Raw genomic sequence first — 113691 nt, forward strand, 5'->3', positions numbered from 1 at the left:
GGTAATCCGCGCCTGCGTTTGCGCGTGTTTGTCACCGGTGGGGGCTGCTCGGGCTTTCAGTATGGCTTCACTTTTGATGATGAACTTGCTGACGATGACACGGTGGTTGAGCGCGAGGGAGTCAACCTGGTGGTTGATTCGATGAGTTTTCAATACCTGGCTGGTGCGGAAGTTGACTATCAGGAAGGCCTTGAAGGCTCGCGCTTTGTCATTAACAACCCAAATGCATCCAGCACGTGCGGTTGTGGGTCGTCATTTTCTATCTAGCCGTGCAGATTGCTATTGATCAGCTTGCTTATGCGGGATAGATCGCTCCGAGCACTCTGAGCCCACGGGCACCGGTAACGTCGGGGCGATTGCCTGGAATACCTTCGAGGCAGGAGTGAGCCAGCCAGGCGAATGCCATCGCTTCAACCCAGTCGGGCGGAACCCCTCGAGTTGCTGTGCTGGCAACACGACACTCTGGTAATAATTGGCCGAGGCGCTTCATCAGCGCAGCATTGTGGGCGCCGCCACCACATACCAGCAGTTCAGCGGATTTCGGCTGCACGTTGAGTAACGCGCTGCTGATGCTTCGGGAGGTCATCTCAAGGAGCGTGGCCTGAACATCTGCTTCTGCGGTGGGCGGATTATTCGCCAGATGTCTATCAAGCCAGCCCATGTTGAATAGCTCGCGCCCGGTGCTTTTGGGACCGCTAGCTTGAAAGTATGGATCTGCCAGCATGGCATCCAGCAAGCGCTTATTTACACTACCGCTGGCCGCCCAGTCGCCATTACGATCATAGGGCTTGGCCTGACAGTGCTGGATCCAGGCATCCATCAGCACATTGCCGGGTCCACAGTCGAACCCGCGAACGGATTTGTCCTTTTCGAACAGGCTGATGTTACTGAATCCGCCGATATTGAGGACTGCTGGGCGCTGCTGGTCGCGGTTGAACAGCGAGGCATGAAATGCGGGTACGAGAGGTGCTCCTTGCCCGCCTGCGGCGATGTCGCGCCGTCTGAAATCACTTACAACACAGATGCCCGTCAGCTCTGCCAGAAGTGCGGGATTGCCAATCTGAATGCTGAAGCCGCGATCAGGTTCATGGCGGACAGTCTGTCCATGGCTGCCAATAGCGCGAATCCGAGCCGGTTCCAGATTTTCTCGGGCGAGTAACTGGTTTATGCCGCTAGCGACCAACTGCACCCATTTATTTTCGGTCATTGCACTGCGCGCCAGTTCGTCTTGCCCGGGGCTGCACAGCTCAAGTATTTCTGCGCGCAATGTTTCCGGCATCGGCAGATACAGCGAAGCTTTGAGCGCGCATTGCTCGTCTTGCTCAATCAGCGCTATGTCAATTCCGTCGAGGCTGGTACCTGACATGACGCCGAGATAAAGAGGCATTGACTACAGCTTGCTCATGGCCAGATTCGGGGATTTGGCACTTTCCTGATTCAGGCGTGCTATCAGCGGCTGGCTCAGCTTGAGAAACTTGCTTTTCTCGTTGAGTGCGATGGGCTCGGCCATTAGGCTTTTTTGTGCAAGAGGGTCGACGTGGCGGCCATTCACCTGGAACTCGTAGTGCAGGTGAGGGCCGGTAGATAGTCCGGTTGTGCCGATGTAGCCGATGATCTGTCCCTGCTTGACCGATGAGCCGGAGCGAATACCCTTCGCAAAGCCTTTCATGTGCGCGTAAAGAGTCTTGTAGCTATTGCCGTGCTGGAGGATTACGGTATTGCCATATCCGCCCTTGCGGCCGGCAAGAATGACTTTCCCATCACCAGCTGCCTTGATTGGCGTTCCTCGAGGGGCCGCATAATCGACGCCCTGGTGCGCGCGGATCTTGTTCAGAATCGGATGCTTGCGACCACTGGAGAACCTGGAACTGATCCGAGCGAAATCAACCGGAGTACGCAGGAAGGCCTTGCGCAGGCTGACGCCTTTCTCGTTGTAGTAGCTGTCTTTATAACGAATAGCCGTATAAGTCTTGCGAAGATTGGTGAATCGCGCGGCAAGAATTTTTCCAGAACCGACTACCTTGCCGTTTACTACTTTTTGCTCGTAAATCACTTCAAACTGGTCATTTTCGGCGATTTTGGAAAAATCTATGTCGTAGGCAAATATATCGGCCATGTTCAATGCGGCCCTGGACGGCAGTCCTGCCTCGTTTGCTGCATTGCTTAATGTGCTGCGAATCACGCCGTGTGCGTAGGCTGTACGGATAGCTGGCTGAGTCGACTCTATCTGGAAACCATTTTCAGTGCGCTTGATGCTGATGCTTTCATGGTTGTGCTGTTTGGTACGAACCTCTTCGAGTTCTCCATCGGTGGAAAGCTCAAAGTTGAAAATCTGCTCAGGACGGATCTTGAGGCTGCGAATCGCTTTGTCGCTAGCAAGGACTTCTGCAAGCTTTGCCGAGGATAAGCCTGCGCGGCTGAACACAGTCGAAAGACTGTCGCCGGAAACGACTTTCACGGAAACGCTGGATGGATTTGGTAACGGAGAGCCGATTTTCCCAAGGGGGCTGTCAACACGCTTGTCGCTTTCAGGAAGGGCGATTTCAGCGTTGCTTCCTGAGGCGTCAGGGGCGTAGTTAAAAGGGGCAGCAGAGCTGAACTCGCTATCGCCAAGAGAGAGTGCGCTTTGGCTTTGATTCACGCGCACGCCGTCCGGAGTTGAATCCAGACTGATAAATGTCTTTTTGGCTTCAACTTCACTGGCAGGAAAAATCAGGAGCAAAAGGCTCAGGAATGCGGCAATCCCGCTAGCGGCCAGCAAATGGGCCTTGGGATATAGCGGTGTTTTTGTTATGGATTTCGTCATGAACTGCCAATAAAAAGAAGGGTGAACCAACTGCTTAAAATATAACCAAATCAAATTCCGATCAACCTCAAAAGTGCGCACAAGGTCGCACGAGGCTGCATTTGCCTTGGTCAGCCTTGAAATTAGTACTCGATATTGTATGGTTGGTTCCCTTTTTATTTCGCTTGGTTGAAAACTGTGATGATGTCGGTAAATGAGCAGCTTGCTTTGATCAAGCGCGGTGCGGATGAGGTGCTGGTCGAGGCTGAGCTTGTTGAAAAGCTGAAGCGTGGCAAGCCGCTCAGGATCAAGGCGGGCTTTGATCCAACGGCGCCCGATTTGCACCTTGGGCATACTGTTCTGATTAACAAGCTTCGCCAGTTTCAGGAGTTGGGGCATCAGGTCATTTTTCTGATTGGCGATTTCACCGGCATGATTGGCGATCCCAGCGGCAAGAGCGCTACGCGTCCGCCGCTGACGCGTGATCAGGTGCTGGAAAATGCCGAGACCTACAAGGCTCAGGTATTCAAGATTCTCGATCCTGACAGGACTGAGGTGGCGTTCAACTCAACCTGGATGGATTTGCTGAGTCCGGCAGAGTTCATTCGTCTGTCTTCTCAATACACCGTTGCACGGATGCTGGAGCGCGATGATTTCAGCAAGCGTTATGCCGGGAATCAGCCGATTGCGATTCACGAATTTCTTTATCCGCTGGTGCAGGGCTATGACTCGGTTGCGCTGAGGGCGGATGTTGAGCTGGGCGGTACGGATCAGAAATTCAACTTGCTTATGGGGCGGGAGCTGCAACGGGCTTATGGGCAGGAGCCTCAGGTCATTTTGACAATGCCGCTGCTTGAGGGGTTGGATGGCGTTAAGAAAATGTCCAAATCTCTGGACAACTATGTGGGTATTCAGGAAGCGCCTGGAGCCATGTATGGCAAGCTGGTTTCGATGCCTGACGCCTTGATGTGGCGTTACTTCGAGTTGCTTAGCTATCGCCCAATGTCGGAGATCGAGCAGTTCAAGGCGGACGTTCAGCGCGGCTCAAACCCGCGAGACATCAAGATCAAGCTTGCCGAAGAAATTGTCGCGCGCTTTCACGGCGAAGAGGCTGCGCTAAATGCACATCGTGCAGCAGGCAATCGCATGAAGGATGGCGAGTTGCCCGAGAATATTCCGGAGATAACTCTCGCCGCCGGTGAGGCTCTGCCTATTTCGGCTCTGCTTAATAGAGCGGGGTTGGTGAAGAACGCAGCAATGGCTCGAGATCTCCTAGGTGCGGGCGGCGTAAGGGTGGATGGCGCAGTGGTTGATCGTGGTTTCATGTTCGAGCTGGGTAAGACGCACGTTTGCCAGTCAGGCAAAAAGGCATTTGCACGAGTAACTCTTATTAAGGAGTGATGGGCAGCATTTTGCTGCGGCATCGCTCTGGATAAAAATTCCTGTTTTGACGTGTTGACAGTCTCTTACACTCCTGTAGAATTCGCCTCCCGCTACCGGCCCTTGGCAAGTAGTCGGGAGTTGCAAGCGGTTGAGATGAAACGAAAATTTCTTCGAAATGTGCTTGACGGATGTAGAGGCTGCTGTAGAATGCGCGGCCTTGGTTGAGGCGAAGGTCTCCTCCAAACGCTCTTTAACAATTTGAATCAAGCAATTCGTGTGGGTGCTTGTGGGGTAAGACTGATCGTCGAATGATTGTCAGCAACACAAGTATCACTGCGAGAAATCATAGTTTTATTTGCGATTGCTGAGCCAAGTTTAGGGTTTTCTCAAAACCCGATCAGTATTGAACTGAAGAGTTTGATCATGGCTCAGATTGAACGCTGGCGGCAGGCCTAACACATGCAAGTCGAGCGGTAGAAGGGAGCTTGCTTCCTTTGAGAGCGGCGGACGGGTGAGTAATGCCTAGGAATCTGCCTGGTAGTGGGGGATAACGTTCGGAAACGGACGCTAATACCGCATACGTCCTACGGGAGAAAGTGGGGGATCTTCGGACCTCACGCTATCAGATGAGCCTAGGTCGGATTAGCTAGTTGGTGAGGTAATGGCTCACCAAGGCGACGATCCGTAACTGGTCTGAGAGGATGATCAGTCACACTGGAACTGAGACACGGTCCAGACTCCTACGGGAGGCAGCAGTGGGGAATATTGGACAATGGGCGCAAGCCTGATCCAGCCATGCCGCGTGTGTGAAGAAGGTCTTCGGATTGTAAAGCACTTTAAGTTGGGAGGAAGGGTAGTAGCTTAATACGTTGCTACTTTGACGTTACCGACAGAATAAGCACCGGCTAACTCTGTGCCAGCAGCCGCGGTAATACAGAGGGTGCAAGCGTTAATCGGAATTACTGGGCGTAAAGCGCGCGTAGGTGGTTATGTAAGTTGAATGTGAAATCCCCGGGCTCAACCTGGGAACTGCATCCAAAACTGCATGGCTAGAGTACGGTAGAGGGTGGTGGAATTTCCTGTGTAGCGGTGAAATGCGTAGATATAGGAAGGAACACCAGTGGCGAAGGCGACCACCTGGACTGATACTGACACTGAGGTGCGAAAGCGTGGGGAGCAAACAGGATTAGATACCCTGGTAGTCCACGCCGTAAACGATGTCAACTAGCCGTTGGGTTCCTTGAGAACTTAGTGGCGCAGCTAACGCATTAAGTTGACCGCCTGGGGAGTACGGCCGCAAGGTTAAAACTCAAATGAATTGACGGGGGCCCGCACAAGCGGTGGAGCATGTGGTTTAATTCGAAGCAACGCGAAGAACCTTACCAGGCCTTGACATGCAGAGAACTTTCCAGAGATGGATTGGTGCCTTCGGGAACTCTGACACAGGTGCTGCATGGCTGTCGTCAGCTCGTGTCGTGAGATGTTGGGTTAAGTCCCGTAACGAGCGCAACCCTTGCCCTTAGTTACCAGCACGTAATGGTGGGCACTCTAAGGGGACTGCCGGTGACAAACCGGAGGAAGGTGGGGATGACGTCAAGTCATCATGGCCCTTACGGCCTGGGCTACACACGTGCTACAATGGTCGGTACAGAGGGTTGCCAAGCCGCGAGGTGGAGCTAATCCCACAAAACCGATCGTAGTCCGGATCGGAGTCTGCAACTCGACTCCGTGAAGTCGGAATCGCTAGTAATCGTGAATCAGAATGTCACGGTGAATACGTTCCCGGGCCTTGTACACACCGCCCGTCACACCATGGGAGTGGGTTGCTCCAGAAGTAGCTAGTCTAACCGCAAGGGGGACGGTTACCACGGAGTGATTCATGACTGGGGTGAAGTCGTAACAAGGTAGCCGTAGGGGAACCTGCGGCTGGATCACCTCCTTAATCGAAGACATCGGCTTCTTCATAAGTACCCACACGAATTGCTTGATTCACTTGCGAAAAGCGATTGGGTAATACAGCCCGAGAGTAAGACGATTGGGTCTGTAGCTCAGTTGGTTAGAGCGCACCCCTGATAAGGGTGAGGTCGGCAGTTCGAATCTGCCCAGACCCACCAATTGTCATGGGATGTGGCCGGTCATTAGATGGGGCCATAGCTCAGCTGGGAGAGCGCCTGCCTTGCACGCAGGAGGTCAGCGGTTCGATCCCGCTTGGCTCCACCATTTACTCTGCAATCGCTGAAAGCTCAGAACTGAGCATCTACCTGGAAGGGTTGGGGTGTTGAGTTCTGGTCTTTGCGCCAGACTGTTCTTTAAAAATTTGGGTATGTGATAGAAGTAAAAAGACCAAGCAATCTCTTTCACTGGTGATTGTTTGCGTCAAGGTAAAATTTGCGTGTTCTCTAATATTGCAAATTTTCGGCGAATGTCGTCTTCACGTTTGAGACAGTAACCAGATTGCTTGGGGTTATATGGTCAAGTGAAGAAGCGCATACGGTGGATGCCTTGGCAGTCAGAGGCGATGAAAGACGTGGTAGCCTGCGAAAAGCTTCGGGGAGTCGGCAAACAGACTTTGATCCGGAGGTGTCTGAATGGGGGAACCCAGCCATCACAAGATGGTTATCTTGTACTGAATACATAGGTACAAGAGGCGAACCAGGGGAACTGAAACATCTAAGTACCCTGAGGAAAAGAAATCAACCGAGATTCCCTTAGTAGTGGCGAGCGAACGGGGACTAGCCCTTAAGCTTCTTTGATTTTAGCGGAACGCTCTGGAAAGTGCGGCCATAGTGGGTGATAGCCCTGTACGCGAAAAAGTCTTAGAAGTGAAATCGAGTAGGACGGAGCACGAGAAACTTTGTCTGAATATGGGGGGACCATCCTCCAAGGCTAAATACTACTGACTGACCGATAGTGAACTAGTACCGTGAGGGAAAGGCGAAAAGAACCCCGGAGAGGGGAGTGAAATAGATCCTGAAACCGTATGCGTACAAGCAGTGGGAGCAGACTTTGTTCTGTGACTGCGTACCTTTTGTATAATGGGTCAGCGACTTATATTCAGTGGCGAGCTTAACCGAATAGGGGAGGCGTAGCGAAAGCGAGTCTTAATAGGGCGCTTTAGTCGCTGGGTATAGACCCGAAACCGGGCGATCTATCCATGGGCAGGTTGAAGGTTGGGTAACACTAACTGGAGGACCGAACCGACTACCGTTGAAAAGTTAGCGGATGACCTGTGGATCGGAGTGAAAGGCTAATCAAGCCCGGAGATAGCTGGTTCTCCTCGAAAGCTATTTAGGTAGCGCCTCATGTATCACTGCTGGGGGTAGAGCACTGTTTCGGCTAGGGGGTCATCCCGACTTACCAAACCGATGCAAACTCCGAATACCAGCAAGTGCCGAGCATGGGAGACACACGGCGGGTGCTAACGTCCGTCGTGAAAAGGGAAACAACCCAGACCGTCAGCTAAGGTCCCAAAGTTATGGTTAAGTGGGAAACGATGTGGGAAGGCTTAGACAGCTAGGAGGTTGGCTTAGAAGCAGCCACCCTTTAAAGAAAGCGTAATAGCTCACTAGTCGAGTCGGCCTGCGCGGAAGATGTAACGGGGCTCAAACCATACACCGAAGCTACGGGTATCACGTAAGTGATGCGGTAGAGGAGCGTTCTGTAAGCCTGTGAAGGTCAGTTGAGAAGCTGGCTGGAGGTATCAGAAGTGCGAATGCTGACATGAGTAACGACAATGGGTGTGAAAAACACCCACGCCGAAAGACCAAGGTTTCCTGCGCAACGTTAATCGACGCAGGGTTAGTCGGTCCCTAAGGTGAGGCTGAAAAGCGTAATCGATGGGAAACAGGTTAATATTCCTGTACTTCTAGTTACTGCGATGGAGGGACGGAGAAGGCTAGGCCAGCACGGCGTTGGTTGTCCGTGTTTAAGGTAGTAGGCTGGGATCTTAGGTAAATCCGGGATTTCAAGGCCGAGAACTGATGACGAGTCGTCTTTTAGATGATGAAGTGGTTGATGCCATGCTTCCAAGAAAAGCTTCTAAGCTTCAGGTAACTAGGAACCGTACCCCAAACCGACACAGGTGGTTGGGTAGAGAATACCAAGGCGCTTGAGAGAACTCGGGTGAAGGAACTAGGCAAAATGGCACCGTAACTTCGGGAGAAGGTGCGCCGGTGAGGGTGAAGTATTTACTACGTAAGCCCCCGCTGGTCGAAGATACCAGGCCGCTGCGACTGTTTATTAAAAACACAGCACTCTGCAAACACGAAAGTGGACGTATAGGGTGTGACGCCTGCCCGGTGCCGGAAGGTTAATTGATGGGGTTAGCGCAAGCGAAGCTCTTGATCGAAGCCCCGGTAAACGGCGGCCGTAACTATAACGGTCCTAAGGTAGCGAAATTCCTTGTCGGGTAAGTTCCGACCTGCACGAATGGCGTAACGATGGCGGCGCTGTCTCCACCCGAGACTCAGTGAAATTGAAATCGCTGTGAAGATGCAGTGTATCCGCGGCTAGACGGAAAGACCCCGTGAACCTTTACTGTAGCTTTGCACTGGACTTTGAATTTGTTTGTGTAGGATAGGTGGGAGGCTTTGAAGCGTGGACGCCAGTTCGCGTGGAGCCAACCTTGAAATACCACCCTGGCAACTTTGAGGTTCTAACTCTGGTCCGTTATCCGGATCGAGGACAGTGTATGGTGGGCAGTTTGACTGGGGCGGTCTCCTCCTAAAGAGTAACGGAGGAGTACGAAGGTGCGCTCAGACCGGTCGGAAATCGGTCGTAGAGTATAAAGGCAAAAGCGCGCTTGACTGCGAGACAGACACGTCGAGCAGGTACGAAAGTAGGTCTTAGTGATCCGGTGGTTCTGTATGGAAGGGCCATCGCTCAACGGATAAAAGGTACTCCGGGGATAACAGGCTGATACCGCCCAAGAGTTCATATCGACGGCGGTGTTTGGCACCTCGATGTCGGCTCATCACATCCTGGGGCTGAAGCCGGTCCCAAGGGTATGGCTGTTCGCCATTTAAAGTGGTACGCGAGCTGGGTTTAGAACGTCGTGAGACAGTTCGGTCCCTATCTGCCGTGGACGTTTGAGATTTGAGAGGGGCTGCTCCTAGTACGAGAGGACCGGAGTGGACGAACCTCTGGTGTTCCGGTTGTCACGCCAGTGGCATTGCCGGGTAGCTATGTTCGGGAAAGATAACCGCTGAAAGCATCTAAGCGGGAAACTTGCCTCAAGATGAGATCTCACTGGAACCTTGAGTTCCCTAAAGGGCCGTCGAAGACTACGACGTTGATAGGTTGGGTGTGTAAGCGCTGTGAGGCGTTGAGCTAACCAATACTAATTGCCCGTGAGGCTTGACCATATAACACCCAAACAATTTGCTGTTTGCGTGTCAGACGGTTGAAGTCGACACAAAGCCGAAAATTTGCAAGTAACACGCAATACCGGCTTCTATCACATACCCGATTCGGGGAAGCGACCTAAACATCGACTCCCCAGCAAAATTGCTTGACGACCATAGAGCGTTGGAACCACCTGATCCCATCCCGAACTCAGAAGTGAAACGACGCATCGCCGATGGTAGTGTGGGGTCTCCCCATGTGAGAGTAGGTCATCGTCAAGCACCTATACCAAACCCCCGATCAGGTAACTGGTCGGGGGTTTATTTTTGCTTGTTGGGTTTATAATCGGGCCCGTTGCGCCACCTAACGAATACAGACAATACAGCCCAGGGAGTCGCATGTCGGACAATGCAAAAGGGCCTGATGCGCCCCTGTTAGCTAGCCTGCAATTGCTGAAAATATTACAGGATGGACGCTTTCATTCCGGAGAGGATCTTGGGCGCGCGCTGGGTATCAGCCGTAGCGCTGTGTGGAAGAAGATCAAAAAGATAAATTCACAGTTTGGGCTGTTAGTGCATAGCGTTTCAGGTCAAGGCTACAGATTGGCTCAAGAAATGATTTCTCTTGCCCCCCAAGCGCAATTCATTGGAAGGCATTCGACATGGCGTATCGGAATGTACGATTCGCTTGACTCGACTAATGCGGAAGCTTTGAGGCAGCTTGAGTTAGGGGCCATTGCTCCGTTTGCAATTGTCTCCGAGCAACAAACAGCCGGGCGCGGGCGACGTGGAAGAGTATGGGTCAGTCCGTTTGGTGAGAACCTCTACTTCAGTTTGCTTATAAAGAATGACCGGGGCGTGAAAGGCCTGGAAGGTCTTAGCTTGGTAATAGGTCTTGCTGTCGTTTCTGCGTTACGAAAGGTTGGCGTACAAAGCCTTGGTTTGAAGTGGCCTAATGATGTGCTGGCCTCGGGGCGTAAAATTGCAGGCGTACTACTCGAATTGTCAGGTGACCTGGCGGATGTATGTCATGTTGTTATTGGTGTAGGTATCAATACCAATATGCTTTGCTCAACGGAAAAGATAGATCAGGAGTGGACGTCGGCAAGTATCGAGACAGGCACCTTGATCGACAGGAATGTCTTGCTGTCGGAATTGCAAATACAGCTTGATGAACATTTGGCAATCCACGGAGAGAGCGGATTTCCAGCTTTTGTGGATGAATGGAATAAAAATGACCTGTGGCGCGGAAAGGTGGTTGAGTTGTCTGCGGGGGGGCGAAAGATATCCGGAGTGGAAAGCGGCGTGGATCAGACTGGCGCATTGATGCTTTTGATTGATGGAAATTTTCGGGTATTCAGTGGCGGCGAGTTAAGTCTGAGATTGCAGCATGATTCTTGAGGTTGATTGCGGTAATACGTTGATTAAGTGGCGTGTACTGGACGGAGCGGATCAGCTCGTAAGGTGTGAGGGTTCGGCTCGTGACGAGGCAGAGTTACTTGCGCAACTCGATGCTACAGATATTGGGTCGCTGGCTAAATGCCGGATTGTCAGTGTTCGAAGTGATCTTGAAACGCATAGCTTGATTACTGCTTTAGAGCTGAGATATTCAATGCCAGTTGAGCTTGCGGAATCGAGCAAGACTCTTGCTGGTGTGACAAATGGTTATAACGATTACCGGTTGCTTGGCACGGATCGTTGGCTGGCCATCGTGGGCGCATTTTCGCTTAAAAAATCAGCATGCTTGGTGTTGGATATAGGCACGGCGGTTACGGCTGACTTCGTGGATGGTGCGGGCGTGCATTTGGGGGGCTTTATTAGCCCTGGAATCAAAATGTTAAGGGATCAGCTGGGTGTCGGAACTGCTCGCGCTGCCTACCTGCCGATAAACAGCAGCGCTACGCACACTCCTGGACAAAGTACTGCAGAGGCGGTTGGTCGAGGAACGGAATTAATGCTGCTTGGTTTTGTTGGCTTGCAGCAAGAAATGGCAAAAGAGCTTTGGGGGCATGAGTTCAGCATGCTCCTTACAGGTGGAGGTGCTGATATGGTGGGTACGCATTTTGGCGAGGCAGATATCGTCTCCGACTTGGTTTTCCGTGGCTTGGCATTGGCGTTCCCGGATTGAGGATTTGAATGTGCGCTGGTTGTTTCTGTTGCTTCTGGTTCTAAACGCCTTCTATTACGTATGGCATCAGCAGCAGGTCCCGATGGAGGCGCAAAAAGCAGACCCGCTCGCGCAGTATCAGGCTCGAGAGCAAGATATTCGACTTTTAAGTGAGGCGCCTGACAAGGCGAAGCGCAAAGCTGTAGAAGCGACTGCTGAGGCCGAGCAATCAGTTTGCCTGTTTTTAGGGAATTTTGAGGTGCGAGACACGGCGGAAACATTGCGCCAACGACTGGCAGGTCTTGATGTTGATTCAGAAATCCAGGAGGTTGATGCGGTGTCCGGGGTGGACTTCTGGGTATATTTGCCTCCCTTGGCGTCTAGAAGCGCCTCGTTACGACAGCTCAAGGAGTTACAGGCACGGCAGATCGATAGTTTTGTAATAGCCGAGGGGGATCTTGAAAACGGTATCTCGTTAGGCATATTTCCGCGTTACGAGTCTGCAGAGAGTGTCATGGATCGGCTTTCGGCGGCAGGCTATGAGCCTTCGCTGCGAAAGCTCTCGCGGAATCAAAGAAGTTTTTGGGTGCGGGTTGAGCCGGGACATGAGCGGATAATTGATGATGGGTTGCTGGCAAGCCTTGCTGCTAGCTTTAGCGAGTTACGCCATGAGATGAAACCCTGTCAGGCTGTTGATATGGAGCCGCAGTTTGAATAGACTTGCCGGCCCTTGTGAGTTGCGACAATTTTCGGGGCTAAGCTCAGGATTTTTATAAGGTAAAGCTTGACAGGTGGGCGACATACATTGAGAATGCCGCCTCCTTTTTGGAGGGATTCCCGAGCGGCCAAAGGGATCAGACTGTAAATCTGACGTCATCGACTTCGAAGGTTCGAATCCTTCTCCCTCCACCAGTTTCAATCGTGAGTACAGGCTCCGCGGGTATAGTTTAGTGGTAGAACCTCAGCCTTCCAAGCTGATGATGCGGGTTCGATTCCCGCTACCCGCTCCAGGTGCTCTCGATGTTTTAGTGTTTTGCTCATGTAGCTCAGCTGGTAGAGCACACCCTTGGTAAGGGTGAGGTCAGCGGTTCGATTCCGCTCATGAGCTCCAGTTCAACAAAGGCAGATATGCATGTATCTGCCTTTGTTTTGATATTTTTATCTGCTTCGATTACTCAGTAGGAGACGTTGGCGATGGCTAAAGAAAAATTTGAACGTAACAAACCGCACGTCAACGTTGGCACCATTGGTCACGTTGACCATGGTAAAACCACTCTGACTGCGGCGCTGACTCGCGTTTGCTCCGAAGTATTCGGCAGCGCAAAGGTCGACTTCGACAAGATCGATAGCGCTCCGGAAGAGAAGGCTCGTGGTATCACCATCAATACTGCGCACGTAGAGTACGACTCGTCTGTTCGTCACTACGCGCACGTTGACTGCCCAGGCCACGCTGACTATGTGAAGAACATGATCACCGGTGCTGCGCAGATGGATGGCGCTATCCTGGTTTGCTCGGCCGCAGATGGTCCGATGCCGCAAACCCGTGAGCACATTCTGTTGTCCCGTCAGGTTGGCGTTCCTTACATCGTCGTGTTCCTGAACAAGGCTGACATGGTTGATGATGCCGAGCTTCTGGAGCTGGTGGAAATGGAAGTGCGTGACCTGCTCAGCACTTACGATTTCCCGGGCGACGACACGCCGATCATCATCGGCTCCGCGCTGATGGCGTTGAACGGTCAGGATGACAACGAGATGGGCACCACTGCCGTCAAGAAGCTGGTCGAGACTCTGGATAGCTATATCCCTGAGCCGGTCCGTGCCATCGACAAGCCATTCCTGATGCCGATCGAAGACGTATTCTCCATCTCCGGCCGCGGTACCGTGGTAACCGGTCGTGTAGAGCGCGGTATCGTCAAGATCCAGGAAGAAATCGAGATCGTTGGTCTGCGTCCTACCACCAAAACAACCTGTACTGGTGTAGAGATGTTCCGCAAGCTGCTCGACGAAGGTCGTGCTGGCGAGAACTGCGGTGTATTGCTGCGCGGTACCAAGCGTGATGACGTCGAGCGTGGCCAGGTACTGGCCAAGCCGGGCACCATCAAGCCGCATACCAAGTTCGAGTCGGAAGTGTATGTGCTGTCGAAGGAAGAAGGCGGTCGTCACACGCCATTCTTCAAGGGCTATCGCCCGCAGTTCTACTTCCGTACTACCGACGTTACCGGTAGCTGCGAACTGCCGGAAGGCGTTGAGATGGTAATGCCAGGTGACAACGTGCAGATGGTTGTTACCTTGATCAAGCCGATTGCCATGGAAGACGGCCTGCGTTTCGCGATTCGCGAGGGTGGCCGTACCGTTGGTGCTGGCGTGGTAGCCAAGATCATCGAGTAATCGGTTGAACTTGCTTCTTCAGGTCGGCATAATGGTCGACCTGTTTTGTTATAGGCCAGTAGCTCAATTGGCAGAGCGACGGTCTCCAAAACCGTAGGTTGGGGGTTCGATTCCCTCCTGGCCTGCCAGATTAAATATCAGATCTGGCATTTGATTGAGAAAAAAGTGAATGAGTGCAAAGGCTGAAGCCAAAGAGGGGCGTTTTGACGCGCTGAAGTGGCTAGTTGTGGTGCTGCTGGTTGCGCTTGGTGTTGTCGGCAATCAATATTTTGCTGCTGAGCCCGTCTTGTATCGCGTTCTCGTGCTGCTGTTTCTGGCTGTTTTGGCTGGCTTTGTGGCCTTTCAAACACAGAAGGGGCGTGCCTTTTTTGTTTTGCTGAAAGAGGCCCGGACAGAAATACGTAAGGTTGTCTGGCCTACTCGGCAAGAAACAACGCAGACAACTTTGATTGTTGTCGCGGTGGTTCTAGTAATGGCGCTGCTGTTGTGGGGGCTTGATTCCCTGCTCGGTTGGCTGGTTTCGTTGATTGTTGGCTGATAGGTGTGCTGTGGCTAAGCGTTGGTATGTAGTTCATGCTTTCTCGGGGTACGAGAAGCATGTAATGCGCTCGCTGATTGAGCGCGTCAAGCTGGCCGGCATGGAAGATGAGTTCGGCGAAATTCTGGTGCCTACCGAAGAAGTAGTGGAAATGCGCAATGGCCAGAAAAGGAAGAGCGAGAGAAAGTTCTTCCCTGGCTATGTTCTGGTACAGATGAATATGACCGAAGGCACTTGGCATTTGGTCAAGGCGACGCCTAGGGTCATGGGTTTTATTGGCGGTACTGCGGATAAGCCGGCGCCGATAACCGAGAAAGAAGCTGAAGCGATATTGCGTCGGGTTGTGGATGGCACTGAAAAGCCCAAACCGAAGACGTTGTTTGAGCCAGGCGAAACAGTACGCGTTGTTGACGGACCCTTTGCGGACTTCAATGGCGTTGTGGAAGAAGTTAACTACGAGAAGAGCCGGATACAGGTTGCAGTGCTCATTTTCGGACGCTCCACGCCTGTGGAGTTGGAGTTCAGTCAGGTCGAGAAGGCATAACTGATCTAAGCATCCCTAAACCTCGCAGCTGAATGGTTGCGGGGTTTTGTTGTCACAGGGAAAACAGCGAAGTAACGGGGAGCCTCACGGCGCTAGTACCCAAAACTGGAGTTTCAAATGGCTAAAAAAATTACTGCTTACATCAAGCTGCAAGTGAAAGCTTGTCAAGCTAACCCTTCGCCACCTGTTGGTCCTGCTCTGGGTCAGCATGGCGTAAATATCATGGAATTCTGTAAGGCGTTCAATGCCAAGACTCAAGGCATGGAGCCGGGTCTGCCTACTCCTGTAATTATCACGGTTTACAGTGATCGCAGTTTCACCTTTGAGACCAAGAGTACGCCAGCTTCCGTGCTGCTCAAGAAGGCTGCTGGCCTGTCTAGTGGTTCGGCACGCCCGAACACCGTCAAGGTGGGTACAGTAACCCGCGCACAGCTTGAAGAGATTGTTAAGACCAAACAGGCTGATCTCACTGCTGCTGACATGGATGCGGCTGTTCGCACTATCGCCGGCTCCGCCCGTAGCATGGGCCTCAATGTGGAGGGTGTGTAATGGCTAAGCTGACCAAGCGTCAAAAGGCTATCGCTGAAAAAATCGAAGCTGGCAAGCAGTATGGCTTTGACGATGCAGCCAAGTTGCTGGCTGAAATGTCGACTATCAAGTTCAAAGAGTCGGTCGATATTGCCATTAATCTGGGTGTGGATCCGCGCAAGTCAGATCAGGTTGTACGTGGTGCCACTGTGTTGCCGAACGGCACCGGTAAAAGCGTTCGTGTTGCAGTATTTACCCAAGGTCCGGGCGCTGAGGCTGCACTAGCTGCCGGTGCGGATCGTGTGGGTATGGATGATCTGGCTGCAGAAATGAAAGGCGGCGATCTCAGTTACGACGTGGTCATTGCATCCCCCGACGCTATGCGCGTTGTTGGCCAGTTGGGCCAGATTCTGGGTCCGCGCGGTCTGATGCCTAACCCTAAGGTTGGTACCGTGACGCCCGACGTAGCTACTGCGGTGAAGAACGCCAAGGCTGGTCAGGTTCGTTTCCGTACCGACAAGAACGGCATTATTCATGCGTCTGTTGGCAAGGTTGATTTTGAGCCCGTCAAGCTGCGTCAGAACGTTGAGGCCTTGCTGGTCGATCTTAAGCGCTTGAAGCCATCGACATCCAAGGGTGTCTATGTTCAGCGTGTGACCCTCAGCACAACCATGGGTCCAGGCTTGCAAATAGACCAGGCTTCACTGGAAGCCTAAGAGCTAAAAACGAAGGCTTGTAGCCTTCGTTAAAAGATTGGGGTCCCTGCCTGGCGGGGGCTATCCAAGACCGTAGGCGACGCAAGTCTTAAAACTTAAAGCCTACGCAGAGGTGCTCCCGATTCGTTAATCGAATTAGACACCAAAATCTCGTTCCGCCCCGGTGGAGCGAACGGTAAAACCAGGAGTAAAACCCGTGGCAATTAAACTCGAAGACAAAAAAGCCATCGTCGCTGAAGTCAACGAGGCTGCCCAAAGCGCTCTTTCTGCTGTCGTGGCCGATGCCCGTGGCGTGACTGTTAGCGCAATGACCGGACTCCGTAAAGAAGCCCGCGAAGCTGGCGTTTACGTACGCGTTGTACGTAACACCTTGCTCCGTCGAGCCGTTGAAGGTACCTCCTACGAGGTGCTTAACGACGTGTTCAAAGGGCCGACCCTTATTGCTTTCTCGAATGAACATCCGGGTGCTGCTGCTCGTTTGTTCAAGGAGTTTGCCAAGGGTCAGGACAAGTTCGAGATCAAGGCAGCTGCGTTTGAGGGCAAGTTCCTCGCAGCAAATCAGATCGACGTACTGGCAACCCTGCCGACCTACAACGAAGCAATTTCCCAGCTGATGAGCGTGATTCAAGGCGCCACCAGCAAGTTGGCTCGTACGTTGGCGGCTGTTCGCGACCAGAAAGAAGCAGCGGCGGCCTAAGCCAGCGCAGTCTTTTTCAAGTTTGTTTATTTTGATGGCCGCGAAGGCCGTCCCTTAATACAGGAATTAGAGTCATGGCTCTGTCTAACGAAGACATTATCGAAGCAATCGGCCAGAAAACCGTTCTGGAAGTTGTTGAACTGATCAAGGCAATGGAAGAGAAGTTCGGTGTTACTGCCGCCGCTGCCGCTGCTGGTGGTCCTGCTGTTGCAGCTGCAGTTGCTGAAGAGCAAACCGAGTTCAACGTGATGTTGCTCGAGGCTGGTGAGAAGAAAGTAAACGTGATCAAGGCTGTTCGCGAACTGACAGGTCTCGGCCTGAAAGAAGCCAAGGCTGTTGTTGATAGCGCTCCAGGCATGGTCAAAGAAGGCGTGTCGAAAGACGAAGCCGAGGCCGCTAAGAAGGCTCTGGAAGAAGCTGGCGCCAAAGTCGAGCTCAAGTAAGCGAAGACTTTGCGTCAACAGCCTGAGCGTCTCGTTTAAGGCTGATGGCTGGTGGCTTTTGCCACCGGCCTTTTTCCGTTCTAGATGGGTATTCTGGGCGGGAAGATCCAACCAAATTACAGGTTGGCGCAAACTGAACAGTTTGCACGATTTTCTGGCCGCTTCCGTCGGAAGTGGCCAAACAAGCAGGTGACCAAGCTGGGGAACGCTGATGGCTTACTCATATACTGAGAAAAAACGTATCCGCAAAGACTTTAGCAAGTTGCCGGACGTCATGGATGTACCTTACCTCCTGGCTATCCAGCTGGATTCGTATCGCGAATTCCTGCAGGCCGGGATCAGTAAAGATCAGATTCGTGACATCGGTCTGCACGCGGCCTTCAAATCCGTATTCCCGATTATCAGCTACTCCGGCAATGCCGCGCTGGAGTATGTAGGTTATCGCCTCGGTGAACCGGCTTTTGATGTTAAAGAGTGCACCCTTCGTGGTGTTACTTATGCGGTTCCGCTAAGGGTTAAAGTCCGGTTGATTATTTTCGACAAAGAGTCGTCGAATAAGGCAATCAAGGACATCAAGGAACAAGAAGTCTATATGGGGGAAATCCCTCTGATGACTGAAAACGGTACCTTTATCATCAACGGTACCGAGCGTGTAATTGTTTCTCAACTACACCGCTCTCCTGGCGTGTTTTTTGACCATGATCGTGGCAAGACGCACAGTTCGGGCAAGCTGCTTTATTCGGCCCGGATTATTCCTTACCGTGGTTCATGGCTCGATTTTGAATTCGATCCGAAAGATTGTGTGTTCGTTCGAATTGATCGCCGCCGCAAGCTGCCGGCATCGGTATTGCTGCGGGCGCTAGGATTCACTACAGAGCAGATTCTGGAGTCTTTCTACACCAATAACGTATTCCACGTTAAAGCCGAGAACATGCTCAGTCTTGAGTTGGTTGCTCATCGCTTGCGTGGTGAAATTGCTGCGTTCGATATCAAGGACGAGAAAGGCAAGGTTATTGTCGAGCAGGGCCGCCGGATTACCGCGCGTCACATCAACCAGATCGAAAAGTCTGGCGTAAAAGAGCTGGAAGTACCGACGGACTACGTGCTCGGTCGCACTACGGCCAAGGCAATCGTGCATCCGGCTACTGGTGAGATTATTGCCGAGTGCAATACCGAACTGACTGAAGACCTGTTGGCCAAGATTGCCAAGGCTCAGGTTGTCCGTATAGAGACGCTGTACACCAACGATATCGATTGTGGTCCGTTTGTTTCTGACACACTGAAAATCGACTCTACTAGTAATCAGCTGGAAGCTCTGGTCGAAATATACCGGATGATGCGTCCTGGCGAGCCACCTACCAAGGATGCTGCCGAGACCCTGTTCAACAACCTGTTTTTCAGCTCTGAGCGCTACGACCTTTCAGCTGTTGGTCGCATGAAGTTCAACCGTCGTATCGGTCGTGCCGAGATCGAAGGCTCCGGCGTGCTGAGCAAAGAAGACATCGTTGCTGTCTTGATGACGCTGGTTGATATTCGTAATGGCAAAGGCATTGTCGATGACATTGATCACCTGGGTAACCGTCGTGTTCGTTGTGTCGGCGAGATGGCCGAGAATCAGTTCCGTGTAGGTCTGGTTCGCGTCGAGCGTGCTGTTAAAGAGCGCCTGTCGATGGCTGAAAGCGAAGGTCTGATGCCTCAGGATCTGATCAACGCCAAGCCGGTTGCGGCTGCAGTCAAAGAGTTCTTCGGTTCTAGCCAGCTCTCCCAGTTCATGGACCAGAACAACCCGCTTTCCGAGATCACTCACAAGCGTCGTGTTTCGGCGCTTGGCCCGGGTGGTCTGACCCGTGAACGTGCCGGCTTCGAAGTACGTGACGTGCATCCGACCCATTACGGTCGCGTGTGCCCGATTGAGACCCCGGAAGGTCCGAACATCGGTCTGATCAACTCTCTGGCAGCCTATGCGCGAACCAACCAGTACGGTTTTCTTGAGAGCCCGTACCGCGTGGTAAATGCGGGTAACGTGACGGATGAGATTGTGTTCCTGTCGGCCATTGAGGAGGCCGATCATGTGATCGCGCAGGCCTCGGCGACTATGAACAAGAAAGGCCAGCTGATCGATGAGCTGGTAGCTGTGCGTCACCAGAATGAATTTACCGTAAAGGCTCCGGAAGACGTCACCCTGATGGACGTTTCACCGAAGCAGGTGGTTTCTGTGGCGGCCTCGCTGATTCCGTTCCTTGAGCATGACGATGCCAACCGCGCCCTGATGGGTTCGAACATGCAGCGTCAGGCCGTTCCGACTCTGCGTGCCGACAAGCCGCTGGTTGGTACCGGAATGGAGCGTAACGTGGCTCGCGACTCCGGTGTTTGCGTGGTGGCTCGCCGTGGCGGTGTAATTGACTCGGTTGATGCCAGCCGTATCGTAGTGCGTGTGCATGACGATGAAGTCGAGACCGGTGAAGCTGGTGTCGACATTTACAACCTGACCAAATACACCCGCTCGAACCAGAACACCTGCATTAACCAGCGTCCACTGGTAAGCAAGGGTGATGTGGTTTCACGCAGCGACATTTTGGCTGACGGCCCTTCCACCGATATGGGTGAATTGGCGCTGGGGCAGAACATGCGTGTTGCGTTCATGCCCTGGAATGGCTTCAACTTTGAAGACTCCATCTGCTTGTCCGAGCGCGTTGTTCAAGAGGACCGCTTCACTACTATCCACATTCAGGAACTGACCTGTGTGGCGCGTGACACCAAACTCGGGCCTGAGGAAATTACCTCGGACATCCCTAACGTCGGTGAAGCTGCGCTTAACAAACTGGATGAGGCCGGTATCGTTTACGTTGGCGCAGAAGTGCTGGCAGGCGACATTCTGGTTGGCAAGGTCACGCCGAAAGGTGAAACCCAGCTGACCCCTGAAGAGAAGCTGTTGCGCGCTATCTTCGGCGAGAAGGCCTCGGACGTTAAAGACACCTCCCTGCGCGTGCCAACCGGCACCAAAGGTACGGTGATTGACGTGCAGGTTTTCACCCGGGATGGCGTGGAGCGCGATTCCCGCGCACTGGCTATCGAAAAGATGCAGCTCGACGAGATTCGTAAGGATCTGAACGAAGAGTTCCGTATCGTCGAAGGCGCTACCTTTGAGCGTTTGCGTGCCGCCCTGGTTGGCGCCAAAGCTGAAGGCGGTGCTGGCCTGAAGAAAGGTGCAGTGGTCAGCGACGAGTACCTTGATGGTCTCGAGCGCGGTCAGTGGTTCAAGCTGCGTATGGCGGAAGATGCTCTCAACGAGCAGCTGGAAAAGGCGCAGGCCTATATCAGCGACCGTCGCAAGCTGCTTGACGACAAGTTTGAAGACAAGAAGCGCAAGCTACAGCAGGGCGACGATCTGGCGCCGGGCGTGCTGAAAATCGTCAAGGTATACCTGGCCATCAAACGCCGCATCCAGCCGGGCGACAAGATGGCCGGACGTCACGGTAACAAGGGTGTGGTCTCGGTGATCATGCCGGTGGAAGACATGCCGCACGACGTGCATGGCACGCCGGTCGACATCGTCCTCAACCCGCTGGGTGTTCCTTCGCGGATGAACGTTGGCCAGATCCTTGAAACCCACCTTGGCCTGGCGGCTAAAGGTCTGGGTGAGAAGATCAATCGGATGCTCGAAGAGCAACGCAAGGTCGCTGAGCTGCGCAAGTTCATGCAGCAGATCTATAACGAGATCGGCGGGCGTCAGGAAAATCTGGATGAACTGAGCGATCAGGAAATTCTGGACCTGGCCAAAAACCTGCGTGGCGGCGTGCCGATGGCAACACCGGTGTTCGATGGTGCCAAGGAAAGCGAAATCAAGGCCATGCTCAAACTGGCAGATCTGCCGGAGAGCGGTCAGATGCAGCTGTTCGATGGTCGTACCGGTAATACCTTCGAGCGCCCAACGACTGTTGGTTACATGTACATGCTCAAGTTGAACCACTTGGTCGACGACAAGATGCACGCGCGTTCCACCGGCTCTTACAGTCTGGTTACCCAACAGCCGTTGGGTGGTAAGGCGCAGTTCGGTGGCCAGCGTTTCGGGGAGATGGAGGTCTGGGCTCTCGAGGCTTATGGCGCTGCATACACCCTGCAGGAAATGCTGACCGTGAAGTCGGACGATGTGAACGGCCGTACCAAGATGTACAAAAACATCGTGGATGGCGATCACCGCATGGAGCCCGGCATGCCGGAGTCCTTCAACGTGCTGATCAAAGAAATTCGTTCGCTCGGCATCGACATCGAACTGGAAACCGAATAACACGCGTCGCCTGCGTTGCGTCCGGCACATGCCGGCCGCAGCGGGTCCGTGAGGAGGAAAGGCCTTGAAAGACTTGCTGAATCTGTTGAAAAACCAGAATCAAATCGAAGAGTTCGATGCCATTCGTATTGGCTTGGCATCGCCAGAAATGATTCGTTCATGGTCTTTTGGTGAAGTTAAAAAGCCGGAAACCATCAATTATCGTACCTTCAAGCCCGAGCGTGATGGCTTGTTCTGCGCCAAGATCTTTGGCCCGGTAAAGGATTACGAGTGCCTGTGCGGCAAGTACAAGCGCCTCAAGCATCGTGGAGTTATCTGCGAGAAGTGTGGCGTTGAAGTTGCCCTGGCCAAGGTGCGTCGTGAACGCATGGGCCACATCGAACTGGCATCGCCAGTTGCGCATATCTGGTTCCTCAAGTCGCTGCCGAGCCGTATCGGCTTGCTGCTGGACATGACCCTGCGCGATATCGAAAGGGTTCTCTATTTCGAGAGCTATGTAGTTATCGATCCGGGTATGACCACGCTGGAAAAAGGCCAGCTGCTCAACGATGAGCAGTACTTTGAAGCGCTCGAAGAGTTCGGCGATGACTTCGATGCCCGCATGGGCGCCGAGGCTGTTCGCGAGTTGTTGACGGCGATTGATCTCGAGCACGAAATTGGCCGCCTGCGCGAAGAAATTCCGCAAACCAATTCGGAAACCAAGATCAAGAAGCTTTCCAAGCGGCTGAAGTTGATGGAAGCCTTCCAGGGCTCCGGCAATAATCCTCAGTGGATGGTGTTAACTGTTCTGCCGGTACTACCGCCAGACCTTCGGCCGCTTGTTCCGCTGGATGGCGGTCGTTTCGCGACTTCCGACCTGAACGATCTGTACCGTCGGGTGATCAACCGTAACAACCGCCTCAAGCGCCTGCTCGACCTGTCTGCTCCGGACATCATCGTGCGCAATGAAAAGCGCATGCTGCAGGAAGCGGTAGACGCCCTGCTTGATAACGGCCGTCGTGGTCGCGCCATTACCGGCTCGAACAAGCGTCCGCTGAAGTCTCTGGCTGACATGATCAAGGGCAAGCAGGGCCGCTTCCGCCAGAACCTGCTCGGCAAGCGCGTGGACTACTCGGGTCGTTCGGTAATTACCGTTGGCCCGACCCTGCGTCTGCATCAGTGCGGTCTGCCGAAGAAGATGGCTCTCGAGCTGTTCAAGCCGTTCATTTTTGGCAAGCTCGAATTGCGCGGCATGGCAACGACGATCAAAGCGGCCAAGAAAATGGTTGAGCGCGAGCTGCCCGAGGTTTGGGACGTTCTGGCCGAAGTTATTCGCGAACATCCGGTTATGTTGAACCGCGCGCCGACACTGCACCGTCTGGGTATCCAGGCGTTTGAGCCGGTACTTATCGAAGGTAAGGCGATTCAGCTGCACCCATTGGTCTGTGCGGCGTTCAACGCTGACTTCGATGGTGACCAGATGGCCGTACACGTACCGCTGACGCTGGAAGCCCAGCTTGAAGCGCGTGCGCTGATGATGTCGACCAACAACATTCTTTCTCCCGCTAACGGCGAGCCGATCATCGTTCCTTCGCAGGACGTTGTATTGGGTCTGTATTACATGACCCGTGAAGCTATCAATGCCAAGGGCGAGGGCCGGGTTTTTGCTGATCTGCAGGAAGTAGATCGGGTGTTCCGAGCCGGCGATGCCTCGTTGCACGCTAAGGTAAGAGTGCGCATCAACGAGGTGATCAAGGACCGCGATGGCAGCATCACCAAGAACACACGTATCGTTGATACTACTGTCGGGCGTGCGTTGCTGTTCCAGATCGTACCGTCGGGCTTGTCGTTTGACGTCGTCAACCAGTCAATGAAGAAAAAGGCGATCTCCAAGCTGATTAACCAGTGCTATCGCACGGTCGGCCTGAAAGATACCGTTATCTTTGCTGATCAGTTGATGTACACCGGGTTCGCTTATTCCACCATTTCCGGTGTTTCGATTGGCGTAAACGACTTCGTCATCCCCGATGAGAAAGCTCGCATCATCGATGAAGCTACCTCTGAAGTGAAAGAGATCGAGTCGCAGTACGCTTCTGGCCTGGTAACCCAGGGCGAGAAGTACAACAAGGTGATCGACCTCTGGTCGAAGGCCAACGATGAAGTCTCCAAGGCGATGATGAACAACCTTTCGAAAGAGAAGGTCGTTGATCGCGAAGGCAATACTGTAGATCAGGAATCGTTTAACTCGATGTACATGATGGCTGACTCGGGCGCTCGTGGTAGTGCGGCGCAGATTCGCCAGCTGGCCGGTATGCGTGGCCTGATGGCCAAGCCAGACGGATCGATCATCGAGACGCCGATCACCGCCAACTTCCGTGAAGGCTTGAACGTACTGCAGTACTTCATCTCTACTCACGGTGCGCGTAAAGGTCTGGCGGATACTGCCTTGAAGACGGCCAACTCGGGTTATCTGACCCGTCGTCTGGTTGATGTGGCGCAAGACCTGGTGGTTACCGCAATTGACTGCGGCACTGAGCGTGGTCTGCTGATGACGCCGCATATTGAAGGCGGCGATGTTGTCGAGCCTTTGGGTGAGCGCGTACTCGGTCGGGTTATTGCCAAAGATGTTCTCAAGCCCGGTACTGAGGAGGTTATTGTTCCTGCTGGTACCCTGGTTGATGAGCAGTGGGTCGAGTTCATCGAACTGAACAGTATCGATGAGGTAATTGCCCGCTCGCCAATCACCTGTGAAACCCGTTACGGAATCTGTGCCAAATGTTATGGGCGCGATCTGGCACGTGGCCATCAGATCAACATCGGCGAGGCCGTCGGTGTCATCGCAGCTCAGTCGATTGGTGAGCCTGGTACACAGTTGACCATGCGGACCTTCCACATCGGTGGTGCGGCAAGCCGTACTTCTGCCGCTGACAGCGTTCAGGTCAAGAATGGTGGTGCAGTCCGTCTGCATAACCTGAAACACGTTGAACGCCTGGATGGCAGTCTGGTTGCTGTATCCCGTTCCGGAGAGCTGGCTATTGCGGATGAGTTTGGCCGCGAGCGTGAGCGCTACAAGCTGCCTTACGGTGCGGTGATCTCTGTCAAGGAAGGCGACAAGGTTGATGCTGGCGCTATCGTCGCCAAGTGGGATCCTCACACCCACCCGATCGTGACCGAAATGAAGGGTATTGTGACCTTCGTAGGCATGGAAGAAGGCATCACTATCAAGCGCCAGACAGACGAACTGACTGGTCTGACCAACATCGAGGTTCTCGATCCGAAAGATCGTCCGGCCTCGGGCAAGGATATTCGTCCGGCGATCAAAATGGTCGATGCCGACGGTAAAGAGCTGCTGTTGCCGGGCACAGATGTGCCTGCACAGTACTTCCTGCCTGCAAACGCTCTGATTGGTGTGGCGGATGGTGCGCAGATTGGCGTTGGTGATGTTATCGCGCGTATTCCGCAGGAAACCTCGAAGACCCGCGACATTACCGGTGGTCTGCCGCGTGTTGCTGACTTGTTTGAGGCGCGTCGTCCGAAGGAGGCTTCGATTCTTGCTGAGATCAGCGGCACTATCAGTTTCGGTAAAGAAACCAAGGGCAAGCGTCGTTTGGTTATCACCCCTACTGATGGCAGCGATCACTACGAGGAGCTGATTCCGAAATGGCGTCACCTGAACGTGTTCGAGGGTGAACAGGTCAACAAGGGTGAGGTTATTTCCGATGGGCCTAGTGATCCGCATGACATTTTGCGTTTGCTGGGTGTTAGCGCCTTGGCCAAGTACATCGTCAACGAGATCCAGGACGTTTACCGTCTCCAGGGCGTGAAGATCAACGACAAGCACATTGAAACCATTCTGCGGCAGATGCTGCGTAAGGTTGAAGTGACCGAGTCGGGCGATTCCAGTTTCATCAAGGGCGACCAGATGGAACTGACCCATGTACTGGGTGAGAACGAGCGTCTGGCTGCTTCCGAGAAATTCACTGCTAAGTACGATCGCGTCCTGCTGGGGATTACCAAGGCGTCGCTGTCGACCGAGTCCTTTATCTCGGCAGCTTCCTTCCAGGAAACTACTCGAGTGCTGACTGAGGCGGCGGTAACCGGCAAGCGTGACTTCTTGCGCGGGCTGAAGGAGAACGTCGTAGTAGGGCGTTTGATCCCGGCAGGTACTGGTCTGGCTTACCACAGCGAACGCAAGCGTCGTCGTGAAGCGGATAAACCACAGCGCGTAAGTGCCAGCGAAGTTGAAGCAGCTTTGACCGAGGCGCTGAATCTGGGTAACGAATGAGAGTGAACCCGGCCGATTACCGGTCGGGTCTTTCTTGACTGGCTGCATGAGTCTCTTTAGAATCATGCACCCTTAAAATTGGCAGGCCCGTTCTGTCATTTTATTTATGTCGAAAGACAACAGTGGAGCTAGTAGATGGCAACTATCAACCAGCTGGTACGTCAGCCGCGCAAGCGCATCGTCGAGAAAAGCGACGTGCCGGCGCTGCAGAACTGCCCGCAGCGTCGCGGTGTATGCACTCGTGTATACACAACAACGCCGAAAAAACCGAACTCGGCACTGCGTAAAGTGTGTCGTGTACGTTTGACCAATGGTTTTGAAGTCACTTCCTATATCGGCGGTGAAGGTCATAACCTGCAAGAGCACAGTGTGGTTTTGATCCGTGGCGGTCGTGTTAAAGACCTGCCAGGTGTGCGTTATCACACGGTCCGTGGCTCGCTTGATACTACCGGCGTTAAAGGCCGTAATCAGGCTCGCTCGAAGTACGGTACCAAGCGTCCCAAGTAATAGAGTCATTCATTTCATTTAGAGTCGATAAGAGTAAGGTCGGGTATTTTCCCGGACTAACCTGAAGACCGTTAGAGGGCTTATCAATGCCAAGACGTCGTGTAGCAGCAAAGCGTGAAATTCTGGACGATCCGAAATACGGAAGCCAGATTCTCGCCAAATTCATGAACCACGTGATGGAAAGTGGCAAAAAGGCCGTGGCAGAGCGCATCGTTTATGGTGCTTTGGATACGGTCAAGGCGCGCAAGAACAGTGACCCCCTGGAGATCTTCGAGAAAGCTCTCGACGCCATCGCTCCGCTGGTCGAAGTGAAGTCCCGCCGTGTTGGCGGTGCGACTTACCAGGTTCCGGTTGAAGTTCGCCCATCTCGTCGAAATGCACTGGCCATGCGCTGGCTGGTTGATTACGCGCGCAAGCGCGGTGAGAAGTCCATGGCGCTGCGTTTGGCCGGTGAGTTGCTGGACGCTGCTGAAGGCAAAGGCGCTGCAGTGAAAAAGCGTGAAGACGTCCATCGTATGGCAGAAGCCAACAAGGCTTTCTCGCACTATCGCTTCTAACTTTCGGCGCACTTTGATTTCGAGGGCTTTATGGCTCGTACAACCCCTATTAACCGCTACCGCAACATTGGTATCGTCGCGCACGTAGATGCCGGCAAAACCACTACAACGGAGCGCGTTTTGTTTTATACCGGTGTGAACCACAAGATGGGCGAGGTGCATGATGGCGCCGCGACCATGGACTGGATGGCGCAGGAGCAGGAGCGGGGCATTACTATTACTTCCGCTGCGACTACCGCTTTCTGGGAAGGTTCTGTCAAGCAGTTCCCCAAGCATCGCTTCAATATTATCGATACCCCCGGGCACGTTGACTTCACCATTGAAGTAGAGCGCTCGCTGCGCGTACTTGACGGTGCGGTTGTAGTGTTCTGTGGTACTTCGGGTGTTGAGCCGCAGTCGGAAACCGTATGGCGTCAAGCCAACAAATACGGCGTACCGCGTCTTGTTTACGTTAATAAGATGGACCGTGCCGGCGCTAATTTCCTGCGCGTGGTCGGGCAGATCAAGCAGCGTCTGGGCCACACTCCGGTGCCTATTCAGTTGGCGATCGGTGCTGAAGAAAACTTCCAGGGCCAGATTGATCTGATGACTATGGAAGCTGTCTACTGGGACGATGCCGATAAAGGTACGCTTGCTCGCCGCGAGCCTATTCCTGCAGAGCTTCAAGATTTGGCAGATGAGTGGCGCAGCAATATGGTCGAGGCTGCCGCCGAAGCCAATGAAGAGCTTATGAACAAGTACCTGGAAGGCGAAGAGCTGACCAATGACGAGATCAAATCAGCTCTTCGTCAGCGCACGATAGCCGGTGAAATTGTTCTGGCGGTGTGCGGTTCGTCTTTCAAGAACAAGGGTGTTCCTTTGGTGCTTGATGCGGTTATCGACTACCTGCCGGCGCCGGTAGATATTCCGGCTATCAAAGGCTCGGATGTTGATGATGAAACAGTTGCTATGGAGCGCCATGCAAGCGACGAAGAACCGTTTTCTTCGCTGGCCTTCAAGATCGCGACTGACCCCTTTGTTGGTACTCTGACGTTTGCGCGTGTCTACTCTGGCGTTTTGAGTTCAGGTGACAGCGTTCTTAACTCGGTCAAGGGTAAGAAAGAGCGCGTCGGCCGTATGGTGCAGATGCACGCCAATAGCCGGGAAGAAATCAAGGAATGCCGTGCGGGTGACATTGCTGCACTGATTGGCATGAAAGATGTGACCACTGGTGACACTTTGTGTTCGATCGAAAAGCCGATCATTCTTGTGCGTATGGACTTCCCTGAGCCGGTTATTTCGGTTGCAGTTGAGCCGAAGACCAAGGAAGACCAGGAAAAGATGGGTATTGCCTTGGGCAAGCTGGCTCAAGAGGATCCTTCTTTCCGCGTCAAGACTGATGAAGAGACTGGTCAGACGATCATTTCCGGGATGGGTGAGCTGCACCTGGACATTCTGGTAGATCGTATGCGTCGTGAGTTCAATGTTGATGCAAACATTGGCAAGCCGCAGGTTTCTTATCGTGAAAAGATCACGAAGAGTTGCGAAATCGAAGGCAAGTTCGTTCGCCAGTCCGGTGGTCGTGGTCAGTTTGGCCATTGCTGGGTGCGTTTCGCGCCTGCCGATGAAGGCCAGGAAGGTCTGCAGTTTGTCAACGAAGTGGTTGGTGGTGTGATTCCGAAGGAATACATCCCGGCTATTCAGAAGGGCATTGAAGAGCAGATGAAAAACGGTGTTGTTGCCGGTTATCCGCTCATCGGCCTGAAGGCGACTGTGTTTGATGGTTCGTATCACGACGTTGACTCGAACGAGATGGCGTTTAAAGTGGCTGCCTCGATGGCGACCAAGCAGCTGTCCCAGAAGGGTGGTGCTGTAGTGCTTGAGCCGATCATGAAGGTCGAAGTTGTAACGCCTGAAGATTACATGGGTGACGTCATGGGTGACCTGAATCGTCGTCGTGGGATGATTCAGGGCATGGAAGATTCGGTGTCGGGCAAGGTTATCCGTGCCGAGGTTCCATTGGGCGAAATGTTCGGTTATGCGACTGACGTCCGTTCCATGTCTCAGGGTCGCGCGAGCTACTCCATGGAATTTTCTAAATACTCCGAGGCTCCGTCGAATATCGTCGAAGCTATCGTTAAAAGACAAGGCTGATTCAGTCCTTTAGGCTAGAGGTGTATTGTCGTGGCTAAAGAAAAATTTGAACGTAACAAACCGCACGTCAACGTTGGCACCATTGGTCACGTTGACCATGGTAAAACCACTCTGACTGCAGCGCTGACTCGCGTTTGCTCCGAAGTATTCGGCAGCGCAAAGGTAGACTTCGACAAGATCGATAGCGCACCGGAAGAGAAAGCTCGTGGTATCACCATCAACACTGCGCACGTAGAGTACGACTCGTCTGTTCGTCACTACGCGCACGTTGACTGCCCAGGCCACGCTGACTATGTGAAGAACATGATCACCGGTGCTGCGCAGATGGATGGCGCTATCCTGGTTTGCTCGGCCGCAGATGGTCCGATGCCACAAACCCGTGAGCACATTCTGTTGTCCCGTCAGGTTGGCGTTCCTTACATCGTCGTGTTCCTGAACAAGGCTGACATGGTTGATGATGCCGAGCTCCTGGAGCTGGTGGAAATGGAAGTGCGTGACCTGCTCAGCACTTACGATTTCCCGGGCGACGACACTCCGATCATCATCGGCTCCGCGCTGATGGCGTTGAATGGTCAGGATGACAACGAGATGGGCACCACTGCCGTCAAGAAGCTGGTCGAGACTCTGGATAGCTATATCCCTGAGCCGGTCCGTGCCATCGACAAACCATTCCTGATGCCGATCGAAGACGTATTCTCCATCTCCGGCCGCGGTACCGTGGTAACCGGTCGTGTAGAGCGCGGGATCGTCAAGATCCAGGAAGAAATCGAGATCGTTGGTCTGCGTCCTACCACCAAAACAACCTGTACTGGTGTAGAGATGTTCCGCAAGCTGCTCGACGAAGGTCGTGCTGGCGAGAACTGCGGTGTATTGCTGCGCGGTACCAAGCGTGATGACGTCGAGCGTGGTCAGGTTCTGGCCAAGCCGGGCACCATCAAGCCGCATACCAAGTTCGAGTCGGAAGTGTATGTGCTGTCGAAGGAAGAAGGCGGGCGTCACACACCATTCTTCAAGGGCTATCGCCCGCAGTTCTACTTCCGTACTACCGACGTTACCGGTAGCTGCGAACTGCCGGAAGGCGTTGAGATGGTAATGCCAGGCGACAACGTGCAGATGGTTGTTACCTTGATCAAGCCAATTGCCATGGAAGACGGCCTGCGTTTCGCGATTCGCGAGGGTGGCCGTACCGTTGGTGCTGGCGTGGTAGCCAAGATCATCGAGTAATCGAATCTTGTCGACTGGAAAGGCCCCTGCGGGGGCCTTTCTATTTGTAGATCATTGATTGACACCCGCCAGGTGCATCCGTACAATTACGCCTCCTTTTATCGGGCGTACTGTGCTTGATGGGAATGGCAACTTGGAGTCAGAGCTCAAATGCAAAACCAACAAATCAGAATTCGATTGAAGGCTTTTGACCATCGCCTGATCGATCAGTCTACCCAGGAAATCGTGGAAACCGCGAAACGTACTGGTGCTCAGGTGCGTGGGCCGATTCCATTGCCTACTCGCAAGGAGCGTTTCACCGTTCTGGTTTCTCCGCACGTCAACAAAGACGCGCGCGACCAGTACGAAATTCGCACGCACAAGCGTGTACTGGATATCGTTCAGCCCACTGACAAAACTGTCGATGCGCTAATGAAGCTTGATCTTGCAGCTGGTGTGGAAGTGCAGATCAGCCTCGGCTAAAACCTTGCGGTTTTAGTCGTGTAACGCTCTGAAATGGGCGGCCATAGCGGGTGAAAGCCCCGTACACTAATGAGGTTTACAACATGACTATTGGTTTAGTCGGTCGTAAGTGCGGTATGACCCGCATTTTTACCGAAGAAGGTGTCTCCATTCCGGTTACGGTCATTGAGGTCGAGCCGAATAGAGTTACACAGTTCAAATCAGAAGATACTGATGGCTATCGCGCTATTCAGGTTACCGTTGGTGAGCGTCGTGCTTCCCGTGTGACCAAGGCGCAGGCGGGTCACTTTGCCAAGGCAAAAGTAGCCGCCGGTCGCAACGTCATGGAGTTCCGTCTTGAAGATGGCGACTACCAGGCTGGCGACGAGGTCAAGGTCGAATTGTTCCAGGCTGGACAGATGGTGGATGTCACCGGTCAGTCCAAGGGTAAAGGCTTTGCCGGTACCATCAAGCGCTGGAACTTCCGTGGCCAAGATAATACCCACGGCAACTCCCTTTCTCACCGCGTTCCGGGTTCGATTGGACAGTGTCAGACCCCAGGTCGGGTTTTCAAGGGCAAGAAAATGTCCGGGCACATGGGCGACAGGCGTGTGACGGTTCAGTCCCTGGAAGTTGTGCGCGTCGATGCAGAACGCAATCTGTTGCTGGTCAAGGGCGCTGTGCCTGGTGCTACCGGTAGCGATGTGGTTGTGCGTCCGGCAGCCAAGGCTCGCGGTTAAGAGAGGAAGCTGAGATGCAACTTAATGTGAATGGCGCTCCGGCTATCGAAGTCTGCGAGCGTACTTTTGGTGGCGAGTTCAATGAAACTTTGGTCCATCAAGCTGTAGTCGCCTATATGGCCGGCGGCCGTCAGGGCAGCAAGCAGCAGAAGACCCGTTCCGATGTGCGTGGTGGTGGTAAGAAGCCATGGCGTCAGAAGGGTACTGGGCGTGCTCGTGCGGGCACGATTCGCAGCCCGATCTGGCGTGGGGGTGGTGCTACCTTTGCGGCGCGTCCACAAGATCACGAGCAAAAGCTGAACAAGAAGATGTATCGCGCAGCAATGCGTTCGATTCTTGCCGAGCTTGCACGTACTGATCGCCTGGTTGTTGTGCAGGACTTTTCGGTGGAATCGCCGAAGACCAAAGCATTGCTGGGCAAGCTTGATGGTATGGGTCTGGCTGATGTGCTGATTGTTTCCGATGCCATCGACCAGAACCTGTATCTGGCTGCGCGTAATCTGCCGCATGTAGATGTTCGTGACGTGCAGGGTTCGGATCCAGTAAGCCTGATCGCTTATGACAAGGTGCTGGTAACCGTGTCTGCCGTGAAGAAATTTGAGGAGCTGCTGGCATGAACCAGGAACGCGTATTCAAAGTACTGCTAGGTCCGCACGTTTCCGAGAAGGCTACTGTGCTGGCTGACGGTAAAAGCCAATTTGTTTTCAAGGTTGCTACTGATGCAACCAAGCTGGAAATCAAGAGGGCCGTAGAAAGCCTGTTCAGCGTGAAAGTCGCTGGTATTTGCACCTTGAATGTTAAGGGCAAGACCAAGCGTACCGCTCGCGGCCTGGGCAAGCGCAACGACTGGAAGAAGGCGTATATCGCTCTCCAGCCGGGTCAAGATCTCGATTTCGCCAGCAGCGCTGAGTAAAGGGGTGCATCATGGCAATCGTTAAATGCAAACCGACTTCCGCTGGCCGCCGTTTCGTGGTCAAGGTTGTCAATAAAGATCTGCACAAGGGCGCACCTTACGCTCCGCTGCTCGAGAAAAAATCGAAAACAGGCGGCCGTAACAACAATGGGCGTATTACTACGCGTCACATTGGTGGTGGTCACAAGCAGCATTATCGTCTGGTAGATTTTCGTCGCAACGACAAGGACGGTATTCCGGCCACTGTCGAGCGCATCGAATATGATCCGAACCGTACCGCACACATCGCTTTGTTGATGTATGCAGACGGCGAGCGTCGCTACATCATCGCGCCAAAAGGCGTAAGTGCTGGCGACCAGTTGATTGCTGGTTCTGCTGCGCCGATCAAAGCCGGTAACTGCATGGCTCTGCGTAATATTCCGGTCGGTTCGACTGTTCACGGAATAGAGATGAAGCCAGGTAAAGGTGCGCAAATTGCGCGCTCAGCAGGTGCTTCGGCTCAGCTGGTTGCGCGTGAAGGTGTCTATGTCACCTTGCGTTTGCGTTCCGGTGAAATGCGCAAAATTCTGTCCGAATGCCGGGCGACCCTGGGTGAAGTCTCGAATTCCGAGCACAGCCTGCGTTCGTTGGGTAAGGCAGGTGCCAAGCGTTGGCGCGGAGTTCGTCCTACCGTTCGCGGTGTGGCAATGAACCCTGTTGATCACCCGCATGGTGGTGGTGAAGGTCGTACGTCGGGTGGTCGTCATCCGGTGTCTCCATGGGGCTTCCCGACTAAGGGCGCGAAGACTCGTGGTAACAAGCGTACTGACAACATGATCGTCCGTCGTCGCAATAAATAAAGGGATACGACAGTGCCACGTTCTCTGAAAAAAGGTCCTTTTATCGATCTTCACCTAATGAAGAAGGTCGAAGTTGCGGTTGAAAAGAATGATCGCAAGCCAGTGAAAACCTGGTCGCGTCGCTCGATGATTCTGCCGCAGATGGTCGGTCTGACCATCGCCGTGCATAACGGTCGTCAACATGTCCCGGTTCTGGTGAACGAAGACATGGTCGGCCACAAACTCGGCGAGTTCGCTGCTACCCGCACTTATCGTGGGCATGTGGCTGACAAGAAAGCCAAGCGTTAAGGGGTTAGGAAATGGAAGTAGCCGCTAAGTTGTCGGGCGCTCGCATATCTGCCCAGAAAGCCCGCTTGGTCGCAGACCAGATTCGCGGGAAAAAGGTGGGTGAAGCGCTCAATCTTCTGGCTTTCAGCAGTAAGAAAGCCGCGGAGATAATGAAGAAAGTGCTGGAGTCGGCTGTGGCCAACGCTGAGCACAACGAAGGCGCGGATGTGGATGACCTCAAGGTTTCCACAGTCTTCGTAAACGAGGGGCGTTCGCTGAAGCGCATCATGCCGCGTGCCAAAGGCCGCGCTGATCGCATCGTCAAGCGGTCTTGCCATATTACTGTCAAGGTTGCCGACAAGTAACGGAGTCGAACAGATGGGTCAGAAAGTACATCCCACTGGCATACGCCTGGGAATCGTCAAGGATCACACCTCCGTCTGGTACGCCAGCGGTCGGACTTATGCGGACTATTTGTTTGCAGATCTGATGGTGCGTGAATATCTCCAAGACAAATTAAAAAACGCGTCCGTTAGCCGTATCGACATTGCTCGTCCGGCTCAAACCGCAAAGATCACCATTCACACTGCTCGTCCCGGCATCGTAATCGGGAAGAAAGGTGAGGATGTTGAAAAACTGCGTCAGGACCTGACCAAGAAAATGGGTGTGCCCGTGCACATCAACATCGAAGAGATCCGCAAGCCGGAACTCGACGGTCTGCTGGTAGCCCAGAGCGTGGCTCAGCAGCTGGAACGCCGTGTAATGTTCCGTCGCGCTATGAAGCGCGCAGTACAGAACGCGATGCGTATTGGCGCTAAAGGCGTCAAGATCCAGGTAAGCGGTCGTCTTGGTGGTGCCGAAATTGCTCGTACCGAGTGGTATCGCGAAGGTCGTGTACCTTTGCACACTCTGCGTGCTGACATTGACTATGCAACTTACGAAGCGCACACCACTTACGGTGTGATTGGCGTAAAGGTATGGATCTTCAAGGGCGAGGTCATCGGTGGCCTGCGTGAAGAACTGAAACCTTTGGCGCCTGCGCCTCGCAAGAAAGCCGCCAGGTAAGGAGTACGCCAAATGTTGCAACCAAAGCGTACAAAATTCCGCAAGCAGATGACTGGTCACAACCGTGGCCTGGCTCAGCGCGGTAGCAAAGTCAGCTTCGGCGAGTTTGCTTTGAAAGCAGTTGCCCGTGGTCGACTGACCGCACGCCAGATTGAGTCGGCACGTCGTGCCCTGACTCGTCACGTAAAACGTGGCGGTAAAATCTGGATTCGTGTTTTCCCGGACAAGCCAGTTACCAAGAAGCCTCTCGAAGTACGTATGGGTAAAGGTAAAGGTAGTGTTGAATACTGGGTATGCCAGATTCAGCCAGGCAAAGTCCTTTACGAGATCGAGGGTGTTTCCGAGGAGCTGGCGCGTGAAGCATTTGCTCTGGCTGCTGCAAAGCTGCCTCTCGCCACCTCCTTTGTTAAGCGGACGGTGATGTGATGAAAGCGAGTGAACTTCGTGGAAAAACAGCACAGCAGTTGAACGAGCAATTGCTCGGTCTGCTGCGCGACCAGTTCAATCTGCGTATGCAGAAAGCAACTGGCCAGTTGGGGCAGTCTCACCTGCTCTTGCAAGTTAAGCGCGACATTTCTCGCGTGAAGACTGTGCTCAACCAGCAGGCAGGTAAGTAATTATGGGTGAAGCTCAGATTGATGTCCGTACGCTGACAGGCCGTGTCGTCAGCGACAAAATGGACAAAACCATCACCGTTAAGATCGAGCGTCGCGTTAAGCACCCGATCTACGGTAAGTACGTGAAGCGTTCGACCAAGTTGCACGCACACGACGAAAGTAACCAGTGCCGCATTGGTGATCTTGTCACCATTCGCGAGACCCGTCCGCTGGCTAAGACCAAGGCTTGGGCCTTGGTTGCAGTCGTCGAGCGCGCTGTTGAAGTTTGAGGTGAGACACCATGATTCAGACTCAATCCATGCTCGATGTGGCCGATAACAGCGGTGCACGCCGTGTCATGTGTATCAAAGTCCTGGGTGGTTCCCATCGCCGCTATGCCGGCATTGGTGACATCATCAAGGTTACCGTGAAGGAAGCAATTCCGCGCGGCAAGGTAAAAAAAGGTCAGGTAATGACCGCAGTTGTGGTACGTACCCGTCACGGTGTGCGTCGCCCGGACGGCTCCATTATCCGTTTCGACGGTAACGCTGCTGTTCTGCTGAACAACAAGCAAGAGCCGATCGGCACCCGCATTTTCGGGCCGGTGACGCGTGAACTTCGCTCTGAGAAGTTCATGAAGATCGTATCGCTCGCCCCCGAAGTGCTGTAAGGAGAAGGCGTCATGCAAAAGATTCGTCGTGACGACGAGATCATCGTCATCGCCGGCAAGGATAAAGGTAAGCGCGGTAAGGTGCTGAAGGTGCTCGCTGATGACCGTCTGGTCGTTGGCGGGATCAACATCGTCAAGCGTCATACCAAGCCTAACCCCATGTCAGGTGTACAAGGCGGTATCGTCGAGAAAGAGGCGCCATTGAACGTCTCTAACGTCGCCATTTTCAACGGCGAAACCAACAAGGCAGATCGTGTTGGTTTCAAAGTAGAAGAAGGCAAGAAAATTCGTGTCTTCAAGTCGACCCAAAAAGCGGTTGATGCTTGAACACTGCTAGGTAGAAGACCATGGCACGACTAAAAGAGATTTACCGGAAAGAACTCGCACCCAAGCTGAAAGAAGAGCTGAAGCTTGGCAATGTGATGGAAGTTCCGCGCGTTACAAAAATTACACTCAACATGGGTATTGGCGAAGCAATCGGCGATAAGAAAATTATCGAGCATGCCGTAGCTGATATCGAGAAGATCACCGGCCAGAAAGCTGTAGTGACCTATGCCCGCAAGTCAATTGCAGGCTTCAAGGTTCGTGAAGGTTGGCCGATTGGCGTAAAAGTAACTTTGCGCCGTGATCGTATGTATGAGTTCCTGGACCGTCTGTTGGCGATCTCCCTTCCGCGGGTGCGTGACTTCCGCGGGCTGAATGCCAAGTCCTTCGATGGCCGTGGCAACTACAGCATGGGCGTGAAAGAGCAGATCATTTTCCCGGAAATCGATTACGACAAGATTGATGCACTACGTGGTCTGGATATTACTCTTACCACTACTGCGCGTAACGATGACGAAGGTCGCGCTCTGCTGCGTGCCTTTAAATTCCCGTTCCGTAACTGATTTGGAGTTGGAACATGGCCAAAATGAGCATGAAAAACCGCGAGCTGAAGCGTCAGCTCACGGTAGCAAAGTTCGCTAAAAAGCGTGCCGAGCTGAAAGCTACCATCGCCAATCCGAATACCTCTCCGGAAGCGCGCTGGGAAGCTCAGGTAGCACTGCAAAAGCAACCACGCGATGCGAGCAAGTCTCGTCTGCGCAACCGTTGCCGCATCACTGGTCGCCCACATGGGGTTTACCGCAAGTTCGGCCTTGGCCGTAACAAGCTGCGTGAAGCCGCTATGCGTGGTGATGTCCCAGGCCTGGTAAAAGCCAGCTGGTAAAATCGGCATATATCAGTGGCTTTGCTGCTGATATCGCCAGTTAATGAAACGAGCCCCTATTGGGGCTTGTTTCATTTCGAGCTTTTCATTAGAATTGCCGGCTCGCCGAACTCTGGACATTTCCTGTGCGTGGTTTCGGTGATCAGGATCGAAAGATCATATTTTTTAGGAGCAACTAGCCCATGAGTATGCAGGACCCGTTAGCGGACATGCTAACTCGTATCCGTAATGCCCAGATGGCTGAAAAGTCCGTCGTAAGCATGCCGTCTTCCAAGCTGAAGGTGGCTGTAGCAAACGTTCTGAGTAACGAAGGCTATATTTCGGGGTACCAGGTGACCAGCGAAGCCAAACCGCTGCTGTCCATCGAGCTTAAGTATTTCGAAGGCCGTCCGGTTATCGAAGAAATTAAGCGCGCCAGTCGTCCTGGCTTGCGCCAGTACAAATCCGTCGATCAGCTGCCAAAAGTACGTGGTGGTCTGGGCGTTTCGATTGTCTCCACCAACAAGGGTGTGATGACTGATCGTTCGGCCCGCGCCGCTGGCGTTGGTGGCGAAGTGCTCTGCACAGTGTTCTAAGGGGAATAAGCATGTCTCGTGTTGCTAAAAACCCCGTCAAGCTGCCTGCCGGCGTTGAAATAAAGATTGCAGGCCAGCAGCTTTCGGTAAAGGGCGCAAAGGGCGCTCTCGAACTGAATGTTCACCCGTCCGTTGAAGTGACTCAGGAATCTGATGAGCTGCGTTTTGCTGCGCGTAATGGCGATGTGCAGAACCGTGCAATGGCCGGAACCACGCGCGCACTCGTAAACAACATGGTAGTCGGCGTCAGCCAGGGCTTCGAGCGTAAGCTCCAGCTGGTAGGTGTCGGTTACAAGGCGCAGGCCAAGGGTCAGGTGTTGTCGCTTGCTCTCGGTTTCTCGCACCCGGTTGATTATGAATTGCCGCAAGGTGTTACCGCTGAGACGCCAAGCCAGACCGATATCCTGATCAAGGGTGTCGATAAGCAACTGGTTGGTCAAGTGGCTGCCGAGATCCGCGATTTCCGTCCGCCAGAGCCTTACAAGGGCAAAGGTGTTCGGTATTCGGATGAAGTCGTCCGCCGTAAAGAAGCTAAGAAGAAGTAGGGCATAGCAAATGAGCGTAAAGAAAGAAACTCGTCTGCGTCGTGCTCGCAAGGCACGCCTGAAAATGCACGAGCTGCAAGCCATACGCCTTTGCGTGTATCGCTCTTCGCAGCACATGTACGCGCAGGTCATTACGGCCGATGGCGGAAAAGTCCTGGCAAGTGCTTCGACTTTGGACAAAGAACTGCGTGATGTTGCTACAGGCAACGTGGACGCGGCCAAGAAGGTTGGTCAATTGGTGGCAGAGCGTGCGAAAGCTGCAGGCGTTACTCAGGTAGCGTTTGATCGTTCTGGCTTCAAGTACCACGGCCGCGTTAAGGCGCTGGCTGAAGCTGCTCGTGAAGGCGGGCTGGAGTTCTAAGTTATGGCAAATAACGAGCAAAAGCGCGACGAAGGTTACATCGAGAAGCTGATTCAGGTGAACCGCGTTGCCAAAACCGTTAAAGGTGGCCGTATCTTCACTTTCACAGCGTTGACTGTTGTGGGTGATGGAAAGGGTCGGGTTGGATTCGGTCGTGGCAAATCGCGTGAAGTGCCTGCGGCTATCCAGAAAGCGATGGAAGCAGCGCGTCGCAATATGATCCAGGTAGATTTGAATGGCACTACTTTGCAGTACGCCATCAAGTCCAACCATGGTGCTTCCAAGGTTTACATGCAGCCTGCTTCCGACGGTACCGGTGTGATTGCCGGTGGTGCAATGCGCGCCGTTCTGGAAGTGGCCGGTGTCCACAACGTTCTGGCCAAGTGCTACGGTTCGACCAATCCAGTGAACGTGGTTTATGCCACTTTCAAGGGTTTGAAGCACATGCAGTCGCCTGAAAGCATTGCAGCCAAGCGCGGCAAGAGCGTAGAGGAGATCCTCTGATCATGGCTATCGCAACCGTAAAAGTAACGCTGATTAAAAGCGTAAGTGGTCGTTTGGCCAATCATAAAGCTTGCGTCAAGGGTCTTGGCCTGCGTCGCATTGGTCATAGCGTTGAGGTTCAGGATACGCCTGAAAATCGCGGCATGATGAACAAGGCTTACTACTTGCTCCGTGTGGAGGGTTAACCCATGCAACTGAACGATTTGCGTTCCGCGCCGGGTGCTCGTCGCGAAAAGCTGCGGCCGGGCCGTGGTATAGGTAGCGGATTAGGCAAGACCGGTGGTCGTGGTCACAAGGGCCAGACTTCGCGTTCCGGTGGCACCATCGCACCTGGTTTCGAGGGTGGCCAACAGCCTCTGCACCGTCGCCTGCCAAAATTTGGTTTTGTTTCCCTCAAGGCCATGGACCGCGCAGAAGTGCGTACTTCCGAGCTGGCAAAAGTGGAAGGCGACGTGGTTTCTCTTCAGTCGCTGAAGGATGCCAACATTATCAACCAGCATATTCAGCGTGTAAAAGTCATGCTGTCTGGTGAGGTTGGTCGTGCTGTTACCCTTAATGGTATCGCTGCCACCAAGGGTGCGCGGGCGGCTATCGAAGCAGCTGGCGGTAAGTTCGAGGAATAAATGGCCAAGCAAGGTGCTCTCTCTTCGCTGAATAATGGTGGGCTGTCCGAGCTTTGGGCTCGGCTGCGCTTCCTTCTGTTGGCGATAGTTGTCTATCGGATTGGTGCGCACATTCCAGTTCCAGGTATTAACCCGGACCGTTTGGCGGCACTGTTCAAGCAAAACGAGGGAACCATCCTTAGTCTGTTCAATATGTTTTCCGGCGGCGCGCTGGAGCGCATGTCCATCTTTGCGCTGGGGATCATGCCGTACATTTCGGCATCGATCATCATGCAATTGATGACTGCAGTCAGTCCGCAGCTGGAGCAATTGAAAAAGGAAGGGGCATCTGGTCGGCACAAGATCAGCCAGTACACGCGCTACGGCACACTTGCTCTGGCGCTTCTGCAGGCAACCGGGATGTCGATCGGGCTTGCTGGTCAGGGCGTGGCTTTTTCCAGTGACTTTGCTTTCCACTTTGTTGCAGTAACTACGTTTGTTTCAGGTGCAATGTTCATGATGTGGCTTGGCGAGCAGATCACTGAACGTGGCGTAGGTAACGGCATTTCAATGCTCATATTTGCGGGCATTGTGGCGGGTCTGCCTAGTGCAATCGGGCAGTCTTTCGAGTCTGCACGTCAGGGCGATATCAACATTTTCGCGCTGGTTGCCATTGGCATGCTGGCAGTAGCGATCATCGGCTTTGTGGTGTTCATTGAGCGCGGCCAGCGACGTATTGCCGTGCATTACGCGAAGCGTCAGCAAGGCCGTAAGGTCTTCGCTGCGCAGACTAGCCATCTGCCATTGAAGGTGAACATGGCGGGCGTTATTCCGGCCATTTTTGCCAGTAGCATTCTGTTGTTTCCAGCCTCGCTTGGTTCCTGGTTTGGTCAGGCCGAGGGGTTGGGTTGGCTGCAGGATATCTCTCAGTCGATTGCTCCAGGGCAGCCACTGAATATCCTGTTGTTCAGCGCCGGCATTATCTTTTTCTGCTTCTTCTATACGGCTTTGATGTTCAATCCGAAAGATGTCGCGGAAAACCTGAAAAAGTCTGGTGCATTCATTCCGGGTATCCGTCCGGGTGAGCAGTCAGCGCGTTATATTGATGGCGTTCTGACTCGTCTTACCATGTTCGGTGCCCTGTATATGACGGCTGTATGTCTGCTTCCACAGTTTTTGGTGGTGGCTGCAAATGTGCCGTTCTACCTCGGCGGGACCTCGTTGCTGATCGTGGTCGTGGTTGTTATGGACTTCATGTCCCAAGTACAATCACACCTTGTTTCGCATCAATATGATTCCCTGATGAAGAAAGCAAACCTGAAGGGCTACGGCAGCGGAATGCTTCGCTGAAATAGTTTCGTAAGGTTCTAGGAGTAACTGATGAAAGTTCGTGCATCGGTCAAGAAGATGTGCCGTAACTGCAAGATCGTTCGACGCGAAGGCGTTGTACGCGTGATCTGCAGCACGGAGCCGCGTCACAAGCAGCGCCAAGGCTGAGTGTGAGTTAAGCGTTTGAGCTCGACAGCTAGTGTGCTGTCGGGTTGATTCTTGTTTATTACAGCGCTAAAATCCTGCGCCCTTTTCTTGGCTTCCTGGGCGGAGAATGCTGTCAATTGGAGTTCCACTGAATGGCCCGTATTGCAGGCGTTAACATTCCGGATAACAAACATACTGTTATCTCGCTGACCTACATCTATGGTGTCGGTCGCACAACAGCGCAGAACATCTGTGCTGCAGCCGGGGTAAACCCGGCGGCAAAAATAAAAGATCTGTCTGACGAGCAGGTCGAACTGCTGCGCGGCGAAGTCACCAAGCTCAATGTTGAAGGTGATTTGCGTCGTGAAATCAACATGAACGTCAAGCGTTTGATGGACTTGGGCTGCTACCGCGGTCTGCGTCATCGTCGTGGCTTGCCCGTTCGTGGTCAGCGTACGAAGACTAACGCGCGTACCCGTAAAGGCCCGCGTAAGCCGATCCGCAAGTAATTGCGCCCGCGAATCGACAGGAATTAAGTCATGGCTAAGCCAGCTGCTCGTCCCCGTAAGAAAGTTAAAAAAACAGTTGTTGATGGAATTGCACATGTACATGCATCTTTCAATAACACCATTGTGACCATCACTGACCGTCAGGGTAATGCGCTTTCATGGGCTACCTCCGGCGGATCTGGATTCCGTGGTTCCCGTAAAAGCACCCCGTTTGCTGCGCAGATTGCAGCCGAACGTGCCGGTCAAGCTGCGCTGGAATACGGACTCAAGAATCTCGACGTGAACGTCAAAGGCCCTGGTCCAGGGCGTGAATCCGCTGTGCGTGCTTTGAACGCTTGCGGCTACAAGATCGCTAGCATCACCGATGTGACACCCATCCCGCATAACGGATGCCGTCCTTCGAAAAAGCGTCGCGTGTAATAGGAGACAGTGAAAAATGGCTCGATACATTGGTCCCAAATGCAAACTGTCCCGTCGCGAAGGCACTGATCTCTTTCTGAAGAGCGGTGTTCGTGCGATTGAGTCCAAGTGCAATATCGAAGCGGCTCCCGGCATCCATGGTGCTCGCCGTGGACGCTTGTCCGATTACGGTTTGCAGTTGCGTGAAAAGCAGAAAGTGCGTCGTATCTACGGAGTTCTTGAGCGTCAGTTCAGTGGTTATTACAAAGAAGCTGCCCGTAAAAAAGGTGCTACTGGCGAGAACCTGCTGCAGATTCTTGAATGCCGTCTGGACAACGTCGTATACCGTATGGGTTTTGGTGCTACTCGCGCAGAATCGCGTCAGTTGGTATCCCACAAAACCATCAGCGTTAACGGCAGTACAGTGAACGTGCCTTCGTATCAGGTTAAGCCTGGTGACGTGGTTGCCGTTCGTGAAAAGTCGAAGAACCAACTACGCATTGCCCAGGCACTTGATTTGTGTGTGCAGCGCGGACGTGTTGAATGGGTCGAAGTAGATTCTGAAAAGAAATCTGGTCTGTTCAAGAACGTGCCGGCTCGTAGCGATTTGTCCGCCGACATCAACGAAAACCTGATTGTCGAGCTCTACTCCAAGTAAGGGCTAGAACATAGGTGTATCCATGCAGACTTCGGTAAATGAGTTCCTGACACCCCGTCATATTGATGTTCAGGTTGTCAGTTCGACCCGCGCCAAGATTACTCTCGAGCCTCTCGAGCGTGGTTTTGGGCATACGCTGGGTAACGCGCTACGGCGCATCCTGCTGTCATCAATGCCCGGCTGCGCAGTAGTCGAAGTAGAGATTGATGGTGTCCTGCACGAGTACAGTGCAATTGAGGGCGTACAAGAGGACGTTATCGAGATTCTGTTGAATCTCAAAGGTCTTGCCATCAATTTGCACGGTCGTGACGAAGTCACTTTGAGCCTGGTCAAAAAAGGTTCTGGTGTAGTCACTGCCGCAGATATCCAGCTGGATCATGATGTCGAGATCGTTAATCCCGATCACGTCATTGCGAATCTTGCCAGTAACGGTGCTCTGAGCATGCAGCTCAAGATTTGCCGTGGCCGTGGCTACGAGCCGGCTGATGCGCGTCAGAGCGAAGAAGACGAAACCCGTAGCATTGGTCGTCTTCAGCTTGATGCAACGTTCAGCCCGGTTCGTCGTATTGCCTATGTTGTCGAGAATGCTCGTGTTGAGCAGCGTACCAACCTCGACAAGCTGGTTATTGATCTGGAAACCAATGGCACTCTGGATCCGGAAGAAGCTATTCGCCGTGCAGCGACCATCCTGCAGCAGCAGCTGGCCGCCTTTGTTGACCTCAAGGGAGACATTCAGCCGGTAGCTGTTTCGCAGGAAGACGAGATCGATCCGATCCTGTTGCGCCCTGTGGATGATCTGGAACTGACTGTGCGTTCGGCTAACTGTCTGAAGGCAGAAAACATCTACTACATCGGTGATTTGATTCAGCGTACCGAAGTTGAGTTGTTGAAGACTCCGAACCTGGGCAAGAAGTCTCTGACTGAGATCAAAGACGTTCTCGCTTCCCGTGGTCTGTCGCTCGGTATGCGCCTGGATAACTGGCCACCGGCAAGTCTGAAGAAGGACGATAAGGCTATCGCCTGATCGTCCGTAATCACCGAACCTAAAGTTTGGTAAGGAATTTCAATCATGCGTCATCGTAAAAGTGGCCGTCACCTCAGCCGGACCAGCTCGCATCGCAAGGCTATGTTCCAGAACATGGCGGTGTCGTTGTTCGAGCACGAACTGATTAAAACTACTCTGCCAAAAGCCAAAGAGCTGCGTCGCGTTGCTGAGCCGCTGATCACTTTGGCCAAGGAAGATAACGTTGCCAATCGCCGTCTGGCGTTTGACCGGACTCGCTCGAAAGAGGCAGTTGGTAAACTGTTCAACGATCTGGGTAAGCGCTATGCCACCCGCAATGGTGGTTATCTGCGGATTCTGAAGTGTGGCTTCCGCGCAGGCGATAATGCTCCTATGGCTTATGTTGAACTGGTTGACCGTCCCGTCACTGGTCAGGTTGAAGCTGCAGAGTAAAGTTTTCGCGTTCAATAAAAAGCCGGGCATGCCCGGCTTTTTATTGTCTGAAAAATGACCTTCAGCACCTTGGCCAGGATGCTGCAGGTCGCCAGGCCGGCACTCAGTTAATGTCCGCGTTGCAGGACGTCTTGAAGATAGTGGCCGGTATGTGATTGTGGCAGCGAAGCGACATGCTCCGGTGTTCCGCAGGCAATGATCTGCCCGCCTTTGGATCCGCCCTCTGGCCCGAGATCGACGATCCAGTCGGCCGTTTTGATTACATCCAGATTGTGCTCAATAACCACTACTGTGTTGCCGTGATCACGCAGGCGGTGCAGTACTTCGAGTAGCTGTTTGATGTCGGCAAAATGCAGTCCGGTGGTCGGCTCGTCGAGTATATATAGCGTCTTTCCGGTATCGCGCTTGGACAGTTCACGGGAAAGCTTCACCCGTTGCGCTTCCCCTCCGGACAGGGTGGTCGCGCTCTGTCCCAGCTTGATGTAGGACAGGCCAACATCGATCAGGGTTTGCAGTTTTCGCGCTAGTGCAGGAACAGCATCAAAGAAGCTCCGCGCCTCCTCTATGGTCATGTCGAGAACTTCGGTAATGCTCTTGCCCTTGTACTTTACTTCCAGCGTTTCGCGGTTATAGCGTTTGCTTTTGCAGGTATCGCAGGCCACATAAATATCTGGCAGGAAGTGCATTTCTACTTTGATGACGCCATCGCCCTGGCATGCCTCGCAGCGGCCGCCCTTGACGTTGAAAGAAAAGCGCCCGGGACCATAACCGCGGGAACGCGCCTCAGGGACGCTGGAAAATAGTTCGCGAATCGGAGTGAAAAGCCCCGTGTAGGTCGCCGGATTGGAGCGTGGTGTGCGGCCAATGGGGCTCTGATCTATATCCACTACCTTGTCCAGATGCTGCAAGCCATCAAAGGAAAGGTAGGGAGCTGCCTCAAGAGTAGTGGCGCCATTCAAGGCTGTAGCGGTAATCGGGTAAAGGGTGTTGTTGATCAGTGTTGACTTGCCTGAGCCGGAGACTCCGGTGATGCAGGTGAGCAAGCCGGCCGGAATTTCCAGATCGACGTTACGCAGGTTATTTCCGCTTGCGCCTTTCAGGCTGAGCAGTTTGTCGGGATTACAGCTTGTGCGCGATGCAGGTAATTCAATCCGCTCACGTCCCGAAAGGTACTTTCCGGTTAACGAGTCAGGGTGATTCATCACTTCGGTTGGGGTACCTTCCGCGACTATCCTGCCGCCGTGGACGCCAGCGCCGGGGCCTATGTCGACCACGTAGTCTGCCAGGCGGATGGCATCTTCATCGTGTTCCACCACTATTACCGTATTGCCGATATCGCGCAGGTGAGTAAGGGTGCCGAGCAGTCGTTCATTGTCTCGCTGGTGCAGGCCGATAGAGGGCTCATCGAGGATGTACATGACGCCAACCAGTCCAGCACCTATCTGACTGGCCAGACGGATCCGCTGTGCTTCACCGCCCGAGAGCGTGTCCGCACTGCGATCCAGAGTCAGATAATCCAGACCGACATTGACCAGGAATTGCAGCCTTTGGCGGATTTCCTTGAGAATTTTGTCGGCAATTTCGCCGCGGCGGCCGGGCAAAGTGAGACTGGCAAAGTAATCGCAGGCATCGCCGACAGGAAAGCCGGAGACTTCTGGCAGGGTGCGTTCGCCCACCCAGACGTGACGTGCCTCGCGGCGCAGGCGTGCGCCGTGGCAGTCCGGGCATGGTTGCGTGCTGAGATACTTGCTCAGTTCCTCGCGAACCGTCGGCGACTCGGTTTCCCGATAGCGGCGTTCCAGGTTGGGCACAATGCCTTCAAAGGGATGTGAACGCTTGACGATATCGCCGCGGTCATTCAGGTAACGGAATTCAATATTGTCTTTGCCCGAGCCGTGCAACACGCTTTTCTGGTGCGCCGGGCTCAATTCGCCAAAAGGTGTGTCGAGGCTGAAAGCATAATGCTCGGCGAGGGATGTGAGCATCTGGAAGTAGTACAGATTGCGCCGGTCCCAGCCGCGAATAGCCCCTTCGGCAAGGGTCAGATCACTGTTTACCAGACGGCGGGTATCAAAAAACTGCTTGACCCCGAGGCCGTCGCAGGCCGGACAGGCGCCAGCCGGGTTGTTGAAAGAGAACAGTTTTGGCTCGAGTTCGCTGATCGAATGGCCGCATTGCGGGCAGGCGAAGCGCGCAGAGAAGATGATTTCCTCGCCCGCACCGTCATCCATTGGCGCAATCAACGCCAGGCCGTCAGTAAGTTTCAGCGCGGTTTCAAATGACTCGGCCAGCCGCTGCTGCAGATCGGCGCGCACCTTGAAGCGGTCCACGACAACGTCAATGGAGTGCTTTTTCTGTTTGTCGAGGGTGGGTAGTTCATCCAGTTCGCAAATTGTGCCGTTGACCCGGGCGCGAACAAAACCCTGTGCGCGCATTTCTTCAAATACCGCCAGATGTTCACCTTTGCGCTCGCGAATGATCGGTGCCAGCAACATCAGTTTGCTGCCTTCAGGCAGGGCCAGTACCTGATCGACCATCTGGCTGACTGTTTGCGCCTCCAGTGGCAAGTCGTGGTCCGGGCAGCGCGGTATCCCGGCGCGGGCGTAGAGCAGGCGCAGGTAGTCGTAAATTTCGGTAATGGTGCCGACAGTCGAGCGCGGATTGTGTGAGGTGGATTTCTGCTCGATGGAGATGGCCGGGGAGAGCCCCTCTATGGTATCGACGTCGGGTTTTTCCATCATCGAAAGAAATTGCCGGGCGTAGGCCGACAGTGATTCGACATAGCGTCGCTGCCCTTCAGCGTAGAGCGTGTCAAAGGCCAGCGAGGACTTGCCAGATCCGGACAGGCCGGTGATGACGATCAGCTTGTCACGCGGGAGCGTAAGGTCGATGTTTTTCAGATTGTGGGTGCGAGCCCCGCGGATCAGTATCTTGTCCAAAGCATGCCTCGAGCGGCGAGCGTAAACCGGCAAGTATACGGGCGTGGCCGGACTTGCGGCAAAGTGCGCCTGTGACAGCGTCTTGCAGGCTGCTAGAATCGCCGCTTCCTGAATTGGGTGCAGCTATGCTTGATCTTCACGGCGAACACATGAATGTTCGAGAAACCCGCGCCGTTGTTGGCCTTGCGCTGGTTTACGCGTTTCGTATGCTAGGCATGTTCATGGTGCTGCCGGTGCTGGCTACCTATGGACAGGACCTCGCAGGCGCCACCCCGTTCCTGATCGGTGTGGCGATCGGCGCTTACGGTCTGACCCAGGCACTTCTGCAGATTCCGTTTGGCACCTTGTCGGATCGTATTGGCCGGATGCCGGTGATTATTGTCGGGCTGCTGGTTTTTGCCGCGGGAGCGGCCTTGGCTGCCGAGGCTGACTCGATCTGGGGGGTGATTGCCGGTCGAGTACTGCAAGGTGCAGGCGCCATTTCAGCTGCAGTGATGGCTTTGTTATCAGACCTGACCCGGGAGCAGCATCGCACCAAGGCCATGGCGGTGATCGGCATGAGCATTGGCTTGTCGTTTGCGGTGGCAATGGTCGTCGGCCCGCTGGTGACCCGTGCCTTCGGCCTTTCCGGCCTGTTCTGGCTGACTACCGGCATGGCCTTGCTTGGCCTGCTGGTTATCCTGCTGGTAGTGCCGCGTGCCTCCCGTACGCTGGCTCATCGCGAATCGAGTGTTGCCCGGCAATCGCTGGGAATAACCCTGAAAAATCCTGAACTGTTCCGGCTGAATATCGGTATCGGTGTCCTGCACGCCATTTTGATGGCCAGTTTCGTGGCATTGCCACTGGCGCTGGTCGATCTCGGCGGACTACCCAAGGAGCAGCATTGGTGGGTGTATCTCACGGCGTTGCTGGTCGGTTTTTGCGGCATGGTTCCGTTCATCATTTATGGCGAGAAAAAGCGCCAGATGAAACGTGTACTGGTCGGCGCAGTCAGCATGCTGCTGTTGTGTGAGCTGTTCTTCTGGCAGTTCGGCACCAGTCTGCACGCGCTGGTGCTGGGTAATGTGCTGTTTTTCGCCGCCTTCAACCTGCTGGAGGCCACACTGCCGTCACTGGTGAGCAAAATAGCCCCGGCAGGAGGCAAGGGCACGGCCATGGGGATTTATTCAACCAGCCAGTTTCTTGGTGCCGCTCTGGGTGGCATGCTCGGCGGCTGGCTTTACCAGCAGGGCAGTCTCGATGCGGTATTCATCGGTTGCGCGCTGCTCGCGCTTCTCTGGCTGGGCTTTGCTGCTACTATGCGAGAGCCGCCTTATGTGACCAGCCTGCGTCATCCGTTGAGCGCTGCGGGGTTAGCCGATCCGGGTTTGAACGCACGGATTCTGGCAGTTCCCGGCGTTACCGACGCCATTGTGGTGAACGAAGAAGCTGCTTTATACATCAAGGTAGACACCCAACAACTGGACCGTGCATGGCTTGAGCGGGAGCTCGAAGAGGCGCCGGTTACGCAATCAGCCTAGGAGAACGAAAATGGCCCGTGGGGTAAATAAAGTCATACTGATCGGTAATGTTGGCGGTGATCCGGAAACCCGTTACATGCCAAATGGCAACGCGATTACCAATATCACCCTGGCAACTACCGACAGCTGGAAAGACAAGCAGACAGGCCAGCAGCAGGAGCGCACCGAGTGGCACCGCGTGGTGTTTTTCGGCAAGGTTGCAGAAATCGCCGGCGAGTACCTGCGCAAAGGCTCGCAATGCTATATCGAAGGCCGTCTGCAAACCCGTGAGTGGGAGAAGGACGGGGTCAAGCGCTATACCACCGAGATCGTGGTGGACATGAATGGCAGCATGCAATTGCTTGGCAGCCGTGGCGGCAACGCGGATGATGCGCCGCGCGCTTCACGCCCTGCGGCTACAGCGCAACGTCCCCAGCAGAATGAATCGCGTGCAACGGCTCAGCCGGCATCTGCCCAGCCTGCGCCTGCCGATTACGACAGCTTCGACGACGACATTCCGTTCTAACCAGTTCGGCAACGACGGAAACCACACATGCATATGCGTTTGCTGCTGCTGGGCGGGGGAAGTGCTCTCGGGCAATCCCTGATCCGTCAGGGCGCTGAAGAGGGCATCAGCTTTCTCGCACCAAGACCGCCGGAGAGTGGCTGGGATGCCTCCAGCCTGACGCAGCTGATGGATGAAACCCGTCCGGATGTGGTGGTCAACCTGGCCTACTACTTTGACTGGTTCCAGAGCGACGCGGTTGACGAGGAGCGCTTTGCATTCCAGCAGCGCGCGGTAGAGCGCTTGGCCGGGCTGTGTAATCACCATGGTGCCATTCTGCTGCAGCCGACCAGTTATCGTGTGTTTGATGGTGCACGGGCAACTGCGTATAGCGAAAAGGATGAACCGGCCCCCTGGGGGCGTCGCGGGCAGGCACTGCTGCGAATAGAGCAAGGTGTACGCGCCATGTGCTCCCGGCACGTGCTGTTGCGCTTTGGCTGGCTGCTGGATGATAGTCCCGGCGGCGCACTTGATCGCTTTCTGCGGCATTCGGCCAAGACGAGTGAAATGCGCCTGGCGGATGACCGACGCGGCAACCCGACACTGGTGGATGACGCAGCCAGAGTCATGCTCGCGGTACTCAAGCAGCTGGACTGTCAGGCACCCCTGTGGGGCACCTATCACTACGGTGGCCATGAGGCGACAACCCAGGTGCTGCTCGCAGAAAGCATTCTGACCGAGGCCCGCACCCTGTGCAGTCTGAAAGCCGAAAGAGTGCTTGCGCAGCCGCACGCCGAGCGCGCTTCAGCCGAGAACGAGCCGCAATATGCGGTACTGTCCTGTAAAAAAATCCTGCATACCTTTGGTGTCAAGCCGCGGGCCTGGCGCAGCGGTCTGCACGCCCTGATAGAACGGTATTACCGGCATGTCTGATGCCCCGGTACTGATCACCGGCGGTGCCGGTTTTATTGGCTCGCATCTGGCTGACGCGTTGCTGGCGCAAGGCATTCGTGTGCGGGTACTGGATAACTTCTCCACCGGCAAGCGCACGAATCTGGCTCTGGATAATCCCGCCCTCGAGCTGGTCGAGGGTGATGTTGCCAATGCCCTCCAGGTTAGCGAGGCGGTTGCCGGTTGCCGTGCGGTGGCACACCTGGCCGCAGTCGCATCAGTGCAGGCCTCGGTAGAAGATCCGGTAGCAACCCACCAGAGCAATTTCATCGGCACGCTGAATCTCTGTGAAGCCATGCGCACGCATGGGGTCAGGCGTGTGCTGTTTGCTTCCAGCGCCGCCGTGTATGGCAACAATGGCGAGGGCGTGGCGATTGACGAGGACACACCGCTGGCGCCTTTGACGCCTTACGCTGCGGACAAGCTGGCGAGCGAGCACTATCTGGATTTTTACCGACGCCGGCATGGCCTGGAGCCTGCGGTGTTCCGGTTCTTCAACATCTTCGGCCCGCGTCAGGATCCTTCTTCGCCCTATTCCGGGGTGATCAGCATCTTTACCGAACGGGCCCGGGCCGGTCTGCCGATCACCCTGTTTGGTGATGGTGAGCAAACGCGTGACTTTGTCTATGTGGCGGATCTGGTTGCGGTGCTGGTGCAGGCGCTGCTGAAGCCGCAGGTCTCGGTCGGCGCGGTGAATGTTGGTCTGGGACAGTCCACCAGCCTGCTGCAGTTGCTGGCGGCTATCGAGGGGTTGCTGGGTAGCCTGCCGACGATTACCCATGTTCAGGCGCGGCACGGTGATATCCGCCATTCGCGGGCAGATAACCGTCGTTTGCTGGAGCGCTACGCGTTGCCGGTGCCGACCACTTTGGCCGCAGGTTTGCAGCAATTGTTGGCGCGTTGATTTAACGCTTTTCTGTCGCCTGAAATGCAACAGGCGCCTTGCGGCGCCTGTGCGGTGATGCGTGCGGCTATCAGAACTTGTAGCCCACGCCGAGCATGTAAACCCAAGGATCGATAGTGACATCGACAGAAGTTTTGCTGTATGTGCCGCCGAGAGTGTTGTTGTCCATGTTGGCTTGTGTATCGATATCGATATACCAGACCGCAGCGTTGAGCAGTACGTTGTCGGTAATCAGGTAATCAACGCCAAGCTGGCCTGCCAGGCCCCAGGAAGAATCAAGTTCCAGGTTTTCAAATCCGAGAGCTTCATACTGCGAGCTGAGGTCTTCATCGAAAAAATTGGTGTAGTTCACGCCAATGCCGGCGTATGGCTGCAGCTTGGATTTCGGATCCATCGGGTAATACTGCAGCGACAGGGTCGGCGGCAGATGGGAAACATCGGCAATCTTGCCATTCAGCGGGCCGATGCTGTTCTTCATTTTGACTTCATGGGTGAACGGAGTGGCAGCCAGCAGTTCGAGGCCGAGGTGATCCTGCAGCATGTAGGCGAAAGTCAGGCCCAGCTGGGTATCGCTGTCAACGGTTACATCGCCTGGCAGATTGCCCAGTGCGGTGTTGAAAAGATTCGAGCTGTTATCGTTGGGGCTAACAGTTGCAGCACCGGCACGAACAATCACATCCCCCTGCTGGTAGGCATTGGCCAGCGGTGAAACCAGTGCTGCGGCGAGCAGCGAAACAGCGAAATACGACTTGCGCATGGTGAACTCCAGATGAGTCATTAGAATAAGTTGGCGGAAATGATACTAAATGCTTCCGCCGCCCAATATTTTGACTCAGCTCAAAGGAACGTCACCGGCCAGCGCATATCCGGGTGCGCTGATCAGGCTATTGCTGGTAGGCATAGACCTCATCAGCAGTCATCAGGTAACCGGCATCTGCCAGCTCACTGCTGGAGCTTTCCACCTTGAGCGGCCCCTGGATCCAGAACGGTTCGTAAAGTGCATCCATCTCGACGCCTTTGGGGTACTTGACCAGAACAATCTGGTTGGAGGGTGGTGGTGGTACATGGATGCAGGCGCCAAAGTAGGGAACCAGCAGGAACTCGGTGACCTTGCCGTCATCGGTCACATCCAGCGGCACGATATAACCGGGAAGTTTCACCACTTGGTCGTTCAAGGCCGGAACTACCGGCGCCGCAGGCGATTGCTGTGTTGCGGCAGGTGCGGATTCCGCAGAAAGGACATCCGCCAGCTTGGACAGATCATGGATAGGTGCGTCTGATGTTTCCTGAAGCGGAGCATCGGGCGGAATCATTTCGCTCCAGGTCAGCTCACGCACCTCTGCCGCCCATGTCGGTGTGACGCTCAGAAACAGCAGGGCAAGCAGGTAGCGGCGCATGGGTAACCTCACAGGCGAATGGACAGGCCGTCGGACAGAGACTGCCGGTAGGCGCGCCAGGCCGGCACGCTGCCCATCAGCAGGGCGGCTGCAAGGATAGCGCCAAGCAGCGACCACTCATAGCTGCCGGGCAGGCTCAGTGGCAGATACAGCCCGTAGTTGGCTTGTACGTAACCCTGGCTGGCGGCAATGCCCAGATACAGCAACAACAGGCCGAGCAGCACACCGGCGCAGGCCAGGCTGAACGCTTCCAGCACCAGCAGGCTGGCGATATGCCAGGGCCTGGCGCCCACCGAACGCAGGATGGCCATTTCCCGGCGGCGCTCGTTGAGGCTGGTGAGGATTGCCGTGAGCATGCCGATCAGTCCGGTCAGCACGACAAACAGCGATACGACGAACAGCGCTTTTTCTGCGGTGCCCATCAGACTCCAGAGCTCCTGCAGGGCCACGCCCGGGAGAATCGCCTGCAAGGGTTCGCCGCTATATTCGTTGATCTGCCGTTGCAGGGCGAAGGTGGCGATCTTGCTGTTCAGGCCCAGCAACACGGCAGTGATGGCCTTGGGTTGCAGATTCAGTTCGCGTGCCTGCTCAGCGCTGATGCGTCCGCCTCCCTGAGCGGGGGCGCCATTTTTCCAGTCCACATGCAATGCTTCGATGCCGCCCAGGGATATATGCAGCGTGCGATCTACCGGAGTGCCGGTGCGGGCCAGAATGCCGCTGACGCGAAACGGCTTGTCGTCATGCTTGCTCAGGCTGACCTGGCTGACGCCGTGCGCCAGTACTATCTGGTCGCCAATCTTGTAATGCAGTGCGCTGGCAACCTCGGCGCCGAGCACGACGTCAAACAGGTCCGCGAAAGGCCGGCCCTCGGCCAGCTGTAATGCTTGCCCGCGGCCATAATGGTAATGCTCGAAATAGCTGCTGTCGGTACCCATGACCCGGTAACCACGGTGCGAGTCGCCAAGGGAGATCGGGATGGCCCATTTGACCTTGGGGTTATCCACCAGCCATTCATAACTGCTCCAGCGAATGTTGTTGGTGGCATTGCCGATGCGGAATACCGAGTAGAGCAGCAGATTGACCGAGCCCGAGCGCGCGCCGACGATCAGGTCGGTGCCGCTGATGGTGCTGGCAAAGCTGCTGCGCGCTTCGCTGCGTACACGCTCCACGGCGAGCAGCAGGCAGACCGACAGGGCTATGGCCAGCACGGTCAGCAGGGCGGTGAAGCGGCGATTGTTCAGGCTGGCCAGAGCCAGGCGCAAAAGGTACATGTCACAGCTCCGGTGCAGGGGTGGCGCGATTGAGTTCGCTGAGCGACACGCTGCGGTCGAACAAGGGCGCCAGACTCTGGTCATGACTGACAAACAGCAGACTGGAGCCGGCTTCGCGGCACTCGGCAAACAGCAGCTGGATGAAGGCTTCACGGCTGTCACTATCCAGCGCCGAGGTGGGTTCGTCGGCAATCACCAGTTCCGGTTGGCCGATCAGTGCGCGGGCTGCAGCTACCCGTTGCTGCTGGCCTATCGACAAGGCATCGGCACGGCGGCTGAGCAATTCGCTGCGGATGCCCAGATGCCCGAGCAGTTGGGTCGCCGCCTGTTCGATGCTGCCATGGCGCTTGCTGGCCCGTTGCGCGCGGGTAGTGGAGAAACGGCAAGGCAACAGGACATTTTCCAGTACCGGCAAAAACGGCAGCAGATTGAATTGCTGAAAGATGTAGCCGGTATGGTCGACCCGGAAATGATCGCGCGCGCTGGATGACAGCTTGCCCAGATCCGTGCCGAGCAGGCTTACCCGGCCACGACCGGGTTGCTGTACGCCACCCAGCAGACCCAGCAGGGTGGTTTTTCCGCTGCCACTTGGCCCCTTGAGAAACAGGCTCTCTCCGGGCTGCAGCTGGAAGTCCGGAATATCGAGAAGTTCGGGCTGGCCGGGCCAGGCAAAGCCCAGGTTGCTGAGGTCAATGAGAGCTGAGGGCATACAGGGCTGTTGATCCTATGACTTCGGCACGCAAGCAGACGTGTCGTCGGGATACGGGTGAGCTCGGGGTTGCAGAGAGCGATCAGCCGCCGCGGGAGTCAATCCGTCGACGGGCTAATGCCTGCGGCGAGTTTAGCTGGCGCCGCGTGTGCTCGTCCTGCTCAGAAATCCATGGCTGGCGAAGCCGGAGTCAGTTCGGCACCTTTCTGGCCGCTTGGCGCAATGAGTTGCACCTGCACTTTGCTGGTGCCCGGGAATTGCTGGAAGAATGGCGCAAGGCTCAGCGTGGTCAGTGCTTCCGGTTTGCTGCAGGTGAGCGCGTATTCTGCATCAATGTCACTGTGGCTTTCGCCCTTGGCATCGGCATGCATTTCGTCATGGTCGTCATGGTCGTCATGGTCGTCATGACCGAACAGCGGACTTTCCACATCGGTCGCCTGTACCACACAGCCGGCTGCGGCTGGCAGGGAGAACAACGTCAGCGGTTTTTCCAGTGCTGCCCGTGCGGCAGACACTGTTGCTTGGTCTGCGTCGCTACTGGCGGCATGTTCGAAACCGACGATATTCATTGCCGGGCTTTCCAGTTCGATTTCCAGCTGGTTGCCTTCAAGCGCCAGATTCAGTGTGGACATGCCATGTTCATGCTTGTCGAGGCTGCCGTGCTCATGCGCGTGGTCGTCTGCGTGGGCGAGGGACAGTGGCAGAAGGGTAAATGGCAGGGCGAGTATCAGTTTGCGCATGGGTCAGGCTCCGCTTGGCGAAAAACGTTACTTTATAACCTTGCACGCAAAAATGGCAAGCTCTTCCCGGCAACGCCGGATGTTGGCACGTGGTGCGCTGCCGCTCGTTCAATACAGCGCCTGATAGAGTTTGCGCCGGTATAGCGTCACCAGTGGGTCCGCGTTACCCAGCAGATCGAAAACCTGCAGCAGGGTTTTGTGCGGCAGACCATCGGCATAATTGCGATTGCGCACGAACAAACCCAGCAAGGCTTCCAGCGCCGTTTCGTACTGCTGGCGGGCCAGTTGATAAATGGCCAGCTGGTAAGCCGCTTCGTCATCCTCGCTGTTTTTTGCCAGGCGTGACTTGAGCAGGGCAACTTCGGGCAGGTCGACGACCTGGCGCATAAACGTCAGTTGTGCGCGGGCACCGGCAAGCGCCTGCTTGTGGTCATCGCCCTTGACGGCATTCAGCAGGGTCTCGGCTTCGCCCAGTTCGCCGCGCTCGGCCAGGCAGCGGGCATAGAGAATCAGCGCGCCGGCATGTTGGTTATCTTCCGCGAGCAGGGCTTTCAGTTGTGCCTCCGCTTCGGCAAAGCGTCCTTCGCTGAACAGCGTCTGGGCGCTCTCCATCGGATCGGCCGCTTCCGGCGCAGGCTCGGCCACGTGCGGTTGCAGCATGCTGCGGATGCCGGATTCCGGCTGCGCGCCGCTGAAGCCGTCAACCGGCTGGCCATTCTTGAACAGCACCACGGTGGGCAGGCTGCGAATGCCGAAACGGGCGACGATCTCCTGTTCGATATCGCAGTTGATCTTGGCCAGCAGCAGTTCGCCGCGATAGCTCTCGGTGATCTGCGCCAGCAGCGGCATCAGCGCTTTGCAGGGCGCACACCACTCGGCCCAGAAATCCACCAGCACGGGTTTGTGAAAGGAATTCTCGATGACCAGTTGTTCAAAACTGGCGCTGCCGGAGACGTCAAATATATAAGGGCTGTCGCTCATGCGGATTCTCGTGGTACGGGGACATTGGGACTATAGATGCGGGCGCCGTCTGCCGGATACAAGTGCCGTGAATCCGGTGCAGCTTCAGCGCTGTGCACGATAAAGACTGACCCGGCGAAACTCGGCAGGTTCACCGAGGTCGGGCCAGGTTTTTGCCTCGAGCAGGGCGAGCCTGGAGTAGCGCGGATGTTCGAAGTCCCTGACCCGTGAATCAGCCACCAGCACTTCCCGGCCGCGGCTGGGAAAGTGCTCGAGCAGTGGCAGGTTGGCACGGTCGTACAGAACATCGGCGACGATGATCAGGTCGAAGCGATCCTCTTCGGCAAAGAAGTCGCCGGAATAACCAAGGGTTACCTGATTCAGCGCGGCATTGGCGCGGCAGGCAGCCAGCGCCAGCGGGTCAAGGTCGCAGGCGACCACCTCGGTGGCGCCGGCCTTTGCTGCGGCGATGGCCACCACCCCGGAACCACTGCCGAAATCGAGTACGCGTTTGCCGCGCACGCGCTGCGGGTTGTCGGCAATCCAGCGCGCCAGTGCCAGGCCGCTGGCCCAACAAAAGCACCAATAGGGCGGCTCGGCCAGAATGCGCCGGGTTTCATCCGCGTCAAAGGCGCGCTGCATATTGTCGATGTCGATCAGCCAGAGCTGCAGATCACATTCAGGCAGTTGCTGCACGCTAAGCCGCGCATCCCCCAGCAGCAGTTGCAGGGGCTGGAGCAGGCTCGGCGGCGCGCTCATGGCGCGGCAACCAGCTGCAGCGCACCTAGATCAGAATTCAGTTCAGGCCGGATGAACTGGCCTGGCAGGCGTTGTACCAGCCTGCCGGAAACGCTGACGCGGGCGCGCAGTTGCAGGCGCAGGTCTGCCGGCGCTGCATCCATGGCAACACTCAGCGCGAACGGCAGGGCCTGGCCGGTGCCGCTCAGGGTCAGACTTGTCAGCAGTTCGCGCGGATGCCCCTGGGCATCGACCAGCACCACGGCCAGTTCGACCACGCTGCCGGGTGCCGGTGTCAGCAAGGCGCCACTGAGCTGGTGCAAATTTGCCGATAGTTCGGGCGTTGGCGGCGAGGTTTCGCGTACGGGCTGTTTTGCCGGCGTCGGGGCTGGCTGGTGATCTGCCGGCGGGCTTGCGCAGCCAGACAACAGGCAAGCGAGCAGTATCAGGGGCAAAGGGCGCATGGCAAAGTCCTGCGGTGTTGTGCGTAACGGGCGCCTGTATAGCGCAAAGTGGCTGGCTTGTCTTGCTGGCGTGATGCGCTCTACCATGAAGCCCCGTTTCCGGTAGTAAGCAGCCATGCATTGTCCCTTCTGTGGTGCACATGACACCAAGGTTATCGACTCGAGACTGGTTGCCGAGGGTGATCAGGTGCGTCGCCGGCGTGAGTGCATGGCTTGCATGGAGCGCTTCACCACCTTCGAAACCGCCGAGCTGGTCATGCCGCGCCTGATCAAGACCGACGGCAGCCGCCAGCCCTTCGATGAAGACAAGCTGCGTGCCGGCATGCAGCGCGCGCTGGAAAAGCGTCCGGTGAGTGTCGAGCGGCTGGAAGAAGCGATCGTGCATATCAAGCACCAGCTGCGCGCCACCGGTGAGCGCGAAATCAAGTCGCGGGTGCTTGGCGAGCTGGTAATGGTCGAATTGCAGAAGCTCGATGAAGTGGCCTACATCCGCTTTGCCTCGGTGTACCGGCGCTTCCAGGATCTCAACGAGTTCCGCGAGGAAATCGACCGCCTGTCGCGCGAGCCGTCCAAGCAATGAGCCAGGCCGATCAGGCCTGCATGGCCCGCGCACTGCAGCTGGCGCGCAAGGGGCTGTATTCCACCCATCCCAATCCGCGGGTGGGCTGTGTGATCGTGCGTGACGGACAGATTGTCGGCGAGGGCTGGCATGTGCGCGCCGGTGAGCCGCACGCCGAGGTGCATGCGTTGCGTCAGGCCGGGCCGTTGGCCCGGGGTGCAACCGCCTATGTGACGCTGGAGCCCTGCAGTCACCACGGACGTACGCCACCCTGCGCCGATGCGCTGATCGCCGCCGGTGTTGCGCGGGTGGTGGTAGCCATGCAGGACCCCAACCCGCAAGTGGCAGGCGCTGGTCTGCAGCGCCTGGCGCAGGCCGGTATCGAGGTACAGGTTGGTGTGCTGGAAGGCGAGGCGCGCAGTCTGAATGCCGGCTTTATCAAACGCATGCAGCACGGCTTGCCGTTTGTCCGGGTCAAACTGGCGATGAGCCTGGATGGCCGTACGGCCATGGCCAGCGGTGAAAGCCAGTGGATTACCGGCCCCGCTGCGCGCTCGGCGGTACAGCGCTTGCGCGCAGGCTCCAGCGTGGTCATCAGTGGTGCGGACACTGTAATGGCGGATGGGGCGCGCTTGACCGTACGTGCAGAAGAGCTGGGACTGGATGCCGAACTTGCCGCGCTGGCAATGAGTCGCCCGCCGCTCCGGGTGCTGGTCGATGGCCGTTTGCGCGTGCCGGCGGCTGCGTCTTTCTATCAGGCCGGCAAGGCGCTGACAGCAACCTGTGCGCCAGTCTCTGCGCAGCAACCCCTGCTTGACGATGGCCACCAAGTGTTGGCAATTCCCGGCAGTGATGGCCATGTCGACCTGCACCGGTTGCTCAGTGAGCTGGCCGGGCGCGGCGCCAATGAGGTGCTGGTCGAGGCCGGGCCAACGCTGGCCGGGGCCTTTGCCCGCGCCGGGCTGGTGGATGAATACCAGCTGTTCATGGCCGCCAGATTTCTCGGCAGCAGCGCCCGGCCCTTGCTGGATTGGCCGCTGCAGCAGATGGCCGAGGCGCCGCAGCTGAAAATCATTGAAATGCGCGCGGTGGGTGACGACTGGCGAATCATCGCGGTGCCGCAGATTCAGGGCTGAATCTGCCGTCAGCGGTGCGTGGCTGCGCCTTTTGTGGTAAAAAGTGCGGGTCTTGCGAGAGACCAGAACGTTCTCAGGGCGGGGTGAAATTCCCCACCGGCGGTAATTCTGCGCAATGCAGATAGCCCGCGAGCGCTTGTGCGCTTCCTTCGGGAGGCAAGCAAGGTCAGCAGACCCGGTGTGATTCCGGGGCCGACGGTTAGAGTCCGGATAAAGAGAGAGCGGGATAACCCCATCGGGCGTTTGTGCGCCCGTGTGAAATCCCTTTCGATCAAGCCCTGTTTTTAACCGAAACAGGAGTTCGACCATGTTTATCACTGCGATCTGTGACCGGGAGGCGGCATGTTCACCGGCATAATCGAGGCAATCGGCAAAATTCGTGCGCTCAGCCCCAAGGGTGGCGATGTGCGCGTGCACGTGGAAACTGGCAAGCTCGATCTTGCCGATGTAAAACTGGGCGACAGCATTGCCGTGAATGGCGTCTGTCTGACGGCGGTTGCGTTGCCGGGTAACGGTTTCTGGGCGGATGTCAGCCGCGAGACGCTAGCCTGCTCGGCGTTCAGCGATCTGAAAGTCGGCAGCCGGGTAAATCTGGAAAAAGCCCTTACCCCCAGCAGTCGTCTGGGCGGGCACCTGGTCAGCGGGCATGTCGACGGTGTTGGCGAAGTGGTGGCGCGCGAGGAAAATGCCCGCGCCGTGCAGTTTCGCCTCCGCGCCCCGCGCGAGCTGGCCAAATACATTGCGCTCAAGGGCTCGATCACCGTGGACGGCACCAGCCTGACGGTGAATGGCGTGAATGGCGCCGAATTCGAGCTGACCATCGTGCCGCACACGCTCAGCGAAACCGTCATGGCGGAGTATCAGCCGGGACGCAAGGTCAATCTGGAAGTCGATCTGCTGGCGCGTTACCTGGAGCGCCTGCTGCTCGGCGACCAGGCCGCCGAAAGCAAGTCTGCGGGCCTCAGCGAAAGCTTTCTGGCCGCCCATGGTTATATGAATCATGGCTCTCTGAAGAATTAAGGAAACTGCCCACATGGCACTCAACAGCATCAAAGAGCTGATCGAAGATATCCGCGCCGGCAAGATGGTCATCCTGATGGATGACGAAGATCGCGAAAACGAAGGTGATCTGATCATCGCCTCGGAATGCGTGACCGCCGAGCACATCAATTTCATGGCCAAGCATGCGCGTGGGCTGATCTGCATGCCGATGACCCGCGAGCGCTGTGAAACGCTCAAGCTGCCTCTGATGGCGGCGCGCAACGGTTCCGGCTTCGGCACCAAGTTCACCGTATCCATCGAGGCGGCCACCGGTGTCACCACCGGTATCTCGGCGGCCGACCGGGCGCGCACGGTGCAGGCGGCCGTGGCCAGAGAGGCGGTTGCCGATGACATCGTCAGCCCGGGCCACGTGTTCCCGCTGATGGCCCAGCCCGGTGGGGTACTGGCCCGCGCCGGGCATACCGAGGCCGCCTGCGATCTGGCGCGCATGGGCGGTTTCGAGGCCTCCGGGGTGATCTGCGAAATCATGAATGACGACGGCAGTATGGCGCGTCGCCCCGAACTCGAAGTGTTTGCCGCTGCCCATGACCTGAAGATCGGCACCATCGCCGACCTGATCCACTACCGGCTGATCCATGAACGCACCGTGCAGCGGGTCAGTGAGCAGCAGCTGGACAGCGAACTGGGCAGCTTCAATCTGGTGACCTACCGCGATGCGGTGGAAGGTGACGTGCACATGGCGCTGACCCTCGGCAGCATCTGCGGCGAAGAGCCGACGCTGGTGCGCGTGCACAACATGGACCCGCTGCGCGACCTGTTCATGGTCAAACAGCCGGGGCGCTGGAGCCTGCGCGCGGCGATGGCGGAAGTAGCCAGTGCCGGCAGCGGCGTGGTGCTGTTGCTGGGCAATCCGATCAATGGTCCGGAATTGCTGGCGCATCTGGATCGTCAGCTGGGTCAGGACAGCAAGCCGGCAACCCCGGCGACGTACAGCACGGTGGGTGCCGGTTCACAGATATTGCGTGACCTCGGCGTGCGCAAGATGCGCCTGATGAGTTCGCCGATGAAGTTCAATGCCATATCGGGGTTTGATCTGGAGGTAGTAGAATACCTGCCCGCCGAATAGTGCCACTGGCCGAAAATCGACTTAAATTCACCAGGCGTGCATTTCGCGCGCCGGCTCTTTAAACAAATCGAGACTCGTCACATGACCCTGAAGACCATCGAAGGTACCTTCATCGCCCCCAAGGGAAAATTTGCCCTGGTGGTCGGCCGTTTCAACAGCTTTGTCGTCGAAAGCCTGGTCAGTGGCGCAGTTGATGCGCTGGTGCGGCATGGCGTCAGCGAAAGCGACATCACCATCATCCGCGCACCGGGTGCCTTCGAGATTCCGCTGGTCGCGCAGAAGGTCGCGCAGCGCAGCGAGTTTGCCGCCATCATCGCTCTCGGTGCGGTGATCCGTGGTGGTACGCCGCATTTCGAATACGTCGCCGGTGAGTGCACCAAGGGTCTGGCCCAGGTGTCCATGCAGTTTGGCGTACCGGTAGCCTTTGGTGTGCTGACGGTCGACTCCATCGAGCAAGCCATCGAGCGTTCCGGCACCAAGGCCGGCAACAAGGGCGCAGAAGCGGCGCTGTCCGCCCTGGAAATGGTCAGCCTGCTGTCCGAGCTGGAGGCCAAGTGACTTTCAATAGCGATATCGACAACCCCGAGCAGCCGGACGCCAAGCCGGCCAAGGGCAAGACTGCGACGCGCCGCAAGGCCCGCAGTCTGGCCATGCAGGCGTTGTACCAGTGGCACATGGCCGGCCAGTCGATCAACGAAATCGAAGCCCAGTTTCGCGTCGACAATGATTTCAGCGGTGTAGATGGCGGCTATTTCAGTGAAATCCTGCACGGTGTCCCCAGCCTGAAAACCGAGCTGGATGAATTGCTCGTGCCTTGTCTGGATCGCCCTCTGGACGAACTGGATCCGGTCGAGCTGGCGATCCTGCGCTTGTCGCTGTTCGAGTTGCGCAACCGGGTGGATGTGCCGTACCGGGTGGTGATCAACGAAGGGATCGAACTGGCCAAGGTCTACGGTGCTACCGACGGGCACAAGTTCGTCAACGGTGTGCTGGACAAACTGGCACCGCAACTGCGCGAAGCCGAAGTGCGTGCCAACAAGCGCTGAGATTCCGCTGCTGGGCGAATTCGAGCTGATTCGCCGGTTTTTTGCCAGTGCGGCCTGTGCCCGTCCCGCCGCGGGCGTGGTACAGGGCATTGGTGATGATTGCGCGCTGCTGGCCCTGCCGCCCGGCGAGCAGTTGCTGGTGTCGACGGACACCTTGCTCAGCGGTGTGCATTTTCCCGCCTCCGCCGATGGCTTTCTGCTGGCCCAGCGCGGCCTGGCGGCGGCAGCCAGCGATCTGGCAGCGATGGCCGCAACACCACTGGGCTTCACCCTGGCGCTGACCCTGCCGACTGCTGAGCCGCAGTGGCTGCAAGGTTTTGCGGCCGGTCTCGACGTGATGGCGAAGGCGTGCGGGCTGGCCCTGGTCGGTGGCGACACCACGCGCGGGCCGCTGAGCATGACTTTCACCGTGCTCGGTCGGGTGCCCGCCGGGCAGGCGCTGAGACGCAGCGGGGCGCAGGCAGGCGATCTGCTGTGTGTTGGCGGCGCGCTTGGCGATGCCGCCGCCGCCTTGCCGCTGGTGCTGGGGCAAACCAGCAGCTCCGCGGAAATTGCCGGGCCGCTGCTGGAGCGCTACTGGACACCGCAACCACAGCTGGCACTGGGCCAGGCTTTGCGCGGCAAGGCAACGGCGGCGCTGGATATATCCGATGGACTGCTGGCCGACTGCGGCCATCTGGCCAGTGCATCGGCTGTCGGAATCCGCATCGAACTTGAACGGCTGCCGTTGTCCGCGGCTATCCTGCAGTTGCTTGGCCAGACGCGTGCGCGCGAGTGTGCGCTGACCGGCGGCGACGATTACCGGCTGGTGTTCAGCTTGCCGCCTGGCGAACTGGCCAGTCTGCAGGCGGCCTGGCCGGAGATTGCAGTGATCGGGCAGGTGGTTGCCGGTACGGGGGTCGAGGTGGTGGATGAGGACGGTCAGCCAGTGACGTTTGCCCACAGCGGTTTTCAACATTTCGGGAGTACCCATGGCTGATTCGCGCAGGTCGCCACCTTCGGTATGGCGCAACCCCTGGCATTTTCTGGCCTTCGGTTTCGGTTCCGGTACCTTGCCCAAGGCACCGGGAACCTGGGGCTCACTGGTCGCCCTGCCGTTCATTCCGTTGCTGCAGTTGCTGCCTGGCTGGGGTTACTGGCTGGTGCTGGGGCTGGGCACGCTGTTCGGTTTCTGGCTGTGTGGCCGTGTTGCGGAGGATCTTGGCGTACAGGATCACGAGGGTATCGTCTGGGACGAAATGGTCGGCATGTGGATTACCCTGTGGTTGGTGCCGCCAGGCTGGCAGTGGTTGCTGCTGGGTTTTCTGATGTTCCGCTTTTTCGACATTCTCAAACCGTGGCCGATTCGCTGGATTGATCGGCATGTTCATGGTGGAGTGGGGATCATGCTTGATGATGTGCTGGCCGGCATTTTTGCCTGGCTGGCAATGCATGCCTTGCTGTACGGGGTGAGCTGACCGGCTTGCCATCGAAAAAGCGCTGACGCTGGAGCTGTTGAAATTTTATGAGCCGTTTTCAAGTAATACTCTTTGCCGCTCTGCTCGGTTTTTGCCTGCAGGTCTCTGCCGCGATCAATGTGCAGGTTGTCGGGCTGTTTCCGGGCGCGGCTGTGTTGAAAGTTGACGGCCAGCGCAAGCTGGTCAAGGTCGGTGAAACCGGGCCTGGTGGTGTGCAGGTGGTCAGCGCGGACAGCCGCAGCGCCGTGCTGCGCGTCGAAGGTGTCGAACGCAGCTACAACCTGAGCCGCGATTACAGCGCCACCAGCGGTGTGGCTTCAGCGCCGGCACAGGTCAGCATAGCCAAGGGCATTGGTGGCCATTACTGGGTGGCGGGGTCGATTTCCGGCAAGAACGTGCAGTTTCTGGTCGATACCGGAGCCACGGCGATAGCGATGAATGAAGGCGCCGCCAAGCGTCTGGGAATCGATTATCGCGTGCAGGGCCAGCCGATGGTGGTGAATACCGCCAGCGGCACGGCCCAGGCCTGGCGAGTCAAGCTCGACAGCGTGAAGATCGGCGGCATCGAGGTGCTCGGAGTGGAAGCCGCTGTGGTCGCCGGTGAAGCGCCGACCGAAGTGCTGCTGGGCATGAGCTTTCTCAATCGCGTGAGCTGGCGCGAAGACCAGGGCATGTTGCGCCTGGAAGCCAAGTATTAGGTTCTGCCTACTGCAAGTTGATTGACCGGTATTCAGGCTGACCGGGAGGGCAGGCCTGCTGGTACAATGCCGGCCTTTTCCTGCCCGGGAGTTCTCTGGTGTCCGTTGTGTTTGTTGCCGCATCCCAGCTGCCCACACCGTTCTGTGTGTTCACCATGCATGGCTTCCTCGATGAAGTCACCGGCAAGGAGCACGTGGCGCTGACGCTGGGCGATGTCGCCAATGGTGAGCCGGTGCTGGGACGCCTGCATTCCGAATGCCTTACCGGTGACGCCCTGTTCAGTCTGCGTTGCGATTGCGGCTTTCAGCTGGAAGCGGCCATGCGCGCCATCGCCGAAGCGGGCCGTGGTGTGCTGCTTTATCTGCGTCAGGAGGGCCGTGGCATTGGTCTGCTGAACAAGATTCGGGCGTATGAGCTGCAGGATGGTGGTGCGGATACTGTCGAGGCCAATGAGCAGCTGGGTTTTGGCGCCGATCAGCGCGACTACTCGATCTGTCAGCCGATGCTGGCCCATTTGGGCATCACCCGGATCAAGCTGATGACCAACAACCCGCGCAAGGTCAAAGCCTTGCAGGGCTTTGGTGTGCAGGTCAGCGAGCGCGTGCCGCTGCAGGTGGGCAGCAACCCGCACAACAAACTGTACCTGGCGACCAAGGCCGGCAAGCTCGGGCATATGCTCGGCGTTCTGCATCAGGGCGAGATCGAACAACCGTGAACCGCAGCGCCTTGCGGCGGCGGCTGGCGCTGGAGTGGTGGTGCCTGCTGGGCGCTGCCTTGCTGCCGCTGTTGCTGCTGGGCCAGCTGTTGGGCATTGCCGATCCCGGCTGGCCAGATCTGCATATGCCGTTGTTCATTGCCGGCCTGCTGTCGATGTTCGCCAGTCTGCCGCTGTTCAGTCGCTACAAGCATGCACTGATTGCCACCCAGGCAGCCCTCGATAGCCCGACTGAAGCGGCGGCCTGGTCTGCTCTGGCCAGAGCGCGCCGCACGGGCATGCTGATGGCGGCCCTGCCGGTCTGGATTGCCGCGCTGGCGCTGTTCAGCGGGCTGAATCCGGTGGCCTTGCTGCTGCTGGCGTTATCCAGTGTGGTGATCGGCTGCCTTTACCGCATTCCGTCGCAACTGGGCTGAACCGCGTGCGTCTGTGGCTGCTCTGGGTGCTGCTGCTGAGTCAGCCGCTGGCGGCGGCCGAGCGGGTCATCAGCCTGGCCCCGGCACTCAGTGAAATCATCCTGGAACTGGATGCCGGCGAGCGTCTGGTCGGCAGGGTTGCCGGCCCGCCTGCGATAGCCGCACTGGCAACAGTGCCGACCGTGGGTCGCTACCAGCAACTGGAGATGGAAACCCTGCTCAGTCTGCAACCGGATCTGGTCCTGGCCTGGTCGGACAGCCTGAGCAACGCCCAGCGCAGCCAGCTCCAGCAGCTGGGCATTCCCTTGTTTGAGGTGGCGCCACGCAATCTGGTGCAGCTCGGCCAGCTGTTTGCCGAGGTCGGCGCACAGCTTGGTGTGCCGCTACGTGGCCGGCAATTGCAGCAGCAGTTTGACAGCGGGGTGGCCGAGTTGCGTCAGCGTTATGCCCGGAGCGAGCCGCTGACGGTGTTCTATCAGGTCTGGCAGCAGCCGCTGTATACCCTCGGCGGGCAGCAGATTGTCAGCGATGCGCTGCAGGTGTGCGGTGCGCGCAATGTGTTTGCCGAGCTGACCCTGCCGGCACCGCAAGTCAGTGTCGAGGCGGTGCTGGCTAAGGATCCGCAGGTGATACTGCTCAGCGAGCAGCAGCAGGCGGATGCCTGGCAGCGATGGCCGCAATTGCAGGCGGTGCAGCGCCAGCAGGTTTGGCCGGTGGCCGATGCCGGGCTGGAGCGGCCGAGCTTCCAGATGCTCGGCGCGCTGGAAAAGCTTTGCCTGCAGTTGCAGCAGGCACGCTAGGGTGGTCGCAGGGTGGGTTTCAGCCTGCCGTTAGCAGCGGCACATATGGTGGGCTGAAGCCCACCCTACGCTCACTCACCACCCTTGCCCCGGCTGGTTTCACATCGCCCAGTTCAGTGCCAGCAGCACGGTGCGGCCTTCGGTGTTGTAACCCTGGCGACCGATGGTTTGGTAGTTGACCGGATCCCAGACGCCGTAGGTCGCATCGGCATAATCCTTGTCGAGCAGGTTATCCAGCGACAGGTCGAAGCTCAGTTGCCGGCTGGCTTGCCAGCCAGCCCTTACACCGAGCAGCCCGTAACCACCCAGCTCGGCAGTGTTTTCGGCATCGTCGTAGCGACCGGAGACGCCGCGCCAGGTGGCGCCTGCGGAAAAGCTATCGAACTGGCGGTCAACGTCGAGGGTCAGCGTGCGCTTGGCGCGCCGGGCCAGGGTATGTCCGGTCTCGCGGTCACGCGGGTCGATCAGACCCAGTGCCAGATTGCTGCGCCAGCCGCCGAACTCTTGCGCAAGCGCGGCCTCGAAACCGTTGATGCGTGCCTTCTGCAGGTTCTGCGGAATGAAGTCCTGGTCCAGCACGATGGCGTCGGTGATCTCCGTACGGTACAGCGACAGCTGCAGCTGGCTGGTGCTGCTCAGGCTGCTGCGCAGCTGGCCTTCCCAGGTTTTCGACTGTTCCGGCTGCAGATCCGGATTGGCCGAGGGGTAACAGGTGCCGTAATAGCAGAAATCCGGGTAGTACAGGTCATTGAAGGTCGGCGCACGGAAGCCCTCGCTGTACGACACTATGGCCAGATTGTCCGGATTCAGCGGCACGCTGAGCGCACCATTCCAGGTGTTCTGGCTGCCGAAATCCTGGTTGTCGTCGTGACGCATGCCCAGTTCGGTGGAGAAGCGCTCGGCCTGAAAACGATGCTGGGCATAGGCGGCCTGATTCCAGCGCGAGGTCTGGTTGAAGTCGGTGCTGCTGTGCAGGATGTCTTCGTACCAGTCGAGGCCGGCCAGCACCTGGTTGCGCTCGTTGAGCTGCACGGTGTTCAGCCAGTTGGCGCTGTTGTGATAGGTGTTGTAGGTGTACAGCGTGCCCAGCGCATCATCATTTTTGGTGTCGCGCTTGTCCTCGCTGTGGCCTGCCTCGAGGCGGCTCAGCCAGCTGTCGCTGAAGCGGTTGCTGATATAGCCGGCGGCAGTCGAGAGCTGGAAATCATCGTAGGGCCGGGTGCCGTAATAGATATCATCCCATTCGGTTTTGCCGCGCTGATCCAGGGCGCTGAGGCCGACTTCAAGATCGTCATTGAACTGATGGGACAGGTTCATGCTCAGGGCGCGATTGCGCAGGGCATCGTCATCGTGATTGTCGCCCAGGTCACTGCCGGTATTGTCGATGCCGCGGCTCTCGTTCAGCGTGCCACCCAGGTTGTAGCGGGTGGCTGCATCGCCGCCGGAAACGCCGAGGGTGCGCTCGTAGGTTTTGTGCGTGCCGGCGGCAAGGCGGGCGTAGGGCTGGGCCGGGCTATCGCTGCCGCGGCGGGTAAAGATCTGGATCACCCCGCCAATTGCATCCGAACCATACAGCGAGGAGCGCGAGCCCCGCACCACCTCGATGCGCTCGATCTGGTCGATGCTGAGAAATTCCAGACTGGCAGTGCCGCTGGACGCCGAGGAGATGCGCTGGCCATCCACCAGCACCAGCGACTGGGTGCTCGAGGTGCCGCGCATGAACACGCCGGTGAGACTGCCCGGTCCGCCATTGCGGGAGACGCTAACGCCCGGCACCCGGGTCAGCAGCTCATCTACCGTGCGCACCTGCAGGCGCTCGATGTCAGCGCGGGTGAACACGCTGGTGGCGGCAACGGCGGTTTGTTTCGGCTCGACCTGACGGCCGGAAGTGACTACCAGGGCGGGCGCCTGATAGGCGACAGTGCTGTCGCCCGGCGTATCGGCCAGGGCTGTAAAAGGCAGTGCCGTGATGGTCACGGCCAGGGTAAGGCGCTTCATGAAAAATCCTCAAAGTGATAAGTACCTTTGAGGAGGGCAGACAAACGCGGAAGGTCTACAGGCAGGCAGCCGCGCTTGACGGTGCTGCCCTCCGCAACACCAGTCGCAACCACCAAGGCCGGTCTCCGGGCTCTCGACTCGACTGCTCGCCTTCCCGGGTTTCCCCAGTGGCCAGTGAGCAGCAGTGCAGCGCTTTGGCTGCGGTCGATTACCGTTGCGGGGGCAGCGCCGGGATGGCTCGACTAGAGCGCACCGGCTTCCCGTTTAACGCCAGACGTAAATCAGGCGAACCTTGACAGAAGAAAACGACGCGCACCTTAAGGCGCGAAGCTGGCAAAGGCAAGCGAAAGTCCGGTGCATAAACATGTGCGGGATTCATGCAAACCTCAGCTCAGGGCTTCGGTTGCGGCTTTGCCTCGGGATGCTGCATGGCATGCAGGTCGGCTCTGGTGTCGTTCATTTCCACACGCAAACTTCCGGAGCGCAGATGCAGGTCGCGCTGCGGGAACGGAATTTCAATGCCGGCCAGGCGCAGCTGGTCATCGATGGCCCACATGAAGCGGGCATGGGTTGATCCGGGTGAAATCATCAGGGCATGTTCGACCCAGACCACCAGCTCGAAATTCAGGCTGCTGTCGGCAAAATGGGTCAGCCAGACTTCCGGGCGGCGCTTGCTGTCATGGGTAATCGAGCCGGGCACCTCTGCCACGGCATTGAGTGCCGCCTGCTTGACCTTGTGCTTGTCGCTGCCATAGGCCACGTTGAACGGGACATGGATGCGCCGGCAATTTTCGTTGAAGCTCCAGTTGGTCACCCGGCCGTTGATGAACTCTGAGTTGGGCACAATGATGTCGACCAGATCATTGGTGGTGATGCGCGTGTAGCGCATGCCGATCTCGTTCACCCGGCCCATGACACCGGATTGCAGATCGACGAAATCGCCGACCTTGAGCGTCCTCTCCACCAGCAGAATGATTCCGGAAATGAAGTTGCTGAAGATGTTCTGCAGACCCAGGCCGATACCGACGCCGATGGCGCCACCGACCAGGGCCAGATTGGTCAGGTCCAGCCCCAGATAGCGCAAGCCGATCAGGGTGCCGACAATCCACACCAGGTAGCGGGTGATCCGGGCCAGGGCATACACCCCTGAAGTGTTCATCGTCTCGCCTTTGCCGCGCATGACCAGATTGCGCAGGCCGCGCTCGAGCACCGTGGAGAACCACCAGGCGAAAATAAGGATGAACAGCAGGCCAACCATGCGCAGCAGGTGCACATCGGTGTTGCCGATCTGAAACCAGGGTGTGGTGGCCCATTGCCAGAGGGTTTGCTGTACGTCGGCAGTGAATTTTTCGGCGGACATCAAAGCACCTGACAGGGTTCGGGGGGCTGAGAGAGCAATTGCCGGCAATCACGGCCCGGCCGCGCAGGGCATGCTGCATGCGGGGCAATGCGGCCAATTCAAGCATAGGCCCAAATCGGGCCGGCAGATCGTTTGCCTGTTTACAGCAGGCTCAGGCGCTGGCGCACGGAGGCTTCGATGCCGGCGGCGTCGAGCCCGCATTCGGCAAGCATCTGCGAGGGCTTGGCATGTTCCACGTAGTAGTCCGGCAAACCCAGATGAAGCATGGGTTGCAGACGGTTTTGCGCGCTCAGGAATTCGCTGACGGCGCTGCCGGCGCCGCCCATGATGCTGTTTTCCTCGATGGTCACCAGCAACTCGTGACTGTCGGCCAGCTGCAGCACCAGTGCTTCATCCAGCGGTTTGACAAAGCGCATGTCGACCACCGTGGCGTCGAGAATCTCGCCGACCCTGAGGGCTTCGGCCAGTTGCACGCCGAACACCAGCAGGGCGACCTTGCTGCCCTGGCGACGCACCACGCCGACACCGATGTCCACTGGCTCCAGCGCCGCTTCGATCAGCGCATTCGGGCCGCTGCCGCGCGGGTAACGCACGGCAGCCGGGCCCTTGAACAGGTGCCCGGTGGTGAGCATCCGGCGCAGCTCGTTCTCGTCGCTCGGTGTCATCAGCAGCATGTTGGGAATGCAGCGCAGGTAAGACAGGTCGAAGCTGCCGGCATGGGTCGGACCGTCTTCGCCGACCAGGCCGGCGCGGTCGATGGCGAACAGCACGTCGAGGTTCTGCACCGCGACATCGTGAATCAGCTGGTCGTAGGCGCGCTGCAGGAAGGTCGAATAGATCGCCACCACCGGTTTGACGCCATCGCAGGCAAGCCCGGCCGCCAGCGTCACGGCATGCTGTTCGGCGATCGCCACATCGAAGTAGCGCTCGGGGAAGCGTTCGCTGAAGGCCACCAGGTCCGAGCCTTCCTTCATCGCCGGGGTGATACCGACCAGGCGCGGATCTGCGGCAGCCATGTCGCACAGCCACTGGCCGAATACTGCCGAATATTTCGGGCCGCTGGCGGGCTTGGGCGTAGCAGGCGGGTTGATCGGTTCCAGCTTGGTGATTGCGTGGTAGCCGATCGGGTCGGCTTCGGCCGCAGCGAAGCCCTTGCCCTTGGTGGTGATCACATGCAGAAACTGCGGGCCTTCCAGTTCGCGCATGTTGCGCAGGGTGGCCAGCAGGGTCGGCAGGTCATGGCCGTCGATCGGGCCGATGTAGTTCCAGCCCAGTTCCTCGAACAGGGTGCCGGGTACCAGCATGCCCTTGGCGTGTTCTTCGGTCTTGCGCGCCAGTTCCCAGGCACCGGGCAGGCGTGACAGCACTTTCTTGCTGCCTTCGCGCATGTTGGCGTAGGTGTGGCTGGAGAAGATTTTCGCCAGGTGATTGGACAGCCCGCCGACATTCTTCGAGATCGACATGTCGTTGTCGTTGAGGATCACCAGCATGTTGGCCTTGAGGTGCGAGGCGTGATTGAGCGCCTCGAAAGCCATGCCGGCGGTCAGCGCGCCATCGCCGATCACCGCCACGCTCTTGCGCTTGCTGCCCTGCATCTGGGCGGCAATCGCCATGCCCAGGGCGGCACTGATCGAGGTGCTGGAGTGGCCGACACCGAAGGTGTCATAGGCGCTCTCGCTGCGCCGCGGGAAGGCGGCCAGGCCGTCCTTCTGACGCAGCGTGGACATGCGCTCGCGGCGACCGGTGAGAATCTTGTGCGGGTAGGCCTGATGGCCGACATCCCATACCAGACGGTCATCCGGCGTGTCGAATACGTAATGCAGGGCGATGGTCAGCTCGATGACCCCGAGGCCGGCGCCGAAATGTCCGCCGCTCTGGCCCACCCGGTAGAGCAGTTCCAGACGCAGTTCGTCGGCAAGGGTTTCCAGTTCGCTTTCAGCCAGCCGGCGCAGCCCCGCCGGCGTTTCGGCGCGGTCGAGCAGGGGCGTTACAGGCCGTTCGCGGGGGATCTGGTGGAAAGTCTTCGACATCGGGCGGGGTCATTCAGGCGCAAAAGATGCGGCAGTTTACCCGAAACTGCCGGCGCACGGCCAAAGCCGTGTCACGCTTTACCAGCTGTCGACAAATGGCCGCTTCTTGCCCTGACGGGGCGCCACCGGCGGGGTCGCCGCCAGGCCGCGCAGCAGCCAGCTGCGGGTTTCCTGCGGGTCGATGACCGCATCGATCTCCAGGAAGCTGGCCATGTTCAGCGCCTTGCCCTGTTCGTAGGCCTTGCCGACCAGTTTGTCGAACAGCGCCTGCCGCGACGGCTCATCGGCCTGGGCCGCCAGTTCCTTGGCAAAGCCCAGGCGTACCGCACCTTCCAGACCCATGGCGCCGAACTCGCCACTCGGCCAGGCCAGGGTAAACAGCGACTGGTGGAAACTGCCGGCGGCCATCGCCATGGCACCCAGTCCATAGCCCTTGCGCAGCACCACGGTGAAGTACGGCACCTGCAGGCTGGCGGCGGTAACGAACATGCGCGACACATGGCGCACGGTGGCCTGTTTTTCCGCTTCCGGGCCGACCATGAAGCCGGGGGTGTCGCATAGCGACAACAGGGGGATATCGAAGGCATCGCACAGTTGCATGAAGCGCGCCGCCTTGTCGCCGGCACTGGCGTCGATGGCGCCACCCAGCACCGCCGGATTGTTCGCCAGCAAGCCGAACGGCCGGCCTTCGATGCGGACCAGTGCGGTGATCATGCCCGGGGCAAATTGGCTGCGCAGTTCCAGCACACTGTCCGCATCGGCGAGGGTGTCGATGAGCTGACGGATGTCGTAGACGCGCAGACGGTTCTGCGGAATCAGCTGGCGCAGCCGGCGCTGATCGGCGCTCTGCCAGTCGGCCAGCGGGCCCTGGAAATAAGCCAGATACTGTTTGGCCGCCTGTACGGCTGCAGCTTCGTCGTCGACCAGAATGTCGATCACGCCGTTCGGCCCCTGCACGCTGACCGGGCCGACCTGCTCCGCGCTGAAACTGCCCAGGCCGCCGCCCTCGATCATCGCCGGGCCGGCCATGCCGATGCTGGCGTCCCGGGTGGCGATGATCACATCGCAACAGCCCAGCAGCGCCGCGTTGCCGGCAAAGCAGCGTCCGGACACCACGCCGACCAGCGGCACCAGCCCGGAGAGGCGCGCCATGCTGGCAAAGGTATGCGCATCCAGCCCGGCGACGCCGACGAAATCGGTATCGCCGGGACGGCCGCCTCCGCCCTCGGCAAACAGCACCAGCGGCAGGCGCAACTGCTCGGCGAGGCCGAGCATGCGGTCGGTTTTCTTGTGGTTCATCATGCCCTGGGTGCCGGCAAACACCGTGTAGTCGTAGGCGATGGCCATGCAGCGTGCGGCCTGTGGCCCGAAGTCCCCGGCATTCACCGTGCCGATGCCGCTGATCAGGCCGTCGGCCGGGCTCAGTTCACGTAACTCCTCCGGTGAGCGCCGGCGGCGCTGGGCCGCCAGGGCCATGGCGCCGTACTCGATGAAGCTGCCCGCGTCGAGCAGATCGTCGAGGTTCTCCCGCGCCGTGCGCTGGCCGCTCTTGCGCCGCTTGGCCACGGCGGCGGGGCGCCGGGCATCGGTCAGTTGCTCATGGCGCAGCAGCACCTCGGCCAGATCGGCGCGGATATGCTCAAGGTCGATCTGTTCTTCACTGAGCACCGCGTCACCCTCGACCTCGGCCGGCTCGACAAACAGCAACGGCTGGCCTTCACCGAGACTGGCGCCGGGTTGTACCAGCAGCAGGCGCACGATGCCGCTGTGACTGGCCTTGACCACGAATTCCATTTTCATCGCTTCCAGCACCGCCACCGGCTGGCCAATGGCCAGCGCATCGCCTTCGGCGACTTCCAGACTGACCACCACGCCGGCGCCGGGGCTGTTCAGTGGCAGCGTGCCGGGCGGTGCTGCCGGGCCCTGTTCGGCGCTATTGGATATGGCTGCCTGCGGGCGAAAAAACAGGTGCGGGTGCGCCTGCGCTTGTGCCGTCAGCAAGTCGCCCAGATGCTGTTCGACAAAGCCGGTACTGACCTGATTGGCAGCCACTTCCGGCCGCTGCAACAGGTTCTGCAGCAGGTGCAGGTTGCTCGCCACGCCTTCCAGACGAAATTCGCAGAGGGCGCGATAGCTCCGCTGCAGGGCGGCCGGGTAGCTGTCGCCGTGAGCGATCAGTTTGGCCAGCAGCGAGTCATAACTGGGGCTGACCGGGTAGCCGGCGTAACCGTAGCCATCCACGCGCAAGCCGGGGCCGCTGGGGGGCTCGTAGGCCGTCAGGGTGCCGGCCGCCGGCCGCAGGCTACCATCGGAGTGCAGGGTTTCCAGATTGATGCGCAACTGCACCGCGCAGCCGTTGATCGCCGGCGGTTGCAGCAATCCCAGTTCGGCCAGACTGCGGCCGGCGCTCAGGTGCAGTTGCGTGTGCAGCAGATCGACACCGGTAATCGCCTCGGTGACAGTGTGCTCGACCTGGATGCGCGGATTGGCTTCCATGAAATAGAAGCGCCCGGGCTGCTCGAGGTCGAGCAGAAACTCGAAGGTGCCGATGCCCTGATAGCCTGCGGCAGCGGCCAGTTCAAGGGCCGCAGCGACCAGGGCGTCACGCAGGGGTTGAGGCAGGTCGGGGCTGGGGGCGATTTCCAGCAGCTTCTGGTTGCGCCGCTGCAGGCTGCAGTCGCGCTCGTACAGGTGGCTGAGCTGGCCGCTGCTGTCGCCGATAACCTGCACCTCGATATGCCGCGCCGTGCTGACCAGCTGCTCGACATACAGCGCGCCGTTGCCGAAGGCGGCCTGTGCTTCGGACTGGCAGCGCGCATAGGCTTGTTCCAGTTCGCGGATATCCCGTACTGCGCGCATGCCGCGCCCGCCGCCACCGGCCAGCGCCTTGAGCATGACTGCGGCACCCTCGCCGAGCGAGTGCATGAAGACCTGCGCCTGTTGCAGGGTCACCGCCTGATTGAGGCCGCGTACCAGTGGCACACCGCAGCGTTCGGCCAGCGCGCGGGCGGCCGCCTTGTCACCGAACAGTTCCAACACTGTGGCGGACGGGCCGATAAAGCGCAGGCCGCTGGCAGCGCAGCGGCGGGCAAATTCGGCACTTTCGGCGAGAAAACCGTAGCCTGGGTGAATCGCCTCGCACTGTTGCTGCAGCGCCAGATCGATCAGCTGCTGCATGTCCAGGTAGGCAGGCACGCCGCGGCCACGCAGCGGCAGCGAAACGTCCGCCTTGCGCGTGTGCAGGCTGGCGCTGTCGTCTTCGGCATATACCGCCACCGAGCGGATGCCGAGGTCGGCGCAGGCGCGGGCGATACGGATGGCAATCTCGCCACGGTTGGCGATCAGCAGGGCGGAAAAGGGTGCATGCACGGTGGAAGCTCCTGGACAGGTTGCCATGGGCTGCAGTCTGCCCCGAACGCTTTGCCGGTGGCCAGTGCATGCGCCGCCTGCATGCCGGGTCATCAGTCCGCGCAATGGCATCCGGCAACTTGCATTGGCAATAGCCGCCGCTACAGACTGCGCCACCAACCTTGCACCGGAGCCGTCCATGTCCCAACTCCTGCACGACCTGTCCTGGGTACTGCCGCTGCGCAATGAGCTGCTCACGCCGATCATGCAGGGCTTCACCTGGCTGGGGTATGACAGGTTCATTCTGCTGTTTCTGCCGCTGGGTTACTGGGCATGGAACAAGCCGCTGTTCCTGCGCCTGTTCATTCTGGTGGCGGTCACGGCGCTGCTGAATGCCTTCCTCAAGGACCTCTGGCAAGACCCGCGCCCGGACATCGGTTTGCGTATGGACCATGAGGTGGGAGAAAGCTTTGGTGCGCCCAGTGGGCACGCGCAGATTGCCGTGGTGCTGTGGTTGTGGCTGGCCTGCGAATCAAGGCGGCTGTGGAGCTGGCTGGGGTGCTCGCTGATTGTGCTGGGGATCATCTTCAGCCGCCTGTATCTGGGTGCCCATGATCTGGAAGACGTGTTGCTCGGTGCAGCACTGGGCGGCGTGACCCTGCTGCTGTTCGCGCTGGTCAGGCACCGGGCCTGGTGGCGCGAAGCCAATCTGGCCTGGCATCTGCTGCTGGTAGTAGGTGTGGCGGTGGCTGCGCAGCTGGGCTGGCCGGGCACGGCCCCTCATTACGTGCCGCTGCTGGCCGGGATGCTGGTCGGCGTACTCAGTGGTTACCGGCTGGAAGTGCGTACGCTGGATTTTCAGGTGCCTGCCCGAGTTTGGCGGCGTGCGCTGGTGGCACTGCTGGGGTGTGCGGCGTTCCTGTTGTTCCAGGCCTTGCTGAAACGGCTCGAGACGGCGCTGGGGCTGGAGCCGTTGCTGTGGCAGAGCTTGCGCGGCGTGCTGATGGGCTGGTTTATTGCACTGCTGATGCCCTGGCTGCTGGTGCGCGGGCGTCTGCTGCTGGCGGGACGGGCGCCAGCCTGAGGCATGGCACTCAGGCGCTTGCGCTGGTGGCTAGGGCAAACCCGGCGCGGCCCTGGCATTTGACCTGATACAGGGCCCGGTCGGCGGCCTTGTACAGGTCGCTGAAGTGCGCGCCCTGTTGCGGGTAGATGGCACCGCCCACGCTGATGCTGACGCGTAACTGCTGGCCGTGGTAAGTGACCGGTTTGACCAGTTCGGCGAGCAGTCGCGCGGCGATTTCGTGGGCATGCCGGTCGGCATCCGGCCCGCTGATCAGTACGGCGAATTCATCCCCGCCCAGCCGCGCTGGCATGTCGTTGTGCCGCACGTGCAGTTGCAGGCGCCGGCTGAGCTCGCAAAGCAGGAAGTCGCCGGCGTCATGTCCGTGCTGGTCGTTGATCGGCTTGAAGTGATCCAGGTCGATCAGCAGCAGGGCCAGCGATTTGTCGCTGTGTTGCGCAGTGGCCAGGGCGGACTCGGCATGGGCAACCAGGTAGCGGCGGTTCGGCAGATCGGTCAGCGGGTCGTGAAAGGCCGCGTGCTGCAATTCGCGTTCGCGCTCGGACAAGCGCTGGTTGGTCGCCGCCAGTTCGGCGGTGCGCTGGTCCACCGCCTGCTGCAGGTTGCTGGCGCTGCGCTCGCTCTGCTCGAGGCGCGCGCTCTTTTCCCGGTTGGCTTGCTCCAGGGCATCCGCACGCTCCTGTTTGAGCAGCTGGATGCGGTTGGCCAGGGCAAAGGAGAACAGGATGGTTTCCAGCGCCACGGCCACCGGAAAGACCACCGAATTGGCCGGGGTAGGTTGCACCAGGCCCATGGCGCGCAATGACAGCAGCACAATGCTGCCCAGCACCAGGCCATAACCGAGCAGGTACAACCGGGCATAGAAGCAACCCTGGCGGCTGCGAATCAGCGCCGCGAGCAATGCCGCCGGAATGCTGGTAAAGGTCAGTACGTTGAGAATGCTGGCCCCGGCCACGGTCCAGCCGAGCAGACCGCAGAGCGCCGCCAGGCCATAAAAAACAGCCCCGCCGAGCAGCAGGTAATGCAGGCGCGGCACGTGTTGCCGGGTTTGCAGCAGCTGCATGGTGAACAGGCTGACGCACAGGCTCCAGAGTGACGGGACGGTGATGCGGTGCAGCCAGCTCGGCACCGCCTGCCCCGGCCACAGGTATTGAAAGCCGTGACCGCTGGCGCCGAGGATGAACAGCAGGCCAAAGGCGGTGGTCAACACATAGCGCAGGTAGATGCTGTCGCGCAGGCTGATGTAGATAAACAGGTTGTACAGCAGCAGGGCGATGATCACCCCGTAGATGATGCCGAACAGCAGGTTCTCGTTAAGGTGCAGTTGCTGCAGGTCGGGCAGTTGCCAGAGGCGCAGCGGAAAGGCGTTGCCGGCAGGATCATAGCTGCGCAGGTAGACAGTCAGTGCCTCCTGCGCCGGTGGCAGATGGAACACGCTGCGCCGGTAGTGGTAGTCGCGGCCTGCGGCGTAGGGGACGGCTTCCGCACTACGCCGTTCGCTCCAGCCACCCTGGCCATCGGGCAGGTACAGGCGCAGATCCAGCAGATTGGCGCCACCGGCCTCCAGCCACCAGTCTTGTGGAATATCCTGATTGGCTTGCAGTTGCAGCTTGATCCACCAGGGGTTGGGGCTCTGGCCGACACTGGCGCGCCCGGCAGCGGCAACAAAGCGCTGCTGCACGTCTGCATGCAGGATGTCGTCGATCTGCAACTGCCCGCCGACATCTTCGAACAGTTCGATATGGCCGTTCAGCGTTGCGCCGCTGTTCGCGCTGTCCAGGCTCAGGATGGCTGCAGGGGCGTGGAGCGTCAGCACCAGCAGACAGCCAGCCAGCAGGGCTTGAGCAATGGGCCGGCGCACAGGCGACACTCCTTTGTCTTGATCGATTGCACGAATGGCCGGCGAGTATAGCAATAGCGTGTCATGAGCAAAGCGGATGGACTATCGCTCTCTGGCCAGTTGTCGCTGGAAAAGCCCGGGAGTGCTTGGATGGCGCGCCTGGCGCTCGGGCAAAGCCGAGCGCCATAGTCGGAATTGCTCATTTTTTGTGCTATATTCCGCGCCCGCGAAATTCTTCCCCGGTCACTGCCATGCACGCTGCCAAGCCGCTGTTCGACTATCCCAAGTACTGGGCCGAGTGTTTCGGCCCGGCGCCGTTCCTGCCGATGAGCCGGGCGGAAATGGACCAGCTGGGCTGGGACAGCTGCGACATCATCATCGTCACCGGTGATGCCTATGTCGATCACCCGTCATTCGGCATGGCGATTATCGGCCGTTTGCTGGAGAACCAGGGCTTCCGGGTGGGCATCATCAGCCAGCCGGACTGGCAGTCGAAAGACGATTTCATGCGGCTCGGCGCGCCGAACCTGTTCTTCGGCGTGGCGGCCGGCAACATGGATTCGATGATCAACCGTTACACCGCCGACAAGAAAGTCCGCTCCGATGATGCCTATACCCCAGGCGGCCTGGCCGGCAAGCGGCCGGATCGCGCCAGTCTGGTGTACAGCCAGCGCTGCAAGGAAGCCTACCGGGACGTGCCGATTGTGCTGGGCGGCATCGAGGCCTCACTGCGGCGGATTGCCCATTACGATTACTGGCAGGACAAGGTGCGCAACTCGATCCTGATCGATGCCTGTGCCGATATCCTGCTTTACGGGAATGCCGAGCGGGCGATTGTTGAAGTCGCCCAGCGCCTGTCCTGGGGCGAGAAAATCGAAGCGATTACCGATATCCGCGGCACCGCATTCGTGCGCCGGGATACCCCGGAAGACTGGTTCGAGATCGACTCCACGCGGATTGACCGGCCGGGCAAGATCGACAAGATCGTCAACCCCTATGTGAATACCCAGGACACCCAGGCCTGTGCGGTCGAGCAGGAAAAAGGTCCGGTTGAAGACCCGAATGAGGCCAGGGTAGTGCAGCTGTTGCCGCACCCCAGACTGACCCGGGACAAGACGGTGATTCGCCTGCCGTCCTGCGAGAAAGTCAAAAGCGATGCGGTGCTGTACGCCCATGCCAGCCGCGTCCTGCACCTGGAAACCAATCCGGGCAATGCCCGCGCACTGGTGCAAAAGCATGGCGAGGTGGACGTCTGGTTCAACCCGCCACCGATCCCGATGACCACCGCAGAAATGGATTACGTGTTCGGCATGCCCTATGCGCGGGTGCCACACCCGGCCTATGGCAAGCAGAAAATCCCGGCCTACGAGATGATCCGCTTCTCGGTCAACATCATGCGCGGCTGTTTTGGCGGCTGTACCTTCTGCTCCATCACCGAGCACGAAGGGCGGATCATCCAGAACCGTTCCCACGAGTCGATCCTTAACGAGATCGAGGCGATGCGCGAAGTCCCGGGCTTCACCGGGGTGGTTTCCGACCTCGGCGGGCCGACGGCCAACATGTACCGGCTGGCCTGCAAGTCGCCGGAAATCGAATCGGCCTGCCGCAAGCCGTCCTGCGTGTTCCCCGGCATCTGCGAGAACCTGAACACCGATCACAGTTCGCTGGTCGAGCTGTACCGCAAGGCGCGCGCCCTGCCCGGGGTGAAGAAGGTGCTGATCGCCTCCGGCCTGCGCTATGACCTGGCAGTACAGTCGCCGGAGTACGTCAAGGAACTGGTCACCCACCACGTCGGCGGCTACCTGAAGATCGCCCCGGAGCATACCGAAGAAGGCCCGCTGAACAAGATGATGAAGCCGGGCATCGGCAGCTACGACAAGTTCAAGCGCATGTTCGAGCAGTACAGCAAGGAGGCGGGCAAGGAGCAGTACCTGATCCCGTACTTTATCGCTGCCCACCCAGGCACCAGTGACGAAGACATGCTCAACCTGGCCTTGTGGCTCAAGCGCAACGGCTTCCGCGCCGATCAGGTGCAGGCGTTCTACCCTTCGCCGATGGCCACTGCGACGGCGATGTACCACTCGGGCAAGAACCCGCTGCGCAAGATCACCTACAAGTCGGACGGCGTGGCCATCGTCAAGAGCGATGCCCAGCGCCGCCTGCACAAGGCGTTTTTGCGCTATCACGATCCCAAGGGCTGGCCGCTGCTGCGCGAGGCACTGATCCGTATGGGGCGTGCCGATCTGATCGGGCCGGGCAAGAATCAATTGATCCCGCTGCATCAGCCGGCGACAGACAGCTACCAGAGCGCCCGGCGCAAGAACTCCACGCCGGCGGGTAGTCACAAGGTGGGTAAATCCCAGACCTTGCTGACCCAGCACACCGGCCTGCCACCGCGCGAAACCGGCGCCGGCAATCCCTGGGACAAGCGCGAGCAGGCCAAGGCGGCGGCCGAGGCGCGCAATGCGGCGGCAGCCCGTGAGCGCGCAGCAGAGAAAAAGGGCGGCAAGAAAAAACCGGGCCGTCCGGCCCCGGTACCGCGCTGACAGCAGCGGGATCGGCAGCTACGGCGAGCTAACGCGGTAGCTGCCCGTCAGCCATGCAAATGCGGTTGCGGCCCTCGCGCTTGGCGCCATACATCGCATTGTCGGCACTCTGTACCAGGGCATCGGCATCCTCCCCATGCAGTGGAAATATGCTCAGGCCCAGGCTGGCAGTCATCAGCAATTCGTGTCCGTTGATGAACATGCGGTTCTGCAGGTGCGCACGCAGCTTTTTCGCAATGTTGAGCAGCACCGCGTGGTCTTCCATGTCCTCCAGCAGAATGATGAATTCGTCACCACCCAGGCGCGCCACCGTATCGGCTGCACGGGTCACCGAGCTCAGCAGGCGGGCAACGATGCGCAGTGCTTCGTCGCCAACGGCGTGACCATAGGTGTCATTGATTTCCTTGAACTCATCGATGTCGACATACAGCAGGCCGATCTGTTTGCCGGTACGCCGGGCCTTGGCTACCGCATGCTCCAGACGGTCGAAGAACAGGCGCCGGTTGGGCAGGCCGGTCAGCGCATCGTTGTGGGCCATGCGCTGCATCTGGATGTGGTTCTCGCTAAGTTCGCTGAGCTGTGCGAGGATTTTTTTCTGCATGTCGTCAAGCTCGCGTGCCAGCTTGCCCAGCTCGTCCCCGCGTCTGGTCGGCAAGGGTAAAAGCTTCAGGTTGTCGGTGAACTGGCTGACCGCCTGACCTATCTGGTTCAGCGGCCGCAGCAGGGCATTGGCCAGCCACAGCGACAGCAGCAGGCTCAGCAGGCCCAGGCCGAGCACGATGCGGATCATGCGCTGGTCCAGCTCGCGGGAGGCCAGCAGAATATGTTCTTCCGGTATTGCCAGGCCCAGAATCAGCGGGGTCTGGCTGTCGCCGTGGCCAATCAGCAGGCGGGTAAAGGTTGCCACCCGGGAGGGCTGGTTGTATTTGTCCGGCAGGGCGGCAAGCAGGCTGCTGGTCTGGCCACTGAGCAGGCTTGCGAGGGCCGGTATCTGGTCCTGCAACAGCACATCCGGTCCGCTGGCACTGCCCGGCATGTTCTGGTGATCCGGGTCGAGTAACAGCTGGCCTTTGCCGTTAGCCAGAAAAACCTGGTAGTAGTCGGGCAGCTCCTGTTTCAGCCGGGCGAGCAGCGCCGTGATGTCCAGACTCACCACCACCACTCCGGCAGCCTGTTGTTCGGACCATACGGGGCTGGCCAGATGCAACAGCAGCGCGCCGTTCGGGTCGGTTCTGTCCGGCAGGATTTCAGAAAAGAACTGGCCGCCGGGTTTCAGCTGCAGCGTCTTGAATACATAGGGAAAGTGACCTGTTTCTTTCAGCGCGCTGTCGGGCTGCAGGCCGCTGCGTTCGACGCTCAAAAGTTCCAGCCCGTGTTGCTGCGCACTGATCAGGCGTATGCAGCGAAACGTGGCGTTGGCCTCCATCACCGCCTCGAACATGCGCGCCAGCATCATGCGGTTACTGGCTTTCTCCGGGGTGTCGAGCAGCACCTGCAGCGGTTGCGGCTGGTCAGCCAGCAAGCGTGCATCGGTGGCGGCACCCTGCAGCTTGAGTTGCAGGGTGCGCCCCAGCACCTGGTTGGCAATCAGCAGGTCGCGTCTGGCCGCATCCAGCAGGATCTGCTTGCTGTTGCTCTGGGAGTAGTAGCTGGCCAGCCCGGTCAGCAACAGGCCGAACAGGCAGAGGATGGTGGTGAGCTTGAGGCTGATGCTGATTTTCATTGTGCCACCAGCGTTTCCAGGCGCTCCCCGGCGAGGATGCGCTGCCAGAGTCCACTGCGTTGCCGGGCATCTTCCACCGGTTCCAGCCAGACCAGCTCGCCGCCGCTGCTGGTGGTTGCCGAGGGGCTCAGCGTATTGGCCAGGCCCTGGCGCTTCGTGAGGGCCTGGCTGACCTGCGGTTCAAGGCTGTAGTTGATCCATTTTTCCGCCAGATTGCGGTTGCGCGAGGTGCGGCTGATCGCCCAGCAGTCGAGCCAGGCCAGCGCTCCTTCGCGCGGGATCACGTAGCCTACATCGGCGCCGGCATCCTGCAGCATTTTGAGTTGCTGTTGCCCGTAATTGGCATACAGCAACGCTACCTTGTTCTGGGTAAACAGCTCTACCGACTCTTCCGGCAGGCTGTAGAAGGCCAGCACGTTGCGGCGCAAGGCCACCAGCTTGTCGATGGTCTCGGGCAGCTCTGCAGGGTCAATGGCAAAAGGCGCTTTACCGAGTGCCATGCGCGTCAGGGAAAAATTGTGGCTGCTGCCGTCGTAGGCAAGCACCTGCCCCTTGAATTGCGCATCCCACAAACTGCTCAGTGAGTCGGGTGGTGTACTCAGCAACTTGCGGTTGTAGATCAGGCCCATCTCGGAGAATGTATAGGGAACACCATAGGCCTGGCCATCGGTGACCAGACCGGGGATGTTTTGCAACTGGCGAAATTGCGTCAGTTGCCGTCCGCGGTTGCTCAGCTTGTTCAGGCGCAACGGTTGCAGCAGCTGTTGTCTGGTGAGCTGCTGGATTTCAGAAGTGTTGGCGGCAACTACATCGAAGTGGTTTCCGGGCGCCGCCAGTTGCTGTTGCAATTCATCGTCCGAGCCGACGTAGGTGACCTCGACAGCAACGTCATAGCGGTCCTCGAATGCGCTGGTCAGATCGCTGTCGGCGTAGCCTGGCCAGGTGAGTATGCGCAACACTTCCTGAGCCACCAGCGGGGGGCTCAGCAGGCACAGCAAAAGGAAGGTTGTCAGCGGGCGTGTCGGCATCAGGGCAGGTACATGCGATGGGAGGTTTGTGCGAAGGAAAGGCAACACTAGTTGAGTTGATAGTGTGGAGCAACTGCAACGGCCGCTGAGGCTCGTCGGGTATCCAGTGCTTGTTTCGTTCGGTGCCGCCGTCCATTTTGCGTCGTGCGCGATTTTGGGGCGCAGCTATTTGCTGATAAATGCCGGCGGCCCCGTTTTGGAGCTGTTATCGTGACAAGTAGCTGATAATCGGGGCCGCTGTGCTGGCATAAGTTTTGCGCAGTCAATGTATCGCCCCGGCCTGCAGGAGGCCTTCCGTGTCCATTCATGTCGCGTTGCACCATGTCACCCATTACCGCTATGACCGCGCAATCCAGCTGGGTCCGCAGAGCGTACGCTTGCGCCCGGCACCGCACAGTCGCACGCGGATTCTCTCCTACGCGCTGAAGGTCAGCCCCGGCGAGCACTTCATCAACTGGCAGCAGGACCCCCAGGGCAACTACCTGGCGCGGCTGGTGTTTCCGGAGAAGACCCGCGAATTCCGGGTCGAGGTTGATCTGGTTGCCGAGATGGCGGTGTTCAATCCGTTCGACTACTTCCTTGAACCCTACGCAGAAAAGGCCCCCTTCAGTTATACCGAGGGTGAGGCGGTCGAGTTGGCGCCGTATCTGGTCAAGCTGCCGGCAACCCCCGAGTTCAAGCGTTATCTGGCGGATATTTCACGCACTCCGGTGCCCACCAATGACTTTCTGGTAGCACTCAACCAGAAGCTGTCGCGCGATATCAAATACCTGATCCGCATGGAGCCGGGTGTGCAGACGCCGGAGGAAACCCTGAGCAAGGGCTCCGGCTCCTGCCGCGATTCGGCCTGGCTGCTGGTGCAGTTGCTGCGTCATCTGGGCCTGGCGGCGCGCTTTGTCTCCGGCTACCTGATCCAGCTCACCGCCGATGTGAAATCGCTGGATGGACCTTCCGGCACCGAAGTGGATTTCACCGACCTGCATGCCTGGTGCGAGGTATACCTGCCGGGCGCCGGCTGGATCGGTCTGGATCCGACCAGCGGACTGTTCGCCGGTGAAGGTCATATCCCGCTGGCGTGCAGTCCGGAGCCGTCTTCGGCCGCACCGATCAGCGGACTGGTGGATGAGTGCGAGTGCGAGTTCGAGCATGTCATGCGCATCGAGCGGGTATGGGAAGCGCCGCGCGTGACCAAACCCTATAGCGATGCCCAGTGGCAGGCGATTCTCGCGCTGGGCAAACAGGTCGACAGCGATCTGCAGAAGGCCGATGTGCGCCTGACCATGGGCGGCGAGCCGACCTTCGTGGCGCTCGACTATCCGGACGATGCGGAATGGAATACCGCAGCCCTGGGGCCGAACAAGCGGCGTCTGGCGGCCGAGCTGTACCAGCGCATGCGTGCTGAGTACGCGCCGCAGTCGCTGGTGCATTTCGGTCAGGGCAAGTGGTATCCCGGCGAGCAATTGCCGCGCTGGTCGCTGAACTGTTTCTGGCGCCGGGATGGCCAGCCGATCTGGCACGATCCGCAACTGATTGCCGATGAACAGACCGATTACGCGGCCAATGCCAAGCTGGCCGCACGTTTTCTCGACAATCTGGCCAAGCGTCTGGGGCTGACCGGCGAGCACATATTTCCGGCCTACGAGGATTGGCTGTACTACCTGTGGCGTGAAAGCAGCCTGCCGATCAATGTGACTCCGGAGGATGCGCGGCTGAGCGATGCCATGGAGCGCAAGCGTCTGCGTCAGGTGTTCCAGCAGGGCCTGCACAAGGTGATCGGGCATGTCCTGCCGCTGGGGCGCAATGCGCTGCAAAGCGAATGGCAGAGCAGCTCCTGGTTCCTGCGCGAGAAGCATTGCCGGTTGTTGCCGGGGGACTCGGCGATGGGTTACCGCCTGCCGCTGGACTCGCAGCCCTGGGTCAAGAAAAGCGATTTTCCTTATATCAATCCGGCCGACCCGTCGGTTGCCCAGCCAGGCTTGCCGGCTGCCGCGCAGTTGCAGCAGCAGGTGGCCGGCCTGCAGGACGCTGGCCCGGCCAGCGAGGCGCCCGCGCGGACAGCCGCCAGCATCACCCGCACGGCCCTGTGTGCCGAGCCGCGCGATGGTCGTCTGTACCTGTTCATGCCGCCACTGGAACGGCTTGAGGATTACCTGCAGCTGGTCGCGGCCATTGAAGCCACCGCCGCCGAGCTGCAGTGTCCGGTGCTGCTCGAAGGCTATGAGCCGCCGATTGATCCACGCCTGCTGAACTTCCGCGTGACACCTGATCCGGGTGTCATCGAGGTGAATATCCATCCTTCGGCGAGCTGGGATGATCTGGTGCAGCGCACTGAGTTCCTCTATGCAGCGGCGCGGCAGACGCGGCTGTCCAGCGAGAAGTTCATGATCGATGGCCGTCACACCGGCACCGGAGGTGGCAACCACTTCGTGCTGGGCGGTGCCACACCGGCCGATTCGCCGTTCCTGCGCCGGCCCGACCTGCTGCGCAGCCTGATCAGTTACTGGCACAACCATCCGTCACTGTCCTACCTGTTTTCCGGCCTGTTCATCGGCCCGACCTCGCAGGCGCCGCGCGTCGATGAAGCGCGCAACGATTCGCTCTACGAACTGGAGGTGGCCTTCGCGCAGATGCCCGAGCCCGGTGAGGAGTGCCCGCCATGGCTGGTCGATCGCCTGTTGCGCAATCTGCTGATCGACGTCAGCGGCAATACCCACCGCGCCGAGTTCTGTATCGACAAGCTGTATTCGCCGGATTCCGCCAGCGGCCGGCTGGGCCTGCTCGAGCTGCGCGCCTTCGAGATGCCGCCGCACGCACAGATGAGCCTGGCCCAGCAGCTGTTGCTGCGGGCGCTGGTGGCGCGTTTCTGGAAAACTCCCTACGCCCCGGCCAAGCTGACCCGCTGGGGCACCGAGCTGCATGACCGCTTCCTGCTGGCGCACTTTGTCGAGCAGGATTTTGCCGACGTGCTGCATGAGCTGTACGCCAGTGGCTATCCGCTGCGCGCGGAATGGTTCGCGCCGCATTTCGAATTCCGCTTTCCCAAGATCGGCGATTTTGCGGTCAAGGGCATCAGCCTGGAGCTGCGCCAGGCGCTCGAACCCTGGCATGTGCTGGGCGAAGAGGGTGGCGGCGGCGGTGCCGTGCGCTACGTCGACTCCTCGCTGGAGCGGGTGCAGGTGAAACTCGAAGGCATGGCGCCGGATCGTTACATGCTGACCTGCAATGGCGTGCCGGTACCGCTACGGCCGAGCGGCAAGGTCGGTGAGTTTGTCGGCGCCGTGCGTTACCGGGCCTGGCAGCCGGCCAACTGTCTGCAGCCGACCATTGGTGTGCATGCGCCGCTGGTCTTCGATCTGCTGGATACCTGGATGCAGCGCTCGCTGGGTGGTTGCCAGTACCATGTGGCGCACCCCGGCGGACGCAACCACGAGGCGCTGCCGGTGAATGCCTACGAGGCGGAAAGCCGGCGTCTGGAGCGCTTCTTCCGTCATGGCCACACGCCGGGACTGCTGGTGCCGCGTCAGCCCCTGGCAAATGACGACCTGCCGATGACCCTTGATTTGCGCCGGGTTTAAGTTGTGCAGATGCCCTGCAGGAGTTGCTTGCTCCTGCAGGGGCTGGTCATTGAGAATAGCCAGCCGGAAACACTGCCTTACTGAGTAATCCATGCCAGACCTGCTTGCCGATTATCCGCGCGCCGCCAACGCCTATAACGAATTGCTCGATGCACAAGGCCAGGTTCGCCCGCACTGGCAGCGTTTGTTCCGGGTTCTGGAGCGCAGCAGCCTGGCCCAGTTGAACCAGCGTCAGGCCCTGCTGGAGCGGCAGATCCAGGAAAATGGCGTCACCTACAACGTGCATGCCGACCCCGACGGCCTCGATCGCCAGTGGGCACTGGATCTGCTGCCGAACCTGATTCCCGCTGACGAGTGGCAGCAGATCGCAGCCGGCGTGGCCCAGCGCGCCGGGTTGCTCAATCGCGTGCTGGCGGATCTGTATGGTCCCCAGCAATTGCTGCGCGAGGGGCTGCTGCCGGCCGAGCTGGTGTTCGGACACAACAACTTTCTCTGGCCCTGCCATGGCATGCAGGTACCCGGTAATACCTGGCTGCATCTGTATGCGGTGGATCTGGCGCGGGCCCCTGACGGGCGCTGGTGGGTGCTCGCCGATCGCACCCAGACACCTTCCGGCGCTGGCTACGCGCTGGAAAACCGGCAGATCGTGTCGCGCGCCTTGCCCGAGCTGTACCGTGATTTGCGCGTGCAGCACCTGTCCGGCTTTTTCCGCAGCCTGCAGGAGTTTCTGCGTCGGGAGGCCCCGGCAGATGGCGAAACGCCGCTGGTGGTACTGCTGACCCCGGGGCGCCTGCACGAAAGCTATTTCGAACACCTGTATCTGGCGCGCCAGCTCGGCTTTCCGCTGGTCGAGGGCAGTGACCTGACGGTGCGCGACAATACCCTGTACCTGAAGACCCTGGATGGTTTGCAGCGCGTGCACGCCCTGTTGCGGCGTCTGGATGACGGTTTCTGCGATCCGCTGGAGTTGCGTACGGATTCCGCGCTGGGGGTTGCCGGCCTGCTGGAGGTGGTGCGCCAGGGGCGGGTACTGGTGGCCAATGCGCTGGGCAGCGGGGTGCTCGAATCGCCGGGCCTGCTGGGCTTCCTGCCGGCGATCAGTGAACACTGGCTGGGAGAAGAACTGTTGCTGCCCTCCATCGCCACCTGGTGGTGCGGTGAGCCGCCGGTGCTGGACGAGGCACTGGGAAAACTCGACGAACTGGTGATCAAACCGGCCTTTCCGTCACAGAGCTTCGAGCCGGTGTTCGGCCGTGATCTGGACGAGCAGGGCCTGCAGGAGCTGGAAGCGCGGGTCAGAAGCAGACCATATGCCTATGTCGCCCAGGAGATGGCCCAGTTGTCGCAAGCGGGCGTCTGGGATGGCCAGGCCTTGCAGCCGCGGGCGATCGGTATGCGGGTGTATGCGGTGGTGAGCAGGGACGGATACCGGGTGATGCCCGGCGGCCTGACGCGGATTGCCGGATTGCCGGGTGCCGAGATTGTTTCCATGCAGCGCGGTGGCAGCAGCAAGGATACCTGGGTGCTCGGCGAGCGGATTCCCGGCAGCGAGCCGTGGAACTGGAGCAAGCCGTTGGGGGTAAAGGACCTGATCCGCAGTGACCCCTATCTGCCCTCCAGTGTGGTGGAAAACCTCTACTGGTTAGGCCGTTACAGCGAACGTTGTGACGATGGTGCGCGCCTGTTGCGGGTCCTGCTCAGCCGCTATGTGGAAGACGCCGACGAGCCACAAGCGCTGCAGATTGCCGTGGAGCTGGGTGAAGCCAGCGGCTGGCTGCCGCCCGGCGAGGAACTTGAGCAATGCCTGCGCCGCGGGCTGCTGGGGGCGGACTGGCCGCACAGCCTGAAAGCCAATTTGCAGAGTCTGCAGGGAGCTGCCAGTCAGGTGCGTGGCAAGTTGTCGCTGGAAAACTGGCAGGCCATGGTCGATCTGCAGCGCGAGGCCCATGCGCTGGATAGTGAAAACGCCGATCTGGGCGAATTGCTGGACTTTCTCAACCGCTTGCTGATGTCGCTGGCGTCACTCTCCGGTTTCGCCCTCGACGACATGACCCGCGATGATGGCTGGCGTTTTCTGATGATTGGCCGGCATATAGAACGTCTGCAGTTTTTTGCCGACAGCCTGGCAATTTTTCTGCGCGGAGCCGGTGCGCGTGATCAGGCGGCGCTGGAGTGGCTGCTGGAACTGGGCAACAGCCTGATTACCTACCGCACCCGCTATCTGGCGGCACCGCAGCTGATCGCGGTGCTCGACCTGTTACTGCTGGATCCGCAGAACCCGCACTCGCTGGCGTTCCAGTTGCAGATGCTCGAGCGTTCGCTGCTGCAACTGGATCAGCGCTTTGACATGCAGCATGAAAATCCGCTCGGGCAGCTCCGGGCGCAGCTCGCGGCCTTTGATCTGGGTAGTCTGGATGAGCAGGGATTGTTCGGTGCAGCCGGCGTGCGTGAGGTGCTGGAAGGCCTGGCGGACCTGTTGCAGGCGATTTCCGCCGGTGCCGGACAGCTCTCCGATCGTCTGGCCTTGCGCCATTTTGCCCACGTCGACGATGTCAGCCAGCAAACGCTTTCCTACTGAGATGCACATGAGCAAAAGCCAGCGTTACCAGATACTCCACGACACCCACTACCGGTATGCCGCGCCGGTGTCGCTGGCCCAGCAACTGGCGCATCTGTGGCCGCGTGCATGCACCCGCCAGCGTTGCCTGTACAACGAGATGGAAATCCTGCCGCCGCCCAGTCAGCGCCAGGACACGCTGGATGCGTTTGGCAATCCGCTGACGCGACTGGCCTTCGAGCGGCCGCATGCCGAGCTGCAGGTCAAGGCGCGGCTGATGGTCGAGGTGTTTCCTCATGAGGCCTATGCACTGGACAAGTCGCCGCCGTGGGAGCAGGTGCGCGAAAAACTGGCGTACCACGGTGGTGCATTGTCCGCAGAAGAACTGGAGGCGGTGCGCTATCGGGTCGAGTCACCTTTCGTGCGCCTGAAACAGGCTTTTGTCGATTACGCCGAAGACTGTTTTGTCGCGCAGCAACCGTTTTTACAGGCGGTGGCGGCGTTGATGGACAAGATCTTCAGCGAGTTCACCTACGATCCGGAGGCGACACTGATTGCCACGCCGTTGCTCGAGGTGCTGGAGAGTCGTCGCGGGGTCTGTCAGGACTTTGCCCACCTGATGCTCGCCTGTCTGCGCGCGCGCGGTTTTGCCGCACGTTACGTCAGTGGCTACCTGCTGACCCATCCGCCGGCCGGGCAGCTGCGCATGATCGGTGCCGATGCCTCGCACGCCTGGGTTTCGGTGTATTGCCCGGTGCTTGGCTGGGTCGATTTCGATCCGACCAACAACCTGCTGCCGGATGTCGAACACATCACCCTGGCCTGGGGGCGGGATTTTGCCGATGTGTCACCCCTGCGCGGGGTGATTCTCGGCGGCGGCAACCATGATCCCGAAGTGCGCGTGACCGTCATGCCGGCCAGTGAAATGCCCCAGGTTCAGACTCAATCCCAGTCCCAGTCACCGCCGCGGACCATGACCCACAACGCGCTGCAGGTACCGCCGCGCACCTGAGCTGAAACCGGCAGGCACTGTTTTGGCGCCCTGCAGGGCCGGTTTCTTCCGAGGCGACTGCTTTGCTGCGCTTTTCTGGCGCAAGCCGCTGATTAGTGGCGGGCTGTCCTGTGCCCCTGACGGGCTGCGCAGCAGCGCCGCCGCTGGAAAGTTGCTTCTGGCGCAAGAGTTGCAATGTGCCCGGCAGTAATCATTCTAGGGGCACATCATGAAGCGTTATCTGTTTTTGGCGGGTTTGCTGGGCTTTGCGCCGCTGGCGCAGGCGGCTTCTGACGAAGCGATCAATACCGGCTGGGTGGTCATCGCCAGCGCACTGGTGTTTTTCATGCAGGCGGGCTTTGCCTTGCTCGAAAGCGGCATGTCCAGGGCGAAGAATGCCGTGAACGTGATGATGAAAAACTTCATGGATGGTGCCGTCGGCAGTCTGGTGTTCTGGCTGGTCGGCTTCGGGCTGATGTTTGGCGCCAATCTGAGTGGCTGGTTCGGTGCCAGCCACTTTGCACCGCACGAGGGTGAGCCATGGGATTTCACCTTTCTGTTATTCCAGATGATGTTTGCCGCTACCGCTGCGACCATTGCCAGTGGTGCCATGGCCGAGCGCACGCGGTATGGCGCCTATCTGTTCGGCGCGGTGCTGATCTGCGGCTTCATTTACCCGGTTTTTGGCAGCTGGGCCTGGGGTGGTGCCTATGGCGGGCAGGGCTGGTTGGCCAAACTCGGCTTTATCGACTTTGCCGGTTCCACGGTGGTGCACAGCGTCGGGGCCTGGTGTGCGCTGGCCGGGATACTGGTGCTGGGGCCGCGGCTGGGGCGTTTTGCTGCGGATGGCACGCCGCGCCTGATTCCGGGGCACAACCTGAGTCTGGTAACCCTTGGCGCATTCATTCTCTGGGTGGGCTGGTTCGGCTTCAACGCCGGCAGCACCCTGGAGGTCAATGCCAGCCTTGGCCTGATTGCCCTGAACACCCATCTGGCCGCCGCTGCCGGTGCGCTGGGCGCAGTGCTGGCGCTGCGCAGTACGGCGAGCCCGGTTCTGCTGACCACCACGGTCAATGGTGCGCTGGTCGGGCTGGTCGGGATCACGGCGGGCTGTGCCAGCATGGCACCGGGATTTGCCATTCTGACCGGGCTGATTGCCGGATTCTTGGTGGTGTATGGCATGGCGCTGATGGAGAGCCTGCGTCTGGATGATGTGGTTGGTGCTGTGCCTGTGCACGGACTGGCCGGTATCTGGGGCACCCTGGCCGCCGGTCTGTTTTTCAGCGGTGACCTGTTCAATCTGGACCGGGTACTTATCCAGTTGCTGGGTGTGGCGGCGGCTTTCCTCTGGGTATTCCCGGTAGCCCTGCTGATGTATTTCATCCTGTCGAAAACCATTGGTTTGCGCGTACCCAAGCAGCATGAGCAGCGCGGTCTGGATTTCTCGGAACATGCCGAGAGCGGTTATCCGGAGTTTGGCCAGGCGCTCACCTACGATGCCAGCGAACTGGGACGGAGAACCTGAGATGAGTCTGGTCACGCGCCGTCGTGCGATCTACACGGGACTGGTCAGGCATCTTCCGGAAGCCGAACTGATGCCGATCCTGTCTTTCTGGGAAGCCAATTACGCGGAAAAACCGCCCTTTGCGCTCAATGAATTTCTCGGCGAGGTGGTCAAACGTTGCAGTCAGAAACTGGAGCGGGCCAGCCTCTACCGAGAGCTGATTGGCATCATGAACGGGCCGGCAACGGCCTTGTTGCCTGATCCGTTGCCACAACTCGAGGACTGGCGGCGGGGTGCCGGTGTCAATGCCGAGGAAGTCAGCGGGCCCGAGGTGCAGGCGCGGCAGACCTTTGCTGCGCTCAGCGAGGTATTGTTTGCCGCGCTCACGGATGTCCAGTTGCATGCGCTGCGGCAGCAGCTGAGCAGTCATCTGGGCGCGCTGGGGCTCAGCACCGAGTTGCGCCTGCGGGTGCGCGCCTGGCTGGAGCAGGGCAGTGGATTGGCGCGTATCCAGCTGGAACTGGAGCAATGGCGCCACTTGCTCAACATGATCTACGAGGGGTTGTGCGAACAGCTTGGTCCGGTCGCGGCTGACCAGTTGCTAAGTCGTGCGGTGCGCCAGGTAGACCAGCTGCGGTTGCGCTTGCCGCCGCAGAAACTGCTCTAGACAGGGCGGTGACGGGCGTGCATGGCAACGCCCGTCAGCCCTGTTAGCCCGGGCTCAGAACGGTTCGGCGATGTACTTGAACGGGTAAGTGACCGTTTTTTCCTTGCCGATCTTGCGCTTGGGCAGCTTGACCTTGGGCTGCTTGATCTCCTCGTAGGGAATCTGTTGCAGCAGGTGGGTCAGCAGGTTCAGGCGCACGCGCTTCTTGTCTTCCGAGCGAGCCACGAACCAGGGTGCCCATGACGTATCGCTGGCTTCGAACATCTCGTCGCGGGCATGGGTATAGTCATCCCAGCGGGTGAACGACTTGATATCCATCGGCGACAGTTTCCAGGTCTTGCGTCCGTCATCGATGCGGTCGCCAAGACGGCGTTCCTGCTCTTCCGGGCTGACTTCCAGCCAGTACTTGATCAGGATGATGCCGGATTGGGTCATGGTCTTTTCGAACGCCGGTACCTGCTCGAGAAATGCTTTTGTCTGTGCTTCCGTGCAGAAGCCCATGACCCGCTCGACGCCGGCGCGGTTGTACCAGCTGCGATCGAAGATCACCACTTCGCCGGCAGCCGGGAAGTGCTTGATGTAACGCTGTACGTACATCTGGCTTTTTTCCCGGTCGGAGGGTGCGGGCAACGCCACTACGCGAAATGTCCGCGGACTGACGCGCTCGGTCAGCGCCTTGATGGTGCCGCCCTTGCCCGCGCCATCACGGCCTTCGAAGACCACGATGACCTTGGCGCCGGTAGCGATCACCCACTGCTGCAGCTTGACCAGTTCCACATGAATCGCGCGCAGTTGTTTCTCGTATTCTTTGCGGCCGAGCTTTTCGCTGCCCTTCGCTTCAGGGCTGGCAGTTTCATGGTTATGCTTTTTCATTCGTGCCTCGATCATTTGAGCGATTAAATTACCACGTGAGAGCGTGGTAACTTTAATCGATTTTGCCGGCGTGTGCTTGCTGGTCGGCATGGTAGGACGATCGCACCAGCGGGCCGGAAGCGACATTCTTGAAGCCCATTCTGGTGCCTTCTGCGGCGAACCAGTCGAAGATGTCCGGATGCACGAAGCGCTGCACTGCCAGATGGCTGCGCGATGGTTGCAGGTACTGGCCGAGGGTGAGCATGTCGATGTCGTGTTCGCGCATGCGCTGCATGACTTCGATGACTTCCTCGTCGGTTTCGCCCAGCCCGAGCATCAGCCCGGACTTGGTCGGTACGCCGGGAACACGCTGTTTGAACTTTTCCAGCAGGTCCAGCGACCACTCGAAATCGGAGCCGGGGCGGGCGGCCTTGTACAGCCGCGGCACGGTTTCCAGATTGTGGTTGAACACATCCGGCGGCTCCGTGGCAGTGATGTCGAGCGCGATCTCCATGCGCCCGCGGTAGTCGGGCACCAGGGTTTCCAGCTGGGTAGCGGGAGACACACGGCGGATTTCGCGCAGGCAGTCGGCAAAGTGCTGGGCACCGCCATCGCGCAGATCATCGCGATCCACCGAAGTAATCACCACGTACTTCAGGCGCAGGTCGGCAATCGCGCTGGCCAGATTCTGCGGCTCATTGGTATCCAGCGGCTTGGGCCGGCCGTGGCCGACATCGCAGAACGGGCAACGGCGGGTGCAGATATCACCCATGATCATGAAGGTCGCCGTGCCGCCGGAGAAGCACTCGCCCAGATTCGGGCAGGCGGCTTCCTCGCAGACGCTGTGCAGCTTGTGCTTGCGCAGCAGCTGCTTGATGCGGTCGACCTCGGGCGAAACCGGCATGCGCACGCGGATCCAGTCCGGTTTGCGCGGCAATTCGTCGGTCGGAATGATCTTGACCGGAATCCGCGCGACCTTGTCCGCGCCGCGCAGTTTGACGCCGGTTTCCACCTTGGTCGGGCCCTTGCCCGTGGGTTCTACATTGCTCATGTCAGTTCCAGCCCTCCAGTGAGGGTCATGTGATCGGCATAGCCGAGCGATTCGACCAGTTGCTGGCGCAGTCGCGCCTGTACTGCGGCGATGGACAGCGGAGCGGTCAGATCACGCAACTGGGTCATCGGCAGGTTGGCCATGCCGCAGGGGTTGATGCGCTGAAAGGGTTGCAGATCCATGTCGACATTCAGTGACAGACCGTGGAAGGAGCAACCGTGGCGGATACGCAGGCCGAGCGAGGCGATCTTGGCACCGTCCACGTACACGCCGGGGGCGTCGCTGCGGGCGTTGGCCGGAATGCCGTAGCCAGCCAGCAGGTCGATCAGGCACTGCTCGATGCGGGTGACCATGTCGCGTACGCCCAGCCCGGAACGGCGGATATCCAGCAGCAGATAGCCAACCAGCTGGCCCGGGCCGTGGTAGGTCACCTGACCGCCACGATCGACCTGCACCACCGGAATATCGCCGGGAAACAGTACATGCTCGGCCTTGCCGGCCTGGCCCTGGGTGAATACCGGCGGGTGCTCGAGCAGCCAGATTTCGTCCATGGTCTGCGCGTCGCGGCTATCGGTAAAGCGCTGCATGGCATGCCAGACCGGTTCGTAGGCAACCTGACCAAGCTCACGGAAACCCAGTGTGCGAAAGTCGGGAGCCAGTGCCGCCGCAGTATCCATTACAGAACCATTTGCACGCGGCCGGTGGCACGCAGGTCCTGATGGATGGCTTGCAGTTGCTCAACGCCGGTGGCGGTGATCAATACCTGCACGGAGAGAAAGCGGCCGTTCTTGCTGTCGCGGACGCTCAGGCTGGTAGCGTCGAAATCCGCCGCATGGCGCTGGATGATCTCTACGACCAGTTCAGTGAAGCCGTCGCCGGACTCGCCGATGATCTTGATCGGGTAGCGCTCGCAGGGGAAGTCGATTTTTGGCGGTGTTGCAGTTTGCTCGGACATGATCTGCAGCCTTGCTGGGGCCGGCCACCCGGAACAGGCGGCCGGCAGCCAGTCAGTTGAGTAGTTGGAAGAAGAACAGACGAATGCTATCCCACAGACGCCGGAACAGACCGGCTTCTTCCACTGCTTCGAGTGTCACCAGGTCAACGCTGTCGACTACTTTGCCGTCAAGCGTCAGGTCAACCTTGCCCACCACCGCGCCTTTGGCCAGCGGAGCTTCAAGCAGGGGATTCACCTGGATGGCCGGTTGCAGCTTGTCTACCTGGCCTTTGGGCAGCGTCAGCGTCAGATCCTGAGCCAGGCCGACTTTGACCTGCTCGGTGGTGCCTTTCCAGACGCGGGCCTCTGCCAGTTGCTGATCCTTGTGGTAGAAGGTCTTGCTTTCGAAATAGCGGAAACCGTAGGTCAGCAGCTTTTGCGTCTCGGCCGCGCGCGCCGCCGGGCTGGTTGTGCCGAAAACGGCGGTAATCAGGCGCGTACCATCGCGCACGGCAGAAGAGACCAGGCAATAGCCGGCTTCTTCGGTGTGTCCGGTCTTCAGTCCGTCAACCGTGCTGTCACGCCACAACAGCAGGTTGCGGTTGCCCTGCTTGATGTTGTTCCAGGTGTAATCCTTCTGCTTGTAGATGGCGTAGTGCTCGGGATCCACCTGAATGATGGCGCGGGCCAGCTTGGCCATGTCGCTGGCGCTGGAGTAGTGCTCCGGGTCCGGCAAGCCGGTGGCGTTCATGAAATGGGAGTTCTGCATGCCGAGCTGTTCGGCGGTTTTGTTCATCAGGTCGGCGAAGGCGTCTTCGCTGCCGGCGATGTATTCAGCCAGGGCAATACTGGCGTCGTTGCCGGACTGGATGATGATGCCGTGCAGCAGCGCGTCCACCGGCACCTGGCTGTCGAGCGGCAGGAACATGGTCGAACCGCCGGAAGCGGCGCCGCCGGCGCGCCAGGCATGTTCGCTGACCGGCACCGGATCCTGTTCGCCGATCTCGCCGGAACGGATCTTCAGGGTGCCGATGTAGGCGGTCATCAGTTTGGTCAGGCTGGCGGGCGGCAGGCGCTCGTCACCATTGTTCTCCAGCAGTACCTGACCGCTGGCGGCGTCCATCAGCACGTAGGATTTGGCGGCCAGTTGCGGTGGCGCGGGAATGGCTGTCGCAGCCATTGCACTGGCGCTGACAAACAGCGAAACAAGCAGGGTGAGGCGTTGGGCAAAGCTGGTGATGTTCATCCGGTTCTCTGAGTTGGCTAGGGGTCTAACAGGCCCTTGCGGGCACATGGGGCAGCGGGTCAGGGTCGTACCAGGGTCGGTGATCCAAGGTTGGCCAGACGAATGCTGTTTTGCAGTTGCAGGGCTTCATCCTGAGTGCTGATCGGGCCCAGGCGAACCCGGTGCAGAACTTGCTGGTTGAGCGTCACCGAGCTGATAAAAACCGGGGCACTGGCTATCTGGCTCAGCTTGTCCTTGAGCAGTTCGGCAGCGTCCGGATTGGCGAAGGCTCCAGCCTGGAGAAACAGGCCAGACACTGCGAGTGAAGCGTTTTTTTTTGAGTCGATCTGGCTCGGCACTACAGCCGCAGCATGTTGTTGCGGTGGCGGCGTATAGGTTTCGCCCTGGGCTACCAGCGGGGCGGCGGGAGCCTGTTCCGCAGCCGCTGGGCTCTGGCTGGCCAGCTTTGGCTGGGCCAGTACCAGTGGTACCGGTCGGCCCTGCTGGGCCCACCACTCCTGCGGGTCGATACCCTCGACCTGTACGCGAGCGGTACCGGTTTCGGCATAACCGAGCTTCTTCGCTGCAGCAAAAGACAGATCGATGATGCGGTCGGAGTAGAACGGCCCGCGGTCGTTGACGCGCAACACCACACTTTTGCCGTTTTCCAGGTTGGTCACGCGCACATAGCTGGGCAAGGGCAGGGTCTTGTGCGCGGCCGTCATGCCGTAGAGGTCGTAGGCTTCGCCGTTGGCCGTGGCCTGACCGTGGAATTTGGTGCCATACCAGGAGGCGGTGCCGGTGGCGCGGTAATTGCGGGCATCGCTCATCGGATAGTAGGTCTTGCCGAGAACGCTGTAGGGGCTGGCCTTGTACTTGCCGTAATGCGGCATGGGTACGGCGTCGGGAATACGCGAAACATCCACATCCCACCAGGGGGCGCCATCCCGGTGGGGCTGTGCGTAGTTGGCCGGGCCGGAGATCTGCTCGCTCGGCGTGACCGGCTCTGGCGCCCGGCTGCTGGTGCAGCTGGCCAGCAGCAGGCCAAGCAAACTCAGGGCTGTGAGGCGAGCGGCACCTTGCATCAAGGGGTTCCTTTGGCTTGCAGAATGGCTTCCGACAGCTGATATACCGCCATGGCGTACATCGGGCTGCGGTTGTAGCGGGTGATTGTGTAGAAATTTGGCAGGCCTAGCCAGTATTCCACGCCTTCGGCGCCGTCGAAACGGAAGGCGGTGACTTTCAGATCATCGGCCACCGGGGTGTTGCTGTTCCAGCCCAGGGCATGTAGCTGGCCCATGGTCAGCTGTGGATCAATGCCCGCGGTCAGACCCTGATCAACCTGATCGCCCTGAACGGTGGCGCGACTGACCACTTCACCGCCCTGAGTCCAGCCGTGTTGCTTGAAGTAGTTGGCAACACTGCCGATGGCATCGGTCGGGTTGTTCCAGATATCGATATGGCCATCATTGTCGAAGTCCACGGCGTAGGCGCGGAAGCTGCTCGGCATGAACTGTGGCAGGCCCATGGCGCCGGCATAGGAGCCGGTGAGCACCAGCGGATCAAGCTGTTCCTGACGCGCCAGCAGCAGGTACTCCTTGAGTTGCTGGCAGAAGAACGGGGCGCGCGGCGGGTAATCGAAGCACAGGGTGGACAGGGCATCGATCACCCGCCAGCTGCCGGTGTTGCCGCCGTAGAGGGTTTCAACGCCGATAATGGCGACGATGGTCTGTGCCGGTACGCCGTATTCCTGCTCGGCGCGGGCCAGTGCCTCGGCGTGCTTCTGCCAGAAGCTGACGCCTTTGTTGATGCGCGCACTATTGAGGAAGATCGGCCGGTAATCCTTCCACGGCTTGGTTTTTTCTGCCGGGCGGGATATTGCGTCGAGAATCGCCTGTTTGCGCTCGGCGCCGGCGAAGACGGCAGTCAGCTGTTCTTCGGCAAAGCCGTGCTCGCTGGTCATTTCACTGATCAGGGCACTGACCTGCGGTGCGTTCTGATAATCGGCGGCCATTGCATCGCTACCCAGCAGCAGGGCAATACAGATTGCCGGGGTGTCGCGTCGCAGCGCGCGCGGTAGCTTCGTTATAAAACGCATTCTCATTAGACCTGGGCAATCCATTTTCGATGGGTGTGAATCGACATCAATATCCCGAAGCTGCTCAGCAGGGTCACCAGCGAGGTCCCGCCATAACTGATAAAGGGTAGTGGTACGCCCACTACCGGCAGCAAACCGCTGACCATGCCGATGTTAACAAACACGTAGACGAAGAAGGTCATGGTCAGGCCACCAGCCAGCAGCTTACCAAAGAGTGTCTGCGCCTGGGCGGTGATCACCAGGCCGCGGGCAATCAACAGCAGATAGACGATCAGCAGCAGGCAGATGCCGACCATGCCGAACTCCTCGCCGAGCACGGCAATGATAAAGTCCGTGTGGCTTTCCGGCAAAAAGTCCAGATGGGACTGGGTGCCTTGCAGCCAGCCTTTGCCCCACACGCCACCCGAGCCGATGGCCGCTTTAGACTGGATGATGTTCCAGCCGCTGCCCAGCGGGTCGCTTTCCGGGTCGAGGAAGGTGAGGATGCGTTTCTGCTGGTACTCGCGCAGCACGAAAAACCACATGCCGACACAGATCGGCCCCAGCGCACCGACAGCCCCGATGATCCAGCGCCACTGCAGACCGGCCATGAACAGGACGAAGGCGCCCGAGGCCATTACCAGCAGCGAGGTGCCCAGATCCGGCTGCAGCAGGATCAGCACGAAGGGAATGCCGATCAACAGCAGGGTCACCACGATGTGCTTCAGCTTGGGCGGCAGGCTGCGCTTGGACAGATACCAGGCGATGGTCGCCGGCATGATGATCTTCATGAATTCCGAGGGCTGAAAGCGGATGCCGCCGCCCAGATTGATCCAGCGGGTGGCGCCCATGGCGGTATGTCCGGCCAGCTCGACTGCCAGCAACAGGCCTACGCCGCCTATATAGGCCAGCGGTACCCAGCGCGCCATGAAGCGCGGCTCAAGCTGGGCAATGACAAACATTGCCAGCAGGCCGAGCCCGAATGAACCAGCCTGCTTGGTCAGCATCTCCCAGTGTTTGCCACTGGCCGAGTACAGGATGAACAGGCTGGCAGCGGCCAGCGTCAGCAGGATCAGCAGTAGCCAGCCGTCGATATGCAGTTTCTGCAGCAGGCTGGCACGCCGGCGCAAGACGTCTTCGGTTGAAAAGCTGCGGTCGAAGTTGCCATTCATGGTGCGGGACTCTTTGGCGCGGCGGCTGGGTCGATGACTGGTGTGTCACGGTACTCGGCCTTGAGCTGGCCCTGGTCGTCCAGCAACCAGGCATCCAGCACGGCCTTGGCCACCGGCGCCGCTACGCCGGAGCCGGATTCGCCGTTCTCGACCATCACTGCCACGACGATTTGCGGATCAGCGGCCGGTGCGTAGGCGATAAACAGCGCGTGATCGCGGTGGCGCTCCTGCACTTTCGAGCGATCATATTTCTCACCCTGCTTGATCGCCACGACCTGCGCCGTACCGCTTTTACCGGCCATGCGATAGGCCGCCGTGGCGCCCACCTTGCCGGCTGTACCGCGGGGGCCGTGCATTACCTGTTCCATGCCGAAGCGCGAGTAATCCCAGAACTTCGGATCACGCAGCACAATATCCGGCATCGGATTGCTATCGACAGGGGTGTGGTCGCCAACGGTTTTCGCCAGATGCGGACGGATCCACTTGCCGCGGGTGGCCATCAGGGTGGTTGCCTGCGCCAGCTGCAGCGGCGTGGTCTGCATATAGCCCTGGCCGATACCGAGAATCAGCGTTTCACCCGGATACCAGGGCTGGTTGTAGCGCGCGCGCTTCCAGTCTTTTGACGGCATCAGTCCGGCGGATTCTTCGAACATGTCCAGGGATACCCGTTGGCCGATGCCGAAGCGGCTCAGGTAGTCGTGCAGCCGGTTGATGCCGAGCCGGTGCGCGACATCGTAGAAGTAGGTGTCGTTGGAGCGCATGATCGCCCATTCGAGGTCGACCGAGCCGTCACCGCTGCGATTCCAGTTGCGGTACTTGTGGCTGTGCCCGGGCAGCTGGTAGAAGCCCGGGTCGTATACCCGGGTAGACGGAGTGATGACGCCGGCATCCAGACCGGCGGTGGCGACCATCGGTTTGATGGTCGAACCGGGCGGATACAGGCCGCGCAGCACCCGGTTGAACAGCGGCCGGTCAATCGAGTCGCGCAATTCCTTGTAGGCATTGAAGCCGATGCCGGTGACGAACGGGTTGGGGTCGAAGCCGGGCTCGCTGACCATCGCCAGCACGTCGCCGGTCTGCGGCTGGATGGCGACCACGGCACCGCGTCTGCCGGCCAGCGCTGCTTCGGCGGCTGCCTGCAGGCGGGAGTCGATGGTCAGGTGGATATCCATGCCGGCGATCGGGTCGGTACGCTTGAGTACGCGTAATATGCGACCGCGCGCGTTGGTTTCGACTTCCTCGTAACCGACCGTGCCGTGCAGTTCATCCTCGTAGAAGCGCTCGATACCGGTCTTGCCGATGTGGTGCGTGCCGCTGTAGTTGACCGGATCAACTTTCTTCAGCTCATTCTCGTTGATGCGGCCGACATAACCGACCGAGTGGGAATAACTGGCCCCTTGCGGATAATGCCTGACCAGGCGCGCGCTGACCTCTACGCCGGGCAGGCGGAACTGGTTGACGGCGATCCGGCCAATCTGTTCTTCGGTGAGCTCGAACTGGATCGGCACCGGCTCGAAGGGGCGGCGGCCCTGCTTCATGCGCTTGTCATACAGCGCGCGTTCTTCGTCGCTCAGCTCCAGCACTTCGGTCAGGGTGTCGAGGATCTCCGGCCAGTCCTTGGCCCGCTCGCGGGTCACGGTGAGACTGAAGCTGGGGCGGTTGTCGGCAATGATCAGGCCGTTGCGGTCGTAGATCAGCCCGCGGATCGGCGGGATCGGCTGTACGTGGACGCGGTTGTTTTCCGACAGCGTGGAGTGCTGCTCGAATTGCACCACCTGCAGGAAGTACATGCGCGCCACCAGCGCGGCGCTCAGCAGCAGGACCAGTAACGCACCGGCAAAGACCCGCCGACGCACCAGGAGGCCGTCTTTTTCGTGGTCTTTAAGCTGGATATGCGGCATTGATCAGGCCCGGTTGATGCATTTCGTTGAAGCGCATTACTTGTGGTACGGATGGCCGGACAACAGGGTCCAGGCCCGATAAATCTGCTCGCCGACCAGTATCCGCACCAGCGGGTGCGGCAGGGTCAGCGCCGAGAGTGACCAGCGCTGTTCGCTGCGCGCACAGACTTCAGGTGCCAGTCCTTCCGGGCCGCCGACCATCAGGTTGACGTTGCGCGCCTCCAGGCGCCAGCGCTCCAGCTCGCGCGCCAGCTGCTCGGTACTCCAGGCACGCCCTTCGACCTCGAGGGTGACAATCCGTTCCCCCGGCTGCACTTTGGCCAGCATCGCCTCGCCTTCCTGGCGCATCATCCGCGTCACATCGGCATTCTTGCCGCGGGTGGTCAGCGGAATTTTCACCAGTTCCAGTGGCAACTCGGCGGGCAGGCGGCGGGCATACTCCTGCCAGCCCTGCTCAACCCAGCCTGGCATCTTCGAACCGACCGCAATCAGGCGGATACGCATGGGCAACCCCGGGCCTTATTCCTGTTCGGGGCTGTGCTGGGCGCGGCTCTGTTCGGCACCCTGCCAGAGGCGCTCGAGATCATAGAACTGGCGCGTGGCGACCTGCATCACGTGCACCACGATATCGCCGAGGTCGAGCAGGGCCCATTCGCCGCCGTCCAGCCCTTCGCTGCCGAGCGGACGCACGCCCTGCGCCTTGACCTTCTCCATGACGTTTTCGACCAAGGCTTTAACCTGGCGGCTGGAGGAGCCGCTGGCAATCACCATGAAGTCGGTGATGCTGGTCTTGCCGCGCACGTCGATGGTGGTGATGTCCTGGGCTTTCAGGTCTTCCAGTGCGGCTACTGCAATCTGGACCAGTTGTTCGCTTTGCATTAAGTACTTCCTCATGAATCAGTTTGGCGCCCGGTATAGGCGGTGCGCATGGATATAGCTGAGAACGCTGTCGGGCAGCAGAAAGCGGGCGGAGCGGCCGCTGGCCAGCAGTTGGCGAATCTGCGTCGCCGAAATCGCCAGCGGGGTCTGCCAGACGAAGGCAATCTTGCCGCCGGGGCCGTCGAGCAGTTGTGGGCCGGTGACGCTGCGGGCCGCGATCAGGTCGCGCAGCACTTCCGGTGCTTCGGCATCGGCGTCCGGGCGTTGCAAAACCACCAGATGGCAATGGTTCAGCAGTTCCTCCCAGCGCTGCCACTCCGGCAGGCCGCAGAAAGCATCCCAGCCCAGCAGCAGAAACAGTTGGGTGGGTGCCGGCAGCTCGCGGCGCAGGGACTCCAGGGTGTCGATGGTCCAGGACGGGGTTTCCCGCAGCAGCTCGCGATCATCCACGCTCAGCCCGCTGACGCCCACGGTCGCCGCCCTGACCATGGCCAGGCGCTGTGCTGCGGAGACTTGCGGCGTGTCGCGATGGGGCGGGCGGGCGCTGGGGATCAGTTTCAGCTCGTTCAGTTGCAGCGTTTCGGCAACTTCCACGGCTGCGCGCAAATGCCCGAAGTGAATCGGGTCAAAGGTGCCGCCGAGAATACCGATACGCTGGCCCATTCAGGCGTTCTGGCCGCGCAGCTGACCGTCGCCAAGCACCACATATTTTTCGCAGGTCAGGCCTTCCAGGCCGACCGGGCCGCGGGCGTGCAGTTTGTCGGTGGAAATGCCGATCTCGGCGCCCAGACCGTATTCGAAGCCGTCGGCAAAGCAGGTCGGGGTATTCAGCATCACCGAGCTGGAATCGACCTCGGCGAGAAAGCGCCGGGCCTGGCCCTGATGTTCGGTGACGATGGCGTCGGTGTGATGCGAGCCGTACTGGTTGATGTGCTCGATGGCCGCATCCAGATCATCGACCACCCTGATCGAGAGGATGGGCGCCAGGTACTCGCTGCGCCAGTCTTCCTCGGTCGCGGCAAGCGCATCGATCAGTGCGCAGCTGCGTTCGCAGCCACGCAGCTCGACGCCTTTGGCGCGCAGGCGGTCGGCCATGGCGGGGAGAAAGGCGGCGGCCACCGACTGGTCGACCAGCAGGGTTTCCATCGCGCCGCAGATGCCGTAGCGGTAGGTCTTGGCGTTGAAGGCGATGTCTTGCGCCTTGGCCAGATCGGCATGCGCGGCGACATACACATGGCAGATGCCGTCCAGATGCTTGATCACCGGCACCCGGGCGTCGCGGCTGATGCGCTCGATCAGGCCCTTGCCGCCACGCGGCACGATCACGTCAACGAATTCGGGCATGCTGATCAGCGCGCCGACGGCGGCGCGGTCGGTGGTTTCCACCACTTGCACCACGGCGGCGGGCAGACCGGCGGCGGCCAGGCCCTGCTGGATGCAGGCGGCAATCGCCCGGTTGGAATGAATCGCCTCGGAACCACCGCGCAAAATGGTCGCATTGCCGGATTTCAGGCACAGGCTGGCGGCATCGATGGTCACGTTGGGCCGTGACTCGTAGATGATGCCGATCACGCCCAGCGGCACGCGCATCTTGCCGACCTGAATGCCCGAGGGGCGAAAACTCATGTCACGGATGGCGCCGACCGGGTCACTCAGGCCGGCGACCTGACGCAGGCCTTCGATCATGCCGTCAATACGCGCCGGAGTAAGTGCCAGACGATCGAGCAGCGCCGGCTCCAGACCATTGCGCTGGCCGGCATCCAGATCCAGCTGGTTGGCCTGGCTCAGGCTGGCGCGTGCAGCATCCAGCGCCGTGGCGATGGCCAGCAGGGCCCGGTTTTTCTGCCCGGTACTGGCGCGGGCAATCACCCGTGCAGCCGTGCGGGCGGCCTGGCCGATGCGGGTCATGTAGTCGTGGACTGACTCGGTCATGGTCTTGAAGTCTTGCCGTGGGAAAAAAGGGGCTGATTATAGCCATTGCGCGCCTGTCAGCCCAGCATTCTCCGGCGGGCGGCGTACTTGTCGGGCTCTGCCTGCGAGATTTCTGCCGGATAACCGGTGCTTTGTTAAGATCATGCCGCACGGCAAGCAGCCTATGGCAGCCGGGTTTTGACCTGATCGGCAACAATGGAAGGGAATTGCAGATGAGCGACTGGCTCGGTGTATGGGCGCTATGGCTGGAGGCTCACCCGCAATGGCTGGGTCTGGCCATCTGGCTGGTGGCCTGTACCGAATGCCTGGCGATTGCCGGCCTGCTGATGCCCGGTACCGTGTTGCTGTTTGCCCTGGCAGTACTCGCCGGCAGTGGCGTGCTGACACTCTGGCAGACGCTGTTGCTGGCTTTTCTGGGTGGTTTTGCCGGCGATCTGCTGTCCTACCTGCTGGGTCGCTGGCAACATCAGAGCATCCGCCGGCTGCCCTATTTGCGCGAGCATCCGCAATGGCTGGCCGCGGCAGAAAAGTATTTTCAGCGCTACGGAGTGATCAGCCTGCTGGTCGGCCGCTTCATTGGTCCGTTGCGCCCGCTGTTGCCGATGGTCGCGGGTATGCTGGATATGCCCTTCGTGCGCTTTGTGCTGGTCAGTCTGCTGGCATCGGCTGGCTGGTCGGTGGCCTATCTGTTGCCCGGCTGGAGTGCCGGGGCGGCGCTGCGTCTGCCTCTGCCGCCGGGATTCTGGCTGCAGGCGGCGGTGGTTTTCAGCGCTATTGCCGTGTTGATCGGGCTGGCGGTGCAGGGCAGCCTGCGCGGGATGCGGCGAATTTCGCAACTGGCTGCCGGGCTGAGTCTGCTGGTGTTGTGTGCTCTGCTGCTGGGCTGGCCGCGACTGGCGGCGCTGGATCACGGGCTGCTGGAGCTGCTGCAGTCGGCGCGCAGCGAGCATCTGGATCGCTGGCTGGTGCTGGTCACCGGAATGGGCGATAGCCGGGTGCAGCTGGTCGCCGGAGCACTGCTGCTGGCGCTTTTGCTGTGCTTCCGGCAGCGCCGGGAGGCAGTCTTTGCCGTCGCCTGTCTGGGCCTCACGGCACTGCTGGTCAGCTTGCTGAAGAATCTGTTGGAGCGACCAAGGCCGCAGGTGCTGCTGGAGCCATTGCATTCTTTCAGCCTGCCCAGCGGGCACAGTTCAGCATCCTTCGTATTCTTCCTGGTGCTGGGGGTGCTGGCCGGACGCGGGCAGCCACCGCGCTGGCGCATTACCTGGCTGCTGCTGGCGGGTTTGCCGGCTGTGGCGATCGCTTCGTCGCGGGTCTATCTGGGGGTGCACTGGCCGACCGATGTGCTGGCCGGCGGGTTGCTGGCGGGCGCCGTGTGCGCTGCCTGTCTGGCGCTGGTGCAGCACAGGGAAAGCCTGCCGCCGCTGCCGGCCAGGCTCTGGTGGTTGTTGCTGCCGCTATTGCTGCTGCTGTTTACGGTTTACGGCTTGTGGCATTTGCCGGCGGCCATGGCGCTGTACCAGCGGTAAGTCCTAGCTCGCCGAACTGTTTATCTGCTGCAGCCAGGCTTTCCAGCCGATGCGGTCGTCACGGATGACCCAGCCGTCCTTGCTGCAGAAACTTTCCGACAGGTACACACCGCGCAGGCTGGCGGGCTTGAGCTGGCCTTTGTTCAAGGTCAGCAGTTCGCCGCTGGGTTGCCCCTGTTTGAGCGGAATCAGGAAAATGTCCTGCCGGCGTCTGTGCAGTCTGGCAATCAGGCTGCCGTCCTCCAGTTTCTCGTCGACATGGAACAGGCTGGGCTGATGGGCCTTCTGCGGCAGCTCCAGCAGCATGTCGTAGACCAGCTGCAGTGAAGCAGTCGGCAGGTGCACGTAGGCGCGTGGCCGTTCAAGCAGTTGCAGGCTGCCGGCATACACCGGCAAGGCCGCGCCGCTCAGCGGTTGCAGGTTGAAATGGCAGTCATCGCGGTGATGCAGGCGCCCGCGGTAGGGGGTAGGCAGCCAGGTCTCGGCAAAGCGTCCGGTGAGCCAGCCGGCATCGGTTTCGATCAGGCACTCTTCGGCGACTTCCTGGGTGGCGGTAAGCAACGGCAGGTTGAGTTCCTGGGCCGGCACATAACCGGAAATCAGCTTGAGTACGGTATCGCCACGGTCAGGGCGCTGCTGGCGCACCACCAGCCAGTGGTCCTGGCCGCGCCAGCGCAGGCTCAGGCGCACGGAAACGCCGAGGTTGGTCAAGGCGACATCGAAACTGGCCGGGTTGTCCACATGCACCGGGCGGCGCCGTTCGATCACTTTGGCAAAGCTCAGCGGCTCGCCGAGGCTGCGATAGGTCAGCCGGTCTTCGCGGGCCTCTACGCAAAGCGGGGCGGTCTTGAACGCGGTGGGGTCCTTGCGGGCCAGAATCCGGGTCATGCAGTTACCTCGGTTTCAGTCGGGTCGACGAATAACCGCGGCAGCGATGGCCGCGTTATGCGCAAGATGCTGCGGATTGATGGTGCCAACGATCGCACTGCTGACACCGGGGTGGCTGAAGATCAGCTCGAAACTGGCCTGCACCGGATCAACGCCCGGCGCCAGGCAGGCATGTCCGCTGGCCAGCGCCTTCTTGATCAGGATTGCCTTGGCGTGGCTGGCGGCGTAATCCAGTACCGGTTTTTCCAGTTGCTCGGCGAGATTGTAGGTGACCATCGCGCAATCACCCTGTTCGAGTGCCAGCAACCCGCCTTCGACGGTTTTTCCTGACAGCCCGAACGCACCGATCTTGCCTTCGCGCTTGAGTTGCGCAAGGGTTTCGTAGATGCCGCTGTCACGCAGGATGGCCACGTCATGGCCGTCCGAATGCACCAGCAGCAGGTCGATATGTTCGGTGCGCAGGCGCTGCAGGCTGCGCTCGAGGGAGCGCCGGGCATGGGCCGGGGTGAAGTCGAAGTGCGATACGCCGTTGCTGAATTCCTCACCGACCTTGCTGACGATGATCCAGTCCTGGCGCTGGCCGCGCAGCAACGGTCCCAGACGTTCCTCGCTGGAGCCATAGGCCGGTGCGGTGTCGATCAGGTTGATGCCCAGCTCGCGGGCCTGATTGAGCAGGGCCCGCGCCTGGGCATCATCGGGGATGCGAAAATGCTCGGGGTACTTCACGCCCTGGTCGCGGCCCAGCTTTACCGTGCCCAGACCCAGTGGCGACACCATCAGGCCGGTGGACCCGAGCGGGCGATGCAGGTCGTGCAGGCTCATGGCAGCAACTCATCCCAGGCCGGCAGGGCCAGTGGCGGACGCTTGAGGGGCGGCAGCGGGGCGTGTTGGCCGGGCTGGATGTGGTCGCGTTGCAGGGCGGCGCAAACCCGCTCGGCGAGATCCGGCGCCAGCGCCAGCTTGGTCGGCCAGCTCACCAGCAGGCGGCCCTGATCGGCGAGGAAGGCATTGTCCGGGCGCAACAGCCCCGACTGCGCCGGCTCGGCGCGGTCCACGCGCAGGGTGGTCCAGCGGGTTGCGGATTGGTCGACCCAGGGCAGCAGCTCAGCTAGTTCCTTTTGTGCCGCCCTGATCTGGGCGGCTTCGTCGCGTGCCACGCCATCGGCTTCGGCCAGGTCGCCACCCATATACCAGACCCACTGGCCGTCGGCGGCCGGATGGCTGGTGACAGTCACGCGCGGCTTCGGCCCGCCGCCCAGGCAGTGGGCATACAACGGCTTCAGCGCCGGGCCCTTGGCCAGCACCATGTGCAGCGGTCGCAGCTGCTGGGCCGGCTGGCTGAGACCAAGACCGCGCAGCAGGTCGGCGGTGCCGGCGCCGGCGCTGAGGACAATGCGCCGGGCCTGCACCTGCATGCCGTCAAGCTGCAGTCCGCACAGTTCGCCATCCTGCAGCAGCGGGCTGATCTGGCTGGCCGCCAGCAGACTGTCGCCGGCCAGTTCGGCCAGGCGTGTGATCAGGCTGGGGACGTCGAGCACCAGTTCGGCCAGGCGGTAGACCTTGCCTTTGAATCGGGGATGTTGCAGGGCCTCGGGCAGATCGGTGCCCCTGACCTGGTCAACCCGTCCGCGCACCGCCTTGCTGGCGAAGAAGCTGGTCAGGTTGCCGGCGATGCCGCCCGGTGACCACAGGTAATGGGACTGGCTGAGCACGCGTACGCCGCGCAGGTCGAGTTCGCCCGCGCCGGCCAGTGCTTCGCGCCAGCGGCGCGGCATGTCGGCAATGGCTTCGGAGGCGCCGGTCAGGGCACCGTGCAGGGCATATTTGGCGCCGCCATGGATGATCCCCTGGGACTTCACCGTCTGTCCGCCGCCGAGGCTGTCACGCTCGACCAGCAGGGTGCTGTAGCCAAGCTGACGCAGACGTGCATTCAGCCACAGGCCGGCAATGCCGCCGCCGACAATCAGGACATCAGTGCTGGGTGTTTGGGACATGCAACAGGCTCACCGGAAAGCGGGCCGACAGTATAGCCGAAGGCTGGACGGCGCTGGCTGATCCGCTCCCGGCCGCAGGCAGCCGGCGGTTGCGGCATGCCGCGCCGGATCTGCTTTGGGACCAAGGTCTAATACTGGTTTGCCGCCAGCTTGCGGATACTCGGGGAGCGACGGATTTCCACCCGCCCGGCCATGGATCGAAAAATTCGACTAGAGTCAGAAGGGTTCGCCGCGTTTCGCATGGCTGGCTCGAACTGCTCTTGTCTGCCTGTTTTTCCGGTGCGCTCCGGCGCGACGCGTTAAAAATAACGGCATAAGGAATACTCATATGTTCAAACTGACTCTCAAGGCTCTGGCGTGTGCCTTGTCACTTGGCATCGCTGGTCTGGTGCAAGCGGCTGATCCGATCGTCATCAAATTTTCCCATGTAGTGGCCGAGCACACGCCGAAAGGCCAGGGTGCCCTGCTGTTCAAGAAACTTGCAGAAGAGCGGCTGCCGGGCCGGGTCAAGGTAGAGGTGTATTCCAACTCGTCACTGTTCGGCGATGGCAAGGAAATGGAAGCTCTGCTGCTGGGTGACGTGCAGATCATTGCCCCTTCACTGGCCAAGTTCGAGCAGTACACCAAGAAACTGCAGGTGTTCGATCTGCCGTTTCTGTTCAATGACATTGCCGCCGTGGATCGCTTTCAGCAGAGCGCCGATGGTCAGGCGCTGCTGAAGTCCATGGAAGACAAGAACATTACCGGCCTGGGCTACTGGCACAACGGCATGAAGCAGCTGTCCGCCAACAAGGCCCTGCACGAGCCCAAGGATGCCCGTGGCCTGAAGTTCCGCGTACAGGCTTCGGCGGTACTCGAGGCGCAGTTCAAGGCTGTGCGGGCCAACCCGCGCAAGATGAGCTTCGCCGAGGTTTATCAGGGTCTGCAGACCGGTGTGGTCAACGGTGCCGAGAACCCCTGGTCGAATATCTACTCGCAGAAGCTCTATGAAGTGCAGAAGTACATCACCGAGTCCAACAACGGTGTGCTCGACTACATGCTGATCACCAACACCACTTTCTGGAATGGCCTGCCGGCCGATGTGCGCAGCGAGCTGGAGAAAATCATCGTCGAGGTGACAGCCAAGGTGAACCAGCTGGCCGATGAGCTCAACGAGGGTGACAAGCAGCGCATCATCGCCGCCAAAACCAGCGAAATTATCCAGCTCACCCCGGAGCAGCGTGGCATGTGGGTTGATGCCATGAAGCCGGTGTGGAAGGAGTTCGAAGGCCAGATCGGTGCTGATCTGATCAAGAGTGCCGAGGCGGCCAACCAGCAGTAAACGGGTGCCGCCGGCATTGCCCGGGCAATGCCGGCGGTAGTCACTTCAGCCTGCCCAGGAGCAGTAATCGATGAAGAGCTTCCTGCGACTCTACGACCACTTCGAGGAAGGCTTCATCGCATTCCTGCTGGCGAGCATGACGCTGGTGACCTTCGTCTACGTGATACTCAACAACCTCTATACCCTTTTCTACTGGCTGGCAGATCGCTGGCCGGCCGCCAGCGATACGCTATTCAGCATTGGTGACAGCATTATCGAGGTGGCCCAGGCGATGACCTGGAGCATCTCGCTGACCAAGGCATTGTTTGCCTGGCTGATCTTTTTCGGTATTGCCTATGGCGTGCGGACTGCCGGGCATATCGGCGTGGATGCACTGGTCAAGCTGGCTACCAGGCCGGTACAGCGCATCATCGGCCTGATCGCCTGCCTCGCTTGCCTGTTCTATGCCGGCTTGATCGGCGTGGCCAGTTATGACTGGGTGGCCACCTTGTTCAAGGCCGGTATCGGCGCGGAAGACCTCGGTCATTACGGGGTCATGCAATGGCAGATTGCGCTGATCGTGCCGCTTGGCTATGCCGTGGTGTTTATCCGCTTTTTCGAGATTTTTGTGCGGATCCTGCGCAACCAGCAGACCGGACTCGGTCTGGCGGATGAAGCGGCAGAGGCCATGAAACTCACCGAGCACGACGAGCCTGCGCAACCGGAGGTCAAGCCATGACCATCCTGTTCCTGTTTGTCGCACTGTTTGTGCTGATGTTCATCGGGGTGCCGGTGGCGGTTTCTCTCGGTCTGGCCGGTTCCGTAACCATCATGCTGTTCAGCCCGGATTCGGTGCGCTCGCTGGCGATCAAGCTGTTCGAGACTTCCGAGCACTACACGCTGCTGGCGATTCCGTTCTTCCTGCTCTCCGGAGCCTTCATGACCACCGGTGGGGTGGCCAAGCGCCTGATCGATTTTGCCAATGCCTGCGTCGGACATATCCGTGGTGGCCTGGCAATTTCGGCGGTGCTGGCCTGCATGCTGTTCGCCGCCCTGTCCGGATCCTCGCCGGCGACCGTGGCTGCGGTGGGCTCGATCGCCATTGCCGGCATGGTGCGTTCCGGTTACCCCAAGGAATTCGGTGCCGGCATCGTCTGCAATGCGGGCACGCTGGGGATATTGATTCCGCCGTCGATCGTGATGGTGGTCTACGCGGCGGCCACCGAGCAGTCGGTAGGCAAGCTGTTCATGGCCGGTGTGGTGCCCGGCCTGTTGCTGGGTGTGGCATTGATGGTGGCGATCTACGTGGTTGCGCGCAAGATGGACCTGCCGGCACAGCCGCGCGCCAGTCTGCGGCAGTTACTGGGTGCCGGACGCCGCGCGCTGTGGGGCTTGCTGCTGATGGTGATCATTCTCGGCGGTATCTACTCGGGAATGTTCACGCCTACCGAAGCGGCGGCGGTCGCTGCGGTGTATGCCGGGTTCATTGCCCTGTTCGTCTACAAGGACATGACCTTCCGCGAGTGCCCCAAGGTGCTGCTGGAATCGGGCAAGCTGACCATCATGCTGATGTTCATCATCGCCAACGCCATGCTGTTTGCCCACGTACTGACCACCGAGCAGATTCCGCAGACCATCACCGCCATGGTCATCGAGGCCGGCCTGCAACCCTGGCAGTTCCTGATTGTGGTGAATATTGTGCTGCTGATTGCCGGCGCCTTCATGGAGCCTTCGGCGATTATCCTGATTCTCGCGCCGATCCTGTTTCCGATTGCCGTACAGCTGGGTATCGACCCGATCCACCTGGGTATCATCATGGTGGTGAACATGGAGATCGGCCTGATCACGCCGCCGGTGGGGCTGAACCTGTTCGTCACTTCGGCGGTCACCGGCATGCCACTGACTGCGGTGGTTCGCGCGGCGTGGCCGTGGCTGATGCTGCTGCTGAGCTTCCTGCTGGTGATCACCTATATCCCGGCGGTGACCATGGCCTTGCCGAACTGGCTGGGCATGCCCTGAGGCAGTAGAGCCCGCCAGTCCTGGCGGGCTGCAAGTTGGCGGGCTGGCCGGGTCGGTTCAGGCTGCGGTGGTTTGCGAGAACAGCTGCATCACCGCTACTCCGCCGACGATCATGCTCATGCCGAGCACGGCCGGCAGGTCGAGCTTTTGCTGATAGATGAATACCGCAGCGATGCTTACCAGCACGATGCCCATACCGGACCAGATGGCGTACGCAACCCCGACCGGCACGGTTTTCACCACCAGGCTGAGCAGGAACAGCGAGACAGGGTAGCCAACCACCACCAGCAGCAGTGGCAAGGGTTTGTTGAAGCCATCCAGCGCTTTCATCGAACTGGTCGCAATGACCTCGAGCACAATGGCGATGGTCAGGTAGAGATAGCCGGGCATTGGCGGTTCCGTGCAGAGCTGAGGGGCGAGCATGGTAGCAGGCGCGCCATGCTGCCGCGTAATTGCTCCAGCGTAGGCCGTTGTCGCTGGTCCTGATAAGCTCCCCGTCCATGAACAGACTTCTCTACAGCCTGCTGTTACACCTGGCCCTGCCACTGATTGGCCTGCGCTTGCTCTGGCGCGCGTGGCGGGCGCCGGCCTATGCGCGGCGGATCGGCGAGCGCTTTGCGCTTGGCCTGCCGCCGCTCAAGCCCGGCGGTATCTGGGTGCATGCGGTATCGGTGGGCGAAAGCATCGCTGCCGCGCCGATGATCAGGGCCTTGCTCGAACGCTATCCACAGCTGCCGATCACCATTACCTGCATGACCCCGACCGGCTCGGAGCGTATCCAGGCCATGTTTGCCGGCGCGGACTATCAGGGTCGCGTGCAGCACTGCTATCTGCCCTACGACTTGCCGTGGGCTTCGCGGCGTTTTCTGCGCGTAGTGCAGCCGCGACTGGCCGTCATCATGGAAACCGAGTTGTGGCCCAACCATATTCACCAGTGCGCGCTGCGCGGGGTGCCGGTGGCGCTGGCCAATGCGCGGTTGTCGGAGCGCTCGGCGCGCGGCTATGCGCGCTTTGCCCGCTTGACCGCGCCGATGCTGGCGGAGTTGAGCCTGATCGCGGCACAGACCGAAGCCGAAGCCGGACGCTTTCGCCAGCTGGGCGCGCGTAGCGAGTGTGTGCAGGTCACCGGCTCGATCAAATACGATCTGACGATTGATCCCCGGCTAACGGAACGCGCGACAGCTTTGCGCCAGCAATGGAGCGCCATTACGCGCCCGGTGTGGATTGCGGCCAGTACCCATGCCGGTGAAGACGCGATCGTGCTGGCAGCGCACCGGCAGTTGTTGCAGCGTTATCCGGACGCATTGCTGATTCTGGTGCCACGGCATCCGGAGCGTTTCGGCAGTGTTTTCGAGCTGTGCCAGCGTGCCGGGATGGTTACTTGCCG

Annotated in this window: 108 protein-coding genes, 6 tRNA genes, 3 rRNA genes, 1 pseudogene and 2 riboswitches (2 of these 120 cut by a window edge); of the genes and pseudogenes, 83 read left to right on the forward strand and 35 right to left on the reverse strand. The window is 58.9% G+C overall.

Features of this window, described 5'->3' with window-relative positions:
- Positions 1-267: the 3' portion of an iron-sulfur cluster insertion protein ErpA gene (gene erpA, locus BLT89_RS00790; protein ID WP_090192636.1), read on the forward strand. It extends 84 nt beyond the left edge of the window; only the last 267 of its 351 coding nucleotides appear in the window; the start codon falls outside the window, past its left edge; its stop codon occupies positions 265-267.
- A gap of 28 nt (positions 268-295) precedes the next feature.
- Here erpA and BLT89_RS00795 read toward each other — a convergent pair whose 3' ends face one another.
- A complete protein-coding gene (locus BLT89_RS00795; protein WP_090192637.1) occupies positions 296-1387 on the reverse strand; it encodes an anhydro-N-acetylmuramic acid kinase in 1092 nt (363 codons plus the stop codon).
- Between the two features lie 3 nt (positions 1388-1390).
- Complete coding sequence (locus BLT89_RS00800) at positions 1391-2806, reverse strand: peptidoglycan DD-metalloendopeptidase family protein (RefSeq protein ID WP_090192638.1); 1416 nt, start codon at positions 2804-2806, stop codon at positions 1391-1393.
- 180 nt (positions 2807-2986) lie between these two features.
- Between BLT89_RS00800 and tyrS the strand changes: the two genes are divergently transcribed.
- The 54 genes from tyrS to rplQ all read left to right on the forward strand — a co-directional run bounded on the left by tyrS (position 2987) and on the right by rplQ (position 44267).
- On the forward strand, positions 2987-4186 hold the full coding sequence (gene tyrS, locus BLT89_RS00805; protein ID WP_090192639.1) for a tyrosine--tRNA ligase: 1200 nt from the start codon (positions 2987-2989) through the stop codon (positions 4184-4186).
- A 387-nt stretch (positions 4187-4573) separates the two neighbouring features.
- Positions 4574-6110: ribosomal RNA gene (locus BLT89_RS00810) — 16S ribosomal RNA — on the forward strand.
- A gap of 95 nt (positions 6111-6205) precedes the next feature.
- Positions 6206-6282, forward strand: a tRNA-Ile gene (locus BLT89_RS00815).
- A 30-nt stretch (positions 6283-6312) separates the two neighbouring features.
- Positions 6313-6388 (forward strand) — tRNA-Ala (locus BLT89_RS00820).
- Positions 6389-6638: 250 nt separating this feature from the next.
- Positions 6639-9531 (forward strand): 23S ribosomal RNA (locus tag BLT89_RS00825).
- Between the two features lie 145 nt (positions 9532-9676).
- A 5S ribosomal RNA gene (gene rrf, locus BLT89_RS00830) occupies positions 9677-9792 on the forward strand.
- The 16S, 23S and 5S rRNA genes sit together here with 2 tRNA genes alongside, the layout of an rRNA operon.
- A 117-nt stretch (positions 9793-9909) precedes the next feature.
- Positions 9910-10911 carry a bifunctional biotin--[acetyl-CoA-carboxylase] ligase/biotin operon repressor BirA gene (gene birA, locus BLT89_RS00835; protein WP_090192640.1) on the forward strand — a complete coding sequence of 334 codons (1002 nt, stop codon included), beginning with the start codon at positions 9910-9912 and terminating at the stop codon, positions 10909-10911.
- Positions 10901-11638, forward strand: coding sequence for a type III pantothenate kinase (locus tag BLT89_RS00840; RefSeq protein WP_090192641.1), 738 nt, complete (start codon positions 10901-10903; stop codon positions 11636-11638). The genes birA and BLT89_RS00840 overlap by 11 nt, the downstream gene beginning before the upstream one ends.
- A 10-nt stretch (positions 11639-11648) precedes the next feature.
- A complete protein-coding gene (locus tag BLT89_RS00845; RefSeq protein ID WP_090198550.1) occupies positions 11649-12335 on the forward strand; it encodes an SPOR domain-containing protein in 687 nt (228 codons plus the stop codon).
- A 109-nt stretch (positions 12336-12444) separates the two neighbouring features.
- Positions 12445-12529, forward strand: a tRNA-Tyr gene (locus tag BLT89_RS00850).
- Between the two features lie 24 nt (positions 12530-12553).
- Positions 12554-12627, forward strand: a tRNA-Gly gene (locus BLT89_RS00855).
- A 25-nt stretch (positions 12628-12652) separates the two neighbouring features.
- A tRNA-Thr gene (locus BLT89_RS00860) sits at positions 12653-12728 on the forward strand.
- Between the two features lie 83 nt (positions 12729-12811).
- Entirely contained in the window at positions 12812-14005 is a 1194-nt protein-coding gene (gene tuf, locus BLT89_RS00865; protein WP_090192642.1) for an elongation factor Tu, read from the forward strand.
- A 52-nt stretch (positions 14006-14057) separates the two neighbouring features.
- A tRNA-Trp gene (locus BLT89_RS00870) sits at positions 14058-14133 on the forward strand.
- A gap of 41 nt (positions 14134-14174) precedes the next feature.
- Positions 14175-14543 carry a preprotein translocase subunit SecE gene (gene secE, locus BLT89_RS00875; protein WP_090192643.1) on the forward strand — a complete coding sequence of 123 codons (369 nt, stop codon included), beginning with the start codon at positions 14175-14177 and terminating at the stop codon, positions 14541-14543.
- Between the two features lie 10 nt (positions 14544-14553).
- The gene (gene nusG, locus BLT89_RS00880; protein ID WP_090198553.1) at positions 14554-15087 is read left to right on the forward strand and encodes a transcription termination/antitermination protein NusG; all 534 of its coding nucleotides are present in this window, start codon (positions 14554-14556) and stop codon (positions 15085-15087) included.
- 117 nt (positions 15088-15204) lie between these two features.
- Complete coding sequence (gene rplK, locus BLT89_RS00885; RefSeq protein ID WP_090192644.1) at positions 15205-15636, forward strand: 50S ribosomal protein L11; 432 nt, start codon at positions 15205-15207, stop codon at positions 15634-15636.
- A complete protein-coding gene (gene rplA / locus BLT89_RS00890) occupies positions 15636-16331 on the forward strand; it encodes a 50S ribosomal protein L1 (RefSeq protein WP_090192645.1) in 696 nt (231 codons plus the stop codon). Before rplK ends, rplA begins: the two co-directional genes overlap by 1 nt.
- A gap of 196 nt (positions 16332-16527) precedes the next feature.
- The gene (gene rplJ, locus BLT89_RS00895; RefSeq protein WP_090192646.1) at positions 16528-17028 is read left to right on the forward strand and encodes a 50S ribosomal protein L10; all 501 of its coding nucleotides are present in this window, start codon (positions 16528-16530) and stop codon (positions 17026-17028) included.
- 74 nt (positions 17029-17102) lie between these two features.
- Positions 17103-17471 carry a 50S ribosomal protein L7/L12 gene (rplL, locus tag BLT89_RS00900; RefSeq protein ID WP_090192647.1) on the forward strand — a complete coding sequence of 123 codons (369 nt, stop codon included), beginning with the start codon at positions 17103-17105 and terminating at the stop codon, positions 17469-17471.
- A gap of 211 nt (positions 17472-17682) precedes the next feature.
- Positions 17683-21759, forward strand: coding sequence for a DNA-directed RNA polymerase subunit beta (gene rpoB, locus BLT89_RS00905; RefSeq protein WP_090192648.1), 4077 nt, complete (start codon positions 17683-17685; stop codon positions 21757-21759).
- Positions 21760-21823: 64 nt separating this feature from the next.
- A complete protein-coding gene (rpoC, locus tag BLT89_RS00910) occupies positions 21824-26023 on the forward strand; it encodes a DNA-directed RNA polymerase subunit beta' (RefSeq protein WP_090192649.1) in 4200 nt (1399 codons plus the stop codon).
- Between the two features lie 135 nt (positions 26024-26158).
- Positions 26159-26530, forward strand: coding sequence for a 30S ribosomal protein S12 (gene rpsL / locus BLT89_RS00915; RefSeq protein WP_090192650.1), 372 nt, complete (start codon positions 26159-26161; stop codon positions 26528-26530).
- An 86-nt stretch (positions 26531-26616) separates the two neighbouring features.
- Positions 26617-27087: a 30S ribosomal protein S7 gene (gene rpsG, locus BLT89_RS00920; protein ID WP_003246741.1), complete on the forward strand. Its 471-nt coding sequence runs from the start codon at positions 26617-26619 to the stop codon at positions 27085-27087.
- Positions 27088-27117: 30 nt separating this feature from the next.
- Entirely contained in the window at positions 27118-29220 is a 2103-nt protein-coding gene (fusA, locus tag BLT89_RS00925; RefSeq protein WP_090192651.1) for an elongation factor G, read from the forward strand.
- A gap of 30 nt (positions 29221-29250) precedes the next feature.
- Entirely contained in the window at positions 29251-30444 is a 1194-nt protein-coding gene (gene tuf, locus BLT89_RS00930) for an elongation factor Tu (protein ID WP_090192642.1), read from the forward strand.
- A gap of 150 nt (positions 30445-30594) precedes the next feature.
- On the forward strand, positions 30595-30906 hold the full coding sequence (gene rpsJ / locus BLT89_RS00935) for a 30S ribosomal protein S10 (RefSeq protein WP_003186070.1): 312 nt from the start codon (positions 30595-30597) through the stop codon (positions 30904-30906).
- An 83-nt stretch (positions 30907-30989) separates the two neighbouring features.
- Positions 30990-31625, forward strand: coding sequence for a 50S ribosomal protein L3 (gene rplC, locus BLT89_RS00940; RefSeq protein ID WP_090192652.1), 636 nt, complete (start codon positions 30990-30992; stop codon positions 31623-31625).
- A 14-nt stretch (positions 31626-31639) separates the two neighbouring features.
- Positions 31640-32242 carry a 50S ribosomal protein L4 gene (rplD, locus tag BLT89_RS00945; RefSeq protein ID WP_090192653.1) on the forward strand — a complete coding sequence of 201 codons (603 nt, stop codon included), beginning with the start codon at positions 31640-31642 and terminating at the stop codon, positions 32240-32242.
- The gene (rplW, locus tag BLT89_RS00950) at positions 32239-32538 is read left to right on the forward strand and encodes a 50S ribosomal protein L23 (protein WP_090192654.1); all 300 of its coding nucleotides are present in this window, start codon (positions 32239-32241) and stop codon (positions 32536-32538) included. Before rplD ends, rplW begins: the two co-directional genes overlap by 4 nt.
- Positions 32539-32549: 11 nt before the next feature.
- Positions 32550-33377, forward strand: coding sequence for a 50S ribosomal protein L2 (gene rplB, locus BLT89_RS00955; protein ID WP_090192655.1), 828 nt, complete (start codon positions 32550-32552; stop codon positions 33375-33377).
- Positions 33378-33389: 12 nt separating this feature from the next.
- Complete coding sequence (rpsS, locus tag BLT89_RS00960; protein ID WP_090192656.1) at positions 33390-33665, forward strand: 30S ribosomal protein S19; 276 nt, start codon at positions 33390-33392, stop codon at positions 33663-33665.
- Positions 33666-33676: 11 nt separating this feature from the next.
- Complete coding sequence (gene rplV, locus BLT89_RS00965; RefSeq protein WP_003103908.1) at positions 33677-34009, forward strand: 50S ribosomal protein L22; 333 nt, start codon at positions 33677-33679, stop codon at positions 34007-34009.
- Between the two features lie 13 nt (positions 34010-34022).
- Positions 34023-34709 carry a 30S ribosomal protein S3 gene (gene rpsC / locus BLT89_RS00970; protein ID WP_090192657.1) on the forward strand — a complete coding sequence of 229 codons (687 nt, stop codon included), beginning with the start codon at positions 34023-34025 and terminating at the stop codon, positions 34707-34709.
- Between the two features lie 12 nt (positions 34710-34721).
- Entirely contained in the window at positions 34722-35135 is a 414-nt protein-coding gene (gene rplP / locus BLT89_RS00975; protein ID WP_090192658.1) for a 50S ribosomal protein L16, read from the forward strand.
- Positions 35135-35326, forward strand: coding sequence for a 50S ribosomal protein L29 (rpmC, locus tag BLT89_RS00980; RefSeq protein ID WP_090192659.1), 192 nt, complete (start codon positions 35135-35137; stop codon positions 35324-35326). The genes rplP and rpmC overlap by 1 nt, the downstream gene beginning before the upstream one ends.
- A gap of 2 nt (positions 35327-35328) precedes the next feature.
- Positions 35329-35595 carry a 30S ribosomal protein S17 gene (gene rpsQ, locus BLT89_RS00985; RefSeq protein ID WP_090192660.1) on the forward strand — a complete coding sequence of 89 codons (267 nt, stop codon included), beginning with the start codon at positions 35329-35331 and terminating at the stop codon, positions 35593-35595.
- Positions 35596-35606: 11 nt separating this feature from the next.
- On the forward strand, positions 35607-35975 hold the full coding sequence (rplN, locus tag BLT89_RS00990; RefSeq protein ID WP_003289207.1) for a 50S ribosomal protein L14: 369 nt from the start codon (positions 35607-35609) through the stop codon (positions 35973-35975).
- 12 nt (positions 35976-35987) lie between these two features.
- Entirely contained in the window at positions 35988-36302 is a 315-nt protein-coding gene (gene rplX, locus BLT89_RS00995; RefSeq protein WP_090192661.1) for a 50S ribosomal protein L24, read from the forward strand.
- 20 nt (positions 36303-36322) lie between these two features.
- A complete protein-coding gene (rplE, locus tag BLT89_RS01000) occupies positions 36323-36862 on the forward strand; it encodes a 50S ribosomal protein L5 (RefSeq protein ID WP_090192662.1) in 540 nt (179 codons plus the stop codon).
- 14 nt (positions 36863-36876) lie between these two features.
- Positions 36877-37182, forward strand: a complete 306-nt coding sequence (gene rpsN, locus BLT89_RS01005) for a 30S ribosomal protein S14 (protein ID WP_090192663.1) — start codon at positions 36877-36879, stop codon at positions 37180-37182.
- A 182-nt stretch (positions 37183-37364) separates the two neighbouring features.
- Complete coding sequence (gene rpsH / locus BLT89_RS01010; protein ID WP_090192664.1) at positions 37365-37757, forward strand: 30S ribosomal protein S8; 393 nt, start codon at positions 37365-37367, stop codon at positions 37755-37757.
- An 11-nt stretch (positions 37758-37768) separates the two neighbouring features.
- Complete coding sequence (gene rplF, locus BLT89_RS01015; RefSeq protein WP_090192665.1) at positions 37769-38302, forward strand: 50S ribosomal protein L6; 534 nt, start codon at positions 37769-37771, stop codon at positions 38300-38302.
- 10 nt (positions 38303-38312) lie between these two features.
- On the forward strand, positions 38313-38663 hold the full coding sequence (rplR, locus tag BLT89_RS01020; protein WP_090192666.1) for a 50S ribosomal protein L18: 351 nt from the start codon (positions 38313-38315) through the stop codon (positions 38661-38663).
- A gap of 3 nt (positions 38664-38666) precedes the next feature.
- Positions 38667-39167, forward strand: coding sequence for a 30S ribosomal protein S5 (gene rpsE, locus BLT89_RS01025; protein WP_090192667.1), 501 nt, complete (start codon positions 38667-38669; stop codon positions 39165-39167).
- 8 nt (positions 39168-39175) lie between these two features.
- A complete protein-coding gene (gene rpmD / locus BLT89_RS01030) occupies positions 39176-39352 on the forward strand; it encodes a 50S ribosomal protein L30 (protein WP_090198555.1) in 177 nt (58 codons plus the stop codon).
- A gap of 3 nt (positions 39353-39355) precedes the next feature.
- Positions 39356-39790: a 50S ribosomal protein L15 gene (gene rplO, locus BLT89_RS01035; protein WP_090192668.1), complete on the forward strand. Its 435-nt coding sequence runs from the start codon at positions 39356-39358 to the stop codon at positions 39788-39790.
- Positions 39791-41119 carry a preprotein translocase subunit SecY gene (secY, locus tag BLT89_RS01040; RefSeq protein WP_090192669.1) on the forward strand — a complete coding sequence of 443 codons (1329 nt, stop codon included), beginning with the start codon at positions 39791-39793 and terminating at the stop codon, positions 41117-41119.
- Positions 41120-41149: 30 nt separating this feature from the next.
- A complete protein-coding gene (gene rpmJ / locus BLT89_RS01045) occupies positions 41150-41266 on the forward strand; it encodes a 50S ribosomal protein L36 (RefSeq protein ID WP_090192670.1) in 117 nt (38 codons plus the stop codon).
- Between the two features lie 131 nt (positions 41267-41397).
- A complete protein-coding gene (gene rpsM, locus BLT89_RS01050) occupies positions 41398-41754 on the forward strand; it encodes a 30S ribosomal protein S13 (RefSeq protein ID WP_090192671.1) in 357 nt (118 codons plus the stop codon).
- 30 nt (positions 41755-41784) lie between these two features.
- Positions 41785-42174, forward strand: coding sequence for a 30S ribosomal protein S11 (rpsK, locus tag BLT89_RS01055; RefSeq protein ID WP_090192672.1), 390 nt, complete (start codon positions 41785-41787; stop codon positions 42172-42174).
- A 16-nt stretch (positions 42175-42190) separates the two neighbouring features.
- Positions 42191-42811: a 30S ribosomal protein S4 gene (gene rpsD / locus BLT89_RS01060; RefSeq protein WP_090192673.1), complete on the forward strand. Its 621-nt coding sequence runs from the start codon at positions 42191-42193 to the stop codon at positions 42809-42811.
- Between the two features lie 22 nt (positions 42812-42833).
- On the forward strand, positions 42834-43835 hold the full coding sequence (locus BLT89_RS01065; protein WP_090192674.1) for a DNA-directed RNA polymerase subunit alpha: 1002 nt from the start codon (positions 42834-42836) through the stop codon (positions 43833-43835).
- A gap of 45 nt (positions 43836-43880) precedes the next feature.
- Positions 43881-44267, forward strand: a complete 387-nt coding sequence (gene rplQ, locus BLT89_RS01070; protein WP_090192675.1) for a 50S ribosomal protein L17 — start codon at positions 43881-43883, stop codon at positions 44265-44267.
- 107 nt (positions 44268-44374) lie between these two features.
- On the opposite strand, the gene uvrA is transcribed toward rplQ, so the two are convergent.
- Positions 44375-47206, reverse strand: coding sequence for an excinuclease ABC subunit UvrA (uvrA, locus tag BLT89_RS01075; RefSeq protein WP_090192676.1), 2832 nt, complete (start codon positions 47204-47206; stop codon positions 44375-44377).
- Between the two features lie 125 nt (positions 47207-47331).
- On the opposite strand from uvrA, the gene BLT89_RS01080 reads away from it, so the two are divergent.
- The 4 genes from BLT89_RS01080 to BLT89_RS01095 are packed head-to-tail and all read left to right on the forward strand — an operon-like array spanning position 47332 to position 51065.
- Entirely contained in the window at positions 47332-48726 is a 1395-nt protein-coding gene (locus BLT89_RS01080; RefSeq protein WP_090192677.1) for an MFS transporter, read from the forward strand.
- 10 nt (positions 48727-48736) lie between these two features.
- Positions 48737-49231 carry a single-stranded DNA-binding protein gene (locus BLT89_RS01085; RefSeq protein WP_090192678.1) on the forward strand — a complete coding sequence of 165 codons (495 nt, stop codon included), beginning with the start codon at positions 48737-48739 and terminating at the stop codon, positions 49229-49231.
- A 27-nt stretch (positions 49232-49258) separates the two neighbouring features.
- On the forward strand, positions 49259-50143 hold the full coding sequence (locus tag BLT89_RS01090) for a sugar nucleotide-binding protein (protein WP_090192679.1): 885 nt from the start codon (positions 49259-49261) through the stop codon (positions 50141-50143).
- Positions 50136-51065 (forward strand): NAD-dependent epimerase/dehydratase family protein, encoded by a 930-nt coding sequence (locus BLT89_RS01095; protein WP_090192680.1) that lies wholly within the window; start codon positions 50136-50138, stop codon positions 51063-51065. The genes BLT89_RS01090 and BLT89_RS01095 overlap by 8 nt, the downstream gene beginning before the upstream one ends.
- 70 nt (positions 51066-51135) lie before the next feature.
- On the opposite strand, the gene BLT89_RS01100 is transcribed toward BLT89_RS01095, so the two are convergent.
- From BLT89_RS01100 to BLT89_RS01135, 8 genes are all read right to left on the reverse strand, one after another.
- On the reverse strand, positions 51136-51822 hold the full coding sequence (locus tag BLT89_RS01100) for an OmpW/AlkL family protein (RefSeq protein WP_090192681.1): 687 nt from the start codon (positions 51820-51822) through the stop codon (positions 51136-51138).
- Positions 51823-51949: 127 nt separating this feature from the next.
- The gene (locus BLT89_RS01105; protein WP_090192682.1) at positions 51950-52462 is read right to left on the reverse strand and encodes a DUF3299 domain-containing protein; all 513 of its coding nucleotides are present in this window, start codon (positions 52460-52462) and stop codon (positions 51950-51952) included.
- An 8-nt stretch (positions 52463-52470) separates the two neighbouring features.
- Entirely contained in the window at positions 52471-53733 is a 1263-nt protein-coding gene (locus BLT89_RS01110; RefSeq protein WP_090192683.1) for an ABC transporter permease, read from the reverse strand.
- 1 nt (position 53734) lies between these two features.
- Entirely contained in the window at positions 53735-54442 is a 708-nt protein-coding gene (locus tag BLT89_RS01115) for an ABC transporter ATP-binding protein (RefSeq protein ID WP_090192684.1), read from the reverse strand.
- 161 nt (positions 54443-54603) lie between these two features.
- Positions 54604-55182, reverse strand: a complete 579-nt coding sequence (locus tag BLT89_RS01120; RefSeq protein ID WP_090192685.1) for a DUF2796 domain-containing protein — start codon at positions 55180-55182, stop codon at positions 54604-54606.
- A gap of 108 nt (positions 55183-55290) precedes the next feature.
- The gene (gene trxA / locus BLT89_RS01125; RefSeq protein ID WP_090192686.1) at positions 55291-56163 is read right to left on the reverse strand and encodes a thioredoxin; all 873 of its coding nucleotides are present in this window, start codon (positions 56161-56163) and stop codon (positions 55291-55293) included.
- Between the two features lie 84 nt (positions 56164-56247).
- Positions 56248-56901, reverse strand: a complete 654-nt coding sequence (locus tag BLT89_RS01130; RefSeq protein ID WP_090192687.1) for a class I SAM-dependent methyltransferase — start codon at positions 56899-56901, stop codon at positions 56248-56250.
- Complete coding sequence (locus BLT89_RS01135; RefSeq protein WP_090192688.1) at positions 56898-57344, reverse strand: hypothetical protein; 447 nt, start codon at positions 57342-57344, stop codon at positions 56898-56900. The genes BLT89_RS01130 and BLT89_RS01135 overlap by 4 nt, the downstream gene beginning before the upstream one ends.
- Positions 57345-57459: 115 nt before the next feature.
- Here BLT89_RS01135 and nrdR point away from each other — a divergent pair, with 115 nt between their 5' ends.
- The 12 genes from nrdR (at position 57460) to BLT89_RS01195 (ending at position 66300) form a co-directional block, all read left to right on the forward strand.
- Positions 57460-57924 carry a transcriptional regulator NrdR gene (gene nrdR, locus BLT89_RS01140; RefSeq protein WP_090192689.1) on the forward strand — a complete coding sequence of 155 codons (465 nt, stop codon included), beginning with the start codon at positions 57460-57462 and terminating at the stop codon, positions 57922-57924.
- Positions 57921-59039 carry a bifunctional diaminohydroxyphosphoribosylaminopyrimidine deaminase/5-amino-6-(5-phosphoribosylamino)uracil reductase RibD gene (ribD, locus tag BLT89_RS01145; RefSeq protein WP_090192690.1) on the forward strand — a complete coding sequence of 373 codons (1119 nt, stop codon included), beginning with the start codon at positions 57921-57923 and terminating at the stop codon, positions 59037-59039. Before nrdR ends, ribD begins: the two co-directional genes overlap by 4 nt.
- Positions 59040-59104: 65 nt before the next feature.
- Positions 59105-59266, forward strand: a riboswitch (FMN riboswitch).
- A 115-nt stretch (positions 59267-59381) separates the two neighbouring features.
- Positions 59382-60059, forward strand: coding sequence for a riboflavin synthase (locus tag BLT89_RS01150; protein WP_090192691.1), 678 nt, complete (start codon positions 59382-59384; stop codon positions 60057-60059).
- A 13-nt stretch (positions 60060-60072) separates the two neighbouring features.
- Positions 60073-61167, forward strand: a complete 1095-nt coding sequence (ribBA, locus tag BLT89_RS01155; RefSeq protein WP_090192692.1) for a bifunctional 3,4-dihydroxy-2-butanone-4-phosphate synthase/GTP cyclohydrolase II — start codon at positions 60073-60075, stop codon at positions 61165-61167.
- 81 nt (positions 61168-61248) lie between these two features.
- On the forward strand, positions 61249-61725 hold the full coding sequence (ribH, locus tag BLT89_RS01160) for a 6,7-dimethyl-8-ribityllumazine synthase (RefSeq protein ID WP_090192693.1): 477 nt from the start codon (positions 61249-61251) through the stop codon (positions 61723-61725).
- Positions 61722-62213, forward strand: coding sequence for a transcription antitermination factor NusB (gene nusB / locus BLT89_RS01165; protein ID WP_090192694.1), 492 nt, complete (start codon positions 61722-61724; stop codon positions 62211-62213). The genes ribH and nusB overlap by 4 nt, the downstream gene beginning before the upstream one ends.
- A gap of 10 nt (positions 62214-62223) precedes the next feature.
- Positions 62224-63192 (forward strand): thiamine-phosphate kinase, encoded by a 969-nt coding sequence (gene thiL, locus BLT89_RS01170; protein WP_090198558.1) that lies wholly within the window; start codon positions 62224-62226, stop codon positions 63190-63192.
- On the forward strand, positions 63185-63670 hold the full coding sequence (locus tag BLT89_RS01175) for a phosphatidylglycerophosphatase A family protein (protein WP_090192695.1): 486 nt from the start codon (positions 63185-63187) through the stop codon (positions 63668-63670). Before thiL ends, BLT89_RS01175 begins: the two co-directional genes overlap by 8 nt.
- Positions 63671-63717: 47 nt before the next feature.
- A complete protein-coding gene (locus BLT89_RS01180; RefSeq protein WP_090192696.1) occupies positions 63718-64368 on the forward strand; it encodes a TIGR02281 family clan AA aspartic protease in 651 nt (216 codons plus the stop codon).
- 98 nt (positions 64369-64466) lie between these two features.
- Positions 64467-65084: a GTP cyclohydrolase II gene (gene ribA / locus BLT89_RS01185; protein ID WP_090192697.1), complete on the forward strand. Its 618-nt coding sequence runs from the start codon at positions 64467-64469 to the stop codon at positions 65082-65084.
- Positions 65081-65500 carry an MFS transporter gene (locus BLT89_RS01190; protein WP_090192698.1) on the forward strand — a complete coding sequence of 140 codons (420 nt, stop codon included), beginning with the start codon at positions 65081-65083 and terminating at the stop codon, positions 65498-65500. The genes ribA and BLT89_RS01190 overlap by 4 nt, the downstream gene beginning before the upstream one ends.
- Before the next feature lie 5 nt (positions 65501-65505).
- A complete protein-coding gene (locus tag BLT89_RS01195; protein ID WP_090192699.1) occupies positions 65506-66300 on the forward strand; it encodes a cobalamin-binding protein in 795 nt (264 codons plus the stop codon).
- 99 nt (positions 66301-66399) lie between these two features.
- On the opposite strand, the gene BLT89_RS01200 is transcribed toward BLT89_RS01195, so the two are convergent.
- The 4 genes from BLT89_RS01200 to BLT89_RS01215 all read right to left on the reverse strand — a co-directional run bounded on the left by BLT89_RS01200 (position 66400) and on the right by BLT89_RS01215 (position 75057).
- The gene (locus BLT89_RS01200) at positions 66400-68298 is read right to left on the reverse strand and encodes a TonB-dependent receptor domain-containing protein (protein ID WP_090192700.1); all 1899 of its coding nucleotides are present in this window, start codon (positions 68296-68298) and stop codon (positions 66400-66402) included.
- A 99-nt stretch (positions 68299-68397) separates the two neighbouring features.
- A riboswitch (cobalamin riboswitch) is annotated at positions 68398-68608 on the reverse strand.
- A gap of 81 nt (positions 68609-68689) precedes the next feature.
- Positions 68690-69658: a mechanosensitive ion channel family protein gene (locus BLT89_RS01205; protein WP_090192701.1), complete on the reverse strand. Its 969-nt coding sequence runs from the start codon at positions 69656-69658 to the stop codon at positions 68690-68692.
- Positions 69659-69798: 140 nt separating this feature from the next.
- Positions 69799-71688, reverse strand: coding sequence for a 1-deoxy-D-xylulose-5-phosphate synthase (gene dxs, locus BLT89_RS01210; RefSeq protein ID WP_090192702.1), 1890 nt, complete (start codon positions 71686-71688; stop codon positions 69799-69801).
- Between the two features lie 78 nt (positions 71689-71766).
- Positions 71767-75057: an acetyl-CoA carboxylase family protein gene (locus tag BLT89_RS01215; RefSeq protein ID WP_231975048.1), complete on the reverse strand. Its 3291-nt coding sequence runs from the start codon at positions 75055-75057 to the stop codon at positions 71767-71769.
- A 178-nt stretch (positions 75058-75235) separates the two neighbouring features.
- On the opposite strand from BLT89_RS01215, the gene BLT89_RS01220 reads away from it, so the two are divergent.
- Complete coding sequence (locus BLT89_RS01220; protein WP_157718764.1) at positions 75236-76120, forward strand: phosphatase PAP2 family protein; 885 nt, start codon at positions 75236-75238, stop codon at positions 76118-76120.
- Between the two features lie 10 nt (positions 76121-76130).
- On the opposite strand, the gene BLT89_RS01225 is transcribed toward BLT89_RS01220, so the two are convergent.
- A complete protein-coding gene (locus tag BLT89_RS01225; protein WP_231975049.1) occupies positions 76131-77981 on the reverse strand; it encodes a diguanylate cyclase in 1851 nt (616 codons plus the stop codon).
- 230 nt (positions 77982-78211) lie between these two features.
- On the opposite strand from BLT89_RS01225, the gene BLT89_RS01230 reads away from it, so the two are divergent.
- The gene (locus BLT89_RS01230) at positions 78212-80506 is read left to right on the forward strand and encodes a YgiQ family radical SAM protein (RefSeq protein WP_090192703.1); all 2295 of its coding nucleotides are present in this window, start codon (positions 78212-78214) and stop codon (positions 80504-80506) included.
- A 28-nt stretch (positions 80507-80534) separates the two neighbouring features.
- On the opposite strand, the gene BLT89_RS01235 is transcribed toward BLT89_RS01230, so the two are convergent.
- Both BLT89_RS01235 and BLT89_RS01240 read right to left on the reverse strand, forming a co-directional pair.
- Entirely contained in the window at positions 80535-82229 is a 1695-nt protein-coding gene (locus BLT89_RS01235) for a sensor domain-containing diguanylate cyclase (RefSeq protein WP_090192704.1), read from the reverse strand.
- Positions 82226-83257 (reverse strand): extracellular solute-binding protein, encoded by a 1032-nt coding sequence (locus BLT89_RS01240; protein ID WP_090192705.1) that lies wholly within the window; start codon positions 83255-83257, stop codon positions 82226-82228. The genes BLT89_RS01235 and BLT89_RS01240 overlap by 4 nt, the downstream gene beginning before the upstream one ends.
- 296 nt (positions 83258-83553) lie before the next feature.
- On the opposite strand from BLT89_RS01240, the gene BLT89_RS01245 reads away from it, so the two are divergent.
- From BLT89_RS01245 to BLT89_RS01265, 5 genes and pseudogenes are all read left to right on the forward strand, one after another.
- Complete coding sequence (locus tag BLT89_RS01245) at positions 83554-86832, forward strand: transglutaminase family protein (RefSeq protein ID WP_090192706.1); 3279 nt, start codon at positions 83554-83556, stop codon at positions 86830-86832.
- Positions 86833-86923: 91 nt separating this feature from the next.
- A complete protein-coding gene (locus BLT89_RS01250; RefSeq protein ID WP_090192707.1) occupies positions 86924-89410 on the forward strand; it encodes a circularly permuted type 2 ATP-grasp protein in 2487 nt (828 codons plus the stop codon).
- Positions 89411-89417: 7 nt separating this feature from the next.
- A pseudogene (locus BLT89_RS01255) lies at positions 89418-90314 on the forward strand (transglutaminase family protein); the annotation flags it as partial.
- Between the two features lie 295 nt (positions 90315-90609).
- Complete coding sequence (locus BLT89_RS01260; RefSeq protein WP_090192709.1) at positions 90610-91905, forward strand: ammonium transporter; 1296 nt, start codon at positions 90610-90612, stop codon at positions 91903-91905.
- Position 91906: 1 nt separating this feature from the next.
- Positions 91907-92551 (forward strand): hypothetical protein, encoded by a 645-nt coding sequence (locus BLT89_RS01265; RefSeq protein ID WP_090192710.1) that lies wholly within the window; start codon positions 91907-91909, stop codon positions 92549-92551.
- A 54-nt stretch (positions 92552-92605) separates the two neighbouring features.
- On the opposite strand, the gene ppk2 is transcribed toward BLT89_RS01265, so the two are convergent.
- The 13 genes from ppk2 to BLT89_RS01330 all read right to left on the reverse strand — a co-directional run bounded on the left by ppk2 (position 92606) and on the right by BLT89_RS01330 (position 104574).
- Positions 92606-93424: a polyphosphate kinase 2 gene (ppk2, locus tag BLT89_RS01270; RefSeq protein ID WP_090192711.1), complete on the reverse strand. Its 819-nt coding sequence runs from the start codon at positions 93422-93424 to the stop codon at positions 92606-92608.
- Between the two features lie 52 nt (positions 93425-93476).
- Entirely contained in the window at positions 93477-94454 is a 978-nt protein-coding gene (lipA, locus tag BLT89_RS01275) for a lipoyl synthase (protein ID WP_090192712.1), read from the reverse strand.
- Complete coding sequence (gene lipB / locus BLT89_RS01280; protein WP_090192713.1) at positions 94451-95131, reverse strand: lipoyl(octanoyl) transferase LipB; 681 nt, start codon at positions 95129-95131, stop codon at positions 94451-94453. Before lipB ends, lipA begins: the two co-directional genes overlap by 4 nt.
- Entirely contained in the window at positions 95131-95409 is a 279-nt protein-coding gene (locus BLT89_RS01285) for a DUF493 domain-containing protein (RefSeq protein WP_090192714.1), read from the reverse strand. Before BLT89_RS01285 ends, lipB begins: the two co-directional genes overlap by 1 nt.
- A 52-nt stretch (positions 95410-95461) precedes the next feature.
- The gene (locus BLT89_RS01290; protein WP_090192715.1) at positions 95462-96634 is read right to left on the reverse strand and encodes a D-alanyl-D-alanine carboxypeptidase family protein; all 1173 of its coding nucleotides are present in this window, start codon (positions 96632-96634) and stop codon (positions 95462-95464) included.
- 59 nt (positions 96635-96693) lie between these two features.
- Positions 96694-97698 (reverse strand): septal ring lytic transglycosylase RlpA family protein, encoded by a 1005-nt coding sequence (locus tag BLT89_RS01295; RefSeq protein ID WP_090192716.1) that lies wholly within the window; start codon positions 97696-97698, stop codon positions 96694-96696.
- A complete protein-coding gene (gene mltB, locus BLT89_RS01300) occupies positions 97698-98627 on the reverse strand; it encodes a lytic murein transglycosylase B (protein WP_231975075.1) in 930 nt (309 codons plus the stop codon). Before mltB ends, BLT89_RS01295 begins: the two co-directional genes overlap by 1 nt.
- An 89-nt stretch (positions 98628-98716) precedes the next feature.
- Entirely contained in the window at positions 98717-99820 is a 1104-nt protein-coding gene (gene rodA, locus BLT89_RS01305; protein ID WP_172829148.1) for a rod shape-determining protein RodA, read from the reverse strand.
- A gap of 38 nt (positions 99821-99858) precedes the next feature.
- The gene (gene mrdA / locus BLT89_RS01310; protein WP_090192719.1) at positions 99859-101763 is read right to left on the reverse strand and encodes a penicillin-binding protein 2; all 1905 of its coding nucleotides are present in this window, start codon (positions 101761-101763) and stop codon (positions 99859-99861) included.
- 36 nt (positions 101764-101799) lie between these two features.
- The gene (gene rlmH, locus BLT89_RS01315; protein ID WP_090192720.1) at positions 101800-102267 is read right to left on the reverse strand and encodes a 23S rRNA (pseudouridine(1915)-N(3))-methyltransferase RlmH; all 468 of its coding nucleotides are present in this window, start codon (positions 102265-102267) and stop codon (positions 101800-101802) included.
- A gap of 15 nt (positions 102268-102282) precedes the next feature.
- On the reverse strand, positions 102283-102642 hold the full coding sequence (rsfS, locus tag BLT89_RS01320; protein ID WP_090192721.1) for a ribosome silencing factor: 360 nt from the start codon (positions 102640-102642) through the stop codon (positions 102283-102285).
- 18 nt (positions 102643-102660) lie between these two features.
- Complete coding sequence (nadD, locus tag BLT89_RS01325; protein WP_090192722.1) at positions 102661-103305, reverse strand: nicotinate-nucleotide adenylyltransferase; 645 nt, start codon at positions 103303-103305, stop codon at positions 102661-102663.
- On the reverse strand, positions 103306-104574 hold the full coding sequence (locus BLT89_RS01330; protein ID WP_090192723.1) for a glutamate-5-semialdehyde dehydrogenase: 1269 nt from the start codon (positions 104572-104574) through the stop codon (positions 103306-103308).
- 212 nt (positions 104575-104786) lie between these two features.
- Here BLT89_RS01330 and BLT89_RS01335 point away from each other — a divergent pair, with 212 nt between their 5' ends.
- Complete coding sequence (locus tag BLT89_RS01335; RefSeq protein WP_090192724.1) at positions 104787-106103, forward strand: bifunctional DedA family/phosphatase PAP2 family protein; 1317 nt, start codon at positions 104787-104789, stop codon at positions 106101-106103.
- Between the two features lie 3 nt (positions 106104-106106).
- Here the strand turns inward: BLT89_RS01335 and BLT89_RS01340 are convergent, their stop codons facing one another.
- From BLT89_RS01340 to BLT89_RS01350, 3 genes are read right to left on the reverse strand one after another with little or no spacing between them, the layout of a single operon-like run.
- On the reverse strand, positions 106107-106991 hold the full coding sequence (locus tag BLT89_RS01340) for a metal ABC transporter ATPase (protein ID WP_090192725.1): 885 nt from the start codon (positions 106989-106991) through the stop codon (positions 106107-106109).
- 15 nt (positions 106992-107006) lie between these two features.
- Positions 107007-107813, reverse strand: coding sequence for an aldo/keto reductase (locus BLT89_RS01345; protein ID WP_090192726.1), 807 nt, complete (start codon positions 107811-107813; stop codon positions 107007-107009).
- Entirely contained in the window at positions 107810-108985 is a 1176-nt protein-coding gene (locus tag BLT89_RS01350) for an NAD(P)/FAD-dependent oxidoreductase (RefSeq protein ID WP_090192727.1), read from the reverse strand. Before BLT89_RS01350 ends, BLT89_RS01345 begins: the two co-directional genes overlap by 4 nt.
- 328 nt (positions 108986-109313) lie before the next feature.
- On the opposite strand from BLT89_RS01350, the gene dctP reads away from it, so the two are divergent.
- The 3 genes from dctP to dctM all read left to right on the forward strand — a co-directional run bounded on the left by dctP (position 109314) and on the right by dctM (position 112304).
- Positions 109314-110306, forward strand: a complete 993-nt coding sequence (gene dctP / locus BLT89_RS01355) for a C4-dicarboxylate TRAP substrate-binding protein DctP (protein ID WP_090192728.1) — start codon at positions 109314-109316, stop codon at positions 110304-110306.
- A 70-nt stretch (positions 110307-110376) separates the two neighbouring features.
- Positions 110377-111024, forward strand: coding sequence for a TRAP transporter small permease (locus BLT89_RS01360; RefSeq protein WP_090192729.1), 648 nt, complete (start codon positions 110377-110379; stop codon positions 111022-111024).
- Positions 111021-112304 carry a C4-dicarboxylate TRAP transporter large permease protein DctM gene (gene dctM, locus BLT89_RS01365; protein ID WP_090192730.1) on the forward strand — a complete coding sequence of 428 codons (1284 nt, stop codon included), beginning with the start codon at positions 111021-111023 and terminating at the stop codon, positions 112302-112304. Before BLT89_RS01360 ends, dctM begins: the two co-directional genes overlap by 4 nt.
- A gap of 57 nt (positions 112305-112361) precedes the next feature.
- Here dctM and BLT89_RS01370 read toward each other — a convergent pair whose 3' ends face one another.
- Positions 112362-112694: a DMT family transporter gene (locus BLT89_RS01370; protein ID WP_090192731.1), complete on the reverse strand. Its 333-nt coding sequence runs from the start codon at positions 112692-112694 to the stop codon at positions 112362-112364.
- Positions 112695-112804: 110 nt separating this feature from the next.
- On the opposite strand from BLT89_RS01370, the gene waaA reads away from it, so the two are divergent.
- Positions 112805-113691, forward strand: the 5' portion of a protein-coding gene (gene waaA / locus BLT89_RS01375; RefSeq protein ID WP_090192732.1) for a lipid IV(A) 3-deoxy-D-manno-octulosonic acid transferase. 403 nt of this gene lie beyond the right edge of the window; the window shows 887 of its 1290 coding nt (coding positions 1-887); it begins with the start codon at positions 112805-112807; its stop codon lies beyond the right edge, outside the window.

The sequence above is a fragment of the Pseudomonas pohangensis genome, assembly GCF_900105995.1.
Lineage (GTDB): Bacteria > Pseudomonadota > Gammaproteobacteria > Pseudomonadales > Pseudomonadaceae > Aquipseudomonas > Aquipseudomonas pohangensis.

Excerpts from the sequence above, each read along its gene's own strand:
- BLT89_RS00795 (WP_090192637.1), bottom strand. The coding sequence starts at position 1,387 with ATGCCTCTTTATCTCGGCGTCATGTCAGGTACCAGCCTCGACGGAATT.
- BLT89_RS00800 (WP_090192638.1), bottom strand. The coding sequence starts at position 2,806 with ATGACGAAATCCATAACAAAAACACCGCTATATCCCAAGGCCCATTTG.
- tyrS (WP_090192639.1), top strand. The coding sequence starts at position 2,987 with ATGATGTCGGTAAATGAGCAGCTTGCTTTGATCAAGCGCGGTGCGGAT.
- birA (WP_090192640.1), top strand. The coding sequence starts at position 9,910 with ATGTCGGACAATGCAAAAGGGCCTGATGCGCCCCTGTTAGCTAGCCTG.
- BLT89_RS00840 (WP_090192641.1), top strand. The coding sequence starts at position 10,901 with ATGATTCTTGAGGTTGATTGCGGTAATACGTTGATTAAGTGGCGTGTA.
- tuf (WP_090192642.1), top strand. The coding sequence starts at position 12,812 with ATGGCTAAAGAAAAATTTGAACGTAACAAACCGCACGTCAACGTTGGC.
- secE (WP_090192643.1), top strand. The coding sequence starts at position 14,175 with ATGAGTGCAAAGGCTGAAGCCAAAGAGGGGCGTTTTGACGCGCTGAAG.
- rplK (WP_090192644.1), top strand. The coding sequence starts at position 15,205 with ATGGCTAAAAAAATTACTGCTTACATCAAGCTGCAAGTGAAAGCTTGT.
- rplA (WP_090192645.1), top strand. The coding sequence starts at position 15,636 with ATGGCTAAGCTGACCAAGCGTCAAAAGGCTATCGCTGAAAAAATCGAA.
- rplL (WP_090192647.1), top strand. The coding sequence starts at position 17,103 with ATGGCTCTGTCTAACGAAGACATTATCGAAGCAATCGGCCAGAAAACC.
- rpoB (WP_090192648.1), top strand. The coding sequence starts at position 17,683 with ATGGCTTACTCATATACTGAGAAAAAACGTATCCGCAAAGACTTTAGC.
- rpsL (WP_090192650.1), top strand. The coding sequence starts at position 26,159 with ATGGCAACTATCAACCAGCTGGTACGTCAGCCGCGCAAGCGCATCGTC.
- rpsG (WP_003246741.1), top strand. The coding sequence starts at position 26,617 with ATGCCAAGACGTCGTGTAGCAGCAAAGCGTGAAATTCTGGACGATCCG.
- fusA (WP_090192651.1), top strand. The coding sequence starts at position 27,118 with ATGGCTCGTACAACCCCTATTAACCGCTACCGCAACATTGGTATCGTC.
- rpsJ (WP_003186070.1), top strand. The coding sequence starts at position 30,595 with ATGCAAAACCAACAAATCAGAATTCGATTGAAGGCTTTTGACCATCGC.
- rplC (WP_090192652.1), top strand. The coding sequence starts at position 30,990 with ATGACTATTGGTTTAGTCGGTCGTAAGTGCGGTATGACCCGCATTTTT.
- rplD (WP_090192653.1), top strand. The coding sequence starts at position 31,640 with ATGCAACTTAATGTGAATGGCGCTCCGGCTATCGAAGTCTGCGAGCGT.
- rplW (WP_090192654.1), top strand. The coding sequence starts at position 32,239 with ATGAACCAGGAACGCGTATTCAAAGTACTGCTAGGTCCGCACGTTTCC.
- rplB (WP_090192655.1), top strand. The coding sequence starts at position 32,550 with ATGGCAATCGTTAAATGCAAACCGACTTCCGCTGGCCGCCGTTTCGTG.
- rplV (WP_003103908.1), top strand. The coding sequence starts at position 33,677 with ATGGAAGTAGCCGCTAAGTTGTCGGGCGCTCGCATATCTGCCCAGAAA.
- rpsC (WP_090192657.1), top strand. The coding sequence starts at position 34,023 with ATGGGTCAGAAAGTACATCCCACTGGCATACGCCTGGGAATCGTCAAG.
- rplP (WP_090192658.1), top strand. The coding sequence starts at position 34,722 with ATGTTGCAACCAAAGCGTACAAAATTCCGCAAGCAGATGACTGGTCAC.
- rpmC (WP_090192659.1), top strand. The coding sequence starts at position 35,135 with ATGAAAGCGAGTGAACTTCGTGGAAAAACAGCACAGCAGTTGAACGAG.
- rpsQ (WP_090192660.1), top strand. The coding sequence starts at position 35,329 with ATGGGTGAAGCTCAGATTGATGTCCGTACGCTGACAGGCCGTGTCGTC.
- rplN (WP_003289207.1), top strand. The coding sequence starts at position 35,607 with ATGATTCAGACTCAATCCATGCTCGATGTGGCCGATAACAGCGGTGCA.
- rplX (WP_090192661.1), top strand. The coding sequence starts at position 35,988 with ATGCAAAAGATTCGTCGTGACGACGAGATCATCGTCATCGCCGGCAAG.
- rplE (WP_090192662.1), top strand. The coding sequence starts at position 36,323 with ATGGCACGACTAAAAGAGATTTACCGGAAAGAACTCGCACCCAAGCTG.
- rpsN (WP_090192663.1), top strand. The coding sequence starts at position 36,877 with ATGGCCAAAATGAGCATGAAAAACCGCGAGCTGAAGCGTCAGCTCACG.
- rpsH (WP_090192664.1), top strand. The coding sequence starts at position 37,365 with ATGAGTATGCAGGACCCGTTAGCGGACATGCTAACTCGTATCCGTAAT.
- rplF (WP_090192665.1), top strand. The coding sequence starts at position 37,769 with ATGTCTCGTGTTGCTAAAAACCCCGTCAAGCTGCCTGCCGGCGTTGAA.
- rplR (WP_090192666.1), top strand. The coding sequence starts at position 38,313 with ATGAGCGTAAAGAAAGAAACTCGTCTGCGTCGTGCTCGCAAGGCACGC.
- rpsE (WP_090192667.1), top strand. The coding sequence starts at position 38,667 with ATGGCAAATAACGAGCAAAAGCGCGACGAAGGTTACATCGAGAAGCTG.
- rplO (WP_090192668.1), top strand. The coding sequence starts at position 39,356 with ATGCAACTGAACGATTTGCGTTCCGCGCCGGGTGCTCGTCGCGAAAAG.
- secY (WP_090192669.1), top strand. The coding sequence starts at position 39,791 with ATGGCCAAGCAAGGTGCTCTCTCTTCGCTGAATAATGGTGGGCTGTCC.
- rpmJ (WP_090192670.1), top strand. The coding sequence starts at position 41,150 with ATGAAAGTTCGTGCATCGGTCAAGAAGATGTGCCGTAACTGCAAGATC.
- rpsM (WP_090192671.1), top strand. The coding sequence starts at position 41,398 with ATGGCCCGTATTGCAGGCGTTAACATTCCGGATAACAAACATACTGTT.
- rpsK (WP_090192672.1), top strand. The coding sequence starts at position 41,785 with ATGGCTAAGCCAGCTGCTCGTCCCCGTAAGAAAGTTAAAAAAACAGTT.
- rpsD (WP_090192673.1), top strand. The coding sequence starts at position 42,191 with ATGGCTCGATACATTGGTCCCAAATGCAAACTGTCCCGTCGCGAAGGC.
- BLT89_RS01065 (WP_090192674.1), top strand. The coding sequence starts at position 42,834 with ATGCAGACTTCGGTAAATGAGTTCCTGACACCCCGTCATATTGATGTT.
- rplQ (WP_090192675.1), top strand. The coding sequence starts at position 43,881 with ATGCGTCATCGTAAAAGTGGCCGTCACCTCAGCCGGACCAGCTCGCAT.
- BLT89_RS01080 (WP_090192677.1), top strand. The coding sequence starts at position 47,332 with ATGCTTGATCTTCACGGCGAACACATGAATGTTCGAGAAACCCGCGCC.
- BLT89_RS01085 (WP_090192678.1), top strand. The coding sequence starts at position 48,737 with ATGGCCCGTGGGGTAAATAAAGTCATACTGATCGGTAATGTTGGCGGT.
- BLT89_RS01090 (WP_090192679.1), top strand. The coding sequence starts at position 49,259 with ATGCATATGCGTTTGCTGCTGCTGGGCGGGGGAAGTGCTCTCGGGCAA.
- BLT89_RS01095 (WP_090192680.1), top strand. The coding sequence starts at position 50,136 with ATGTCTGATGCCCCGGTACTGATCACCGGCGGTGCCGGTTTTATTGGC.
- BLT89_RS01100 (WP_090192681.1), bottom strand. The coding sequence starts at position 51,822 with ATGCGCAAGTCGTATTTCGCTGTTTCGCTGCTCGCCGCAGCACTGGTT.
- BLT89_RS01105 (WP_090192682.1), bottom strand. The coding sequence starts at position 52,462 with ATGCGCCGCTACCTGCTTGCCCTGCTGTTTCTGAGCGTCACACCGACA.
- BLT89_RS01110 (WP_090192683.1), bottom strand. The coding sequence starts at position 53,733 with ATGTACCTTTTGCGCCTGGCTCTGGCCAGCCTGAACAATCGCCGCTTC.
- BLT89_RS01115 (WP_090192684.1), bottom strand. The coding sequence starts at position 54,442 with ATGCCCTCAGCTCTCATTGACCTCAGCAACCTGGGCTTTGCCTGGCCC.
- BLT89_RS01120 (WP_090192685.1), bottom strand. The coding sequence starts at position 55,182 with ATGCGCAAACTGATACTCGCCCTGCCATTTACCCTTCTGCCACTGTCC.
- trxA (WP_090192686.1), bottom strand. The coding sequence starts at position 56,163 with ATGAGCGACAGCCCTTATATATTTGACGTCTCCGGCAGCGCCAGTTTT.
- BLT89_RS01130 (WP_090192687.1), bottom strand. The coding sequence starts at position 56,901 with ATGAGCGCGCCGCCGAGCCTGCTCCAGCCCCTGCAACTGCTGCTGGGG.
- BLT89_RS01135 (WP_090192688.1), bottom strand. The coding sequence starts at position 57,344 with ATGCGCCCTTTGCCCCTGATACTGCTCGCTTGCCTGTTGTCTGGCTGC.
- nrdR (WP_090192689.1), top strand. The coding sequence starts at position 57,460 with ATGCATTGTCCCTTCTGTGGTGCACATGACACCAAGGTTATCGACTCG.
- ribD (WP_090192690.1), top strand. The coding sequence starts at position 57,921 with ATGAGCCAGGCCGATCAGGCCTGCATGGCCCGCGCACTGCAGCTGGCG.
- BLT89_RS01150 (WP_090192691.1), top strand. The coding sequence starts at position 59,382 with ATGTTCACCGGCATAATCGAGGCAATCGGCAAAATTCGTGCGCTCAGC.
- ribBA (WP_090192692.1), top strand. The coding sequence starts at position 60,073 with ATGGCACTCAACAGCATCAAAGAGCTGATCGAAGATATCCGCGCCGGC.
- ribH (WP_090192693.1), top strand. The coding sequence starts at position 61,249 with ATGACCCTGAAGACCATCGAAGGTACCTTCATCGCCCCCAAGGGAAAA.
- BLT89_RS01175 (WP_090192695.1), top strand. The coding sequence starts at position 63,185 with ATGGCTGATTCGCGCAGGTCGCCACCTTCGGTATGGCGCAACCCCTGG.
- BLT89_RS01180 (WP_090192696.1), top strand. The coding sequence starts at position 63,718 with ATGAGCCGTTTTCAAGTAATACTCTTTGCCGCTCTGCTCGGTTTTTGC.
- BLT89_RS01200 (WP_090192700.1), bottom strand. The coding sequence starts at position 68,298 with ATGAAGCGCCTTACCCTGGCCGTGACCATCACGGCACTGCCTTTTACA.
- BLT89_RS01205 (WP_090192701.1), bottom strand. The coding sequence starts at position 69,658 with ATGTCCGCCGAAAAATTCACTGCCGACGTACAGCAAACCCTCTGGCAA.
- dxs (WP_090192702.1), bottom strand. The coding sequence starts at position 71,688 with ATGTCGAAGACTTTCCACCAGATCCCCCGCGAACGGCCTGTAACGCCC.
- BLT89_RS01220 (WP_157718764.1), top strand. The coding sequence starts at position 75,236 with ATGTCCCAACTCCTGCACGACCTGTCCTGGGTACTGCCGCTGCGCAAT.
- BLT89_RS01230 (WP_090192703.1), top strand. The coding sequence starts at position 78,212 with ATGCACGCTGCCAAGCCGCTGTTCGACTATCCCAAGTACTGGGCCGAG.
- BLT89_RS01235 (WP_090192704.1), bottom strand. The coding sequence starts at position 82,229 with ATGAAAATCAGCATCAGCCTCAAGCTCACCACCATCCTCTGCCTGTTC.
- BLT89_RS01240 (WP_090192705.1), bottom strand. The coding sequence starts at position 83,257 with ATGCCGACACGCCCGCTGACAACCTTCCTTTTGCTGTGCCTGCTGAGC.
- BLT89_RS01250 (WP_090192707.1), top strand. The coding sequence starts at position 86,924 with ATGCCAGACCTGCTTGCCGATTATCCGCGCGCCGCCAACGCCTATAAC.
- BLT89_RS01260 (WP_090192709.1), top strand. The coding sequence starts at position 90,610 with ATGAAGCGTTATCTGTTTTTGGCGGGTTTGCTGGGCTTTGCGCCGCTG.
- BLT89_RS01265 (WP_090192710.1), top strand. The coding sequence starts at position 91,907 with ATGAGTCTGGTCACGCGCCGTCGTGCGATCTACACGGGACTGGTCAGG.
- ppk2 (WP_090192711.1), bottom strand. The coding sequence starts at position 93,424 with ATGAAAAAGCATAACCATGAAACTGCCAGCCCTGAAGCGAAGGGCAGC.
- lipA (WP_090192712.1), bottom strand. The coding sequence starts at position 94,454 with ATGAGCAATGTAGAACCCACGGGCAAGGGCCCGACCAAGGTGGAAACC.
- lipB (WP_090192713.1), bottom strand. The coding sequence starts at position 95,131 with ATGGATACTGCGGCGGCACTGGCTCCCGACTTTCGCACACTGGGTTTC.
- BLT89_RS01285 (WP_090192714.1), bottom strand. The coding sequence starts at position 95,409 with ATGTCCGAGCAAACTGCAACACCGCCAAAAATCGACTTCCCCTGCGAG.
- BLT89_RS01290 (WP_090192715.1), bottom strand. The coding sequence starts at position 96,634 with ATGAACATCACCAGCTTTGCCCAACGCCTCACCCTGCTTGTTTCGCTG.
- BLT89_RS01295 (WP_090192716.1), bottom strand. The coding sequence starts at position 97,698 with ATGCAAGGTGCCGCTCGCCTCACAGCCCTGAGTTTGCTTGGCCTGCTG.
- mltB (WP_231975075.1), bottom strand. The coding sequence starts at position 98,627 with ATGGCCGCCGATTATCAGAACGCACCGCAGGTCAGTGCCCTGATCAGT.
- mrdA (WP_090192719.1), bottom strand. The coding sequence starts at position 101,763 with ATGCCGCATATCCAGCTTAAAGACCACGAAAAAGACGGCCTCCTGGTG.
- rlmH (WP_090192720.1), bottom strand. The coding sequence starts at position 102,267 with ATGCGTATCCGCCTGATTGCGGTCGGTTCGAAGATGCCAGGCTGGGTT.
- rsfS (WP_090192721.1), bottom strand. The coding sequence starts at position 102,642 with ATGCAAAGCGAACAACTGGTCCAGATTGCAGTAGCCGCACTGGAAGAC.
- nadD (WP_090192722.1), bottom strand. The coding sequence starts at position 103,305 with ATGGGCCAGCGTATCGGTATTCTCGGCGGCACCTTTGACCCGATTCAC.
- BLT89_RS01330 (WP_090192723.1), bottom strand. The coding sequence starts at position 104,574 with ATGACCGAGTCAGTCCACGACTACATGACCCGCATCGGCCAGGCCGCC.
- BLT89_RS01335 (WP_090192724.1), top strand. The coding sequence starts at position 104,787 with ATGAGCGACTGGCTCGGTGTATGGGCGCTATGGCTGGAGGCTCACCCG.
- BLT89_RS01340 (WP_090192725.1), bottom strand. The coding sequence starts at position 106,991 with ATGACCCGGATTCTGGCCCGCAAGGACCCCACCGCGTTCAAGACCGCC.
- BLT89_RS01345 (WP_090192726.1), bottom strand. The coding sequence starts at position 107,813 with ATGAGCCTGCACGACCTGCATCGCCCGCTCGGGTCCACCGGCCTGATG.
- BLT89_RS01350 (WP_090192727.1), bottom strand. The coding sequence starts at position 108,985 with ATGTCCCAAACACCCAGCACTGATGTCCTGATTGTCGGCGGCGGCATT.
- dctP (WP_090192728.1), top strand. The coding sequence starts at position 109,314 with ATGTTCAAACTGACTCTCAAGGCTCTGGCGTGTGCCTTGTCACTTGGC.
- BLT89_RS01360 (WP_090192729.1), top strand. The coding sequence starts at position 110,377 with ATGAAGAGCTTCCTGCGACTCTACGACCACTTCGAGGAAGGCTTCATC.
- dctM (WP_090192730.1), top strand. The coding sequence starts at position 111,021 with ATGACCATCCTGTTCCTGTTTGTCGCACTGTTTGTGCTGATGTTCATC.
- BLT89_RS01370 (WP_090192731.1), bottom strand. The coding sequence starts at position 112,694 with ATGCCCGGCTATCTCTACCTGACCATCGCCATTGTGCTCGAGGTCATT.